The sequence below is a fragment of the Bacillus sp. ME78 genome (assembly GCF_903970865.1).
GTDB classification, from domain to species: Bacteria; Bacillota; Bacilli; order Bacillales; family Bacillaceae_G; genus Bacillus_A; species Bacillus_A cereus.
Genome location: NZ_CAJCKK010000007.1, coordinates 1 through 115,343 on the forward strand (window position 1 = coordinate 1; position 115,343 = coordinate 115,343).

Below are 115,343 nucleotides of genomic sequence, written 5' to 3' on the forward strand. Positions count from 1 at the left end.
TTAGGCACGCCGCCAGCGTTCATCCTGAGCCAGGATCAAACTCTCCAATAAAGTTAGTTTGTCTAGCATCTAAAAATAAAAATTGACGTTTCACGTTGTTTGTTTCGTTCAGTTTTCAAAGAACTTGTCCGCCGCTTCAGAAGCGACTTCATCATATTAACATCTTCATTTTTTGATGTCAACTAAGTTTTTAAATTTCTTTTTTGTCGTTTTCTGCGTTTCCGCATCAGCGACGTTTATTAATATACCATCATGATTTTTAAATAACAAGTGTTTTTTATAAAAAACAAAAAAAAAATTATCTATCCTACTTTCTTCTATAGAAAGAATTATTATCCTTCCTACTAAAAATAGTTATTCTGATTGTATACTACTACACTTCATTCAACCAAATTGCATTTCACAATACCTTCCCAGGTTTTCATTCTCTTCTATATTAAAGTTTATAATAATTATCCTTCTATAGAATAACGATATAACTTAGCCGTAAGAAAAAATCCCATCCACATTAAACAATTCCAATGCAAATATAAACTTAAGAATATTGTTAGAATTTTTTTACATTTAATTAATGAAAAATATCCATTTTTTGTTATATAGTAAGAAAGGATGTACTCAACTATAAATAAACCAATGGAGGAATTATTTTATGGATAGGTTAACAAAGTTTTCATTAAAAAACCGAGCTGCCATTATCATCATGATTTTTCTCATTTCCATACTCGGTGTTTATTCCGGCTCTAAATTACCTATGGAATTTTTACCAAGTATCGACAATCCAGCAATTACCGTCACAACCTTATCTCAAGGACTCGACGCTGAAACGATGACAAAGGATATAACTGATCCTCTCGAAAAACAATTTCGCAATTTAGAACACGTCGACACCATTACTTCTTCTACATACGAGGGATTATCACGTATCGACATTGCGTATACATCAAAAGCAAACATGAAAGATGCAGCACGCGAAGTCGAAAAAGCCGTCAATACAATTAAATTACCTAAAGATGTAACCAAGCCCGTAGTTAGTCAACTAAACACTTCTATGATTCCACTCGCCCAAATTACTATCCAGAAACAAAACGGGTTTTCAAAAGCAGATGAAAAACAAATTGAAAAAGAAATCGTACCACAACTCGAAAACATTGATGGTGTTGCTAATGTTATGTTTTTCGGAAAATCCACCTCTGAATTATCTATCGTACTTGATCCGAACCAATTAAAAAACAAAAACGTAACATCACAGCAGGTACTCACTGTTTTACAAGGAAAAGAAACTTCTACTCCAGCTGGGGCAATTACTGTTAATCAGGAAGAATACAACCTTCGCGTCATTGGGGACATAAAAAATGTAAATGACATTAAAAACATCACTGTGGTACCCCAAGTGAAATTGCAAGACATTGCTCAAATCGAAATCAAACAACACTACGATACAATCTCACATATAAACGGCGAAGAAGGCACTGGATTAATCATCATGAAAGAACCGAGCAAAAATGCAGTTGCAATCGGAAAAGAGATTGATAAAAAAGTTAAAGAGATAAATAAGGAATATAAAGATCAGTTTTCCATTAAACTTTTGGCCTCAACCCATGAACAAGTTGAAAATGCTGTTACTAGCATGGGAAAAGAAGTAATACTTGGAGCAATCGCTGCAACTCTAATTATCTTAATCTTTTTACGTAACTTCCGAACAACACTCATCGCTGTTGTCAGTATTCCATTATCTATTTTATTAACACTCTTTTTACTACATCAATCTAACATCACACTTAACATTTTAACCCTTGGTGGTTTAGCTGTTGCGGTTGGACGTCTCGTCGATGATAGTATCGTTGTCATCGAGAATATTTTCCGCCGTTTACAAAAAGATTCTTTCTCTAAAAATATTATTCTTGATGCAACGAAAGAAGTTGCCGTCGCAATTACTTCTTCTACTTTAACAACGGTCGCTGTTTTTTTACCTATCGGCCTCGTATCGGGAGCAATCGGAAAATTAATGTTACCTATGGTATTAGCAGTTGTATATTCTATTCTATCATCCTTAATCGTTGCACTCACAGTCGTTCCACTTATGGCTTTTTTACTACTCAAAAAAACAAAGCATCGAAAGCCAAGTTCTTCATCACGATATGTCGCTACGTTAAAGTGGTCTCTTTCTCATAAATTCATTATTCTACTTACTGCATTTTTATTATTTGCAGGATCAATTGCAGCCTATATATTACTACCGAAAGCAAACATAAAATCTGAGGACGACACAATGTTATCTATTAACATGACATTTCCAGCCGATTATAATACTGAAGCTCAAAAACAAAAAGCATTTGATTTCGAAAAGAAATTACTTTCTAATTCAGATGTAACAGACGTTATTTTACGAATGGGATCTAGCGCAGAAGATGCACAATGGGGGCAAACAACTAAAAATAACCTTGCTAGTATATTTGTAGTCTTTAAAAAAGGTTCTGATATTGATCAATATATTAAAGAGTTAAAAAAGGAAAATAAAACTTTTGAGCCTGCTGAACTTGATTATATAAAAACAAGTTATTCAAGCTCTGGCGGCGGCAACAACTTACAATTTAACGTAACAGCTACTAACGAAGCGGATTTAAAAGAGGCGGCTACTATCGTCGAAACAAAACTAAAAAGCATGGATGATCTTTCTAAAGTAAAAACGAATTTAGAAGACTCTAAGAAAGAATGGCAAATTCATATTGATCAAACAAAGGCTGAACAACTAGGTTTAACACCAGAAATAGCTGCGCAACAAGTAGCATTCCTTATGAAGAAGTCACCTATTGGCGAAATTACAATTAATAATGAAAAAACTACTATTATGATAGAACATAAAAAGGAAAACATTAGTAAACAAGAAGATATTTTAAATATAAACATACTATCACCTACTAATGGACCAATTCCTTTAAAAGACATCGCAACTATTTCAGAAAAACAAACGCAAACAGAAATTTTCCATAAAGACGGAAAAGAAACAATTCAAATTACCGCCGAAGCTTCAAATGAAGATTTGAGTAAAGTAAACACAGCAGTAAATAAAGCGATAACCGACTTAGATTTACCTAGCGGTTCAAAAGTAAATATCGCAGGAGCTACTGAATCTATGCAAGAGAATTTTACAGATTTATTCAAAATTATGGGGATTGCAATCGGGATTGTATATTTAATTATGGTTATCACCTTCGGCCAAGCACGCGCTCCTTTTGCAATCCTATTCTCCTTACCGTTAGCTGCTGTCGGTGGTATTTTAGGATTAATCATCTCAAGAACACCTGTTGATGTAAATTCCTTGATTGGCGCATTAATGTTAATCGGGATTGTTGTTACAAACGCTATTGTATTAATAGAAAGAGTCCAACAAAATCGGGAACACGGAATGGAAACTAGAGAAGCCTTACTTGAAGCAGGTTCTACTAGACTACGCCCAATTATTATGACAGCTATTACAACAATCGTTGCTATGCTCCCACTCCTATTTGGCCAATCCCAAGCAGGAAGTATGGTATCAAAAAGTTTAGCCGTCGTTGTCATCGGCGGTTTGGCAGTCTCAACTGTTCTTACATTAGTAGTCGTTCCAGTTATGTATGAACTATTAGATAAAATCGGGAGAAAAAGACGCTCCCGTAGGAAAATAAGCACTTCTACAGAAACACCTGATATTTAAAAATAAAAGACGTTATCTTCACAAATGAAGATAACGTCTTTTCTCTACTTAGTCATATAATCCATCATTTTTTCCACATATTGCTCTATAGGTTTACTAGAATCCACAATAAGGTATTCATTATTTAAAGGTCTTTGACTACCATTTAACCACTTTTCAAAACCTACTTCCGACTCCACCTTTTCAATTTGACTGATCATACGCTTACGTGTTTGCAGTCTCCTATTAATCTCTTCCATATCATTAAGATAACACTCAATATATTTATATTTCACACCATGTTTAGTTGATAATTTAATTCCTTATTCAACCATTCCCTCATATAAACACGGACTATCCAATATAACACTATGCCCTTGTTCTAAATAAGAATCAATCAATACCCATTCGGCATCATACGCAAGCCCACCAACAATCGTTGATTCAATTCCTTTTACTTTTAATGATTTTAACAACGCGGATTTCAAAACATCATGATCTATAATTACAGCACCTGTTAATTTCGCTATATACTTAGAAACTGTCGATTTTCCTGACCCAGGAAAACCTGACATTTGCAGAAAAAACAAATTAAAACTCCTCTCTAAATTACATCTGTTCGTCTATATAATTAATTACAAATTCAACAATCATTACATCCATTCCTTCTATATTAAAATACAAAAGAACCCCCTACCTATAAATAGAGAGTTCTTCTTTATAATTTATGCCGCTTTTACCTTTTTCGTTGTTTTACTTTTTCTTTTCGTTCCTGTAAAGCGCTTGTGTAATATAGACGCTATCAAGCGTGAAATAACATTGAATAGTAATACCATAATGATTAATACAGCTGCAGATTTTGTCGCAATCAACTTCGCATCTGGAATAACTCCTTCAGAATTTAATTTCCAAATGTGAACCGCTAATGTTTCAGCTGGTCTAAACGGATTTAAAGGATGCGCAGGGCTCGAGAAATCCGCTGCTGAATTTAAAATCGGGGATGTTAAACCCGCTGTGTAAATTAATGCTGCCGCTTCCCCAAATATACGACCCGCCGCTAAAATAATCCCTGTAATAATTTGTGGTAATGACGATGGGATAATAATACGAGCGATTGTTTGCCACTTCGTTGCACCTAATCCAAGACTTGCCTCTTTTACATTATGAGGAACTTCTGAAATCGCATTTTCACAAACACGCGTTAAACCTGGTAAATTTAAAATAGTTAAAGCAAGAGCACCACCCATTACTGTGTATCCCCAACCTGTCATTGTAACGAACACTAACAAACCAAATAAACCAACAACAATAGAAGGTAAAGACGCCATCGTCTCTATACATAGACGAACAAAATTTAAAAAACGTCCTTGTTTTGCGTACTCTGCTAAATATATTCCAGCACCTAATCCAAGAGGAATAGATATAATAAGCGTTATAACAAGCATGTAGAAGGAATTGAATAACTGCGGACCAATCCCACCACCAGCTCTTGTATTGCTTGGTTCTCCAAACAAGAAATTAGGATCCCAAAATCCCCATCCCTTTTGTAAAATCTCAAATACTAAGAACACTAGCAAAGCTACAACTAAAGCCGCAACCGCATAAAAGATACCTGTCCAAACTTTATTTACCGTTCTTGCATTCATTATTATCGCTCACCTCTTTGCCCAATCGCTCGAATTACTAAAATAAACAGGAATGAAATAACAAGTAAAATCATCGCTAAAGTCCATAGCGCATTGTTCCAAGCAGTTCCGTTCAATGTATTCGTCATGTCCATTGTTAAAATACCAGTTAACGTCGCTGTCGGACTATATATTCCTTCTGGTAATTTAATCGTATTCCCGATTACCATTTGAACCGCTAACGCTTCACCGAAAGCACGCGCTAAGCCTAAAACAACACCTGTTAAAATCCCTTTTTTCGCAGCAGGAACAATCACTCGGCTAATCGCTTGCCATTTCGTTGATCCTAGACCATAAGAAGCTTCTAAATAATCAAATGGAACAGAACGTATTGCATCAGAAGCGATACTAGCAATAGTAGGTAAAATCATAATACTTAATACAACAATACCTGCAATTAAACTAAAGCCTACTCCCCCAAACGAATCACGTAATAGTGGTACTAAAATCGTAACACCTAATAATCCGTATACAACCGAAGGAATACCAACTAACAATTCTAGAACAGGCTTCAACACTTTATTTCCAAACTTTGGCGAAATTAAATTCATGAATATAGCAAGAGCTATAGCAATTGGTGCACTAATAATAACCGCACCTAACGAAACCACCGTTGAACCTACAATGAAAATTAAAGCCCCGAAGGATCCTTGATCAGCATTTGGATTCCATTTTGTCGATGTTAACATCTCAGTAAACGAGATACCACTTTGTGTAAAAGATTGAATACCTTTACCACAAATAAACGCAATAATAGCTAATGTAATTAAAACAATAAAAATACCACAAAACGTAACAAGTGATCTTCCTATATATTCACTTTTTACGTAATTAATTTGTTTTTTCCCCTTCATCACAGGACAGACCCCACTTCACAGATTGAAATGAACAGGACTGGCCTTGCAGCCAGCCCCATAAAACTTTATTACTTATTTAATTTAGACATTGGAATGTAGCCCATATCTTCTACTTGCTTTTCAAAGTCTTTACCTTTTACATAATCGATGTAAGCTTTTGTTGCTTCTTTCGCTTCACCTTTTGTTACCATATACTCGTAAGACCAGAATGGATATTTACCAGACGCAATGTTTTCAACTTTCGGTTCAGCACCATCAATTTTCACTGTTTGTAGTGCACCTTTTTTATCTCCAACCATGTAAGACATCGCTAAATAGCTTACTGAACCTGGAGTAGAATTGATAGCTTGCTCTACTGCACCGTTAGAATCTTGTGTTGTACCAGTTCCATCATTAATTTTCGCGTCTTTCATAATCGTTTTTTCAAATGTAGCACGTGTACCAGATGAAGCCGGACGATTAATTACGTTGATTTTTTCATCTTTTCCGCCTACTTCTTTCCAGTTTGTTACTTTTCCAGTGAAGATATCTTGTACTTGTTGCACTGTTAAGTTATCAACTTTTACATCTTTATTTACGACAAGAGCGAATGCAATACCCGCTACCTTGTTATCTACTAATTCTTTCGCCTTTTCAGCATCTTTTATTTTATCTCCAGACGGAACATCTGAATTACCAATTTGTACTGCACCAGATGCTACTTGGTTAATCCCAGTTCCACTACCGCCACCTTGAACTTGAATAGAAACTTTTGAATTTTTCTCCATGAATTTCTTTCCAGCTTCCTCCGCAAGAGGTAGAAGAGCTGTAGAACCAGCTGCTGCAATCGTACCTGATAATTCTTGTTTTGTATTATCGCTTCCTTTAGCAGTTTCTTTACTAGTTGTATCTTCTGCTTTCCCACACCCAACTAATGCTCCTGCTACCACTAAAGCTGCTAAAGAAAATTTAATACCTTTTTTCATAACCATGTCTTGTACCCCCATTTGGATTATCACTTTTCGAATTCATTTTCTTTCGAACACAAATTCATTGTAGGACAACAATATTATGTGAGTGTTAAGCAATTTTTAATTTTAAGTAAATGACGATAATCATCCTCAAAAGCTAGGAATCCCAACATTTGTAGTTAAAGAAGCAAACAAAAACCACACTAACTATGCTGTAATGTAAATTTATTCTTAACAATGTAAATTCAATGTAAATGTTTTTCTCTCTTTTTCCCTTTTAGTTAAAGTTACATTTACAATTCCGCTGTATTTTGTAACTTTTTCACGCCTAATTTATGCACATTAAAAAGAATTTCAGTAATATTTTTTAGTACAACTAAATAAATTGGAACAATTCTAAAATTAAATGAATATTTTTAAAGTACTAATTGACAGCATCATCCAATGTAGTCTACTATATTACTAACAAAAAGTTTACCTAAGGAAACTTTTTAAACTAACACTAAAAATATAGAGAAGAGGTAACTTTTATGGTATCGGCTAATACTAAACCCCTTTCCGAGTTTAAAACAGGGGAGTTTGTACAAATTGAGAAGATACAATTAGAAGGAACTATGAAACGACGTTTATTAGATTTGGGATTTATCCCAGGGGCAACGATTAAAGTATTGCAACGCAGTCCACTTGGAGATCCGGTCGCTTATCAAGTGAGCAACACAACTATTGCACTGCGCAAAGAAGAAAGCTCCCTTATTTTCGGGGTATTAATAGGAGATGATTTCAGATGAGCAAACATCGTATTGCTTTAGCTGGTAACCCGAATACCGGGAAAAGTACATTATTTAATACTTTAACAGGTTTAAAACAACATACTGGAAACTGGACGGGAAAAACTGTTTTAAAAGCTGAAGGAGAATATGAACATAACGGAAGTAATTATACATTAATAGATTTACCTGGAACTTACTCACTATACTCAAATTCCGCAGACGAAGAAGTAGCGAGGGATTATATTATATTCGAAAAACCAGAAGTAACTGTAGTTGTCATAGACGCAACTGCTATGGAAAGAAATTTAAATTTAGCACTCCAGGTGATGGAGATGACAAATAATGTAGTCATTTGCATTAACTTAATTGATGAAGCCGAGAAAAAAGGGATTGTTATCGATGAAAAGAAATTAGCAAAATCACTTGGTGTACCTGTCGTTAAAATTTCAGCACGTAACCGAGTAGGTATTGGTCATTTGCTAAATGTTATTGCAAAAGTAGCAAATAAAAAACTAATTCCAACACCAATTAAAATTACTTACAGCGAAAAAATCGAAAATATGATTCAGGAATTAGAACCACAAATTTATAAAGTGTTCGGTGATACGTATCCAGCACGTTGGATTGCGTTACGTATATTAGATGGAGATAAAAATTTCTTAACTACACTTCAAAAACACCATAATGAACCACTTGTAAGGGAGGTCGTAATTAATGGAATCTCACTCAGCCAGTAAAGCTCTTCCATTAGACTATATTATTCAACATGCACAAACACTTTCAAAAGAAGATATACGAGATGATATAGTCGGAGATATTTACCGAACATCTGCAAGCATATGTAAAGAATCTGTCCAATATACAAATACTGATAAATTATATCGTTCCGAAAAACTAGATAAAATTTTCACATCTCCAATCTGGGGATTCCCAATTATGCTCGGTATTTTATCTATTATTTTTTATCTTACAATTGCAGGCGCTAACGTACCATCTGATATGATTGCCGAATTCTTCGGATGGGCCGAAGGATATTTAACATCTTGGTTCCAAGCAGCGCATGCACCTGAATGGTTACATGGCATTTTAATACTTGGTTTGTTCCGTGGTATCGGTGCTGTTATTAGCGTTATGTTACCACCTATGGCAATCTTTTTCCCTATGTTCGCGCTATTAGAAAACTACGGATACTTACCACGTGTCGCGTTTAATATGGACCGCTTATTCAAACGATCCGGCGCACACGGGAAACAATCTTTAACAATGGCAATGGGATTTGGTTGTAATGCAGCAGCCATTATGTCAACACGTATCATTGAATCACCACGTGAACGTATGCTAGCAATTTTAACGAACAACTTCGTTCCTTGTAACGGTCGCTGGCCTATGTTAATTTTAATGGCTTCACTATTTATGGCTGCTGGTTATACAGGCAGTATGCAAACATTGGTTACTGCTGGCGTTGTAGTTGGAATGGTTGTAATTGGTGTTATTATGACATTAACTGTTTCTTGGGTACTATCAAAAACAGCCTTAAAAGGGGTTCCAACTCACTACACACTGGAGTTACCTCCGTACCGCAAGCCAAAAGTTTGGAATACAATTGTTCGCGCAACACTCGATAAATCAATCTACGTTTTAAAACGAGCTATAGTTGTTGCTGCCCCTGCAGCTGCATTAACTTGGTTACTTGCTAATATTTTTATCGGTGACACAAGCTTACTTATGTATTTTGTAAATTTCCTAGATCCATTTGCTAAAATGTTAGGACTTGACGGGTTTATTCTAGCTGCATTCATTCTTGGACTACCCGCTAATGAAATTGTAATCCCAATTTTATTAATGTCTTACTTATCAACTGGGGCTTTAACTGAAATAGATGATTTTAATCAAATTAAAAATCTATTCCTAGAAAATGGTTGGACTTGGTTAACAGCGTTAAACACAATGTTGTTCTCACTTCTTCATTTCCCGTGTGGAACAACACTGGTTAACATATACAAAGAAACAAAAAGTGCAAAATGGACATTCTTATCGTTTGCAATCCCTACCGTTATCGCCATTGTTGTTACATTCCTCTCTACACAATTGGTACATTGGTTAGGGCTTGTATAAAACAAAGCATACATAGAAGGCATCCCCCTTCACATATGCTTTGCCCGAAAGAAACCTGAAAATCATTCAGGTTTCTTTTTTTGTACATCAGTATTCCACGGCTGCGCTCCATACGTTGTGAGTTTTTTATGAATGAAATAAATAGCCCCCGGCAGCACCGCCATTAATATCGTGCAACTAATTCCTAATCCAGTAAACAACTTTCATCACCTTATTTCACTCTTTTCGGTAAAGCTGAACCTGAATGTTCAATTGTTGGATGAACGTGAACAGTAATTTCAGCATTACTAAAGTAATTTTCGCCTTGATCCCAATTCTTACTTATTTTTGTCCATTCTTTATAATTATGTCTCTTATACACTTCCCCTAACTCTAATACATCTACCTTATATTTTTTTTGAACAAGCTTAATCGATTTTTGAATACGCTCCTCCATTTCTTCCGATATATCCTTCTCTAAACGCTTTTCATTCAAAACCTTTTTATGATCACTAAAGTGCAACTCAGCTATTGTACCTTCCAGAAATAAATGAATATTAAATTTCGGTTTTGTAGCATTCGTTGTGGATACTTTAATTTTTCGACGTAACTTATGAATTTCATATGTAATAAGTTGATTCTTTTTACGGATGGTAAAAAAACCTCCAATTTTTTTACCTATTATATAATTCATCCCTAATGTTTCTTCCCCACTCAAATTGCCTACACACTTATTATCCTTTCCACGAAACAATGCTGCACCGTTCATTTGTACTCCTTGCTTTGTTAGTTCCAGAATAGGCAATACAAAACTTCGGTTAGAGATCATCTTTTCCTGCACCTCACCAATTCTTGCAGCCTCAATCATTTGGGCATTTTTCGGAGGGTGTTCAGCTAACATATCAATATACTGCGCCGGTAAATTTTCAGGCTTGGCACTTTGTTTTAAAATAGCTTCGGCATTTTTATTAGAAACGAACAAACGAATATTTCTTCTCATCTCATGATCGCGAATATATACATCTAACGTATTTTGTAAAATGTATGGATGTGAAAGTAATTCTTCAGAGAAAATAATCACCTGTATATGAGGGAAAAATAATGTACGACTAATTTTTTTTGCGATTATTCTTATTTGTTCAAATACACTATCTGCTTTTGCACTAACATTAATATAATTTTCGCTATCCCCACCCCCTTGTCCGCCCTGTTGAGACAATTTACTAGGGAGTACCATCTGATAGGTCCCTTTCATAATTGGATTCGCTTTCTTCTCCTTCACGATATCGTAAGCCGCTCCTACTACAAATCCTCTTTCTTCTATCTCTTCTAACTCGGAACACCCACTCATAAATCCAGTTAAAGCCATAACCATTATAATTTTAAGAAGGTGTTTCATTGCCACCATTCCTTCTTTTTATTTTATATATAATTAAAACGAGCAAAGGAGCTAACACAACAAACCCCATATCTATCCAAGCTAAATAAGTCCCATAACTTGATAAAGTATTCAAACTACTAGGTATCATATTCACCATAAAAATAATAGGGGCACTTACGAAAATAAAAATATGTTTCTTCACTTTCGGAAACATAGCACAAAACAATAAAGATGCGACGTCATAATACATTGCTGTAGTGTTATAAATTGTAATAATCCAAGTCGTAAAAAAAATCGCATCAAACCTTTCTAAAAATCCTCCCCCAATTTCAATTTCTTTCCCTAATTCAATTGTTGGATATGTCAATCCACGTGTTGTCATATAAGTAAAAACGCTAATACAAGTTACATAAATTAAAATGTATGACAGTACGTTTACCATCACCGCTTTCGCGACTGCCATTGGCGCTTTTTTCGCTGTCTTATCATTTAGCAACACCGCATAAAATAAAGCTACTTCAAATCCAATAAACGTAAAAATAGAATTTTTAACTCCAACAGCATATTGACTTACTTTCGTTTGAAAAGCTGGTAGTAAATTATTTATTTCCATTAAATTTATATTCAATAAAGAAAGAAGTACTATTGCAATTAAAACAATAGGTAAGAATAAAACATTTAACCTTAATAAGGCTGCTCGTGATCCTGCTATTCCATAAATAACAACTAATAAGAAGAAGAAAGACAGTAGTTGTATCGGTGTATCACTAAATAAATACGTTTGAGAAATAACTGAAATCATTCGCGATTCATATGCTGTCAAAGCAGCAAACGTTAATACTAAAATACTACTAATTGTGTATGCAACAGGCTTCGTCAAATGCGCACTCGTATATTGAACAAAATTTTGTTTCGGAAATAAGATAGCTACTCTCGTCACAAACCAACCTAAAACTGCGCAAATCAATCCACCCAAAAGTAAGATAATCCAACCGTCCGAAAATAAAGTTTGGTTAGCGATATCTCTTGGCATAGACAATGCCCCTATACCAATAATGGTCGATGATACCGCAAACCCAATTTCCCGAGATCCAATCTCTTCATCGCCATACTCAAATGGTTTCACTTATTTTCGCTCCTTTGGACGTATTGTAGAATCTTTTGTTTGTAAGTACTCTGGTCTATCTTTCAACATCGATTTTGGCATGCGAATAAATTCTTCTTTCCAATCTTTATAAAATGCAGGAGCAATTGGGGTTGTATACGGTATACCAACACTTGTTAAATTTGTAATATGAATAGCAAGTGCAATCAGAGCTAGAATGATCCCATACAATCCAAAAGCCGTTGCAGCTAATACAAAGACGAAAAGTAAAATTCGGAACGTAATCGTAATACTATATACAGGAAGCGAAAACGTAGCAATCGCAGTAACCGCAATAATAATAACTAAAAACGGATTTACAATCCCTGCATTTACCGCAGCTTCTCCAATTACAAGACCTCCTACAATCCCTATCGTTTGTCCCATCGGTTTCGGCAATCGGATTCCAGCTTCTCGTATTAATTCCATAGTCAAGGCCATCATTAACGTTTCAATATATGCTGGAAACGGAACACCTTCCCTCGCACCCGCAATTGAATAAGCCAGTTTAGAAGGAATAAGTCCTTGATGGTAAGATACAAGCGCTACATACATAGCTGGTAACAAAACCGCAATTATACCTGAACCCATACGTAAAAATCTTAATAACGTTCCAATCACCCAGCGCTCGTAATGATCTTCTACAGATTGAAAAATATCAACAAATACGAGTGGCGCGATAAGAGCAAACGGGGATCCATCTACTAAAATGGCCGCCTTCCCTTTCGCTAATGAGGCTATAATATTATCAGGCCTCTCCGTATTCAAAAATTGTGGAAATGGGGATAAATTATTATCCTGAATTAATTGTTCAATCGTACCTGTTTCCAAAACGACATCTGTCACTATTGATTGAAGACGGCGATCTAACTCTTTTACAATGTGAGGATTAATAATATCCTCTATATATACTAGGGTTACTTCTTTCTGCGATCGCTTCCCCATAATATAAGATTGGAACCTCAACTTTGGATCACGTAAACCGCGTCGGATTAACATTTTATTCACATTAATATCTTCATTTAATCCAACTCTCGGTCCGCGTATTAAATCTTCTGTCACTGGTGGTTCTAAACTTCTCTTCTCCCAAGCTCTACTATTAATAACGATAGCGGTTTGAATATTATCAATTAATATAACTGTATCTCCCGCTAATATCGCATTCATAATATCTGGAAACTTCTTCTTTACACCCACTTCTGCGATAGAAATAAAACGATCCAATAACGTTTGAACAACAGCTTCCTCATTTATAATTTCTTCGTATTGCAGTGTGCGAATGACATATTTATAAACATTATCCTTATCTGTCAATCCACATAAAAACACAACCGCACAACGTGTAAAACTCCCAGCAAGAGCAACTTCTCTAATTGTTAAATCATTAGGTGAACCTAACTCATCCCTAATTTCTTTCATAACTTCAAATAAGTTACCTTCAAGCTCTAACAATTTCCCCACCTAACTTCCTTTTCAACAAGTTTTTAGTTAGATTCCGCTAATAGAAGAAAATATATACAAAAAAGAGCTATCTCTTTGCAAAGATAGCTCCAATAAACGAATTACTTTTCTACTATTGTAGTGTTTTTCTTTATAAATACACCTTTTGTAAATCCACTAACTACAAACATCACAATCATATTAATTAACAATGCGACTATGCCCACATTCAAATCTTTTATATACTGCGGAAAACTCGGAAACATCGTAGCTATAGTTGAGCCAGATAAGGTAATATATGCGACCACTAACAGCCCAACTCCCATTCCTGCAATCGCTCCTTGCTTCGTAACAATTTGGCGTGGAAACAAGCTACATACAAGTGCAGGGAAAAGTTGCGTAACGATACTGTACCCCATTAAGAGAAGCGCTCCTATTGTTTCCCCTCCTTTAAATGTAAATAAAACTGCCACGAGCGTTACTACAGGCACAAATAATTTTGCCATCTTAGCAACTTGTCTATCTGAAGCAGACGGAACAATCGTTCGATAAATATTTTTTGCTAACAGTGTAGAAGCCGCCATAACAAGCATAGAGCCTGGAACCAATGCCGTTAATACTCCCGCACTACCAATAATCCCAATAAACCAAGGATCAAAAGTTTGTAAAGCAAGACGGACTAACGAAAGATCTACATCCGCTCCCTTTAACCCAGGAACTTGCAATATAGCAGCAAACCCTGCGAAAAATACGAAGAGTAACACTAAAGAATACAATGGCATAATTGCTGCATTTTTACGAAATACTTTTTCATTTTTTGCAGAAAAAGCAGAAGCAAATGTATGAGGCCACATATAGAAACCGAGGGCCGTTAATATAATAGTAGAAACAAACCAAGAAATACTCATTCCTTCTTCAGGTAAAGATAAAAATCCTGGTTTCGCTGCTTCTACAGCTTCAAACATCGGCTGAAATCCTCCATAATAATGATACGGTAAATATATACCTAAAAACATAACGATAAACAGTATCATAATATCCTTCAAAGCAGCCGTCCAAGCTGAACCGTGTATACCTGAAACCATTACATATATAGTTATAACAATGGCACCAATCCAAACCGCAACAACAGGTGATACCCTTCCGTAAGACGCTTCTGAAACGATAATTCCCAGTCCCTTTAACTGTAAAACAAGATATGGGATGATGGAAACAACACCAACAATTGAAACAATAAGTCCAAGCGCCTTACTTCTGTATTTCTTCGCAAAAAAATCCGACTGCGAAACAAGGTTATGCTCTTTTGCATACTTCCAAATCGGTGGTAATAAAAAATACGATAAAAGATAAGCTAAAGCGCCATAGCCTAAAATATAAAAGGTAGGTGCGCCTTTACTATATGCCCAGCCGCTTCCTCCTAAAAATGTAAACGTCGTATAAATTTCACCTGCCATAAGGAGAAAAACAAAAATAGTGCCAAACCCTCTTCCTCCAACTGACCATTGCTCTAAATTCATATCTTTTCCATGTTGTGCCCGAATCCCTAAAAATAGTGCGAGAAACAAAAATAAAATAATAATAAGTAATGCAGTCATTTTACATCCTCCTTATTAGCAGGATCAAACACGTACACAAGCCCCATACAAAGAGATGTAATAAACACTGATAATAATACCCAAAATAATAAAAAGGGCATCCCTAATACGTAAGGAGTAACCGAATTCGCAAATATTGGCCCAACTACTAAACAAAGAACTGGAATAAGCGCTAGGATGTGTATTTTCTTCATCTCATTCTCCTTTACTTATAAAATTCATAATGGCTGATACAAAGACTTCCACTCCAATCGGTAATGCATCTTCGTCAATCGTAAAACGAGGGTGATGGTGAGGATATATAATACCTTTCTCTTTATTTCCCGCTCCGATAAAAAAGAATGTCCCCGGTGCCTTTTGTAAAAACGCTGAAAAATCTTCTCCAGCCATCGTCGGCTGTAAACGAACAACTCTATCCCTTCCATAAAGTTGTAATGCCGTTTGTTCAATAAGATCTGTAGCTTCGTAGTCATTTACAACTGGTCGATATCCATATTCATATGAAAATGTATATTTCGCTCCGTAAGATTCCGTAATATACTTCACAATCCGCTCAATCTTCTTCTCTGTTTCACCTCGTAATTCATGTCTTAAACTTCTCACTGTCCCTTCAATCTCCGCTTGCTCTGGTATTACATTATGAGTTGTCCCCGCATGAAATTGTGTAACAGATATTACGAGAGAATCTAATGGATTCGTGAGGCGAGATACAATTTGCTGAAGTTGCGAAACGACTTGTGTTCCGATCGCAATACTATCCACCGTTTCATGAGGGATTCCAGCATGTCCACCTTTTCCCTCTATCTTAATTTTAAAAACATCTGGTGCAGCCATTGCAGGACCATAAATAACGCCTATTTTCCCAACCTCTAACGACGCCCAAAGGTGAGCACCAATAATATAATCCACACCTTCCATTACACCTGCAGCAACCATCTCCTCTGCACCACCAGGGAAATTTTCTTCAGCATGTTGGAATAGAAAACGAATCTCCCCTTTAATCTTCTCTCTTTCTTCTACTAACTTATGTACAACCCCAAGTAATATCGCTATATGTCCATCATGACCACATGCATGCATTACACCTTTATATGTAGAAATAAAATTAAACTCATTTTCTTCATGAATAGGAAGAGCATCCATATCGGCTCGAACCGCAACTGTTTTGCCCGGATGTTTACCTACTAACTTTGCCATCACACTATATTTAGTCGGCCGTGACACTTCTAAATATGGGAATTTCCGAAGTATATCGAACACAAACTGCGATGTTTTTTCTTCTTGAAAAGATAACTCTGGATACTTATGAAAATGCCTTCTCCACTCAACTAACTGATTTTTTGACAAAACAAATTCCTTTGCAACATCCATACCCCTTCACTCCTTCTTCACCAAGTTAAATGTTATTATAACGTGAATTGTTAACTTTTAAAAGAATCTTCTGAATTTTCCGCAATAATAATCCAAAAAGAAAAAGCCACCCAAAAGATGACTTTTTCATTATTATAAAATAGTAATTGCTTGTTTTCCCATTTGCTCCCAAGCTTTCTCAAATTCTGCTCGCGGAACAGCCAAACGCGGATTATTTTTAAGAGGATCATTTACATATACAAAGTTTTGATCATATCCAATTACTACTGCACTATGCTCATAATATGTAATTTTCACTTCACCTGAACTCGTATTCCATGTTTCAAAACTACTTTCAGCTAGCGGCTTAAACGTCGTATTAATAATGACCCATACCGGAGAACCAGAACTAATTACTTTATATATATCTTGCATGTCTCTACCTGTTAAATTAATTACTTTTTCAGGAACATATTTTTCTGCCAAATTAAAAATCGGTTGATTATATACACCATATCCAGGCTCTGCCTTTGTATAAATATTTCCAACAAACCCTTCGTAAGGATTTCCCCGTACGCCATTTTGTTCAAATGGAACGCGATGAATTTCGCTAGCAAGTTGCATCTTATCTACTTGTACACCTTTATATTGCAACAACATAGCTAAACTTGTCACTTCACATCCTCGAGGTAATTCTGGTAATTGTTTAATAAACGGAACATCCTCAATCATAGCTGCTTCTTTCATTTCAGATAGAAACTCTAAGCGTAGAACTTGCGCCTTTTGCATAATTTTATCTTTTCCTATAAAAAATGCAGCAGCAAGTATAATCCCAAAAACAAAAAGATATTTTAACTTTTTCATTATAAACAAAACTCCATTAATTATTATTTTACAGACACAACTCTTATCATTGTACCCTTCTTCTTACTAGTTTGCTAGAAAGATCATGTGAATTATCGTTCATAGAATTAATTGTAAAAATTCTAATTATTTTTAATAAAAAGAAAAATAAATATACATTTCCAGAATATTTCGCTAAAATAAAAATTGTTAACATGGTGAAGATATCACCATGTTAACAAACATTCTTAGAGTATTTAGTCATAGTTCGTTTTTTTACATACTCCATTCATTTCATAGTAAATAAACCGAGTGTGTGTTGCATCCCCCACTAATGATTAAAAACTCAGAATAAAACGAAGTTCACACATTCAAGAAAATACGGGGTGAGGGGCATATGAATCAACAAATTGAACAAACAGATTTAAAACGAACAATGAAAAGTAGACACCTATTTATGATTGCACTCGGTGGTGTTATCGGAACCGGGCTATTTATGGGATCTGGTCAAATTGTCCATAATGCCGGACCTGGTGGTGCTATTCTTGCATTTTTAGTCGGTGGATTTGTTATGTATTTAACGATGTTATGTCTTGGTGAATTATCCGTTGCTATGCCAGAAGCAGGTTCATTCCAAAGCTATGCAAGCAAATTCATTTCACCTGGTTTTGGATTTGTTGTCGGTTGGATGTATTGGCTAAATTGGGCTGTTACAGTTGGCGTAGAGTTAACAACTGTAAGTATTTTAATGAAACGCTGGTTTCCAGACGTTTCTTCATGGATTTGGTGCGTTACATTTGCAGCAGCGCTATTTCTCGTAAACGCTTTATCAGCAAAAGCATATGCAGAAGCAGAGTTTTGGTTCGCAAGTGTGAAAGTTGCAACAATTGTTATTTTCATCGTACTTGGTGGCGCTGTTATGTTCGGTCTACTAGACTTTAATGGAAAGCCAGCTCCGATGCTTCATAATTTCACTGAAAATGGCGGGCTATTTCCAAACGGTGCATTAGCTGTTCTTCTTACGATGATTACAGTAAATTACTCCTTCCAAGGAACAGAATTAATTGGAATCGCTTCAGGAGAAAGTGAAAATCCTGAAAAAACAATTCCAAAAGCAATCAAAAATACAATTTGGCGAACTCTCTTCTTCTTCGTCTTAGCGATATCAGTTGTTGTAGGTTTACTCCCGTGGCAAGAGGCTAATCTAGTCGAAAGTCCCTTTGTACTTGTATTTGATGTAGCCGGTGTCCCATATGCAGCAGACATTATGAACTTCGTTATTATTACAGCTGTATTATCCGTTGCTAACTCTGGTCTATACGCAAATTCTCGTATGCTGTGGGCGATGGCAAAACAAGGAATGGCAAGTCCAGCATTTACGAAATTAACTAAAAAAGGTGTACCGCTAAATGCATTAATTTTCAGCCTAATTTTCGCTAGCCTTTCCTTATTAACAAGTGTATTTGCGGCAGATACTGTCTTTCTAGTTTTAACATCTATTGCAGCGATGGCTGCTGTTGTCGTGTGGATGTCAATCGCCGCTTCACAGTTTTTCTTCCGTAGAAATTTCGTGAAAAATGGTGGCGACATAAATGATTTAAAATATCGTACACCGCTCTATCCGCTAGTTCCAATCGTAGCGTTCTCACTTAATTTCATTACATTTGTTAGTTTGGCTTTCATTCCAGATCAAAGAATTGCTCTTTATTGTGGCATTCCATTTATGATTATTTGTTACATTTTATACCAAGTTAAATATAAAAAAGTTGTCACACTTGAACAGCCACGAACTGTCACACAAGAAATAAACTAAATATACTAAATATTCAGCTATCTTTCTTATGATAAGATAGCTTTTTTCTATTTCTTGGATATCCTGGTATAACTTTATTTATCTTAAAATTTTCACAATCACGTTTTTCTCTGGAAAATAGTTTACAATGTAATCAAGTTACAAATGATATTCACCTTAAAAAGTGTGCATTTGTGTCTATTTTTTAACAATATATCAAAAACTATTGCCTTCTATAAATTAATAGGTTTATATTGTTTTATTGGCATAGTTTCAATCCAAGGAGAAAGGAGATTTTCAATCGTGCAACTAAAGAAAGCGTTTTGGAAGTTGGCTTCGCTTCTTCCGTTATCATTACTTCTGTTCCTCGGTGGCTGTGATAAAAAACTCGCAGTATTAAATCCGCAAGGACCTGTTGCAAAAGCACAGTATGATTTAATTGTTTGGTCATTCTTGCTTATGTCATTAATTATCGCAATTGTATTCATTCTGTTTACAGTCATCTTGATTCGTTATCGTGAAAAACCAGAGAATATGGACTATGAGCCACCTGAACAACACGGTAACACATTACTAGAAATTATTTGGACGCTTGTTCCTGTTATTATCGTTATCGCATTATCGATTCCAACAGTAAAAGCAACTTATGCTTCGGAAGAGGTTCCGAAAGAGTCCAAACATATTAAACCAGTTGAAATTTATGTTACATCTGCAAACTGGAAATGGTTATTCAGTTACCCAGAGGAAAAAATTGAAACCGTTAACTATTTAAACATCCCAGCTGGTGTACCAATTCAATTCAAACTGACTTCTGTCGGCCCAATGAATGCTTTCTGGGTACCAGAACTTGGTGGTATGAAGTACACAATGGATGGCATGATTATGGATCTTTATTTACAAGCTGACAAGCCAGGTTCTTACCTAGGCCGTAGTGCGAACTTCTCTGGTGAAGGATTCACACACATGGAGTTCGAAGTTGAAGCGAAAACTAAAGAGAAATATGACAAGTGGGTTAAAGAAGTACAAGAAACTGCTCCTAAACTAACAGAAGCTAAGTACAACGAAATTGTTAAACCTGGTGTAGTTGGTCGTATGACATTCTCTAGTCACCACTTAAGTTATGTAGATCCAAAATCACTTGAATATTGTGATTACAACTACTACAAAAACAAAAAATAATAGCTATTATTCCAACAGATTGGAGTGAACACAGTGAAGCTTGATGAATTCTTTGTCACAGGTGACCCGATTATTTACGGTGCAGACGCTTCTATCGTTCTTGTGACATTAGCAATCATTTTCGTACTAACAAAGTATAAAAAATGGAAATGGCTTTGGGACGAATGGTTGACAACTGTTGACCATAAAAAAATCGGAGCCATGTATATTATTTCTGCGGTTATCATGTTATTCCGTGGTGGTATGGATGGTTTAATGATCCGTGCACAGTTAACATTCCCAGAAACAACTTATTTAAACGCTGAACACTATAACGGAATCTTTACAACGCATGGTACAGTAATGATTCTTTTCATGGCAATGCCATTCGTTATGGGATTAATGAACCTTGTAGTACCATTACAAATTGGTGCTCGTGACGTTGCATATCCGTTCTTAAATGCTTTAAGTTTCTGGTTATTCTTTGTCGGAGCAATGTTATTCAACATCGCTTTCGTAATCGGTGGTTCTCCAGACGCTGGGTGGACTTCTTACTTCCCAATGGCAGGTACAGAGTTTACTTCAGGCGTAGGAAATAACTACTACGCAATTGCATTACAGATTTCAGGTCTCGGTACGCTAATGACCGGTATTAACTTCCTTGTTACTATCTTAAAAATGCGTACACCTGGTATGACTTTAATGAGAATGCCAATGTTTACTTGGTCAATCTTAATTACAACAATTATCATTATTTTCGCTTTCCCAGTATTAACAGTTGCTCTTGCATTAATGACATTTGACCGTCTATTCGATGCTCACTTCTTTACGATGGCGAGCGGCGGTATGCCGATGTTATGGGCCAACCTGTTCTGGGTATGGGGTCACCCTGAAGTATATATCGTTATTTTACCGGCATTCGGTATTTTCTCTGAAATCATTAGTACATTCTCACGTAAGCGTCTATTCGGTTACAGTGCGATGGTATACTCAATGGTTGCAATTTCTTTACTAAGTTTCGTCGTATGGCTTCACCACTTCTTCACGATGGGTGCAGGTCCAGCGGTTAACTCATTCTTCTCGATTTCGACAATGGCGATTTCGATTCCAACCGGGGTTAAGATCTTTAACTGGTTGTTTACACTGTATAAAGGACGTATCCGTTTTACAGTTCCAATGCTTTGGTCATTGGCATTTATTCCAAACTTCGTAGTCGGTGGGGTTACAGGGGTTATGCTTGGAATGGCAGCAGCTGATTATCAATACCATAACAGCTACTTCCTAATCGCTCACTTCCACTACGTATTAATCGCAGGTACAGTATTCGCTATGCTTGCTGGATTCACATTCTGGTATCCAAAAATGACTGGTCATATGTTAAATGAACGCCTAGGTAAATGGACATTCTGGATCTTTATGAGCGGATTCAACATCTGTTTCTTCCCAATGTACTTCTTAGGTTTAGACGGTATGACTCGTCGTATGTACACTTACTCTGAAAGTCTTGGATGGGGATGGCTAAACCAAATCGCATCTGTTGGTGCGGTAATGATGGGTATTGGCTTCCTACTTCTTTGCTACAACGTAATTTGGAGTGCACGTCACGGTGAACGTGACACAACTGGAGATCCATGGGATGGCCGTACACTTGAATGGGCAACTCAATCTCCTGTACAACATTACAACTTCGCGAAACTTCCTGAAATCAAAGAAGCTGATGCTTTCTGGTACATGAAAAAACGCGGAGAAACAGTTACACCAGCAGCAGAAGATATCAAACCAATTCACATGCCAAGTAACTCTGGTGTGCCTATTATTGCGTCTTTATTCTTCGGTCTTGCAGGTTTCGCATTAGTATTTAGCTGGTTCTGGCTTGCAGCAATCGGCGGCGTTGGTATTTTAGCTTGCTTAATCTATCGTTCATTCGATTATGATGATGGCTACTACGTAAGTGTTGATGAAATTAAAGAAACAGAACATATAGCATGAGAGGTGAAATGACATGGCGGCTTTAGATAAAAGCTTACCTTTGGAATATCAATCCGAACAAAGCAGATTGAATATCCTAGGATTCTGGATTTTTCTTGGGGCTGAAATTATGCTGTTCGCAACACTTTTCGCCTCTTATCTAGTCCTTGCTGGTCGTACGGCAGATGGCCCAACTCCAGCGCAACTGTTTGAACTTAAAACGCTTTTAATTCAAACATTACTACTTTTAACAAGTAGTTTCACATGTGGTATCGTAATTCACGAAATGCGTAAGCACAACCAAAAAGCAATGCTTGGATGGTTCATCCTTACATTACTTTTAGGTGCAGGTTTCCTATTCTTTGAAATCGAAGAGTTCATTATGTACATCGGTGAAGGCGCAACAATTCAAACAAGTGCTTTCCTATCTGCATTCTTCGTTCTTCTTGGAACGCACGGAGCCCACGTAACAGGCGGTATCATTTGGGCAACTTGTGTTATTATCCAAATTTTAAAACGAGGTTTAACACCAGTTACAGCTCGTAAAGTATTCATTATCAGCTTATACTGGCATTTCCTTGATCTAGTTTGGGTCTTTATTTACACACTAGTTTACTTGAACGGGATGGTGGCGTAAATGGCTCAAAACAACAATCAAGCAAACGGGCATGCGCATAGCGGATTCCCTTGGTCACACGTTTTCGGATTTATTTTATCGCTTGCATTAACGTTTCTAGCGTTATACGTGGCACTTTACACAACATTGCCACTTTCAACAGTCTTAACAACTATTATCATAATGGCTGTTGCGCAAGCATTGTTACAATTAATTATGTTCATGCATTTAAAAGAAGGAGAAGGAAGAGTTCAAATTCTTACAATGATATACAGTTTCTTCGTTGCAACTGCAACAGTTGGTTTAACTGTATGGATCTTCTTCTCAATGTAATGTACATGAAAAAGACTGCTGAGATTCCTCAGCAGTCTTTTTTTATCCCCTCCCCTATTACATCCACATTACGGAATTAACAACAGAATCATGAAAAATATACTTATTATGACAAATGTTAAGAAAAATCTTTCTTTATGAAATCGAATCCATATGCGTTGCTTTTCTACCTATTATATGGCTAAATAGGTACTATATTTATTTGAAGGGAGAGAACGCAATGGAACATCATACTTCTGTTCTATCACTTATGGTTGTCGTTGCAATCGCGTTTTTCGTTCCCCTTTTGTTACAACGCTTTAAATTAAAAGCACTTCCTGTTGTCGTTGCAGAAATTATTGCAGGAATCTTTGTAGGTAAAAGTGGGTTTAATATTATTGAGCCAGATATATGGCTTCAAGTTTTATCAACATTAGGATTTATCTTCCTCATGTTCTTAAGCGGTTTAGAAATTGATTTTTCTATCTTTAAACAAAAAGGGAAAAAAAATACGACAAACGAGCCAAATACATTTCAAGTAGCAAGCATTATCTTCTTATTTATTTTCATCTTATCTTATGCCCTATCATTACTATTCGTATGGCTAGGATTTGTAGATAATGCAATGTTCATGACTTTAATTATTTCAACTATTTCTTTAGGTGTTGTTGTACCAACATTAAAAGAAAACAACCTAGGAAAAACTGCAATCGGACAAATCATTTTATTAGTTGCTGTTATTGCAGACTTAGTTACAATGATTTTACTCGCTGTTTTCGTCGGATTAAATTCCGAAAGCGGCCAAAGTATGTGGCTCCTACTTCTTCTATTCGGTGCTGGTATTGTCATTTACTTTATTGCAAAACGCTTTAAAAACATTCCATACTTAGATAGTTTAAAAGCTGGTAGTGTACAAATTGATACACGAGCTGTTTTTGCACTCATTTTAATATTAGTAGGGTTATCGGAATCTGTTGGAGCAGAAAATATTTTAGGTGCCTTCTTAGCAGGTGTACTTGTATCGTTATTATCACCAAATGAAGATATGGTTGAAAAACTTGATTCCATCGGCTATGGTTTCTTCATCCCTATTTTCTTCGTAATGGTTGGTGTAAATCTAGAGGTATGGTCTATTTTCAAAGAACCTTCTAGCATGCTAATGATCCCAATCTTAATTGTAGGACTCTTTATTTCAAAACTCTTACCATCACTCGTCTTACGAAAATGGTATCCACGTAATATAGTACTTGGAAGTGCAATTTTATTAACATCGACACTTTCTTTAGTTATTGCGGCTGCACAAATTGGTGAAAAACTGGGGATTATCAGTCCAAGTTTATCTGCCTCTCTTATTTTAAGCGCAGTTATTACTTGTATTTTTGCACCTATATTGTTTAAAAAAATGTTCCCAAAAGTAGAAACACCAAAACCAAAAGTAGCTATTATTGGCGCGAGCAGAATTACCCTTCCGTTATCACTAGATTTAAAACGAGAAGATTATGACGTAACGCTATATATGATGCGTCAAAACAAAATAAATGATGAAGAAGCGAAATCGCATGACTTCCCTATCGTAAAATTAGATGACATCACAATCGCATCATTAACTGAACAAACAGCATTTGATGCAGATCGCGTCGTTGTTGCAACCAGTGATGATGAACAAAACTTATTATTGGCAGAACATGCAAAAGAGCTAGGTGTTGAACATGTTATTGCAAGTGTAGAAGATCCACTTCTACAAGAAAAAGCAACGCAAGAACATATCGCTGTATTCTCAACAATTAACTCTACACGTATTTTATTACGTGCGCTTATTGATAAACCTAGTCTCGTTCGCTTAATTACAACAGCAAACGAAACAGTACGCGAAGTTGAACTGCGCAGCAATAAATATAACGGCGTTGCGCTTCGCCGCCTCCCATTTTTAGGTGATGTACTTGTCATTCAAATCTACCGCGGTAACAAAGCATTAATACCACATGGTGATACAAGACTACAACACGGTGACACATTACTTGTAACAGGTTCAAAAGAACATATCGATACACTAAAAAACATATTAGAGTAAAAAATGCCCCTCACATAATTGAGGGGCATTTTTTTAACTTCATATGGTAAAATGTTACTATCACATATTATGAGGATGGATTACATTATGTCTATTGTAACTTTAGCTCTCTTATTATTAGCGGAAGTACTCATCGCCATTATTCTCATCGGTGTTAGCATTGAAATTTGCAGCTATGGTTGGAAAAAATCAACTGGAGTTAAATACTCATGCCTTTTACTTTCACTCTTCCTCGGAACCGCTAGTATACTCGGCCTTCTAGCTGCACCTGCATACTTCTTTATACAACTTATAGAAAAAGGTTTATAAGAAAGGATGATAACATGATTACTGTGCAATATATTGATGCATCCGAGACACACTTATTACGCCAAGCGGTGTTGCGTCCAAATCAGTCCCTAGCAGACTGTAAATACTCTTCTGACTACGAAAAAGACACATTCCACTTAGGCGCCTTTATAAACGCTGAGTTGATTAGCATCACTTCCTTCTCAAAAGAAATATATCCTGATTTACAAAATGGTATCCATTATAGACTACGAGGAATGGCAACATTACCTAACTTTCGGAACAAAAGAGCTGGAAGCTCCTTAATTCATAAGGCAGAACAAGTTTTAAAAGAACGAAAAGCAAACATCCTATGGTGTAATGGCCGAATTACTGTAACTGACTATTACAAGCGATTAGGCTTTCAGGAGCATGGTGAAATTTTTGAAATTGAACCAATTGGCCTTCATAAAGTTTTGTATAAAAAGATATAAGAAAGGCTTTCCTCAATATAGGAAAGCCTTTCTTATATTTCAATCTTCTCTTTTTATTTTTTTCATATATATGTATATAAACAAACTTGGAACTAAAAAACAAGCAAACATAATAAGTCCTGTCATACTAATTTCCTTTATCGAAATATCTGGTGTTACAACGATACAAATAGCTAAAATCCCAATAATAATACCCACCGGAATGAATAATAGCTTCATAAAATAACGACGCGACACTCCGCCCGTATGCTCATACACTTCCACTGAATTTTTCAGATTTAAAAAGTTAATAATTATTATCCCGCCCATAAATACCATTAATAAATCCGAAACATTTTCATATCCTGCCCCTTGCAAGACATAGCGGTAAAAGACGATAGCTAGTATGACGATATTTTGTAAGATGAAAGCTAATCTAATATGTTTTAACCCTTCAATCATTAAACGTTCATCTTTCACGATTTTCATCCTACCACTCCTTTTCCTCCCAAAACAAATCATTCAACGTTTTATCTACTGCATAACAAATTTTTAAACATAAATCTAAAGATGGATTGTATTTCCCCTTCTCAATTAAACTAATCGTTTGCCTTGTAACGCCTACTTTTTCTGCTAATTGTTGCTGTGTTAAATCTAACTGAACACGCGCGACTTTTATTTTACTTACAGCCATTCATGTTCCTCCTCTACCTCTATTGTAACATATATATTCCATTAAGTAATTTATATTTTACGAAATCAATTAAGTTTTCACCTTATCCCAATTGGTGCGGGCTAATACACAGTGAGGATATCCCCCTACTGCCTATAGTTTCACTTTATTATACACAAAAAGGGAGCCTCCCATAAGAAGGCCCTCTCCTATATTTATATTATAAGAATAAATGACATCCAAATAAGAATGCAAATAAGTATAGTAATGGATGTACTTCCATCCCTTTACCCTTCACAATTTTCAAGACTGGATATACTAAAAATCCAATTGCGATTCCATTTGCAATACTAGATGTTAACGGAATACCTATAAAAATTAAAAATGCTGGTAACGCATCTTCAAATTCATTCCAATTAATATCTCGAATGCTTTGTGCCATTAAACTACCTACTATAATTAACGAAGGAGCTGTAATAGCGGCTACACTTGATAAAGAAGCAATAACAGGACTAAAAAATGCCGTTATAATTGTTAGACCAACAACTACAATCCCTGTTAATCCAGTTTTACCACCTGCAGCAATACCTGCTGACGATTCAATCGTCGCTGCTGTTGGGCTTGTTCCAAAGATAGAACCTGTAGTCCCGCCAATTGCATCTGCAATAAACGCTTTACCAAAACGCTTCTCTGTATTGTCTGTAATTAAACCTGCTTGTTTAATTAAACCAAGTAATGCACCTGTTGTATCGAATAAAAGTACAAGTAAAAATGAAAATACAACACCATATAATCCGTATTCAATTACATCTGAAAATGCATTGATTGGGTTTGAAACGATAATACCCTCTGGCAAATGAGGCATCGCCACAATTTTATCAGCAAACTTCAATTGCCCTGTAAAGAAGGCGATAACTCCTGTCACAATCATACTAATAAATAATGCACCACTCACACGTAATGTCATTAATACCGCCGCTAATATTAAACCAATTAAAGTTAAAATAACAGCTGAAGAATGAAAATCACCAATCGTAACTAAATTAGATGGATGATCCACGATAATTCCAGAAAGGCGCAATCCAATAAAAGCAATAAATAGTCCAATTCCACCTGCAATTGCATGCTTTAAACTATCAGGAATTGCTAAAATTAACTTTTGCCTAAACGAAGTAAAAGATAATAAAAGAAAAATAATCCCCGTCACAAATACAGCTGAAAAGGCAACTACATATGTAATCCCTTCTGCCTTCTGTACAACAGAATAAGCAAAATATGCATTCATTCCCATAGCTGGAGCAATAACAATCGGGTAATTCGCGAAAATCGCCATACCTACTGTTCCAACAACGGTTGCAATAATTGTTGCTGTAAACGCTTGGTCAAATGGTACACCTGCATCAGATAATATTTTTGGATTGATGACAAGAATATACGCAAATGTAAAAAAAGTTGTGATGCCAGCTAAAAACTCTTGCTTCACAGAAGTGTTATATTTTTGTAATTGAAACATGCTTATGTACCCTTCCTACACCTGAATTATTATCACACATTCTTTTTCTTACTAGTATGTGAGAAAATATAATACTTAATCTTAACAATCAATAAAAAGAAGAGTCAACATATTCCCTAATAGTTCGAATTTTAAGTTTAAGTCTGACAAGTACAGATGTAGTACAGTTCATTATGATTATTTTTGTAGCATAACAGATAGAAATGTTTTATAATTTGAAATAGTTAAATATTTAGTAAACGCATTCAAATATCGTTCACTCTACAAGGGGGAGTCTTCTTATGCAGCACACAAACAAATCTGGAACTTTAAATCGTGGTTTAAAAGAACGACATATTACTTTAATGTCACTGGGCTCAGCTATTGGCGTTGGGCTATTTTTAGGATCCGCTTCCGCGATTAAACTAGCCGGTCCTTCTATTTTACTAGGCTATATGATTGCCGGACTCGTTATTTTTTTCATTATGCGAGCTCTCGGGGAAATGGCAATTGAACAACCTGTTGCCGGTTCTTTTAGTAAATATGCATATGATTATATCAGCCCACTCGCTGGTTATATTACTGGTTGGAATTACTGGTTCTTATGGGTGGTTACTTGTATGGCTGAAATTACAGCAGCTGGCATTTACATGCAGTACTGGTTCCCAGATATCCCGCGCTGGACTTGGGCGTTACTTGCTCTATTGTTAATGAGCGCTTTTAACTTCTTATCGGTAAAAGTATTTGGAGAACTTGAGTTTTGGTTTGCTCTAATTAAAATTGTCACAATTATCTGTATGATAGTAGTCGGAGCTGGTATTATTTTATTCGGATTCGGAAACGGTGGTATCGCTACTGGTATTTCAAACCTTTGGTCACATGGTGGCTGGTTCCCAAATGGTTTTTCTGGGTTACTACTCTCCATGCAGATGGTACTATTCGCTTATTTAGGCGTTGAATTAATCGGTGTTACAGCTGGTGAAGCTCAAAATCCGAAGAAAACACTCGCAAAAGCAATTGATAACGTGTTTTGGAGAATATTACTGTTCTACGTAGGAGCTCTATTCGTTATGATGGCAATTTATCCATGGAACGAACTTGGTGAGAAAGGAAGCCCATTCGTATTAACATTCCAGCAAATTGGTATCGCAAAAGCAGCAGGTATTATTAATTTTGTCGTATTAACAGCAGCTCTTTCTTCTTGTAATGGCGGTTTATTTAGTACAGGCCGTATGCTATTTACATTAGCTCAGCAGAAAAAAGCTCCTGAAAGATTTGGTCGTTTAAATAAAAATGGCATTCCAAGCCAAGGAATTGTAGCAACTGCTATCGTTTTACTCATTGGCGTTATATTAAACTATCTCGTACCTGCAAAGGTATTTACATGGCTTACTAGCATTTCAACTTTCGGCGCAATTTGGACTTGGGGCATTATATTAGTCGCTCAAATTAAATTCCGTAAAAGCTTACCTACTCAAAATAAACAAAAGTTATCGTATAAAATGCCTTTATACCCATTAAGCTCATATTTCTCACTCGTTTTCCTTGTATTAGTACTAGGTATAATGGCGTATTCAGAAGATACACGAATTGCATTGATTGTCGGCCCAATTTGGCTTATCGGCTTAGCAATCGTATATTACATGAAAGGGTTTCATAAGATTGATGAAACACCTAACTCAAAAATTAGTTAAGCAAAGCACCCCTTCCTTATTACTTGGAAGGGGTGTTTTTATATCTATATAAATATTTCTCAACAAAATTCACGGTATTTTTACAATCTTTTAATATTTTTTATGTTTTCCGTCTTTATTTTTACAGAAAAATAAATTACATTATTAAAGCACATATATTTATTATTAGGGGGATTCTTCTATGAAGAATAAAAAATGGATTACATTTTCTTTAGCAACAGCAATTACACTAAGTATAGGGACCTCGTTCATACCGTCTACTTATGCCGAAAGCTCTGTAGACCCAGCTCCTGAAATTGCTGCAAAAGTTGTAAATCAAAACAATGGGAAGAAAGTATTATTCGATAATACACACGGTCAAACTGCTGGGACAGCTGACTGGGTTATTGACGGCGGCTTTTCTGACTTCGGAAACGGCATTGCAAAAAACGGTTATCACGTAAAAGAACTTCGTAAATCAACACCTATTACGTACGAAGACTTAAAAGGTTACAATGTATTTATCGTTCCAGAAGCTAATATTCCTTACAAAAAATCTGAGCAGGACGCTATGTTACAATATGTAAAAAATGGCGGTAGTATCTTCTTTATTGCCGATCATTACAATGCGGATCGTAATAAAAATCGCTGGGACTCTTCTGAAGTATTTAATGGATATAGACGCGGTGCTTGGGATAATCCAGCAAAAGGAATGTCTAATGAAGAAGCAAATTCACAAACTATGCAAGGAGTAGAAAGCTCTGATTGGCTATCTGACAACTTCGGTATTCGCTTCCGCTACAATGCACTTGGTGATGTTTCAGCGAAAACAATTGTATCGCCTGAACAATCTTTCGGAATTACAAAAGGTGTTTCTTCTGTAGCAATGCATGCTGGTTCTACTCTAGCAATTACAAATCCAAAACTAGCAAAAGGACTTGTTTACCTTCCAGAAAATCCATCAAAATGGAATAACGCTGTTGATAGTGGCGTTTATAATGGCGGTGGTATTGCAGAAGGCCCATATGCTGCAATTGCAAAAGTAGGACTTGGAAAAGCTGCCTTTATTGGTGACTCTTCTCCTGTTGAAGATGCTACGCCAAAGTACGTTCGTGAAGATTCTGGCCAAACAAAGAAAACTTACGATGGTTATAAAGAAGAAAACGATGCGATTTTATTAGAAAACATCGTAAATTGGTTATCGAATAAAGAGACATTTACAAGTTTAGATCAAGTAAATGGTTTACAACTTGATTCACCTACAGCTCTACAAACATTTGAACAGCCAAGCTTATCAACAGAACCACAACCTGAACCTTGGAGTGCACCAAATGCAGGTTATCAATGGTTTAATACAAATACTTTTAAACCAGGTTCATACGGTTATAACGGTGCGGTAACAACAAGCGACTACGTCGTTACACACCCTAGCATTCTACCAAACAATGAAATTTTCCAAATGAAGATTCAAGTAAACAACTTACTACCTAATACAACTTATAACAACTATTCTTTAGGTATATTCACTACTGGTGGAACACAAGTAGCAAAAATTCAAAATACAAACGGCACTTGGCCATCTGCTTTTGGATATAGTAGTGCCTTCTCTTTCACAACAAACAGCTTAGGCTCTGCTGAGAAAGTTGTAAATGTACAGATTGATTCAAATACAACTGGACAAGCAACGCTTCGTCTACGTCAAAATACAACAGCGAAATATAATGAAACTGTAACGATTAATAAAAAATAATGAAAAAGGCAATCCATACATGGATTGCCTTCTTTTCACTTCTCTTCCTTCGAGAAAAACATTCTTGAAATAACGATACCTATACTACCGACGATTAGGAATAACACTGCCCTAATCATCATCGAAACCTCTGGTAAGTCAAGTAGGAATAACTTCCCTACCGTTACTACTAATACGATTAATCCAGCATATAATATTTCATTCATCTGTCTATAACGGCCAAACCAAACTGCAAATAACGCATATATCATCCATAATAACGATACAGATACGCTAATTATACTTCCATCTGTAGAAAGAACTTCACCAATTCTAGTGATTGTAATAAATACAATGACCATTAACCAGTAGAGTGCTATAGAGTACACATACTTACCAAAACTCGCTAACACTTCTTTCGCCTGTCTCATGCAATAATAGAACGTTCCTATTAAAATAAGATGAGCAACAAAACCTGCCGAAATAAATTGATCAAACGGGCTAAAAATCGTCTGTATCATTCCAATTGCGTAAATCGTTGCACTAACATACAACTTTATCTGTTGTTTTCCTTTAATAGAAGTAACCATACCGAGGAAACCTTGTAACAATAGTACGATCGCTGCATTCACTAAACTATACTCGTATAAAATCGCTAAACTAAATGCTCCCATTGCGAAACCAAATAAGAGATTTGTAAATGTAGAATGTCTATTTTTCCTATATTCAAATACGAACATAGCGGCATGCACGAGTGCACTAATAATTAATCCCCATGTTGTAAAATCAGGTATTTTTGAAATAGCTAGTATAAAGAACACTGCATTCGCACTAAATATCGCCAAACGCGGTTCTGGTATAAAACTTCTCTCCGTAAACATATGCCAAAATAATAGTAAATGAATCAAACCATATACAATCGTTAACTGTATTTGCAAGTTCTCTAATAATATTGACATAACAGCAAAGAAGACAAAAAGAACAATGGCCGCAACAGCGTAAGAAATCATATATAAATATTTATAACGATTTTTCAATCCATACCATAATAAACTAAGTGTTAACACTGTCTCATATCCAAAGAAAATATAAGGATTAGGAGTCGTACTATTTAACAAGAATGGCACGAAGAACGCTCCTACCGCTACGAAGATAGTAAGGTATTCCGAGTTATATCTTTTCGCTAAATAAATCCCTAAAATAACCCATGCAATATTAAAGAGAAACGCGATACTTGCCGGAATAAATGCATACAAATAATGTGCCGCAAACGTCGTTAAAACAATCCCCGAAATACTTCCTCCAACCAATACTAATCCTAACGCCTGCCGCTCTCTTTTAATTTGAATATCTCCTATATAATACAAACCGATAGATAATGCGATACCAAACACAATTCGTATTGCTGGTGTTAATAAACCAGCATCTACCCCTGCTTTAAATAACCAGATCACTCCAAGCAACATAATACCGACAAATATACGCGGTAACCACGTTTGACAAAACTTAATAATATTAAATGGCTCTGGTTTAAAAGCAGATATATCTACTTGTTTTACCTCACGTTCTTGCAAAGGCTCTTTTATCTTAACTATTTCTTCTTTTGGCTTTTCCTCCATTACCGTTTCAATATATTCTTTCTTATCCTTACTAACATGTTGCTGAGCGTTTTCTACTTCTATTTCCCTTTGCTTCACCTTTAATTCAGCAAGTGCTTCTTGAATCGTTTCAATTGCCGTTTCGAGTGCTTCTATTTTCTTATCCAAATCCTTCTTCATATGCTACCCCCTTATTCGTAACTCTCATTAAACCTATATATTACCAATTATCTTTATCATACTCTTAGTCTATTCATTTTCAATAGTATTTTTCCAAAAAAAGAAAGGTGTCTTCCCAAAATAGGAAAACACCTTTTTACTCATTTATTCTTATTTAAAGCAATGCTAACGATGAAACCAAGACACATGCCTACAATAGCTGGAACAATCCACCCAACACCTTCCGTATAAAACGGAAGGTACTTTAATACTGACGTCCACTGATTCATCATTACATTTTTATTTAAAATATCAATTGCACTAAATATCGCTACAACCCAAACAGTTACTGCATATACGTATGCATACTTCCCAATATACTTATGGAATAACCCTAGAATAATAAGCGTTAATGCAATTGGATAAATAAATCCAAGAATTGGTACTGATACTTTTAAAATTTGTGTTAATCCTAAATTAGCTAAGATCATACTAACAACGCTTACTATAAATGCCCACACTTTATAAGATACTTTCGGAAATGCACTCGCAAAAAATTGACTACAAGACGTAACAAGTCCAATTGAAACACATAAACAAGCGATAGTAAAAATAAGACCTAATAAAACGACTCCGCCCTGTCCAAATAATGTAATCATAACTTGTGCTAACACTTTCGCACCGTTATCAAATGTTCCTAATGAGCCACTAATTGCCCCCACATATCCAAGGATGACATAAATAATCGATAATAATAGTCCTGCCCCGATTCCAGCAATACTCATATATTTCGCTAAACCTTTATCATCTTCAATACCCTTTGCACGTAATGCATTTGCAATCACAATTCCAAAAATTAAAGCAGCTAACGCGTCCATTGTTAAATATCCATCTAAAAATCCTTGAAACATAGGAGCTTGTCCATAATTCCCCGCAGCCTCTTTCACGCCACCTACTGATGTAAACATACTTTTTATAAAAATAATGGCAATCATACATAATAATAATGGTGTTAAAACTTTCCCAAACAAACCCATTAACTTAGATGGTGATAAACTTAACCAATAAACAATACTAAAGAAAATAACTGTATAAAACAATAATACTCCGCTTCCTGCTTCAGGGAATAACTGACCTGGCCCCATTTCAAAGGCTAAACTTCCCGCACGTGGTATACCAAGCCCAGGTCCAATAAATACATACACGATACATGGAAAAATAATTGCAAATGAAGAATGAACTCTACCCGCTAACGTTTGAAAACTTCCTGCTTTTGCAATAGAGATAACACCTAATATAGGAAGACCTGTTGCTGATATAATAAATCCTACTAATGAAATCCACACATGTTCTCCTGCTTCATATCCAAGAAAAGGTGGGAATATAAGATTCCCTGCTCCAAAGAACATCGAAAATAACATAAGACTAATAAGTAAAATTTCTTTTTTCTGTAACAATTTCATTTCTTTCTCCTTCTTTAATTTCATCTCTTATGAAATCAATTCCACATATAAAAAAAGTACAATAACCTGCTTCCTTACAAAGAAAACATAGTCCATAGTCTATCACAAAAGAAACACCCCTTCTATAGCTATCCCCCTTTTCCAATTTCTTCTGAAAAATCAACCTTTATTGACTTATAATAGTTAATAAGGTAAAATATTAAATATACAAAATTATTAACTTTGTTTTTGTTTGTGTCAGGAGGAAAATAAAATGGAATCAACGATACAACTAGAAAAAGAACAACAAAGAAAAAAGAAACATCCTCCAGGTTTATACTTACTCTTCTTTACAGAAATGTGGGAAAGATTTAGTTACTATGGATTACGAGGATTATTAACATTATATTTAACGACAGCTTTAGTAAGCGGTGGTCTTGGATTTAGTCCCGCATGGGCACTCTCTATTTACGGATTTTATACTGGAGCCTGTTATTTCACACCAATGATTGGTGGTTACTTAACAGACCGTTTTCTAGGTAGACGAAAAGCAATCACAATTGGTGGTATAACAATGGCAATCGGTAACCTTACACTATTTGCCTTGCAAAACCAATTAGGCCTATACCTCGGATTAGCGCTTATTATTATCGGTAACGGATTCTTCAAACCGAACATCTCTACACTGGTTGGAGAATTATACGAAGAGAACGATCCAAAACGTGATAGTGCATTTACCATTTTCTATATGGGTATTAACGTCGGGTCATTTTTAGCTCCACTCGTTTGCGGATTTTTATCAGAAAATTTATTCAAAACAACAGTTGATGGCGTTGTACATTACGGATTCCGTTACGGTTTCTTAGCCGCTTCAATCGGAATGATCATTGGACAAATTTTATTTACAACACTCTCAAATCGCTTCCTTGGTAATATCGGTAAAAAACCAACTCGCGATTTACAAACAGCTGCTGGACAACCATCAGTAGGAGATACACCGTTAACAAAAAAAGAAAAACAACGTACCGCAGTTATCGTCATTTTAACATGCTTCGTTGTCTTCTTCTGGGCTGGCTTTGAACAAGCTGGTAGCTCATTAACATTATATACAAACAAATTTGTAGACCGCTCTGTGTTCGGATGGGAAGTTCCAACATCTTGGTTCCAATCGGTCAATCCATTATTTATTATTTTACTTGCTCCAGTCATTTCTGCATTATGGGCAAAACTTGCAACTCGCAAGCAGGGTGATTTAAAAATCCCAACTAAAATGGGACTTGGGATGATCTTGCTCGGTATCGGTTATATCATTCTCGTTATCGCTACATTAAAAACAGGTAGTGATGAACATAACATTACAGAAAAAGCAAACTTACTATTTATCGTCTTTACGTATCTTTTCCATACGTTAGGTGAGCTATTCTTATCACCTGTCGGACTATCAATGGTTAGTGCGCTTGCTCCGGTAAAATTAGCATCTTTACTAATGGGCGTATGGCTAGCAAGTTCAGGTATCGCCAACATTTTAGGCGGACAACTTGCAAGCTTCACAACTTCACTTGGATACGCTGAAGTATTCACAGTTATTGGCGCTGTGGCAATTGTATTAGGTTGTGTTTTATTATTAATTTCTAAGAAATTAGTGAAATGGATGGATTAAAAAAGATGAGGAATTTCTCCTCATCTTTTTTTATGCTGTTTTACCTTTTTCGATTGCTTGTTCGTACAGCTCTTTATGTTCTTTATATTCACTTGGTACGAAACTCTTATAGAAGAATGAGAACCAGCTGTCTCCCTTTTTATACCCTTCTTCTCGAGTTTCCGCTGCTTTTTTATTCGATTTAAATCCTTCAGTAAACCATTTCTTTAACAATTCATTTCTTTCATACTTAGCAGGAACTTTTAAATCATAGTTTTCAAATGCATACTTATAGCCAGCTTTTTCTACTGCCTTTTTTGTAGATTTATAGCCTTTTTCATACGCTGTTTCATATGCCTTCACGTATACTTCTTTCTCTCTATTTCCAGGATTCTTTTCAGCTAATTCTTTCCCTGTCTTTTCCCCTAATTCAGCTTGCTCTTTTTCAATTTTTTCTGTTCTTTCTTTATTCCCTACTTTGAATCCTTCTGCAAAGTTTACCTTAAACTCTGGAGCAACTTGACTATCGTCCATTGTCTCTTGTGCTAAACCCTGTTCTTTTCCTTTTTCAAAATGCGTTTTCTTCTGCTCTTCTAAAGACCATGCGGCTGCATAAGTCGCTTTAAACGCTTGTTTATATGCATCAGATTTTCCAGCTACATGCACTTCTGCATCATTTTTTCCTGCTTTAAAATCAGTTTCTCCATTCTTTTGACCTTCAAGTTGACCTTTTTCCATATCAGCTTGGCGCTGCGCTTCCTCTTGCTTACGTGCCTCTTCAGCTTTTCTTTGTTCCTCGGCTACACGTTGTCTCTCTTCTTCAGCTTTACGCTGTGCTTCTGCAGCACGTTGTTTTTCAGCCTCAGTATTGCGCTGTGTTTCTGCTTGTCTCTCAGCTTCTACAGCACTATTATTATTCTGACTAGGAGCTGGGCTCGTTGCGCCACTACTAGAAGCTGGTTTATTGTGATAATGATATTCCCCGTACTGTAATCCCCACTTCTCACAATTTGTACGACACGTATGTCCGCCATTAGCATCTGTACGCCCTGGATGCGCATAAGCTGAAATTGGAGCTACCAATAACGCTATACTCGTTGTTAAAAGAAGTTTCTTCACCTGTTGTCTCACTCTTGTTCCTCCCAAAATATAGAATTCTAAATTTATTATACATAAATAGAAGAATAATTAAATACAAACCGAAATATTCTATTATTTCTCAACATTAGTAAAAAAGAAGGGGAACTCTTTAAAGAGTTCCCCTTCTTTTTTACTTCTTCGCCTTCGTTCCTACTAAATCACCAGCAACAACATAACGCTTAGAATTGTCCTTTACAGATACACATGTAATAAGCGTTATCTCATCTTTCCCATGATCCTCTACAACTTCCCACTTATCAGGAGTCACTTCAGATACACCAGTAACCGCATACTCATATTCATTTTCATTGTCATACAAATAAATTTTATCGCCTTTTTTCAAAGAAGCTATATCACTAAATAAAACACCTTTTTTAGACATATTATGTCCTGCTAATGCGTAATTTCCTTTTCCCATAACTTGATTCTCTTTTACTGTCGCTGCACCTGATAATAAGTTTTTTTCAGTAGAAGCTTTTAAAACAGGCAGTTCTACTGAAACACTTGGAATCGAAATACGACCAATTACTTGTTTCTTATCTAATGATGCATTCGCTACTTCCGCCAAGTCTGGTTGATTAATTTTGGAAGCATCTACAAATTCCGTCTCATGCTTTTCATAATCCATCTTTTGAACAGCCTGCACATTTTCAGTCTGTTTCTTTTCAGCCTGATATCCATCATAAAATGGCTTTCCAATTAACACGCCACCTACAACAAATAGCAGAATTGCTACTATACTATAAATTCTTTGCTTATTCATACACAGTTCCTTTCCCTTACAAAATCTTACTCTATATAAAATGATAAAATAATATCGCTATATGTACAAGTATTAGCTTAAAAAGAAACCTTCTTGCCGGTGCAAGAAGGTTTCTTTTTAAGCTAATTTATTTCTGTATAGTGATACGTGAAATACTGTCATTTGAATAAAGAAAATAGAAAATAGAATATATAATGGGTATCCAGGAAGATATTCATTAATAATAGGCGAAAAAGTTAAAAATCCAACTGCACAAGGTAACACAAACCATAACGATACAAATGTTGTTCGACAAGCTTTATCCGTAATCGCTTTTTCACGTTCATCTTCTAGTGGAAATAATAATGGATACATCCAAAAAGATAAATTCTTATATTTTTTCTTTTGAATTCTATAAAAAATTGTAACTATAATAGCTCCAATAAATAATAAAATAAATGGTACTCCATTAACCGCTACTTCAAACGTGAATTTCTCGTTTTTAAATATATCTGCTAACTCTGTAATAACACTATAAAATTCAACAAATGTCCAGCATGCTAGTGCAGTATAGAGTACATTTATAATATAAGAAAAACCAATTCTATTCATCCTCTTCCCCCTCCTTATTTAAAACAAACACGTCTTCCATCTTTAACTGGAATACATCACAAATCGTCAATGCTAGTAACAATGAAGGAACGTAATCCCCTTTTTCAATTGCTGCAATTGTTTGTCTCGTTACTCCAACCTTTTCTGCTAATACGCTTTGTGTAAAGTTAAAACGAGCTCTTAATTCTTTTACTCTGTTTAAAATGGTCAAATTTACCACCTCTCACCATTATTGTATGCTATTCTTAACAAAATGTAAACTCAACTTAACATTATTATTATAAAAAAATCCAACTCTACGTATTGTAAAGTTGGATTACTTGTTAGTTTAAAATTGTAACTTTAACTGTTCTTCTGCCCCAGCTACTTGATGAACCTTTATCTGGCATTAAAACATCAATTCTATGCCCTTTAATAGCCCCACCAGTATCGGCTGCAATTGCTACTCCATAACCTTCAACATTTACAGTCTTACCTAATGGAATAACATTTGGATCTACAGCAATTAATTTCATTCCTGGGTTTGCAGTTAGATTATAACCTTTACCACCTGGTCCCCATGCAGAAAATACTTGTTGACCTGGTGCATAACCATTTTCCCCTGGATCAGCTGTATAAGCTGTAGCTTCTACATAAATTTCTTTCCCACCAGCAGTTGGCTTAGAAGATGGTTCAGGTTGTGCAGGTTTTGCAGGTTCTACCTTCGAATTATTATTAGCAACTGGTTCAGCTGGTTTACTAGCTTTTTCTTGCTTTTGCTTTTCAGCAATTTCTGCTTGCGCTTTCGCTAAAGCTTCTTGCTCTGCTTTTGCAGCCGCTTCTGCTTTTGCACGCTCTTCTGCCGCAATTCTTGCTGCTTCTTGCTCACGAGCAATCGTTTCTTGTACTGTCTTCATATTTGATTCAATTTTAGCTTTTTCTTCTGCTGCTAAATTAAGTTGACTTGCAACCTCATTATATTTAGCTTGAACTGTTTGTAAGTTATCTTGACGTTTTTTCAAGTTATCTTGCAGTTCAGCTTGCGATTTTGCTAATTTTTGTTTGTCTACTACTAAAGATGCTTCTTTTTCGTCAATTGTTTTCTTATCTTCTTCAATTTGACGAAGATCTTGTTCTTGTAGACGTAAAATTTCTTTATCAGCTTCTAGAATAGTAGAAACTGCGTTCATACGTTGTAAGAAGTCTGCAAAGTTTTTTGACTCTACTACAACTTCTACTACTAAACTTGTATTTGAACTGTTTTGAACAGAAACCATACGTTTTCTCATAATATCTTTACGAGCAAGGACTTTATCCTCCAAAACGATAATTTCTTCCTTTTTTTGTTCAATCTGCTTATGTGTTTCATCAATTTTACGTTGAATAGCAGCTTGATCCTCTTTATTTTTTGCAATTGTATTATTTAAATTATGTAGTTCGTTTTCGATACCTTTAATTTCTTTACTAACAGCTTGCTTCTCTTGCTCTTTCTTTTGCATTTCTGCATCGTTTTGTTGCAATTGCTGTTGCATGTTGTTAAGTTTCTCGTCGTTTGACTCTGCTTTAACAGCGACTGTACTAGAAAGACCGATAATTCCTGCTAATACTAGACAGCTGATTCGCTTAAAATAGTTCATAATCCGACTCCCTTCTTATACAGTTATACATGATTTATTTTACAGTTTGTTTACAAAACGATTAAATACAGTTTATTTTTCGTGACAAAAAAAAGAGAATTATGAATAAAATGTAATAGATTCTTAAATATTTAACAATTCCTATATTTAAAAAATACAAAAGATGCTAAAATCCAAATATAGAGAAAATATAACTTTCGAAGGCGGTTGAAATAAATACATGTTTACTCAAAAGAAATCACTCCAACATACAATTGCTCAATTAGAAGAGCGTATACAAGAATTAGAAGCAGAATTAAAACAAAAAGATATTGAAAAACAAGAGACTATTTCTACTATCCACGATCGTGTACAAAGCGTTGTCCAAGAGCACCAACTTGTAAATAACCAACACAATACACTCCAAAATTTAGTTCAACAATTAAGTTCATGTTTCGAAAATGTTTCAACACGTACGACACATTCCAATGAGTTAAATAATGAAATGTTACAAAAGGAACAAAGCTTAATTCAGTCTATTGCAGAAATTATTGACTGCTCTAATGAAGGTAAAGAATCCGTTCACCGCTTACTTATTGTAATTAATAAATTAGGTGAACAATCCCAACGCACGTCTAATAGTATGAATCATCTAAGCGAACGCTCAAAGGAAATCGAGCAAATTGTAGAAGTCATTCAAAACATTGCAGCACAAACAAATTTACTTGCTTTAAATGCGAGTATTGAAGCCGCACGTGCTGGAGAACACGGTAAAGGATTCGCTGTCGTTGCCAATGAAGTAAGAAAACTAGCAGAAAGTACAGCAGAAAGTACAAAAAACATAGGCAACTTAACGAAAAAAATTCAAGAAGAAATTGAAAAAGCATACGATAACACAAAAGATAATTTACATTTAGTCGATGAAGGTGTAGAAATGAGCGCCGATACAAATGCTAGAATTGAAAATATTTTAGTTATGATTCAAACGTTACAAAATGGTGCTACAAATGTTATTAAGGCTATTGAAAACCAAAAATCTTGTAATGATGACATATTACGAGAATTCGCTAACACACAACAAATGTTCCAAAAATTAAATACTACTATTATGAATCATATTCATGATGCTGAAAAAGTCGATGTTCAATTGTCTAAAAGTCTTCAAGGAACAGTAAATTCTTAATTAAAAATAAAAATCCCTTATACTGCTATGAGGGATTTTTATTTTATTTCGAATATTTATTTCTTTTCAATATTCATCCATATCTTTGTTATAATGGAAAAGTTGTTTCTTTCAACTAATAAACAAGGAGGTTATTATGGAACAATTTTACTACGTTTTAAAATATTTAATTCTCGGTCTGTTCCAAGGACTAACAGAACCAATTCCGATTTCTTCAAGTGGTCATCTCGTTTTAGCACAACATTTGCTAGGACTAAAAATAGAAGGGTTTAGCTTCGAACTACTTGTTAATTCAGCTTCATTATTAGCTGTATTACTTATTTATAGAAATGATTTAATTCGTCTAACGAAGAATGGTCTCTCTTATATATTTACAAGAGCAGAAGACGCAAAATCAGATTTCTTCTTTATTATTTATCTTGTTATTGCAACCATTCCAGCAGGTGTTATTGGTGTTTTATTTAAAGATTACATCGATCAGTACTTAAAAGGTGTGAAGATGGTTGGGATTTCCCTTCTTATTACTGCTGTCGGCCTTTGGATTATTAGAAATTTACGCGGTCGTAAAAATGATGGCGACCTTTCTATGAAAGATGCAATCATCGTCGGATTAGCACAAGCTTGCGCACTGATTCCCGGAATAAGCCGATCTGGTGCCACAATCGTAGCAGCAATGTTACTTGGTATGAAGCAAGAAACAGCTCTTCGCTTTTCATTCTTACTATACATTCCTGTTAGCTTAGGTGGCTTATTGTTAAGCATTACTGACATTGCAAATGATCCAAATCTAGACACATTATTCGTGCCATATGTTGTTGCATTCATCGCAACATTTATCATGACGTATATTTCACTAAAATGGTTTATGAACATTATGGCAAAAGGAAATTTAAAATATTTCTCTTTCTATTGTATTATCGTAGGTATACTTACTCTTATTTTCTTATAAAATGAAACTTACAAATTGAAAGCGAGTCATTCTATTACACTAGATGACTCGCTTTTTTATACCTTTATTAAGTGAAAATCTATCATTTACTTTGAATTTTCTGAATAGTATAATATTATTTAAGTTCACTATTATAGTAAAGCTATCTTTCCTACTATTATCGTAAAAGAGGTGTTTATATGTTTATTGTTACTAAACTCATTCATATTAAGTACGGATATGAATGTGAGCTTCTTTATGGGCTTAAACAATATTATCCTTCTCCCGGAACGAACGGTTGTATTAACATAGAGTTTTCACATGTTCATCGTACAAATGATAAGACAGAATATATGATTCGTATGTTATGGAAAACACAACAAGATTACCATACATGGCTTTCTCAAAGAGAAAGAAATGTAACTTTGAAGCGCAAAATACAAGGCTATATCCTTTCTTCCAAATCAAATGCTAGCTATGTACATTAACCCTTCTCTTTTTATTCCTTACGAGGGGCAAAATGATAAAGTGAAACTTTAATCAGCTCTCATCAATCGGGCTGTTCACAAATAACGAGATAAGGCCCCTCTTACTTTTCATACTGTAAGAGGGCTTCTCTTATGCATACACTTTCTTCTCTTGACAATACAAACGAATAACATGTTTATTTTGTTGAAATACATCATGCGTCAGACGAATAATAATAAAGTTTCTTTTTGTTTGATCATCATGAACAAAAATCTGTTCTCCCTCCTGAAAACGCCATGCACTTTCAAAAGTCGTAATATGATCCCCACTTACAGAAAAAAGTTCATATCGCATCTCTTGTACCCTCTCTCAACTTATATAATCATAATATCCTTATATTAAATTTATTATAACTTAATTCCTATAAAATTAGTAATTATTTCTATTTCGAAAGATTTTAACTTTGTATTTAAATATTTTTAGCGCTATAATGATAAACGAATTTTTATTGAAAGGAGTTTTACTTTGACTGCATATTTATTTCCAGTGAAAACAGCGTTTATTTTATTTCCCTTTTTAGCAATGTTTCTTTTAATCCCTTTTTTAATATTTAATTATCGAAAATACGGTTATTTAAATAAATGGCGCTCATTTATTTTATACTCATTATTACTTTACTTATTAAATGCCTATTTTCTTGTTATTTTGCCGTTACCACAAACGTTTGATACTTGTAGCCTACAACCGGCTAATACACAACACATGCAACTCTCACCATTTTATTTCATACAAGAGATTAGTAGTCATACATCGGCAGTTTTAACGAAACCAGCTACTTATTTCTACTTATTAAAAGAGTCTGCGTTTTTACAAGTTGCATTTAATGTTCTATTAACTGTTCCATTCGGTATTTACTTACGTTATTATTTCCGACGTAGTTTCTTACAAACAATTTGCATTTCCTTTTTCCTTTCACTATTTTTCGAGCTAACACAAGTGACTGGATTATACGGTATATACAATTGTGCATACCGATTATTTGATATCGATGATTTGTTTTTAAATACATTAGGTGGCGTAATTGGTTTTATCATTGCACCAATATTTACGTACTTCCTTCCGAAGACAAATGAGTTAGATAGTCATATTGATTTGGAAACGAAACCAGTCGGATTCATTCGTCGCCTTATCGCGATGCAAATTGATTGGATTTTCTTATCTATCGTTGTACCTGTCGTTAAAAACAAAGGAAATTCTTTCTTCGTTTCTAATATGCAATCTTACACCAATATGTATGAACTCATTTTCATTACGTGTTCAATCCTTATTTACTTTATTATTATTCCATACTTTACGAATGGAAAAACAATTGGGAAAGCATTGCTTCGCATTCACCTGAAAGGAAAATCAGATCGTATTACATTAAAAGAACTATTTATTCGCTACGGTATATTTTATTTTGCGTTAGGCGGAATCAATTACATTCTTTCTAGTAGCTCTATGTTAAATCATACAGAGCCTTTAGTATTACTCGTTACATTGTTATTCCTATTTATCATTAACGGCCTATTTATTATTCATGTTTTACTGCATGTATTTAGCCGTGATAAACTACTTTTTTATGAACATATTAGTCATACAAGAAATGCAATTACACTAAAAAAAGCTGACAAATAATTATTTGTCAGCTTTTTTATATACATAATGTGAAACTTTAATCAGTGGGGGTCTTACTCCCCGGCAAATAGCGGGATAAATAACTTTTCTGCATAAGGATTAAAAAACATTCCAAGTTCATCTAGAGACTTCCTCGCCTGTAAAAACGAATGAAACTCTGGATATATATCTTGTAATTGCTCATACGATAATGTATGCATTTTCCCCCAATGCGGACGCCCTTCATACTTCAGAAAAATTTTTTCCACTTCGCCAAAGTAAGCAGCATATTTCATACCTTTATACATATGAACAGCGATATACGCTGAATCTCTTCCATAGGCTGGACTAAGCCATATATCATCACCTTTCACATAGCGGCATTCGATCGGGAAGTGCACCTTATACTTTTTCTTTTCAATAATATTTGAGATTTCTTCTACCACAGTCCTCATATACTTTGAAGGAATGCTATACTCCATTTCATAAAATGGTACCGTACGTGATGTAGCAAATACTTCATAGCTCGGGCCAATTATTTTTGTGTTTGGTACAGCCTTAGCTGATAATCGACTCACTCCTTTACTTATAGAAGGAAACCATTTACACCCTTTAGATAGTAAAGAGAACATCCTATTTTCAAGTAACTCCACCTTTAGTTTATGCCATTTCAAATCACTGCCTTGATTCGTTGTTTCGTTCGTAAGTTTTACTTGTACTTCATCAGAATAAGGAAAAACGAAAAATTCAAAGTGACGATGCTTCTTATACTCTTCTAGTTTGTTCATTACAGTAGATAATGACTGTTTTTCACTTTCATAAACGAGTGAATACGCTGGAATAACCTTCAATTTTATCTTTACAATGATACCTAACATTCCAAGTGACAACTGAAACGCTCTCCAATATTCTACGTTCTCAGCTTCCGAACAAACTATACTCTCACCATTAGATAAAACGGCCGTAATCTCTATAACTTGTGTTGATAAACTCCCAAAGGTAATACCCGTTCCATGAGTCCCCGTACTAATCGCTCCTGCAATAGATTGTGAATCAATATCCCCTAAATTTTCTTGCGCATAACCTTTTTCCTCAAGTAACTTCCCTAAATCATATAACTTTGTTCCTGCCCACACTTCAGCGACCATCTTCTCTTCATCAATATTCACAATGCCCTTCAATTCATCTAAAGAAACTAAAACTTCTTCGGTTTGCGCAAGGGGTGTAAACGAGTGTCCTGAACCAACAACACGAATTTTCCGCCCCTTTTTTCGTGCAAGCCCCACTACTTCTACTACATCTTGTATACTTTCTGGATACATCGTATAATGCGGCGTTCCTTCTACATTCCCTGTCCAATTCCTCCACTTTTGTCCCTTTATAGAAAGCATTGGCCATCCCCCCGATATGTTGAATACTCCCCAACAATCTCTCCTTTTTTAACACGATACAAAAAAGGAAAGCGCTCACATAATTCACCAGCCTTACTATGACGAAACAAAATGGACTCTCCTATATCCACTCGTTCCTCGCCGTTATAAAAAATTGGCGTTTGTACCTCGCCAGCACCTTCTAAAGCTAATAGTTTTGCACCCTTCGGTCTCCAAACTTCAGGCTCTTTATCTTTTCCAACTGCTCCTGAAGCAATATATCCACCACCTAGGCAAGTGTAAATAAACGGGACTGGTTTACGCACAACTGGTAAGGCAAATCCGACCGCTGGATGAAATTTCACCTCTTTATAATAATCAAACAGCTTCGGAGAATAAAAAGCAGAACCTATTGTAATCTCTGAAACTGAATTATCTTTCTCAGTTGTTTTTATGCTTCCTGTTCCGCCTCCATTTACAAACCTTAGCTCAATACCAAGTTTTTGTATTGCTTTTACAATATATTCTCTTCTTTCTTTCACTTCTAGCACTGATTTCTGCTTTAAATACGAAATCACTTTACTTTTCAGCCATTGATTCGGTATATGGTCTCCCACCCCAGCAATTTGAGCTTCATAACCCATCACACCATCTAACATTAAATATGATGACCTTCTCACCTTTTCTACTACTTTCAACGCATCCTGCACATTTTTTACTGGGGATCTTTGTACACCAAAATGAAATTGAAAGAAACGACTACTCATATCAATATCCAAACAAACACGAAAACATCCTTTAGATTTCTCAGTAATTTTTTCTAAATACACAATATGCTCTTCACAATCCACCATACAAGTTATAATGAAACCTTTCTTTGTTAGCAAACTAATTTCACACAAAGCTCTTTCATCATAAGCAGGATATCCGAGCAATAAATCATTAAATCCTTGTTCTATTAAAAATAAAACCTCTCTAGGTGAAAAGCACATAATACCTTGAAATCGATCATTTGCAGCTAAAATCTTTTGCATAATCGGAACAGAACGTAACGATTTACTCGCTATACGAATCTTCTTATTTCCACTTAACTCTATAATCGATTGAATATTTCTATCTAAAGCCACTTCATCCAAAAATGCACACGGTAATGGAACTTCTTTAAAAATTCCTCGATCCACATTTTTCTCTCCTCTTTTCAATATGTCTTATACATATTGGAAAGAAAGTATGATTTTCCTGTTTGCAAATAAAAAAAGTTTCTTCTTTACGAAGAAACTTTTTGAAACTACTTCATAGAAATAGTCGCCTCTACTGGATAATGATCAGAGTAATCATTATACGTATATTTTTGGAACCACGATGTAACAGTCCATTGTGGAGATTTCGGCTGTAACACCTTATTCTCTATATACGATGGGTTCGCATGGTCTTTGCTTGCAATAATATAATCTAAATATTCGGCAGGACTATCAGGGAAATTATATTTTGCAATACTGTTTGTCGTTGCATCCCAAGTCGCTGTATGTCCAGTATAAGATGGTACAGAAGCGTTCAATGTTTTAAACATAGATGCATACTCTGAATCATTATTGTTCTCTGCATTTATCTTATTTACGTTCATATCACCACCAATTAACACATACTCATTATTTGGTATATTTTTATTTTTAATAAAATCTTGAATTTCTTTTAATTGGTTCGTACGTACAGATGCTGGTGAAGTTTTTCCGCACATACTATCTTCAGCCTGCAAATGCGTCCCAATCACGTGAACGAAACGATCATTTTTCTTAATTTTCGTGTATACAAATCCTTTATTCGATAAATTATCTGGCCCGCATCCTTTTGCAAATACATATTGAATCTTTTCAGCGATTGGCCATTTGCTCACAATCGCAACGCCACCATCTTCAGGAGTTGAAGATGAATAGTTCCCTAACGTTTTATCCCATTCGCTTCCACTACTACGACCTAATACTGCTGTTTGATTTGGATATTCTTTCTTCAAATTGCCTAATAAACGATCTGAGGCACTATTATCAAACACTTCATTTAATATAACAACATCTTGATTCTTTATATAATCTGCCGCCCCGATTAAATCAGCACGCTCAGTTTGTCCCCAGTTTGGATATAAGTTTGTTGATAGCATATATACATTATGCGTCATCACTTTTAATGTATCATTTTGATTTGTAGATGCTTCTGCTTGAGCTGAAGTTCCGCTATATAAAGCTCCTAAACCAACCCCTAAGCTAAGTACACCTTTTAGCAATTTACCTTTCACGTTTCATACCTCCATGTATTGTATAGTCATAAAAAGGCCAAATACTCTATTCTGAGATTTGACCTTTTTCAAATACTTAACGATTTCCGTACGTATCAAACCAAAGCTGAATGTATCCAGCAGTAACACGTTGTGCATCCATTAAACGCTTACCTGTCATTGGTGTAACTTCAGCGCGCCATTTATCTGCATATTCTTGTGATACAGCTGCTCTTACGAACCAATCTTTCGTATTATCATTTACAATGCCAGCGTAATCTTGTTTCGCAACTACTGCCGCTCCATGAATCCAATCTTCTGGATTCGTACCTTTCCAGTTCCAATACCCATTTCCATCCGTTACTTTATAATTATCTTTTATCGTATCTACAAAGTTTTCATATTTAGAATGGAATCCTTGTGGATACGAAAGGTTCGTAAAGTTTGCCGCATGCATCGGTTGGTTTACATCCCCTAAATAATGAAGAGATAATCCTAAATAGAAGAATGCTTGTTTCATATCTTTATTTTTGTAAGACTCACCAGCTAATTTAAAATATTTAGCTCCAGTTTCCTTTGCCTGCTTTGCATACGGAATATAAGTTTTCCCATTGTCAGGGTCATAGAAATGTGAAGCAAATGTGCTATTATCATAATAAGGATTTTCATAGTCAGCAGCATAAATACCGTTCTCTAACTCAGTACGCCATTCATTTAATAGTGCAACTCGATCTTGTTTTACAAGTGTTGTATTACGAGACATAATATCAATTGCACGGTTTACAATCCATAAATGAGAATTCACGCCTTCTTTATGTTTATCTTCAGCAGACCAGCGCGGAATAACTCCAAATCTCTGTCCCCCATCATTTTCATGAGCAAATGCAACACTTTGTAATGGAGCAACTAATGTAATAGCTGCCGCTAAAGCAAGTACTTTCTTTTTCATATAAAATCCTCCATTTTATAATTGAATTATTGTAAACATTTTGTTAGGATCCTATGATGTCGTCCGGTTAACCTATGACTAGAATATCCCACCTTTCACGAAATTTCTATCACTAAATTAAAATATGCAAATGTTCATATCATTATAACTTTATACACAGTGAATATAATGAATGAATACACTTTCATTTTAATAAACTATTATTAAGGCTTGTCTAAACTAATGTAAAAAAAGAGTAAAGCATACACATGCTTTACTCTTTTTTTCTATTCGATAATATACTTGGCAATTGTACATTAACTGCCAACTTATGTATAAATCCAAACACTAATCCGATCCCTATAAATATGTATAATATCGTAAATATCTTTCCGAAGTCAGTTTTGGGACTAAATTGTCCATCACCGACAGTAGTCAGCGTCATAACGCTAAAATATAAAGCATCCAGAGGACGTAACCCCTCCACTGTACTATAAAAGATTGTACCAGATATTAATGTCAAAATTGTTAATACGAATAACACTTGAAATTCTTTATCTTTCCATGCTCGCAAACAAGCTTTTAGCATCCGTTTCAATGTCAACATAAATGAAAGCATTAGACTTCCCCTTCCAAACAAAATACCTTTAGTTACAGGAAAGTCTATCACCTTTCTGTACAGAAAAAAAGTAGCCCTCTTCTATTTCTAGAAAAGGGCTACTCTTTTCGATTCTATCTTATTTAGGTGAAACAAGAATTTTCACTTGTGTTTTATCTTTTACAAGTGCTCCAAATCCTTCTTCAACAACTTGATCCACTGTAATTTTTTTCGTAATTAATTTCTCTGCTTGAATTTGACCAGAGCTAATCAATTTAATAACAGCTGGGAAGATGTGACGGTATCCTAAAATACCAATAACTTCTTTTTCTTTTAATACTAAGTTATTTGGAGTAATTGTTGCGTCTTTTTCCCATACACTAACAATTACAGTTTGTCCTTCGAAGCTTGTACTTTCAATCGCTTGGCGTAGTACAACTTCAACACCTGTTACTTCAAAGCTAACATTTACACCTAAACCATTTGTTAAGTTACGAATTTCAGCTAACACATCTTGAGTTGCTGGATTTAATACATAATCCGCACCTGCTAATTTCGCTAACTCTTGACGTTCTTTAGAAAGTTCAACTGCAATAACAGGAGTTGCTCCTGCTGCTTTAGCTGCTTGGATAACAAGAAGTCCAATTGGACCGCAACCAAATACCGCTACAGCTTCCCCTTCTTTTAATTTACTTTGACGTACTGCATGAACTGCTACTGCTGCTGGTTCTACAAGCGCACCTTGTTCATACGTCATTTCATCTGGAATGTGATGAACCATATCTTCTGGTACTACTGTATATTCAGAGAAACCGCCGCCTTCTCCGCCAAGACCGTGGAAAACAAGTTGTTCACAAACATTGTAATGTCCATGTTTACAAGCTTCACATTTACCACAAGAATAAATTGGCTCTACAACAACGCGGTCTCCCACTTTATGAGATGTAACTCCTTCACCAATCTCTATTACCTCACCACTAAACTCATGACCTAAAATAACAGGTGCTTTCACATGTGTTAATGGATGTTCTTCTGTTGGAATAAAAATAGGCCCTGCTAAATATTCATGCAAGTCTGTCCCACAAATACCACACCATTTAACTTTGATTTTCACTGTTCCTGGTTTTACTGTTGGTTCTGGTACTTCTTCTACTCGTACATCACGTTGATTATGCCAAAGTAGTGCTTTCATTTTATACATCCCTCTCTATGTATATACTTAACCTGGTGAAGTTTACAATTCTATTATAATACTTCTATCCATATATTTCAAAAAAACAATCACGTTCCCACTAATTTTTTACAAATAACGTTCAATATTTTGTCACTTTGTACTTTTTTCCACATCTGTTAATTCAATTTCATTGCAGGTGAAATTAGCATTGTGCCATAATAGCATAGGAGAGGTGAATATCGCTTGAAATATTTTATTTACTTTATCGTTATCGTGGCATTTTTAGATACATTTTCACAATTACCTATTATGAGTACTTTCGCTCAAAGCCTTGGAGGAACTCCTCTTATTATCGGGCTAGTTGTCGGTATGTACTCATTCGCTAATATGATCGGTAATATTATTGCTGGAGCCGCTGTCGATAAATTTGGTGCAAAAAAAATCCTTTATATAAGCATGGGAATTACGAGTTTCATAGTCTTGTTATACACCGTTGTTCAAAGTGGTGAACAACTATTAGTTGTGCGCTTTATGCATGGATTTAGTGATGGCTTTTTAATTCCTGCTGCCTTTACATTTTTATCAAAACAAACAAATGCAAAAAGACAAGGAAAAGCAATGGCTCTATCTGGTGCTGCTGTTGGAACAGCCGCAATCGTAGGACCTGCTTTCAGCGGTATTATGAAAGCAACAGCTGGCGTAGAGTGGGTCTTCATTACTATTTCTATTTTAATGGCTCTTGGTACGATCGTATCTCTATTCTTCTTACCAAATAACGTATCAAGAAAAGATACATCAAGAACGCAAATGATGAACAAAGAAGATATGGTTGAACTTTTAAAATCAGAACCGTTATTACAAGCATATATTGGTGCTTTCACATTAATGTTTTCACAAGGGATTGTCACTTATATGTTACCAGTAAAAGTTGAGGCATTAGCGGTTAAAGCATCTACAACAGGCATGATGTTAAGTGTATTCGGTATTACTGCTATCCTCTTCTTCTTGCTTCCAACAAATCGTATTTACGATCGATTTAATCGTTCGAAACTAATGCTAATCGGAATTGCAGTTATGGCATTCGCATTATCTTTACTCGGATTATTTGCTACAAAAGGTATGCTCTTTATCGTAATGATGATTTATGGAATTGGATTCGCAATCCTCTTTCCGTCTATTAACGCTTTACTCGTTGAAAATACTACAGACGATAATCGCGGAAAGGCATTCGGATTATTTTATGCCTTCTTCTCATTAGGAGTTGTTGCTGGCTCCTTTACAGTCGGCGCAATCGGAGCATCACCTAGCATCAGCTTCATTATCGGGACAGCATTTTTATTAACATTTGCTGGGATGATTTATGTAAGAAGCAAAGTAAAAAAGACAATGATGGGATAATCCATCGTTGTCTTTTTTAAAATGCATATTGATATAATCCGTAATATAATGGAAGCGTTGGAATAATGCCAATTAATTTAAATATAAAAGGTAATGGCTCATCTCGCTCTTCATATAAACGAAAAACAAAAACTGCAGTTAAAGTCCAAATGACGCTAAACAAGAAGATACATTTCCAAACAATTGAGGTTAATATTTGTATATCAAATACAAAACCAAAGAGCCCTATCCACGTAATAATAGATACTACAAAGTCAAACTTTTGAATTGGTGTTTGAAACATACCCCTTACTAACGAAATAATAGCTAACATTGCTACAATAACTAAATATATTTTCCAAAGCATAATGATAATCTCCTATTCAATTCAACTTTTAACTTTCAGCAAACCATATTTAATAAACAATATAGCATTATATTTTTCATAGAAATAATACAATGGATAACAAAATAAAAAGAAAATAAGTACAGTTGGTACATTGTCTACAATAGAAAAATATTTTACTAGTAATTCCTTAATACTCTCTCCAATAATAATAAACAATGGAATTATACAAATCATCGCTAATATTAAACATGGCGTTACCCTTATTTCTTTCAACTTCACCTTACAATGTGGACACCTTAATGAAAAAGGATGCGGGAGATCAATAATATGCTGTACAGTAATATCCCCTTCACACTGTGGACATCCAATTACTTCTTTCATTTATCGCTTACTCCTTTCTATCTATAAAAAGAGCCCTATCGAATAGAACTCTTTTTGCCCAATATATTACTTTTGTGTATAACCAAATAACAATGTAAATAAATTGAGCCGTAAAGGCAATAATACATCTCTTCTTTTAAACAGAAAGTTTATAAATACTGACGATACTTCGACAATTTCCTCGGAAATATTTCCTTTCCTCACATAATTTGATACACTACACATGAATAAACACTTGTATTACATAAACTAAAATAATAACTTACTGTACAAATTAAAAAGCACACTCTTCATATGAAGAATGTGCTTTTATGTTATTAACGTTTAATCCAAACAGCGCCTGCCGATTTATCTTCTGCCTGTCCAACAACTTGGAATTTAAGTCCAAGGTTTGGAACTTTTCTTCCTGCATCTGCAATTTGCTTGTTACTATATACTTTTGAATCATCAAAAGTTGTAACACCTTGTAATCCAGAATAGTTAAACTGACCACGTGTTAATGAATTTACACTCCATGCTGGTGTTTTATCAAATGAAAATGCAGCATCTGCAATTTGCATGCCCGTATTACCGTATGCTGGTTTTCCGTTTAAATTACCAACTAGCGCTTCTGGATGAGAATCTACAACACCAAGGAATCCTTCACCTGGATGCACCCCAACCCAGTTATCTTTGAAACTATCATCTGCATACCAAACGACAAGACCTGTATTATACACTGGACCTTTTCCTGCTTTTAAACCATTATCTGATCCCGCATAGTTTCTCCACTCTAAGTAGTAATAATGAGCTTTCTTCTCTGTCCCATCAGAAACAACAAAACCATTTAAATTCATTTTAGACTGTCCTTCTGCATCATCAGAAAATACAACTTGTCCATCAACAGTTACATTTACATTGTCCATCGCAAAACCTTTATATGTTACAGCTGGATCTGTAATATAGTCTAATTGTAGTTTCACTTTTTTGCCTTTAAATTGACTTAAATCATATGATTTATCAATCCATTTCCCATCTGTTGTATCTTTATCTCCTTGGACTACTTTTTCTCCAAGTCTATCAATTAATGTTTTCGTTCCATCTTCTGTTACTGCATGTACTTCGACGAAATCGCACTCTGCTTCTAACTCATAATTTGCTTTATAATCGAATTTTGCATTTGTTCCTTTTGTTAAATCAAAGAATGGTGTCTCTAACGTTGTATGCATATCATCGCCTCTTGTACTATAATATGCATGCTTTCCAAACTCCGGTTTAATCGTTTCAACACTTTTACCTGGTAAGTTAACACGTACAACGCCTGGACGATTTGATTTCGTAACACTTTGATCAATATAGGTAGGAACTCCCACACCACTCTTAATTTTATCGTAATCTACTTCTAATATTTTTGCCCAGTTGCCACCCATATTCTTTTGTAAGAAGTCTTTATTTTGTGGTGAAAAACTTGTCGGCTCCGTTCCTGCGATTTTTCCTGTCCAACTACCTCCACTCATTAATGACCAAGCTTCGACAGGTGAACCATTTCCAGTATATTTCGTGTCATATTCATCTGGTAATCCAAGATCATGTCCAAATTCATGCGCAAACACACCTACAGCTCCATCTTCTGGTTCAATTGTGTAATCATGTGCTGCTACTTTTCCACCAAAGTAATCTACTTTTGATTTTGTACCTTCAATCGCTACTGGATCTACTGCTAATTTTGAACGATGTGACCAGATTGCATCATCACCTAATTTACCACCACCTGCTTCTTGACCAACACCAGCATGGATTACCATTAAATGATCAATTACACCGTCAGGTTCATTTTGATTCCCATCCCCGTTTGTATCATATCTATCAAACTGATCAAACTGAGATAAATCTAGTCCTTTCTCAGCAGCTGCATGCAAAGCTTCTTTCACTAAATCACGTGCACCTTTCGGACCTTTATTATCGTGACCACTGCTACCATCAGCTCCATAATCAGATGCTTTTCCTGGAACTGTTAGCCACTCCGTTACATATCCGTCTGTCGTATAACTACCACCAGACTGCTCTTCATAGTATTGTTTAAACGTTTTTACTTTTGAACCATCAAATAATGTATAAGGCTCCTTACCGAACAACATCTTTTGATAATGTTCTCTACTAAAGTCTTTCGAATACATATAACCTGGTGTTTGATCAATATTATTATGTTTATAATCACTAAATTCAACGAGTAGCACTAATACTTTATCCGATCGAACAGATCCTTTATATGGAGCTTGCTTTGCTTTTGAAGTTGGAACTTGCCCATTTAATTGCTTTTTATTTGGTTCTGGCTTTTGCTCAAGATTAATATTTTTTTCAGTCTTTTTTACATTTTCCTTTTCTTCCATCTTTTTCTCTTTTACTTTTTTTGTGAAATCAGACGTTTCTTGTGAGTGAGCATCTGGAAGAATTTCTTTGTTCGCCTGATCTCCTTGTTTCTTTTCAATATATTGCTCGACAGCCTTTTTCGTCTCTTCTTTAGAAGATGCTGGATTAATTGTTCCTCTTTCTTTCAAAGCTTCCGCTAAACGATCTTCTTGAATTAAATTGTAATCAATTGGCGTTGTAGACACATTCTCTTTCTCTTTTGCTGGCATTTCTGCATATGCTAACGGCGCACTCATTACAGATGTGCATCCGATAATTGCTGCAATTGCTAATGATGACAACACTTTAAATGGGGCTTTTCTTCTCATTCCATTTCTCTCCTTTTATAAAACTTAAAATTCAGATAAATCGGTGCGTTTTTGTCGAAATCTCTGTTTACTACCCTCCCTATATAAAAAGACATAATTCTATAAACATTAAACTTTCTGTTATAGAATCATGCCCTCCAGTTTTCTGGTCAGACCCTCTATCTGTTTATCCCTTGGTTCAACTAATAATCAGCGTGCTGATGAACAAAGCCCCCACTGATTAAAGTTTCACTTTATATCGAAATATGAAAAATAAAGAGTTATGTGATATATATTAAATATCTTATATAAAAAATTTAAAAGACAATATGCAAAATTGCATGAAAATTCTTTTAAATAAAAAAGAATCCTAGTCAATTAAACTAGGATTCTTGATTTTCTATTATTTCTCTTGTGTTTTTTCCCAATCAGCTAAGAATTTCTCAATTCCTTGATCTGTTAATGGGTGCTTCACTAATGAAGCAATTACGTTTGCTGGGATTGTTGCAATATGTGCACCGTTTAATGCTGCATCAGTTACGTGAACGCTGTGACGTACAGATGCTGCAATAATTTCTGTTTCGATGCCATGAATTGCAAAGATTTCTGCGATTTGACGAATTAAATCCATACCGTTATGACCGATATCATCTAAACGACCTAAGAATGGTGAAACATATGTTGCACCAGCGCGAGCTGCAAGTAATGCTTGAACTGCTGAGAATACTAATGTAACGTTTGTACGAATTCCTAAATCTGAGAATGCTTTTACTGCTTTTAAACCTTCTGTTGTCATTGGAACTTTTACAACAACGTTTGGAGCAATCTTCGCTAATTCTTTTCCTTCTTCAATCATTTTATCAGCTTCTAAGCTAATTACTTCTGCACTTACAGGTCCTTCTATAAAGCTGCAAATTTCACGAATACGCTCATGGAAATCTACGCCTTCTTTTGCTACAAGTGATGGGTTTGTCGTTACTCCAGCTACTACGCCTAATGCATTTGCCTCTTTAATTTCGTTAATGTTTGCTGTATCAATAAAAAATTTCATTTGTTATTCTTCCTTCCTAATTTTCATTTTATATTTATTTATTTTTCTTAATAAGCTCTAATTCAATCGGAATAGATTTGTCCACTTTTTTACCTTGTGTTATCTCTTTTGCTGTTTGCATCGCCTTCTCTCCGATTAATTCCGGTTTTTGAGCGACTGTTGCAGCCATACGCCCATCGTTAACCGCTTTCACAGCATCTTCTGTTGCATCAAATCCAACAACTACTACATCTGTTTTTCCAGCAGACTTCAATGCTTCAAGTGCACCTAATGCCATCTCGTCGTTATGCGCAAACACGGCTTTAATATCACCATTTGCTTGCAAAATGTTTTCCATAACAGATAATCCTTTCGCTCTATCAAAATCAGCCGCTTGTTTGGCAACTACTTTTAAAGACTTATCAGCTACGTTATGGAATCCTTTCCCACGTTCACGAGCAGCAGACGATCCAGGAATTCCTTCTAACTCAGCAACGTTTGCTCCTTCGCCAACTAATTCACGAATGTAATCACTAGCCATTTGACCACCTTCGATATTATTAGATGCAATGTGAGAAACAACCTTACCTGAATTCGCAACGCGGTCTACTGTAATAACAGGAACATTTGCTGCATTTGCCGCACTTACCGCTGAAGCAACAGCATCTGAATCGGTCGGATTAATAACAACTACATCGACACCCTTTTGAATTAAATCTTCAACATCGTTCGTTTGCTTCGCTGCATCATTTTGCGCATCAACAGCAATCAATTCGATGCCGCTATCTTTCGCTTTCTTTTCTGCACCCTTTTTCAAAGTTACAAAGAAGGGATTATTTAAAGTTGAAACAGAGAATCCAACTTTAATAGTTTTATTTCGACCTTTATCGCTAGAATCCTTTGCCCATTCTGGTGGTTCCATTGAACAACCAGCAGTAATGACCATAATACATGCAACGAGTATAAGTAACCATTTCTTCATGAACTGTCCCTCCATTACGCTTCTTTTCGACGATCAATTAATACAGCTAGTAAGATTACAAGTCCTTTTACAACTTGTTGGAAGAAAGAAGATACACCTAATAAATTTAAACCGTTATTTAGTACACCGATAATTAGTACACCGATGAATGTACCAACAATCCATCCTCTTCCCCCAGAAAGACTTGTTCCACCTAATACAACTGCTGCAATTGCATCTAATTCGTAAGAAGTACCTGCAGTCGGCTGTGCAGAATCTAGTCGTGATGTTAAGACAATACCTGCAAGCGCTGCCAAAATTCCGGAAAGACCGTAAATCATTACTTTAATTCTCGTAACATTAATACCTGATAGTGCTGCTGCTTCTTCATTTCCACCAATTGCAAATGTACGACGGCCAAATGTCGTTTTCTTCAAAATGAAGTACAGTACTGCGAAAGCGATCATCATTGTAACAGCTGGTACCGGAATACCAAGAAAATAACCGCGGCCAAACATTTGGAACATTAAATGATCACCAAGACCAGTGATCGGACGTCCGTCCATATAAACAAGCGTCAACCCACGAAAAATAGTCATTGTTGCTAAAGTTGCAATAAATGGAGCTACTTTTCCTTTCGCAATGATGATACCGTTTACAATTCCCATTACAAGACCTGCTAATAGTCCAACTGCCATTGCAAGGAACGGATCCATGCCACTTGCCATCATTCCAGCAACAAGTGCACTTGATAATGCTAAAATAGAACCTACCGATAAGTCAATACCCCCTGTTAAAATTACGAAGGTCATTCCGAATGCAATAAGCGCATTAATCGATACTTGACGCAGTATATTAAATAAATTTGGAATTTCAATGAACGCTGGATTTAAAACTGTAATTACGACGATAATTAATACTAAACCGATTAAAGAACCGAGTTGTTGTAATACATTCCCCTTCTTAGCCATCCTTACTCTCCCCCTGTAGCTAGTGCCATAATAGACTCTTGTGATGCCTCATCTTTCCCTAAAATGCCGCCGACTTTTCCTTCATGAATAACAAGAACTCGATCACTCATCCCTAAAACTTCCGGAAGCTCAGATGATACCATAATAACGGCATCGCCTTGCTCTGTAAGCTTATTCATGATAGAGTAAATTTCTTTTTTCGCTCCAACATCTACACCTCTTGTTGGCTCATCTAAAATGAGTAATTGCGGATGAATGCCTAGCCATTTTGCGATTACAATCTTTTGCTGATTTCCACCAGAAAGAGATTTCACTGCCTGCTCCCCGCTAGATGCTTTCACATTAAGAAGCTTCATCATATCTTCTGTAAACTGCTGTTCTAGCTCGTTGCTTAGAACACTTCCCTTTGAAAGACTTTCTAAATTCGGTAAAGCTAAATTTTCTCGAATTGAAAAATCTAACACTAATCCTTCAGACTTTCTATCTTCTGTAATGAAAGCAATTCTTTGTCTAATTGCATCTATCGGACTATCAATCTTTACTTCTTGTCCATTTATAAAAATTTGTCCAGAATCTAAAGGTTCATAACCAAATATCGCTTTCATAATATCAGTGCGACCAGCCCCCATCAAACCAGCTACACCAAGGATTTCACCTTTCCTCACTTGAAACGAAACATTTTCAAATTTCCCTTTCTTCGTTCCGTTACGCATTTCAAAAATGACATCACCAATTTGACTATTTCGCTCTGGGTAACGTTCACCAATGCTGCGCCCCACCATCATACTCACTACTTCATCAAATGATGTTTCTGGAATTAATCTCTTTCCGACGTATTCTCCATCACGCAAAATCGTAATGGCATCACATATTGAGAAAATCTCTTCCATACGATGCGAAATGTACACGAATGAAACACCTTCTTTACGTAACTTATTGATTACTGTAAAGAGCGTTTCGATTTCACGATCCGTCAGTGCCGCAGTAGGTTCATCCATAATAATAACGCTCGCGTTTGTCATTAACGCTTTCGCAATTTCGATAATTTGCTGTTGTCCAACCGATAGTTCCTCTGCTAACATAGCACCTCTTACATGCAATCCTAGCTCTGCTAGTTGCTGCTGCGCAATCGCGTTCATTTGTCGAGTGCGTAAAATACCTGTTTTCCCATACATTAACTCTTTACCGAGAAACATATTTTCAGCTACTGTTAAATTCGGCAATATGTTTAGTTCTTGATGTATAAATGCGATGCCGTACTCTTCAGCTTCTTTCGCATTTTTAAAGGTGCGCTCTTGCCCATCAATCGTGATTGTCCCACCATCTTTTTTGTATACACCTGTTAAAATCTTCATGAGCGTTGATTTACCCGCTCCATTTTCCCCCATCAATGCATGGACTTCTCCTGTTTCAATCATAAACTGTGCATTCTTCAAAACAGGATTGCCATTGAACGCCTTTGAAATATTTTTCATTTCAATATGCATTCCCATCACTTCCCTTTATTAAAAAATCACGCCTGCATGTAAAATTACATTTGCATAAGGCGTAGCCTCGCCTGTACGAATAATCGCCTTCGCTTTCTTTGTATGCTCTTTAAATTGTTCATGAGATACATACTCAAATGCTGGCTCTATTAATTTTTGCTCGATCTCTTTATTTACTTCCGCATTATTTATAATGACTTCTTCTGCTAACGTCACTTTTTCGATTGCCATATCATCAGCTACAACTTGTAACACCTCTAAAAAACTCGGTTTTCCAATCTCAACAGCTAAATCAATTCGTTTTACTCCATCCGGAATCGGTAACCCGCAATCAGCAATTACAACCGTATCTGTATGCCCAAGTGAAGCAAGGACTGCCGCGATTTCACTGTTTAATACACCATGCTTTTTCATCCAACAATCACCTGCACTTCACGTACTCGATCTCTCGTTGGCATACCGCCCTGTGCTCCAAGTTTCGTTACAGAAAGACCACCGGCAATATTCGCGAAACGAATTGCTTTTTGAAGTGTCTCTCCTTCAGAAAGTGCAACTGCTAACGCACCATTAAATGTATCACCAGCTCCAGTTGTATCCACTACATCAACAGCAATGCTAGGAACATGTACAATCTCCGTGCCATTATGGAAACGAACACCGTTAGAACCTTCTGTCATCAATAATTTATTTGGATACTTCGCCAATAAATCTTCAATTGGTGATGTAAAATCATCTAATACAATGCGGCACTCATGTTCATTTGGCGTAATATAAGTTGCTTTTTCTAAAATTTCTTCTGATAAAACTTGTGCTGGCGCTGGATTCAACATAACAGGAATATTATGTTCCTCACAAATAGCCAATACATATTTTACTGTTTCAAGTGGAATTTCTAGTTGAAGAACAACCATATCCGCTTTTACAAGAAGGTCTTTGGAGCGATCTACAACTGACTTATTTACAAGAGCATTTGCCCCTTGTACGACAACAATACTGTTATCTTCTTCTGCTAAAACGATATGAGCAATTCCTGTCGTTCTATCTGTAACCGGTACCACATAATCGATAAAAATGCGTTCGTTCTCTAAATTTTTTCTAACTACTGTTCCATAATCATCATTTCCTACCGCTCCAACCATTGCTACATTTGCTCCTAACCTAGCTGCAGCAACTGCTTGGTTTGCCCCTTTCCCTCCTGGGATTGTATGAAACGCTTCACCAATTACTGTTTCTCCTGCTTTCGGCCGTTTTTTTGAAACAGCCACTAAGTCCATTGAAATGCTTCCTACTACTGCAATATTTGGCATCTGTTTCATCTCCTTACTTCGTTGTATTTCGTTCTATAATTTCAATCGGCAAACGATAGTGTTTCTCTTCTAATGTATTTCCTTCCATTTGCTCTAACAACAACTCTGTTGCAATTTTCCCCATTTCATATATCGGTTGTGCAACTGTTGTAATAGATGGATACATCATTTCTGTTAAAGAAATTCCATCAAATCCGATAATTTGTAAATCATCTGGAATGGCAATCCCCTTTTGAAGTGCAGCCTTTACAATACCAATCGCAATTAAATCATTCCCAGCAACAATACCATCAATATGCGGGTATTCTTCTAATAATTCCATCGCTACACGCTCACTATTTGCTGGATCAAACGTACTCTCCGCAATCATATACGAAAGGTTATTTTTCGTAATAACGTCTACAAAACCTTCAAAACGTTCATTTGCAGTACTCACATCACGTGGACCGCGAATATGTGCAATATGTTTACATCCTTTATCTAGTAACAACTTTGTCGCAGCCTGACTTCCTGCATAGTTATCTGCATATACAGTAGGAATACGCTCATTAAATATACGGTCAATCGCAACAACCGGGACAGATAAATTCATGTAATTAACACTATTTTGTGGATTTGTTGCTACAATAAATCCATCTACATTATTTTGTCTAAGTACATCAATGTATTGTTTCTCTTTTTCTAAACTTTCATCAGAGTTACAAAGGACAACTGTGTAACCTTGTTTATGTGCTACATCTTCTACGGCACGTGCAACTTCTGGAAAGAACGGATTCACGATATTTGGAACAACTAAGCCAATTAAACGAGACTTTTTATTATACAGTGAACGCGCTACTGTACTAGGCTTATAATCTAACATCTCAATTGCACGCTCTACCTTTTTTAATGTATCTTCGTGAACATATCCATTTTTATTTAAAACTCTGGAAACGGTCGCAACAGATACTCCCGCTAATTTCGCAACGTCTTTAATCGTACTCATTCTCTTTTCTCCTCATTTCATGTAACCGTTTACAGAAAATAATATAACGTATTTCTAAAAATACGTCAATCATTTCTCACTAAAAAGCTTTTAAGGTTATACTCAAAAAAGCACCGCCATAAGGCGATGCTTCTTCATTACGAGTATGATACAGTTTTTTCTTTTTCTTCTACAGCAGGCTCTTCAGCATCTTTTTTACGATCTGATAGTTTAATTTTTTGTAAGAAAATCGTAAAGATGGCACCTACTACGATAAATACTAATCCTGTTAAGAATACAGTATGAAGCGAGTCTACTAAAGAGTTTTTCAAAATAGGTACAATGCTGTTAGCAAACGCTTCTGGCATTTGTTTTAATGCCTCTGGGCTAAATAGCATCGAATATAAACCTTGTGGATCTGTGTGAATCATATCTTTAAATTTCGTTACCATTTGTCCCGCTTCTTTCGGGAATGTATCTAATACAGGTACTAATTTATTTGTTAACGTTGTACCTGAAGTGTTATTCATAATTGATCCTAAAATTGTAATACCAAATGTTCCACCAATTTGACGGAAGAACTGACTTGATGACGTTACGACACCAAGGTCTTTTTTCGGGAAGCTTTCTTGTAACGCTAATGTTAATGTCGGCATTACAAGACCCATTCCTAAACCGATAACCATCATATAAGAAGTAGCTGTAAGCTTCGTTGTGTGCATATCCATCGTTGTTAATAACCAGAAACCACCGGCCATAATAAGCATACCTGCGATAATTTGTGGTTTTACACCAACTTTTAATACAAGTTGCCCACCGATAATACTCATTACAATCATTGTAATCATCATTGGAGTCATAATTGTTCCTGATTCAGCAGCACTTACTCCTACAATACCTTGCATGAAGAATGGTACGAACATAATCGCGCCGAACATTCCAATACTCATAAAGAATCCAATCGCATTTAGTATTGTAAATGTGCGATTTTTAAAGAAATGCATTGGTAAAATCGGCTCTTCAGCTTTCGTTTCAACAATAACAAAGCTAACGATACCAATTACAGCTAGTGCGAATAAACCGATAATTTGCCAAGAATCCCATGCATAATCTTTTCCGCCAAACGTTAGCGCAAGTAATAAACTTACAACACCTAGAATCATCGTAAAGATTCCAGCGATATCAATTTTAATTGGTCCTGTTTGTTTATGTGATTTTAATCCCATTGCAATAAAGATTGTTGCTAAAATACCAACCGGTAAGTTAATGTAGAATACCCATCTCCAGTTCACTGCATCTACAATCCAACCACCAACTTGCGGTCCAATTACAGAAGCAAGACCGTATAACGCACCAAAAATACCTTGCCATTTCGCACGTTCTTTTCCCGTGAACATATCTCCAATAATAATCATAGCCATTGGCATCATAATACCGCCACCAAGACCTTGAATACCACGGAAAATAATTAATTCTGTCATACCATTCGCCATACCACATAACGCCGAACCAATCATAAAAATAACTAGCCCTGTTATATATACGTTACGACGACCAAGTAAATCCGCTAATTTACCTGCAATTGGTACAACTGTCGTTGATGTTAACATATAAGCTGTCGTTAACCATGTCATTAAACTTAATCCGCCTAGGTCACCGACGATACGTGGCATTGCTGTACCAACAATTGTTCCATCTAATGCAGCAAATAGCATCGCGATTACTAAACCGATTAACAACAACTTTCTATTTTGATTTTCTTGTTGCTCCATGTAATCTCCTCAATTCCTCTTAGTTATTCTCTTTTTTCTCTTGTGTCCCGCAAATAATGGTTTCTAACTTCTCAAAGAGACGTAATAAATCTTCTCTTTCTTGCAACTCTAAATGTGAAAAGTATTTTGCAATATGCTCGTTGCGAGCTGTCATTGCCTCTTCTACTCTAGCTTTCCCCTTTTTCGTTAACTCGATGATGACAACACGACGGTCATCTTTGTCGTGATAGCGTTCTACAAGTTCTTGATCGATTAGACGATCAATCATCACTGTAATCGCGCTAGGCTTCACATACATCTTTTTTGCTAATGTTGTCGCTCTTGAAGCCCCATAATGATCTAAAATCTTTAAAATATAAAACTGCGGTGGTGTAAGTCCTGTTGCTTGCATTTGTTCTAATAACTCCGTCTGCATTTTCTTTCCAATCGAAAAGGCAAGAGCTTGAATTTTATCGATATGCGTCATATCATTTGGCATGTTATCCACCTCTTATTTAAGCAATAAAATATTTAACGTATTTAAATATTAATCCCACGAACAAAATCCGTCAATACTTTTATTCATAAAAACGTTTACATTTTTGTCACAAAGTTGTATAATTTTCGACGAAGTTAATATTGACAGTCACGGAGAAACGGAGTACACGGCTATGAATCATAAAAAAGGAAACTTTTTTATATTTCATGGCCTTTTTATATTCTCTGTCTTAAAACGCTTCGAATTAATTAGGGGAGGATTTTCATTTTATGTTTTTCACACAATTATTTAAACCTGCGCCCCACGCGGAACGCTTACCAGCTGATCGCGTTGATAGCGAATACCGTAAATTACGTTTACAAGTATTCTTAGGTATCTTCATCGGTTATGCAGGTTACTACTTTGTTCGAAAAAACTTTTCACTAGCAATGCCATACTTAATCGAACAAGGCTTTAGTAAAGGGGAACTTGGGGTTATCCTTTCAGCAGTATCTATCGCTTACGGATTAAGTAAATTCTTGATGGGTATCGTATCCGATCGTTGTAATCCTCGCTACTTTTTAGCAGCTGGGCTATTTTTATCAGGTATCATTAATATTATTTTCGGCTCATTTTCTTTCATTACAACGAGCATTATACTTATGTTTGTACTTCAGTTTTTAAATGGATGGGTACAAGGTATGGGATGGCCTCCTTGTGGTCGTACGATGGTTCACTGGTTCTCTATTAGCGAACGTGGTACAAAAATGTCTATTTGGAACGTCGCTCATAATGTCGGCGGCGCGCTCATGCCTTCTCTTGTAACATTAGGCTTATACTTCTTTGCAAATGACTGGAAAAGTATTTTTTACTTCCCAGGTATTCTTTCAATTTTAGTTGGTATTTATGTATTAATTACGATGAAAGATACGCCTCAATCTTGTGGACTACCTTCTATTGAAGAGCATACTGGAGAATATCCACCAGATGAGAAAATAAAAGATCGCGAACGCGAACTTTCGGCAAAAGAAATTTTATTTAAATACGTACTAAACAATAAGTTTTTATGGTACATCGCTATTGCGAACGTTTTCGTATATTTCGTACGTTACGGCGTTGTAGACTGGGCTCCTACTTATTTAGTAGAAGAAAAAAGCTTTACTCATAGTAGCTCACGTACTGCTTACGCTCTATATGAATGGGCTGGTATTCCAGGTACACTTCTTTGCGGATGGATGAGTGATAAACTATTTAAAGGACGTCGTGCACCTGCTGGTATTTTATTTATGGTTGGTGTATTTATCGCAGTTCTTGTTTACTGGTTAAACCCTCCTGGTAATCCAATGGTTGATAGTATCGCACTTGTCGCAATTGGATTTTTAATTTACGGACCGGTTATGCTAATTGGGCTACACGCTCTAGATTTAGCACCAAAGAAAGCTGCTGGAACTGCAGCAGGCTTAACTGGATTCTTCGGTTACTTAGGCGGAGCTGCTTTCGCTAGTGCCGCTATGGGCTTTATCGTAGATGCATTCGGATGGGATGGCGGATTCATCTTATTACTTGCATCTTGCATACTTGCAATGTTCTTCCTTGCCCTTACTTTAAATACAGGTTCAACAAAACAAAAGCAAGCTTAAGTACAAATATTATACTTATCAAAAAAAGAGAGAGCATTCTTTCCAGAATACCTCTCTTTTTTCTACATATAAATCTTTTTTCTTACAAAAGATTTATTTCCCTCTTATATACGTGTTAACGCTTCCAAAACACTTCAACACCTAATACAACTGCATTCAACTTTTATATAAAAAGATTTTTGAATATTTTTTCAACTTATCCTTGTCAAACATTGTCAATTTATATTAAAATAACAACATACAAAATATTTAGTCTTTTCAGAAAAGATGGAGGGATAGCCATGAAGAATCCACTTCTTCGTATTGAAAACTTGCAAACTTCCTTTCGTATACAAGATCAGTATCATGCAGCAGTTGATAATGTATCCTTAACTGTGCATGAAAATGAAATTGTTGCTATCGTTGGTGAGTCAGGATGCGGAAAAAGTGCACTTGCCCTTTCCATTATGCGACTGCATAATGAAGCAAATACAAAATTACAAGGGCAGCTTTACTATAGAGATAAGGACTTACTAAGCATGTCAACCGCCGAAATAAATAAAGTACGCGGTTCAAATATCGGAATGATTTTCCAAGAACCTCTTACAGCACTCGATCCTCTTATGACAGTTGGAAAACAAATCGAAGAAAACTTAGACTACCATACAAGCCTTTCAAAAGTTGAAAAGAAAGAACGCACCTTAGAACTACTTCATCAAGTTGGTATTCCAAAACCAGAACTTACATATAAACAATACCCACACGAATTATCTGGCGGAATGAGACAAAGAATTGTTATCGCAATTGCAATTGCTTGTAAGCCAGGGCTCATTATTGCAGATGAGCCAACAACTGCACTTGACGTAACCATTCAAGCGCAAATTTTAGATTTATTACGTTCCATTCAAGAACAAACGAAAATGGGCATCATCTTAATTACACACGATTTAAGCGTCGTGGCCGAAACCGCTGATCGTATCGTCGTTATGTATGCAGGACAAGTTGTAGAAACAGGAACAGTCGAAGAGATTTTTAATAACCCTCTTCATCCATATACTCGTTCCTTATTAAATTCAATCCCGTCTGCATCTGCTGAAAAAGAAAAATTACATGTTATTCAAGGCGTTGTACCGACATTAGCTAAGTTACCTCGCACAGGTTGTCGATTCCAAGCACGGATTCCATGGATTAGACCTGATCAACATGAAGAAAATCCCGTTTTACATGAAGTAAAACAAGACCATTGGGTACGTTGCACTTGCTACAAACATTTCAATTTCCAACATAAGAAAGGAGATGACGTAACTCATGGCACTGCTTAAAGTAGAAGATTTAAAAGTACACTTTCCAATTAAAGGTGGTGTTTTCGGCCGTACATTAGATTACGTTCGTGCTGTTGATGGCGTAAGCTTCGAACTACAACCTGGCGAAACATACGGAATCGTTGGGGAATCTGGGAGCGGCAAATCAACAACTGGAAAAGCAATTATGCACTTAACAAAAGCGACAGGTGGTAGCATTCATTTTAATAATAGAGATTTAACAAAATTAAGTCGCTCAGAACTAAGAGAACAACGAAAAGATATTCAGATGATTTTTCAAGATCCTTATTCATCCTTAAACCCGAAGAAACGTGTTATGGATATTATCGCTGAACCACTTCGAAATTTTGAGAAACTCTCACCTGATGAAGAGCGTAGAGCTGTTCAAGATTATCTTGATAAAGTTGGATTAAATCCTGAGTCTATGTATAAATACCCACATGAATTTTCCGGTGGACAAAGACAGCGGATTGGTATTGCACGCGCACTTACACTAAAACCGAAGCTTATTATCGCAGATGAACCTGTATCCGCGCTTGACGTGTCGGTACAAGCTCAAGTTTTAAACTTCTTGCAAGATTTACAATCTGAACTCGGACTAACATACCTATTTATTAGTCATGATTTAGGTGTAGTTCGCCATATGTGTGACCGTATCGGTGTTATGTATCGCGGACGCATTGTGGAAGAAGCAACTAGTGCTGAAATTTATAATAATCCACAGCACATCTATACGAAGCGCCTAATATCAGCTATTCCTGATATTCGTCCAGAAAACCGCGAGCAACAACGTAAATTGCGTCGTGAGGTAAGCGTTGAGTATGAGAAATCATACGAAAGTTATTTCAATGAAAATGGTCGTGCTTACGATTTAAAACCAATCTCGCCAACACACCGGGTGGCATTACCTTAAGGGAGTGATAAAACATGTGGAAATTTATATTACGCCGGGTTTTAGTTATGATACCGCAATTATTCATATTAAGCGTACTCGTCTTTACACTGGCTAAGGCAATGCCAGGTGATGCATTAAGTGGCGCTGAACTAGCAAACCCAAAAGCCGATCCAAAAGTGCTCGAAGAACAACGTGAAAAACTAGGTTTAAACGATCCTATTCCCACTCAATATGTAAGGTGGATTTCAAATGCTGTACAAGGGGATTTCGGTATTTCTTACGCACATAAAATAAAAGTAACAGATATTATCGGGGAACGTCTTGGCAATACCATACTGTTAGCTCTTCTTATTCTTATTCTTACTTACTTAATTGCTATTCCACTTGGAGTTATAAGTGGACGTTGGAATGATACGTGGGCTGATCGACTCATTACGCTCTATAACTTTTTAGGATTCGGTACACCACTATTTATTTTCGGGTTAGTAATGTTATTCTTATTCGGCTTTTTATATCCAATTTTCCCTACGAGTGGTAGCGTTGATCCACAAGTTGCAACAGGATCATTTGATTACTATTTAAGTAAATTCAATCATATGATTTTACCAGCTTTATCTGGGGCATTAATTGGGACTGTAGGAACTGTACAATATTTACGAAGTGAAATTATCGATACGAAACATAAAGATTTTGTACGCACAGTAAAAGCAAAAGGTGTACCAGAATCTAAAGTATATTCCAGACATATTTTAAGAAATTCATTTTTACCAATTGCAGCATTTTTAGGATATGAAATTACAGGTTTAGTTGGAGGCTCTATTATTCTAGAAAATATTTTCGGCTATCCAGGAATTGGACAACTATTTTTCCAATCTATCACTCAACGTGATTTCAGTGTCGTAACTGCTCTTGTATTATTTACTGGATTCGCAACGCTACTCGGGACTCTTCTTTCCGATATTATTCTAAGCATCGTTGATCCACGTATTCGTATTGATTAATGGAGGTGAAGAAACGTTATGTTAGCAAATCCTGAAAAACAAACTGAAGTCATTCATTACGAAAAGAGCCCCTCTGGTTTCTCCATTATGTGGCGAGAATTTCGTAAAGATAAACTAGCAATGTTTTCTCTATTCTTTTTAGCTTTAATATTAATAGCCGTTTATGCAACTTCATTTATTATGAAGCAAGAAGATATCGTCCGAGTCGATTTGTTCGCTATTTATGACCCTCCTTCTGCTGAACATTGGTTAGGAACTGATTATGGAGGCCGTGATATTTTCGGACAATTAATTATTGGTACACGTAACTCCTTTACAGTTGGTTTAGCCATCACTCTTTTAGCAACCCTTATCGGTCTTACGACGGGACTAATTGCTGGCTATTTTGGCGGAGTTGTCGATAACATCATTATGCGTTTTATCGACTTCATGATGATTTTACCATTCTTAATGATTGTTATCGTGTTTATCTCACTCGTTCCAACTTTCAATATTACGACATTTATTCTCATAATGACCGCTTTCTTATGGGTCGGAAAAGCAAGGCTTATACGCTCTAAAGTATTGACTGAGAAAGAACTTGATTACGTATCTGCATCAAAAACATTAGGAACACCAAATTGGAAAATAATCTTCCAGCAAATATTACCTAATTTAAGTTCTATTATTATCGTAAATATCACATTAAATCTTGCTGGTAACATCGGAATTGAATCTAGTTTAACTTACTTAGGCTTCGGTCTACCAGAGAGCACACCAAGTCTTGGTACACTTGTAAGTTACGCAACTAACCCAGATGTATTACAAGAAAAGTGGTGGATTTGGTTACCCGCATCAATCATGATTTTAGTGTTGATGCTGTGTATAAATTTTATTGGTCAAGCGTTAAAGCGTGCGGCTGATGCGAGACAAAGAAAAGGATAAGGGGTGGAGAAGTTATGAACAAACCAAAACTGTACAAAGTATTAAGTACACTTGCTGCTTCAACATTATTACTATCTGCATGTGGGGGTGCTGATAGCGGTAGTAAAAAGGCAAACACAAAAAAAGTAGAAACAAATAAATTTAGTGCTGCTGTAAAAAATGACGGTAAAGAAATTAAAGACGGATCATTAACTTATGGACTCGTTTCAAATTCACCTTTCGCTGGTGTTTTAAGTAGGGTATTGTATGAAGTTGCTCCAGATTCAGAGATTATGGATTTCTTTGATGAACAATTATTAGCTACAGATAAAAACTGGGAAATTACAAATGACGGTGCTGCAACTTATACAATTTCTGAAGATAAAAAAACAATTACAATTAAAATTAAAGATAATGTAAAATGGCACGATGGTAATCCTGTAACAGCTGAGGATTTAGAATATTCTTACTTAATAATCGGTAATAGCAAATATACAGGTATCCGTTACGATACACAAATGCAAATGATTGAAGGTATGGAAGAATATCACAATGGAAAAGCTGACAAAATTTCTGGTATTAAAGTAGTCGATCCAAAAACAATTTCCATTACTTATAAAGAAGTAAACCCTTCACTAAAAACTGGTATTTGGACATATCCTACACCTAAAAAATATTTAGGTGATGTACCAATTGAAAAACTAGCTGAATCAGATAAAATCCGTCAAAATCCAATTGGATTCGGTCCATTTAAAGTGAAGAAAATCGTTCCTGGTGAATCAGTTGAGTATGAGCGTTTTGATGATTACTGGGGCGGCAAACCTAAGCTAAAAAATGTAACATTAAAAGTTGTAAATCCATCTATTGTTAGTGCATCTCTGAAAAAAGGTGATATTGATATTGCAGCAATTACTGCTGATCAATATCCGAACGTAAGTAAATTAAAAAACACACAACTAATTGGTAAAACTGACCTTGCTTACACTTATATCGGATTTAAGTTCGGACATATGGACAAAGCAAAGAATGAAGCTGTAATGGATAACGATAAGTTCAAAGACGTTCGTTTACGTCAAGCGATGGCACATGCAATTGATAGAGAAAAATTAGGAGAGAAAGTATATCACGGACTTCGCGTTCCAGCTAACTCTCCAATTCCACCATCTATGCCAAAGTACCATAATAATGATGTTGGTGCGTATAATTTCGATGTAAATAAAGCGAAAAAACTATTAGATGAAGCTGGGTATAAAGATAAAAATGGTGATGGATTCCGTGAAGATCCAAAAGGTAATGAATTGAAGATTAACTTCTTAACTAGTAGTGGTAGTGAAACAAGTGAACCGCTGGCTAAATTCTACATTCAATCTTGGAAAGATATCGGCTTAAAAGTAGAACTTGTTGATGGACGCTTACACGAATTTAATGCTATGCGTGATATGATTAAAAAAGATGATCCGAAGGTTGATATTTTTGCCGGTGCTTGGAACACTGGCTCTGACCCTGACCTTTCTGGCCTATGGGGCAAAAATGCCGGATTCAACTATCAACGCTGGGTAAATGATGAAAATACGAAGTTATTAGAAGCAGGATTATCAGAAAAAGCTACTGATGAAAAATATCGTAAAGAAGTATACGATAAATGGCAAAAATTAATTCATGACGAAGCACCGATGATTCCAATTCATTACACATTTGATTTAACAGGTGTTAATAAGCGCGTAAAAAATTATGATGTCAACACTGAAGTGAATCAAATAACTTCACATTGGAAAGACGTTACTGTAACAAGTGAGAAGCCAGAAGTAGAAAAATAAACATAAAAATAGCTCTTAGCATTTACATACATGCTAAGAGCTATTTTTTATTTTCATTGCTTTTCCTACTAATGATAACAACCAATTCCTTCCCTACTCTAATATTAAAAGATTTGATGAAATACCTTTATTAAAACAGCTAACGTAACAGATCCAGCAAATCCCCCTAAACAAATTAAGCTTACCCCTTGACTATATGACAAATTTTGAAATGATTTCATTGCTTCCATCCTCCCTATCTCCCCTTTGATACTTTTATTTTACCAATGGGAAAAATTTCATAACATCGATTTCTCTAACAACTAACTTACAAATTTGTAAGTTAACATCTTTTCAACTTATATATCTAGTATTTCCACAAATGAGAGTTATTTATACATAAAAAAGACCTCAGCTATACTAAGGTCTTTAGTTACATTTTATTTTATAATCATCACCGGACATTTCACTCGTTTTGCTATTTTATGACTTACACTACCAAGTACCATTTCTTGCAGTGTATTTAATCCTCTACTTCCCGCTATAACAAGATCTATATCTCCTGTATTTACATATTGAACAATTGTATCTCCAGGATCACCATGTAATATCGTAATTGTATAAGATATGTTCTCTTTCTTTAATAAAACTTCAATCTCTTTTAATTTATCTTTTCGACTAGCCGATATTGTTTCTAAATCTGTTTGACCTTGTATAATATCTGATTTTGCCGTTCTATTATCTACTACGTACACAACTTCAACATTTGTTTCTTCGCTACATTTCGCAATATATGTTGCATGTTCCGCTGCTCGAAGTGCATGTTCAGAACCGTCACATGCTAATATAATTTGTTTGTACATATGCTGAATCCCCTTTTCGTTATCCTACTCGTATTATATAATAAAGCCCCCTAAAAAGGAGGCTTTTAACTAGCAATTCTTTTATTATAAGTAGCTAAATTTGCAACAAGTTTTGAGCTACGTTCATTTAATCCTGTTATACTTACTTTCACACCACTTTGCTCATACTTTATGATAACTTTATCAATTGATGCCACCGCTGAATCATCCCATACGTGCGCATGAGTAAAATTCATTTCAATTTCTTTTACATCTTCATTAAATGAAAAATTATTTATGAAATCGGCTGTGGATGCAAAGAAAAGTTGACCGTGAATTTCGTATATTTTCTTATTTTCAATATATAAATGTTTCACGTGAATCTTTGCCATATTGAATGCAAATAACACCGCACTAATTACTGTTCCGATAATTACACCTACTGCTAAGTTATGTGTAATTAGGACAATCACAACTGTTACGATCATAACAAATGCGTTTCCTTTTGGTACTTTATGAATCGTTGTTACAGAGTTCCAATCAAACGTTCCGATTGAAACCATAATCATAACCGCAACTAAAGCTGCCATCGGAATATGAACGACATAATCTCCTAAAACGAATAGTAATACGATTAAAAATCCGCCCGCTACAAATGTTGATAGGCGACCTCGTCCACCTGATTTAATATTAATAACAGATTGACCGATCATTGCACATCCTGCCATTCCTCCGAAGAAACCAGCGACGATGTTTGCGATCCCTTGTCCGCGTGCCTCTTTATGCTTATTACTTTCTGTATGCGTCATATCATCTAAAACTGAAGCTGTTAATAAAGACTCTAGTAAACCAATAATTGCAAGCATAACTGCATAAGGTAAAATAATCCCTAATGTTTCTAATGTAAGTGGCACATCAGGAATACTAAAGAACGGTAATTCTTTCGGTAGGCTTCCCATATCCCCTACTGTTTTCAACTGTAATCCGCTCATAAGTGCAATACTCGTCACAATAATAATTGAAATAAGCGTAGAAGGTACAACCGTTGTAATACGTGGAAATAAATATATAATTGCAAGTCCTAATACAACGAGTGCATACATTTGCCAAGTTGCATTTTTAAAATGCGGTAATTGCGCTGTAAAAACTAAAATTCCAAGTGAATTTAAAAAACCACTCATAACAGATTTCGGAACAAACTTCATAAATGAGCTCAGTTTGAACACGCCAAAAATAATTTGGACAATACCTGTTAATATTGTTGTAGCAAATAAATATTGCAAACCATGATCTTTAACGAGCGTTACCATTAATAATGCCATTGCACCTGTTGCAGCTGAAATCATCCCAGTTCTTCCGCCAACAAATGAAATGGTAACTGCAATACAAAAGGCTGCATATAGTCCAACTGTCGGATCCACGCCTGCAATAACAGAGAAAGCTATCGCTTCAGGGATTAACGCTAAAGCAACGACAATTCCTGATAACACGTCCCCTCTCACATTAGAAAACCAATCATTTTTTATCGTTTGAAACAAAATACCACTCCTCTACTCCTTTATAATTTGATTTTCTCCATAAGAAAATCTAGCCGACTGTACGAAAGCTATTATATAACGAGTAGAAGATTTTTTACTATGTAAAAGTTTCCTAAAGAAAAAGACGCTACCTTAGTAGCGTCTTTTCTCATTTCATTAATGTCCACCGTGTCCTTGACCACTTTCCTGAACAATTTCTAACCTCTCATCTAGTATTCCTTGTGTTTCAAATGAAATATCACTCGTACTTCCTAATAAGAAGCCATGATTATATGGTCCAAGTGTTGGATCATCTTTAAACTTCGGCTGAATAGTAGCAAGGAAGTCATACACTGGTTGTGAAGCTTTCCCTTCTTCTAACAAGACAACAGGTGCGTGTTTACCCATATGTGAAAAAGGTGCCCCAGCAACTGCTAAATCTGGTGTTTTGCTTGAAACAAATGATAAACCGTGACCAGGTTTTGTGAATCCCCAGCCAAATTTTGTTTTTTCATCTTTAAATTTAGCGAACGCAATCGAGTTTTCTGTAGGAGTCTCTCCACTAATACGCGTTACTTTCCCGTATTTGCTTAACTCCTTTTCTACTTCTTTTGAAACAATTTTTTCTGGCCCTAATATATATATATTAGCTTTATCTTTTCTCATTTTTAATGCCTCTATTGTCGTTTCTGGCACTTTATTCTTTTCTGTATAGAGTAGTGGTTCCGGCATATGAGAAATCCAGTTTACAGCGGGTGTTGTATATAAACGTCCTTCTTCTGCAGATGAACCGATAATAACACTATTTGGGTAGCTTCCTGTTATATCCGCATACTCCTTATCAACATCTTTCGCAAATATAGCTGGGTCCGTTTCTTTTATTTGTTTTACTTTATAACCTTTTAATTGTTCAAGCGCGCTAGTACCTACATCCCCCATCACCATAATTTGTGTTCCATCTTTCGTTCCGATTGGATTTAATCGTTTTATTTCTTTTAACGTCATTTCTGGTATTTTTTCTTTTTCTATAAATAAAATCGGTCCGTTATTCGGATGATGAATAAGGTCTGCACTCGCAATACCTAATTGCCACTCGCTCACTGGTACTAAAATAACAGCACCTGGCTGGTTCTCTTTATGGGTTGCTGGCCATATCGTTTGCGAAGTTAACACTGCCATTTGCAGGGGATCATTTGTATTTAACCTCGTCACATTTTTTAAACTTGTCGTTAATAAATCATTCGATGCCCCTTCGTTCATTTCTTTTGGCGCCGTTACCTCCTGATTCATTTTCATTTCCTTTTGCTCTGTTTTTTTCTCTTTTGTAGATTCATGGTTTTTATGGTCTGTATTCGTTTGTCCGCATGCAGCAAGACCAACTGCTGTAATTATTGTTATCCCAAAAATTCGGGTCATTTTTTTCACTATACCGCCTCCGTATTAATCATTTTTGAGCCAATATGATTACCTAAAATGTAATTTCAACTCCACAATAACAAGCAATTCTGAAGAAATTATGCAGACACATCATAATCTGCACCATTTCTTCATGATTTTGCATTACACTTTAAGTAACGATTATAAATATGGAGGGCTCTCTATGATTGATATACTGCTCGTAGACGATGAACCGAGAATGCTTGAATTATTAACTCTTTATCTTACTCCAATTGGATATAACTGCGTATGTGCGAATTCAGGAGAAGAAGCTATTTTACATATAGAAAATCAAAACTTTAAATTTGTTTTACTCGATATTATGATGCCAAAGATGGACGGATGGGAAACGTGCAAAAAAATCCGATCTTTTAGTAACATTCCTATCATTATGGTTACAGCTCGTGATCAAACAGTAGATGTCGTTCAAGGATTAAAACTCGGAGCCGATGATTACGTAACGAAACCTTTCCATGAAGAAGAACTTTTCGCAAGAATTGAAGCCGTTTTAAGACGTACAAATGAACATAAACAAATCCAATATCACGGTATTGTATGGGATGAAACAAAACACTTCGTTTCTGTCCATAATGAAGAGCTCCTTCTCACACCAATTGAATTTTCTTTACTCGGATTATTTTTACGCCATGTGAACTACGTATTAAACCGTGATCAGCTCATCGAACGAATTTGGGGGTTAAACACAAATACAGAAGATCGCACAGTCGATTCACATATTCGCAATTTACGTGATAAATTGCGAAAAGCACATTTCCCTATTGATCATCATTTAAAAACTGTTTACGGAGTCGGATATCGATGGGTTGATACTCTAGATTAAGGAGCAAAGCAATGAAGCGAATTTCTATTCAGCTCGGATTTTATTTTTTGATTGTTACACTTTTAATCGAAAGTGTTCTATTTGTCTCGCTTTATTATAGCCTTGTCAACAATAGAGTAAATGAAGAAATGACAGCTTTATTAAAGCGCGGAAATAGTCACAGAGATGTCCTTGAAAAGTATTTTGATAAGCAAACAATCTCCCATGTTGCACTAATGGAATCCGAAGCCGAAACTACTGTTGTTATTACAAATGCAAATAAGGAGGTACTAGCTAAATCCAATGAAATAAATACTACTATAAAAAAGCATATTGAAAAGATGCAAACACGGACAGATCATGACGGAGCAATTATAGAGAATCATTGGAAAACATCTAATTATATATGTACAGTTAGCCCCATTGTAGTAGATGGAAAACATAAAGGCTATGTGTACATGTTTCTTGGAACAGAATCAATTGAAAAGTTGGTTAATGGATTAACGAAACAATTCATTATTGCTGGTGCTATCACGTTTCTACTCACAGTCATCACAATTTTCCTATTATCACGTTTATTAACAAAACCATTGTTACACATGAAACATGCCACTGAAAAAATGAGTAAAGGCGATTTGTCCGTTTCGTTAACGACTACTCGAAATGATGAAATTGGCGAACTAGCATCATCTATTCAAACGCTCGCAAATGATTTACATTATATGAAAACAGAGCGAAGTGAATTTCTAGCAAGTGTTGCTCACGAATTACGAACACCGTTAACATACGTAAGAGGTTATGCTGACATTGCTTTAAAAGAAAGCACCTCTCCTGAACAACGTTTGCGATATTTATCAATTATAAAAGATGAGTCTGATTACATTACAAACTTAGTTCAAGATTTATTTTCACTTGCACAAATGGAACAACATAACTTTTCTATTCAAGTAAAGGAAGTGCATTTACACACCTTCCTTACTCGCATAGCTGAAAAAGTAAACGCCATGTATAAAGAAAGATACATTAAAGTTTCTTTCTCTTGTTCTCCTACATTGCTAGTAAACTTAGATGAACAGCGATTTGAACAAGTTATAGTAAACATTTTAAATAACGCTTATAGACATTCAAAAGAACATTCTCATATAAACATTTCTATTACAGAAGAACATAAACGTATCTCCATTACAATTGAAGATGAAGGCGAAGGTATTCCTCCTGAAGACCTCCCTCACATTTTCGACCGCTTTTATCGTGTTGATAAAGCTAGATCACGAGCTACAGGTGGAACTGGTTTAGGACTATCTATCGTGAAGGAAATTGTAGAGCTACACGGCGGGAATATTACAGTAACGAGTGAAGTCAATCACGGGTCTTGCTTTATAATTTCATTACCATCTATAAAGAAACACGACTATCATTAGTAGTCGTGTTTCTTTATCATCTTACTTTATAATATAAATTTACAAATTGCCCAAAACGTTTCGTATCCGTTAAAGTTAAATTAATTTCTGGATTCTTTTCTTTAAATAATGGGACACCTGAGCCTAATATATGCGGTGTAATCGTAACAATATATTCATCAATTAGATTATTTTTAAAGAATTCTCTCAGTAGCTCTCCTCCACCAACCATCCATATTTTAGACCCTTCTTGTGCTTTTAACCTTTTTGTAAACTCCACTACATCTTCATTTACAAATTCCACGTTTCCGTCTGAACCTTTTTCTGAACGAGAAAAAACATAACATGCTTTATCTAAGTACGGGAATGTTTCCGTATGCTCTACTACATAATCGTACGTTTTCTTTCCCATAATTATTGTATCAATTGTTTCGTACATTTCTGTATAACCGTTATCTCCCTCTCCTTCCGTTTCCATTAACCACTCTAAATCATCATTTTCTTTCGCAATATATCCATCTAAACTCGCCGCTATAAATAAAACTATTTCACGTGACATATCTTTTCCTCCTTGTATCTCATCTTGATAACATATGATGTAAACAATATACTAACAATAAAACATGACAATTTATGTCACGTTAAAAAGAAAAGGTGATACATTTGTCAAAAGCTAAACGCTTATTAGATATTCTTATATTTGCTTCTGCGAAAAAAACATTTACAGCTCAAGAAATAGCTGATGAATTTAATATTTCCGTTCGTACGGTTCATAGATACATTTTAGATTTAAGTGATATGGGATTACCCATTTATGCTGAACAAGGTCGTAATGGAGGATATAAAGTATTAACAACTAGGGTCATTCCACCTATCTTATTTACGGAAGAAGAAGCAGTCTCCATCTTTTTTGCCTTTCAATCTTTAAGCTACTACAGAGACTTGCCTTTTAATACAGAAATCAATTCTGTCACTCATAAACTATATAGCTCTATACAACATGAGGCGAAAGTGAAAGTTGATAAAATACGTTCTTATATCGCCTTTTGGAATCCGAAGAGAACAATTGAGACCCCACTTTTAAACGAAGTGTTAACAGCGGCTATTGAAAATAAAAATTTACACTTTCAATACGAATCTAAATCAGGGATAAAAACAAAACATGTTCATCCGATTGGTGTATATGCTCACGACGGGTTATGGTACTTACCGTCCTATGACTTCGGTAGAAAAAAAGTATTACTGTATCGCGTTGATCGTATTCTCTCAATATTATCGATGGAAGAAAATACAGATACATTCATGAATTTAGAAGAGTGGTTTGCCTCTAACTCTAACGTAGTACACAATCCTACTCAGTTACATGTTTTACTGACAACAGAAGGCGTACGCCAATGTAAAAGCGTTCCTTATCTTGAGGAATTCGTTATAGTAAACGAGGATGGGACAGGATATATACATTCAACAATTGATAAAGGTGAGATTAACTTTATTACTCCTTTATTTTATAGACTTGGAAAAGATGCAAAAGTTTTAGAACCGAAAGAATTGATAGATGGTTTACGTATACGTGCGAAAGAAATTTTAAGTATGTATGAAGACGAAAAAAGCTGCTAAATATAAGCAGCTTTTTGTGTATTTGTTCCTATTGTTTTGACTGTTGACGAATATCAAACCACCAACGATGTTTCGCATTCATATTTTCAGTGTCGCCAGTCCCTCTGTAATTGAAAGCATCCAAAAAGATTGAATCTAGTTTATCCTCATCTACAAAATAACCTAGATTAACCTTTACAGTTTGTCCTGGTGTGATACTGCCAATATTGTAAAAGCTTTTTCCATCTCCGTGAGGTTCTAAATAATCCACTTCACCCGTCATAATATTTCTTTCTGCAATTCCATCTTTCCCAGCATAATTCCATACATTTCCTTTACCTTTAAGCACTTGTATGGATGGATGCATATAAATTTCTTCTGTCTCCTGTTTACCTATATTTTTCACTGTTGTTGTCAGGTAGACAAATTTAGGATGAATTAATTTTGACTCTACTAGTTTATCAATTGAATCTTTACCATTTCCAACTTTATATTCATCCCGTCTATATGGTATCAATTGTCCCCCTTGATCCAAAGCTTGATTCTCGCTTAGTCTTCCTAATCCCATTTCATTAAAGTTTTCTTGCTTAAAATCTTTGATCGAATCAAAAACTTCAACTTTTTCTATCACATATTCAATTTGGCTCTGATCCATAGATATCGTTACTGGAACCTTTTGTCCTATATGAAATAGTCGTTTGCTATCTTTTTTCAAAGGAATCACCTTAGTTGTTTTACCTTCTTGGCTAAAATACTTTTTATCATAATCACTTATATGTGATGACTTTTCTTTTGACGTGGGCTCAAGTGAAATGCTCCCTAACACATCTATCATTTGTTCTTCGTTTATATCGTTTCCAATATAACTTTGTAACATAATTCCCTCTTCCTTAAAATAGAGAAAAATCACTCTATTAAACATTAAATCTTTATTACCAGTTTCTCTATGGACAATTACTGCCTTCTTACCATTTATCTCTTGTTCTTCATAACTTTTCGAGTACAGAGTTGGAAAATCTGAATTCCCCCCTACTCTCCAAAGAGCAAATGAAAATCCACCTAGTGCGTAGTTATCTTTAAATGAATATTTCATAGCACTGTCATCAATTGCTTCCATATTTTCTGGTAATTTATCGATTTTCAGCTTATACCACTTATCAGCCTTTTTCGTGTCCTTATTTGTTACCGACACATTTACTTCATAATTTTGTTTTTGGACAATCATATTATAGACTTTCACTGCACCAAAAACGGTTGTCGGCATACCAATCAATAAGCAAGCAGCAGCGATTAACATACGATGTCTTTTACTCTTTTTCTGTGGTCGCTCGCCCTTCAGCTTCATTTCCTCCATAAACAGTTTCTTTTTGCGCGTATATGTATGTGAAAATTCATGTTGTTCTTCGGATTTATCAAAATCATCTAAAGCAATTTTTTCAGCAAGTTCATATATTTCTTTGGAGTTCTTTGAATTCGTCATGTTGTATACCTCCTATCATATTTTGGACTCGTTTTCGAGCGCGTTCAAACTGCTTGCGGACATTAGCCTCCGTAATCCCCATTACACTTGAAATTTCTTGATACGTTAAGTTATAGAAGACTTTGTACTTAAACACCTGTCTGTTAGATTCATTTAACTCTTTTAGCAATGTATCAATTTGAACCTCAGACATTTTACGTTTTTCCCACTCTTCAATATTTTCATCTACTGCTTCTATTGATTCTCTTTCATATTCTTCTAAAAATGTTTCATGTCGTTTATTTTTCCGGTAACTATCAATCGCCTTGTTTTTCGCGACCCTCAAAATATAGCGTTTAAGCTCTTGAGTAGCCAAGCTATGGAGCTTTTCCAAGTTCTTATAAAGAGTAATAAACGTCTCTTGAACCGCATCTTCAGCCTGTTGAATATTATTTAAAATAGAATAAGCTACATAATAAATTTTTTGTTCATACAACTCATATAGCTCTTCCATCTTTTCATAATCGTTGTTTGTAACTTTCATATAATTCCTCCTCTCACTCTATATAACGAATGAGCACTGTAACTTTGTGACACTACAAAATCTTTTTATAGATAAAATTTAATAATAGAATAAGCAAAAGCCCAATTTCTCTATTGTAACTAAGAAATTGGGCTTTTTAATATTAGAATTTTCCTGACTGTATCTCTAAGAAAAATTCTTTTACACCTTTTCAATATGCAGTATTTGCTCTATCGCTTCTTTTAACAAATTCTTTGTCTCTTCAAAGTTATGATTCTTCTTTTCCTCCGGTTGCACCGTATAAAACTCAGCAAACGAACGCTCTTTATATCTTGGTACGACATGCATATGGTAATGTGTTAACTCGTTAAATACTCCACCATTTTGACAAACTGTAATTCCATCTGGTTTATATAATGCCTTAATCGCTTTTGCAATCAGCTTAGAAGCATCCATAATTGATCTTGCTACAACGTCATCTAATTCGTCTACTTCTACAACATGCTGCTTTGGCACAATTAAAGTATGTCTTGGGTAGAAAGGCGCATGATCTAAAAAGCAAGTTACATAATCATCTTCATATACTTTATATATTTTTTCCTCTTCGTTTGCTAATTTACAACCTAAACATTTCATAATACTTCCTCCTCTGTTAAAAACATAAAAGCGTGAGAGCTATACTCTCACGCTTTTATGTTTCACTTTATTAGTTCAATTGTTTCCGTAACTTTTATACTGTCTTTTACAGATTGAACAATCGTGCAATTTTTCACTGCAAGCTGCAATGCTTTGTCCAACTGCTCTTCTGTAATGTTTTCCGCTTTAATTTTATAGTGCAAATGAACACTTTCAACTGGTTTGGATAAAGCTTCACTTCTACCAATTTCAGTTTCGATCGTAAACGTATCGTATGTAATACGTTTCTTTTCTAAAATTGTTCGAAAGACAATTGCACTACATCCTGCGATAGAAGAAACGAGTAATTGTAACGGTGAATACCCGTTTTCTTTTCCAATCGCTAATTGAGCGTACGATAAATCTGCCTTTATATCATCGTGTTTGATTGTTAGTTTCATTTGTTTTGTCCATCTCCACTTTCATCGGTTTCTGCTGTTTCTTACTCATATAATAATAATATATATAGCAGAAAATGATAAATGGAATACCGCAGTATAACGCCATTCTTTGTTCAGGAATAAACGCTAAACTAATAACAACGATGCTATTTGTAATTAAAGCTAAAATTGGAACAATCGGATATAGTGGTGTTCTATACTTTAAGTCCTCTAACTTTCCTCCGCCTTTTATATACTGACTTCTAAAGCGAAGTTGCGATAGAGCAATAATGATCCAACTTGAAACAGCCGATAAACCAGCTATCGATAATAAGTACATGTATACTGTATCTTCTGCAAGGAAACTTGTGAATAAGGATAATCCAGCTACCGCAATCGTTACGACTAGCGCTGTAATTGGAATACCACGTTTATTTACTTTCTTGAAAGAAGTTGGTGCCATTCCTTCATTTGCAAGTGACCATAATATACGTGTCGCTGCATATAATCCAGAGTTCGCTACAGATAATAACGCAGTAATAATAACGAAGTTCATAATATCAGCTGCATATGGAATACCGATTTTATCAAATACAACTACGAATGGACTTTCAATTACGCCTGCTTCCTTCCAAGAAATTAATCCTACTAAAATTGTCATTGTTAAAATGAAGAATAACATAATACGCCATACTGTATTACGGATCGCACGTGGAATTGTTTTTTCTGGATTTTCACTTTCTCCCGCTGCAATTCCGATTAACTCTGTTCCTTGGAACGAGAAGTTAACTGTAATCATTGTAAGTAATACGGCAGCTAGTCCATTTGGGAAAAGTCCACCATCGCTTACAAAGTTAGAGAAAAGAGGTGCTGCTTCTTTTCCGTCATACGATATAAATCCTAATAATGCACTACCACCAAGAACAACAAATGCAAGGATTGTAATTACTTTAATACTAGAAAACCAAAATTCTAATTCGGCATAACTTTTTGCCGAAATTGCGTTTGAAGCATATAAAATAACGCCGAATACAAGGCACCATACCCAAACATCAACATTTGGAAACCATCTTTTCATCATTAAACCGATTGACGTTAATTCTAGTCCTACTGTTACTGCCCAGCCAAGCCAGTATAACCAGCCAATCATAAAGCCCGTTCCTGGTCCAATAAACTTCGTTGCATACTTTTGGAAAGATCCCGAAACCGGCATTGCTACCGTTAACTCTCCAAGACAAAGCATTGTTAAATACATAATAAATCCGCCTACTAAATATGAAAGGATGGCTCCCCCTGGTCCAGCCTGATTAATAGTGTAACCTGAACCTAAGAAAAAACCAGTTCCGATTACACCACCTAGTGCGATCATAAATAAATGTCTACTCTTCATCGTACGATGTAATTTCTCATTCGTTGGTTGCTGCATCTAAATCCTCCCCCTACCATACCCCTATGTCTTGTTAAAATTTTCTGATAATAAAAATATACACGAAAGCGATTACATTTTCTATATAAAATTAAAACTTTTCTGATAAAATAATATAAAAAATCTAATTATTGCAAGATTTAGATTCTATTTAGAGGAAAATAAGGATAAACAAGGAAAAAACTCTTACATATATTGTAAGAGTCAACGAAGTTCTAACCTTCTCGATAAAATTGATAAACTATAATTTACGATAAAATACATACAAGCAACTACTATAAACGTCGGAATCATATAATTTACATTTTGCCCGCTAATAATTTGAGCATTATGAATAAGCTCTGGTAGTGATATAACGACTGCTAGCGCTGTATCTTTCAGCAATGAAATAAACTGACTGACAAGTGGCGGGACCATTCTTCTTAATGCTTGTGGCAAAATAATATGCCACAGCGCTTGAACATACGTTAATCCGGAAGACCTCGCTGCTTCGATTTGCCCTTTTTCGATAGATAATAGACCACTTCGAACAATTTCAGATATCATTGCAGCTTCAAATATTGTTAAAGCAACAATTGTAGCTGTTATAATTTCTAATTTCAAGCCTGCTTCTGGAAGTGCAAAATACGTGAAAAATATAATTAACAGTAGTGGTAAGTTTCGAATCACTTCAACGATAATTCCTAATATTTGTGAGACGACAGGTATTTTCGTGTAGCGCAATATTCCTATTACACTACCGATAATAAAGCTAAGTACAATTGCTACGAGCGCTACCTCTAACGTTATAAGTAATCCTTTTAATAAAAATAGAATATGATCCCCTGTAATTGCTCCCTTAAAATCCATTTACACCGCCTCCTTTGCCAAGCGTTTTTCTAAATAACGCACTAGCATACTGAGCGGAATTGTTAATATTAAATAAAACATCCCGACAAATATATAAACATCAAACGTAACAAACGTCTTCGTTGAAATTAAATCTCCTTGATACATTAAATCAGTACCAGCGATAATTCCGAGTATGGAAGAGTTTTTTACTAAATTGAGAAATTGATTTCCTAGAGGAGGAATTACGATTTTCATCGCTTGAGGTAAGACAACATAATACATCGCCTGTACATACGTTAACCCTGAAGACCTTGCTGCTTCCATCTGACCTTTCGCGACTGATAGAATACCAGCGCGAATGACTTCCGCAATAAAAGCTGCCGTATATACCGTAAGCGTAACTGTTCCTGCTACAAAACCATTTAAAGTAATTCCTATTACAGGTAAAGCGAAATAAAATATAAATGCAATTAATACGAGTGGAATATTTCTTACAAACTCTACAAAAGCTGATCCTACCCAATTTAAAATACGAATCGGTGCAATACGCATTACCGCCAAAATTACTCCTAAAATAAAGCTTCCTATTAATGCAATTACACTAGACATAACTGTATACTTAAAGCCTTCTAAATACATATCAATGTTATTCGTTAGTATAGAAAAATCAGGCACATATTCTCCCCTCTTTCTTTACAAGAAGAGGATGAGCATCCCTCATCCTCTCACTCTTATTATTTATTCCAATTAAGTGTCACTTTATTTTTCTTGTTTTTGACCAATCCATTTCTCATACAATTTATCGTATTCTCCATTCGCTTTCATATCTTTTAGCAAGCTATTAATCTCTTTCGTTAAATCATCTGCACCTTTTTGCACTGCAATTCCGTACGGTTCATCTGTGAAAATTTTCCCTACAACTTCATAATTTGAATCTTGTTTTGCCATGCCGTAAAGAATTGCATTATCTGTCGTTAAAACATCACCTTTTCCTGCTTTTAACGCCGTAAACGCCTCACTGTAATTTTCAAATTCTAATACAGTCGCTTCTGGTGACTTTTGACGAATGTTATTTGTAGATGTTGAGCCTTTTACAGCTAATACTTTCACACCTTGTTTTATATCATCAATACTCTTAATATTGCTTCCTTTTTTCACAAGTAACGATTGCCCTGCTTTAAAATATACATCTGAAAAATCCACTTCTTTTTTGCGTTCTTCCGTAATTGTCATTGTTGCAATAATTGCATCAATATCACCATTTTTCAGCATTGGAATACGTGTTTTAGACGTTACTTCTTTCAGCTCTAGCTTCTTTTCATCTCCAAGAATCTTTTTCGCCAGTGCCTTCGCGACATCAACATCGAAACCCTCTACCTGCCCTGTTGAAGGATTTTTTAATCCAAATAAATTCGTATCATTCTTCACCCCAACTACTAATTTCCCTCGTTTCTTAATTTGCTCAACAGCCCCGCCTTGCTTCGTATTTGTTTCCTTTGCCTCATCTTTCTTACTTCCGCATCCAGCAACAACAAGCACGAATAAACATGAAAATACGATTAAAGTAAATAACTTTTTCATTTTAAGCATGAAATTCCTCCTCTAATGATTTAGCACCCGACTTAAAAATAAACGGGCTCTTTCTTGTTCAGGGTTTGCAAAAAAGTTCGCCGGTGTTGTATCTTCAATAATTTGGCCATCATCCATAAATAAGATCCTATCTGCTACCTCTCTAGCAAATCCCATTTCATGCGTGACAACGACCATTGTCATCCCTTCTTTAGCCAGTGCTTTCATAACATCAAGTACCTCTCCAATCATCTCTGGATCAAGAGCAGACGTAGGCTCATCGAATAGCATAATTTCCGGCTGCATCGCAAGTCCTCTAGCAATTGCTACCCTTTGCTGTTGTCCTCCGGATAGTTGATGCGGATATACATTAGCCTTCTCCGGGATTCCTACTTTCTCTAAATAAAACATTGCTGTTTTTTCTGCTTCTTCTTTGGAAACTTTATTTACTTTAATAGGTGCTAGTGTAATATTTTGAAGAACCGTTTTATGCGGGTATAAATAAAAATGCTGAAAAACCATCCCGATATTTCGGCGTAATTCATTCATATCTGTTTTTGCATTGTGTACCTCCGTATTTTGTACGATTAATTCTCCGTCGGTAATTGTCTCTAGCTGATTTATACACCGAAGCAACGTGCTTTTTCCTGATCCTGAAGGACCAACTACTACTACCACTTCGCCTTTTTTCACTTGCACATTAATATTTTTCAAAACTTGAAAGTTGCCATAATATTTATTTACGTTACGAAACTCTATCAACATACTCACCCCTTCCCCTAACAAAGCATGTACATTCTTTTTATATTCAAAAACAGTCCCAAAAATAACTTTTAGCTTCAATTTGTCCATAAAAAAAAAGCAAAGAGTTTCCCCTTTGCTTCTTCATTTCTATTCTGTTAAGATACTTCTTCTTTCTTATCTTTCCCGTATTCATGCTCCCAGAAATCAGCATTTTTAATTCCTAATTCCTGCGGATCAAATACTGGATCTTTACCTTCTTTTTTCTGCTTTTCATAGTCTTTTAATGCGATCAATGCTGGTTTTTGTAGTAGTAAAATCGCGATAATGTTAACCCATGCCATAATCCCTACACCAATGTCACCTAAAGCCCATGCTGTTGCAGCTGTTTTTACACAACCATAGAATACGACTCCTAAGAATACAAATTTTAGTACGATGGACATCCAAGGACGGTCTTTATCACGATTTAAGTATGCAATATTCGTTTCTGCAATGTAGTAATACGCCATAATTGTTGTAAACGCGAAGAATAGTAAAGAGATTGCAACGAAACCATTTCCAAATCCAGGGAAAACAGATTCTACCGCTGCCTGTGTATAACCAGGACCCGGCTGTGCACCATTTAATTTATTGACGATAAAGTTTTTTCCGCTTGCATCAAATACGTTATACATGCCTGTAATAATCATCATAAATGCTGTTGCTGAACAGACGAATAATGTATCAATGTAAACGGAAAATGCTTGTACTAACCCTTGTTTAGCTGGATGTGATACTTCAGCAGCTGCCGCCGCATGGGCCCCAGTTCCTTGCCCTGCTTCATTGGAATAAATACCACGTTTTACTCCCCAAGAGATTGCTAAACCAATAATTCCACCAAAAGCTGCTTCTAATGCAAATGCACTTTTTAAAATTAACATGAAAGCATCTGGTAATTTTTCAATATTCATAGCAACAATGACGCAAGCTACTAAAATATAACCAAGCGCCATAAATGGCACTACAACTTGCGCTACGTTAACAATTCGCTTAACTCCACCAAAAATAATAAGCGCTAATGCCGCTACTAATACCGCTCCAGATACAGAAGTATTAATACCGAAAGCTGTTTCCAAACTTACAGCAATACTATTTGCCTGAACACCCGGTAACAGCATCCCCGTTGCAAGAATTGTTGCTGCAACGAATACTAATGCATACCATTTAACCCCTAACCCTTTTTCAATGTAATAAGCTGGACCACCACGGAATTGGCCTTGATGCTTCGTCTTATATATTTGTGCAAGTGTCGATTCTACATAAGCAGAACCTGCTCCTAGAAAAGCTACCACCCACATCCAAAAGACAGCTCCTGGACCACCAAATGCAACAGCCGTTGCAACACCCGCAATATTTCCTGTTCCAACGCGCCCTGATAAAGAAAGTGCTAACGCCTGGAACGAAGAAACACCAGCATCCGATTTTTCTCCTTGAAATGTAAGCTTCACCATTTCTCCTACATGCCTTACTTGTAAAAACCTCGTTCGAATGGAAAAATATAAACCTGCTCCTAAACATAAATAAACAAGTGCTGGACTCCAAACAATATTATTGATCCAACTTACGATAGCTTCCAACATTCCCCCTCCTCTTTTTATAAAGAATATTCAGAATATATATATAAAATTATAAGTGTATACCGAATCTAGGACAATATTATTTTAATAAAGTAAACATATTTTTGTATAAAAAAACAAAGTACATATTTGTTTTATATACTTTGTTTTGAACTAAATGTATTATATATTCACAATTGCTTCTTTTTTGATAATTCTTCCGTATAGCTCTTCCGATAATTTCAAGAAATTATCAGGCATATCTTTCCCTTTAAACTTCTTTTGAAGCGTTCCATATAAACCTATATCACGTAAGCGTAAAAATAGTGGTAACGATTCATACCAACTATCCGCCAGCCTGTGCTCATATTCGTATCCTTTTCTTAACACTTGTAACTGTTTACGAGCGAATGTCGTCTTCTCCTCCACTGTCCACGGTGTAAAAAGGACCGAGTAATAAAGAACCATTGCCAAATCATGAATGAAGTAATTATAGGCCGCATCATCAAAATCAAAGATTGTAAGCTCTTTCCCATCATAATGGAAATTACCTGGATGAATATCGCCATGCATAAGGCCGAATGTTTCTCTTCCAATTGGAAGAGTCTTTATTTCCCCCATTAATACAGCAGCAACCTCTTTCACTTTCTCATCTTCTAATTCATTAACAATTCCACTTTCGTCTTCTTCCCACGTATCACGGTAGTCTGTTTTAGGATAATCCATTGTAAGGCGATGCAGTTGTCCAATCGCTTTTCCCCACGCTTCAAAATAAGCATTTCCCCAATAAGGCGATTCTTCTCCTTTTACTTGCTCACCTTTTGCATATGTAAATAAGGAAGCGAAAAAGAAAGTCCCATCCTCTGCTGCGATTTCTTCTACAAGATTTTGAGACGTTGAATAAAGAGGTCCTGCTACCTTTGCCCCATTCTCCGCAACATATCGTAAAAAATCTAGTTCAGCCTCTACCTCTTGTTTAGAGCGATGAGAAGAATGTGTTAAACGTAATACGTAATCTTCATCATTATCACCCTTCGCCTTAAAAATATAATTCTCAAAATCTCCAAGTGGCTTTTCTTCCACTGTTACATGAAACAAATTCGCTGCTGTTTTTAAAATCTCTTTTGTAAAAACACGTTCTACAGCTATTTCCATATGTATCCCTCCTATATATCTTCTTAATTCGACACAAATGTGAGAAGTACTGCTATGAATAATCTAAAAACAAAAAAGGTTGATTCACTAAATCAACCTTTACATTATTAAAAGTTTTATTTATCAATTCTTCATCAATTGATTCTCGTATATAACATTTATTTTTATTTCTCTTCACCTTTTGTCTGCATTGAATTGAAAGTCCAATTTAATTTTAATGAATCTCCTTGAAATACATTTTGCTCTGCATTATTATCTACAAATGTGAACATTACATAGAAAGTATCATCATCACCAGGAGCAAGTCCATTTCCTTCTCGGTCTACAACACCTTTTTGTACAAGATCAGGAATACTTCCATTTTGCGTAGATACCTTTAATTCAGATAATGTAGTAGACCAAATTGGAACCTCATTTTTATCCAAATTCCACAAGAAATCAACACGGATATGATCACCAAAATCAGCATTTCCATTATCTCCTTTAGCATCGATTACACTGTAATCTGTCAGGAGTTTCACATCTCCTATTGCTAAAGTTCCTTTGTTTACTAATTGAAAACCACGCTCCATTTCATCACCTGGTTTAATATTATCGACATTAATAACAACTTCAGGATTCACACTCAAATCTAAAGTACCCGCTGCAAAAGTGTTTTGTGACACTTCCTTATCACTAAAATACGCATATGTTCCCCCGCTAATTAAAGATAAGCCAAGTGCTGCAGTTACAACACCCATACCAAGTTTTTTCTTAATACTCATTTCACAAGTCCCCCTATTTTTAAAGTTCAAACTACAAACCTTATTTCCATCCCACAAAATAATTTAAGCAACTACCTTGTCCCACAGCGAAAGTGAACCAAATTTAAACTAGTTACTTCATATATCAAAACGACTATTACTTTTAAAATAACCGGTAATGTTACCGTAAATCATTACCGGTTATTTGTTAGCCAATCTCATTTCATTTACTATTCATTGTCTGATTGCATTATTTACTCTAGAAGTTTGCCCACTTATTTTTTTGGTTCTAAGCCAATAGAGCGTAAGATTTTATCTAATGTCACTGGACCTACATTTTCTTTCGGTTTCTGATTTTCTTTAGCATCTGGACTCTTTTTCAAGAAGTTTTTCTCAATAAAACGAATATCTGTTTCATCTACAACACCATCTTGATTTATATCTCCATCTTTTACAGATACTTTTCCTTTTCCATACGATAAAGCTGCTATTCTAGCATCTTGAATGTCTACCATTTTATCTCCATTTACATCACCTGCAAGGTTATCATCCATGTCAACTCTAAAGTTTTGTCCCACTAATTCACCGTCTTGCACCTTCCCTATTTTTGTTGTTAATTTACTATTTAAATGACCTGGCATTTCTACGAAAATATCATATTCTTTATCGCTTACTGGGACACTATGAATTTCAAATTGCCCGTTATCACCAATCGTTCCTGTATATTTCTTTCCATCCTTGCCAACTGCGTACACTTTTGCTCCTAGTTTTGTATAGTCTTTCTTACCTAAATACCCCTCTTCATTCAAGAAAGCTTCCGGGCCAATATACCCTGTAATCGTTGAATGTTTCGAAACAATAGCAAAAGATTTATCTTTAAACGCAGGAATCTCAATGCCTTCTGATGCAACAGCTTTTGTATAAGAGAACTTCTCTACTCCAAATGCAGTTAAATCATTAAAGTATTCATCGTTCGTCATCTCGAATGTAACATCTAAAAATGGTGTATCTCCATCTAATCCTTTAAATTCTTTTCCTTCTAATGATGCCCCAACTTTCACCTTGTTTTCCCAAGCTCCTTCTTCACTTATCTTCGGATCTTCTAATTTAAGGTTCAGTCCATGTTGTTTTACATATTCCGTAAGTGCTGGATTTGGTTTCACATCTGTAAATTTAAAGAGCTGCTTGTAATAAGGAATTTCAAATGTACCTGACATAAGCTGTTTTACATTATTAAGATTCAAAGTTAATGTAATTTTCTCTCCTAATTTGATTTTATCTTTGTCATAACTTGGAACAGCGTATTCTGTCCCTTCCTTTACAAAGACGTAATCTTTATATCCAGTTGCCATATTCCCTGCAGTTGCAAGATCATATCCAAATAATTTTAAATTTAACGGCTCGTTTATTTCCTCTGGAAGTACTCCAAATTTAAAATCACCATTTGCTTGAATTGTATTCAGCCAACCTGATGGAAAGGCTGAGTTTTGATAATATACAATTTGGTTCGCTTTTTGATCATACTGCAAGCCTTTTGCCTTCAATGCATCTACTGTAGAATCATAAATATTACCATGCACCCATAATGCACGTTGGCCGTCTTCTTCTTTAAACATAGAATCATTGACTTCATGTATACCAGGTTGTACATCCTTAAATTTCATTTCCGGTATAACATTATCAATGATAATGCTATCGCCTTTTGTATACGATTTTCCTTCTTTATCATATCCAACGAAGTTCAATTCGTAATCTCCATCAGGCAACATAACAGGTTTATCCCCAATTGGATGAGCTGGATCTCCTGTGAATGGAAGTACATACCCTCCCATACCAGAAAACATCATATATTCAATATTCGGTGTTAGACTACTTGCATTAAGTGTACCAACGACTCCTAATGCCTTTCCTGTCTTTCGGTCCTTCACAACTGCATCAATAGTTTCAAGAGGACTATTTAGTTTAAATGTCAAAGGCGAACTTGGTCTCTCCATAAACGGATGGAATTTAGATGCATCTGTTGCCATTGCATCTCTCAGTAAATCTACAGACGCAATCCCTTTTTCTGTGAATTTAACTGCAAATGGTACTTGATATACTTCTTTTTCATTGTTTTTATTTGAAATATGAATATAGCCCTCATATCTACCAAATTCAGCGTTTTCTGGAATGATAATTTCAGGGCTAATTTCCTCTGATGTACTAGGAGCTACTTTAATAGAATCTGGTACATTTAGCTTCACACCATTCTTCGCTGCATCTCGCACACCTACACTTGTAGATGAAAACTCTACTTCTAATTTAAACTCTTTTCCATCAGTTTTACTGCTGTTCTTAATTAAGACTTTTCGACTATCTTTAATAGGCCCATTTTCAATTTGATTTTTATACCCAAACGCAATAGAACCTGTTTTTTCTTCAATTTCTACTTCTTCATCATCTACAACGTTTGATGTTTTATCGATAACCTCGATAGATGTATCTGCATGAACTGCACGATATGCATCAATTCGTCCAGAGCCCACCTCAAATACAGAACGCTCTTCTTTTAGGTCAACTGCGGTATTCATAAGTGCTTCTTTTACTTCAAATGGACTATAGTTTGGATGTTCTTGTAAAATAAGTGCCGCTACCCCTGCAGTATGAGGAGTTGCCATAGATGTACCTGACATACGTCCATACGCTACCGGATAATTTTCTCCATCTTTTGGATCATTAATATATTCAGGAACAGTTGAGAAAATAGACACACCTGGTGCTACAATATCTGGCTTAATATCATCTGTTTTAGTTGCAGGACCACGGGAGCTGAAATCAGCCAAGTGATCTCCCTCTGTTTTTATATTACTAAGTTCTCCAAATGCTAACGACACATCTCCTTGTACAGCTTTTGCTTGCAATTTCTCACCATCTACTTTTGTTAAGCGGAACGATGGAATAGATGAAGTACTTTCCCCAAGATAACTTGTAATTTCCCCATCTACATTGTTGTATACAATTACCGCCTTTGCGCCTGCTTCCTTAGCATTTTTAATTTTTTCATCAAATGTAATCTCACCACGTTGGATAAGAGCTAACTTCCCTTTTACATCTTTCCCTGTAAAATCACCTGATTTCCCAAGCCCTGCATATACAACCGATAAGGATTGTCCTTTCAAATCTTCAATCTTATCAGTAAAGCTTTTTCCAAGTAGCATCATCTTATCTACATGTACATCACCTGCATCGGCGGAAAACGTTGGAATATTCACTGCAGCGTCACTGGCTCCAACTGTAATTGGAAGTGCTGCTGCACTAGGTGATCCTATAGTACCTTCTTCCGGACCACTATTACCAGCTGCTACTACTGTAACAACACCTGCTAACATCGCATTGTTCACTGCAACAGAAGTAGGATATAAAGGATCATTAATAGACGCTCCTAGTGATAAATTGATAACATCCATATCGTCTTTCACTGCTTTATCAATCGCAGCAAGAATACCGCTTGTTTGTCCACTTCCATATGGACCTAATACGCGATATGAATATAAGTCTACATCTGGAGCAACGCCCTTCACTGCATAATCCACACTATTCTGTTTGTCTGCAGCAATTGTCCCAGCTACATGCGTACCGTGGGATGTATAATATGCACTTCCCTCATAAATCTCAGGATATCCTCCAGAATTTTGCCAATCCTTATACGTTGTCTCCATTGGATCAGCATCATTATTAACAAAGTCCCATCCTTTTATTGAGTTCGGATCTATTTTAGTTGGATCTTCACCTTGTTTTGCACGATACCCTTTATATGCATCTTTCAAATCCGGGTGGTTGTAATCAATACCTGTGTCTAGTACACCTACCTTAATTCCTTTTCCTGTTATTTTTTCATCATGTAGCTTGTCTACACCAATTTGTGGTACACTATCTGCCATTTTTGGTTCAACAGCAGTCTTAGCTGTTTCTTTCGGCAAATCAATTTTAACCTCATGATCTTCCCATACGCGCTTAACGATACCGGTACGAACTAAGTCTTCGATTATATTTGCTGGTAAAGAAATCGCTACACCATTAAAAGCATTCTTATATTCTCTTGTTATCTTTGCAGATTTTACATTTGTCCCTTTCTCTTTATTCTTTTGAAGCTGTTCAAGCTCTGCTTTAAACCCTTTATGTGATGCCTCTACCTTTTGTTCCGCATTTGAAAGAGCTATCTTTTTCCCTTTAGCCGCTTGTTTTAATACCTCAATTTTGCTAGGCGCTTGCTTAAATTCTATAATCACATTTACATTATTAGGACTTGCTGTATTGATACCTGGCGAAATAACAAAACCTGGTTTTGTATCTAACGTTTTTAAGGCATTACGTTGTTCCTTTGTAAGGCCTTTTAAGATAGCATCTGCATCATCAATTCCAGTTAAAGTAGATGTATTTACCTCTTCCGCTAATACGTTATATGGAATCCCTTGAGACAATAACATTCCAACTGTTAACGTTCCAATAAGAACCTTTCCAAATTTCCCTCGTTTCATATTGCATCTCCCCATTATTAATATTATTTTTTGAAACAAATTGATTCTTAAATTCCCATGTAGCATCGGAAACTCTATCAATCTCAATCTTTTGTATCATGAAAGATTTCCAACGCCACTACCATCCCCATACCTCATATAGCTAACCACTCACTTTACTCTTTTTATAAGAGCCCCCCATCATTTATTTCCAACAAAAGATTTTCATAAAATGAATTATTAACAATATTAAAATGTAATTCTATTTTTATTATTTCACATTTTGATTATTCTGAAAATTAAACAAAAGGAGTATCTTTTCTCTAAGGATTCTATGCCTACATAGTACAAAAGAACTATCTTGTCCTTTATTCTTTGTGATACAGAATAAATCGACACGATAGTTCTTTGATAGATTTCTTATTTAATCTAGCGGAACCAATTGATTTCGAACTGCATAAATCACTGCTTGCGATCGACTTTTCACATTTAGTTTTTTAAAAATTTTATTGATGTGTATTTTAACTGTTTTATCACTAATATATAAAACTTCAGCAATTTCTTTATTACTAAGTCCTTTTACTAGTTCAAAGAGAATTTCCTTTTCACGTTCCGTCAGTTCATTTTCATTTGATTCTACTTTCATTTTTTGCTGATGATATGTAATTAATTTTTTAGTCATACGCGGATGAATAACTGAATCACCTCGATATAACATTCGAATTGCTGCTACTACCTGCTCTGATGAGGAATCCTTCAATAAATAACCATCAGCACCGGCCTGAAGTGCATCCATTAAATACTCATCATGTTCATACATTGTAAACACAAGTACTCGGCAACTCGGATAAATTTTTTTCACTAACTCTGTAGCTTCAATCCCATTTTTCCCTGGCAGGTTAATATCCATCAAAATACAATCTGGTCCGCATTCTTCTACTTTTCCCAATACTTCATCCCCAGAGCTAGCTTCTCCAACCACTTTCATATCAGATTCATCTTCTAGTATGCTCCGAATTGCATCCCGTAAAAAAGCATGATCATCTACTACTAATATTTTAATCATTTTACGCACCCCTTGTTTGTGAATCTGGAATTAACAGTGTAATTTCTGTCCCCTTTCCTATAGAACTATCAATCTGTAAAGTAGCCCCTAATTGGTCAGCTTGTTCATTCATATGTAATATACCATAATGTGGCTCATTCTTTGTTTTAACCATAGACTCAAATAGTGAAAATCCAACTCCATTATCCTTAACCCTTAAAAGAACGTGTTCACTTTGATAACTGAGTAAAACATCAGCCTTTTTTGCTTGTGCATGTTTTACAATGTTTTGCAAACTCTCTTGTAATGTATCAAATATAACTCTTTCTTTTGAAAAACTAAGCGCACGTGCATGACCTCTTTCATGATAGGTAATGTCTAGTTCATATTCTCGTTTTAAAGATTTTATTTTACTTGCTATTGCCTGCTTAAGGCCTAATTGTTGTGTCGGATATGGTTTTAAAGCATAAATAGAATAGCGAACTTCTCCTAGACTTCCTCTTAAATCTTTTATGCTTTTCTCAACTACTTGCTGCATATCTTTTGGTTTATCATGGTATTTTTTCCGTGCGGATTCTAGTTGGAATATTACCCCCGCTAATGTTTGCGCAATACCATCGTGAATTTCACGGGCAATTCTATTTCTTTCTTCTAAAATCATTCTTTTTTTCTGTTCAGAAATCAATATCCTTGTTTTAACAACGTTAGCTAATTGGTTAGAAAATGTAGCTAACGACTGTACATCTTCTGGAAAGAAACCCGCATTTCTACTTTTCCCTGCAACAAACATTCCGACTAATTCATCATTTACTATAAGAGGAAAATATACAAGTGAGCGTATAACACTATCAAATATTTCATCTCCAGGAGCCGTACCAATTTTCCAATCATTAAATACAAGATTTTTAGAAAGTTTCTCAAACGCCCTTAATATTTCTGAATCATCAGAAATATGAGAGCGCACTTTCCCATCTTTTAATAGAATACTCCAGTTCCCATCATCTTTTGTCCATATTACATATGCTTGTATGCCAAAAAAACCTTTAAGTGCTTGTTTAATATGTTTCAAATTTCCTCCAGTTAATCCTCGACTAATTTCGGTCGTAATAAGAAATAACTCATATAATCGTTCCTTCTCCATCCTTATCCGTACAGAAAAAGAACTAATAACTGAAGCTGCTACAAGTGGAAAAAAGAAAAACAGTACTGTAATCTCGTTTATTTCCACACTATATATACTAATTAATACATGCATCAGGGCCGCATAAGAGAAACCAAAAGTTTCGCAAAGAAATACCGTTACAGTTTTTTTATACCACTGATATATTGAATATGGCTGTGGAAGAAGTATCATCAACAAATCGTAAAAACGATTGTTGAAAAAACAAAAAAACACGCAAAATAATAACAAAGATATTAAATTTTCATATAGAACTGACATAACTATCTTATTAAGTAATAAGGACATACATTTGTTTGAAAACCATTCGGCCAAAATCAAACTAAGTGCATGCTGAGTACTATTAAATAACATTCTTTGTATCGGTGAACGACGATGCAGGTGAATAATTAGCGTTACGAGTACAATAGCAGTAATAGTTATATGGATTCCAAACTGCCAACTCATAGCATAGATTATCGGAAAAGTAAGCGAGCTAGTTCCTCTCCAAAATCTTACAGGAAAATACTCTGCAATCCCCATAAATAGTAACAACATTATTAGTATTGTTGAATGAGAAGGGATTTTAATTTCAAGTAAAGATATAGTTATAGTAACCAAACCAAGAAAAGAAATAAAATAAAGATAAGAACTAGCAATCTTTTCTCTCATAAAGATAGAATTTACATCCTTCAAAACAACCCCTTCTTTCTTTATAAAAACTTCATTTTCCCTATTATCCAATAAAAAACCGGCACTGGCAAAATGGAAGAACATCCACTAGCCAATCACCGGCTGTGTACTGTACCTAAAAAGGCAAGACACAATACTAGTATTATAAATCGCTTTTCTTAAATTTCCTATTCATCAAATGATGTAATTATGCATCCCGCTAGATTTACTCTCCTATAGTACAAAAGATATATAGTAATATCGCAAATATATACGTTCTTTCCATTTCCCTACTTTTCTAAAAAATCCAAGCATAATTTTCTCACAAAAAACAAAAATTAACAGAAATAATTTCAATGTAAAGGAGATGGAAAGTATGACCGAACAGAAGCACTCACAACAAGATAATAACAAAAAGCATATGTTTCCATCACTTCCGGAAAATATTAATTACATTGAAAATAAGCTATGTCACTCAGATGATATAAAAAAATTAGATGTCCCTTTTCAAAACGGAAAAGGAACAATCTTATATATCGAATCTTTAGCAGACCCAAATTTGATTCACCAATTAGCTCTTGAGCCTTTATTAACTCGGTCGGATTTGGCTTTAGATAAAGCTTTTGCCACATTAAATATGAAAAAAGAAACAAATTTAAATTACGGTGTGCAGCTTTTATTACAAGGAAAATCATTATATTTTCATGAACACGTCGACAGTTTTTTTATTTTCGAAACAGCTTTATCTTTAAAGCGAGATATAGCAGAGCCTGATAATGAAGGGATTGTGCGCGGTCCACATACTGGTTTTGTAGAGGATCTAGCAACTAATTTAGCTTCGATTCGTAAGCTCATAAAAAGTCCAAATATCGTCGTTAAATATTTCACACTTGGTGAAGAAATGCATACGAAAGTGGCAATTGCTTATATGCAAAACATAGCGAATGACGATTTAGTTACAGAAGTAAAAAGAAGGTTAGAAACGATTAAGACAGATGCACTTATGTCTCCGGGATATATACAAGAATTTATAGAGGATACGTCTTTCTCACCATTTCCACAACAATTAAATACAGAGCGACCAGATAGAACTGTCGCTAATTTAATGGAAGGCCGAGTTGCTATTTTATCTGACGGAGATCCAACAGCACTTATCGTTCCTGTTACGTTATTCGCTTTCTATCAATCACCAGATGATTATAATAACCGCTGGATTGTTGGATCTTTCGTCCGAATGATTCGCTTAGTGAGTTTCTTAATTGCTTTTCTCTTACCAGCTATATATATCGCAACCGTAGCCTTTCATCCTGATGTATTGCCGCTTGAACTTGTGTATACAATTAAAGCTTCATTAGAGAAAGTACCACTTCCTCCTATTTTTGAAGCTCTCTTAATGGAATTAATCTTTGAATTATTACGGGAAGCTGGTATTCGCTTGCCAAGCCGAGTTGGACAAACAATCGGTATTGTAGGTGGTTTAGTAATTGGTGATGCAATTGTAAAAGCTGGACTTGTTTCTTATACGATGATCATTGTTGTAGCTTTAACTGCCATCTCATCTTTTCTCGTTCCATCAAACGATATGAGTTCAGCAGTTCGAATTCTTCGTTTTCCATTAATGATTCTTGCTGCTATATTCGGATACGTCGGAATATCATTCGGTCTAATTATAACTTTCGTTCATTTATGTCAATTACATTCATTTCATACGCCATATCTTTCTCCTGTTGCCCCGATGCGGATAAAAGATATGAAAGATTCTTTTGTAAGACTTCCAATTTGGTCGTTTTGGGAACGACCACATGATCCAAAACCGAAAAAAATGCAACGACAACATGTAACGAGAGAGGATGAGGACGGTGACAAACACGCAAAGTAAAATTTCGCTCGTTCAATTTACCTTTTTCGTTATTCAATGCCAAATCGGAGTTGGTATCCTTTCTCTACCTAACCGTCTTCACCCAATAGCAAAAGGTGGTGGATGGATTTCCGCGCTCATCGCCGGGCTTGCGATTCAGCTTATTATTTTACTAATGTGGCTTTTCTTAAAACGATTCCCTGATGCAGATATGTATGAAAGTGTTTGTATGCTATTTGGTAATAAGTTTGGAAAACTATTAGGCTTTGCTTATGTTTTTTATTTTACGCTTATCGGTATGACAGTTATGTTGAATGCTTGTAATGTCATTAAAGTATGGATATTACAAGCTACTCCTTGGTCTGCCATTCTCATGCTATTTACGATAGCTTGCTGCTATATAGCCTATAATACATTTAAAGTCATCGTACGATTTTATGTCATGGCCTCTATCCTCATTATTCCAATGGCCCTTTTAATTGCCCTAGGGCTTTCCCGAGCTGATTTCTCTTATATTTTTCCAATTACAGAAGCCGGCTGGTGGAATATAATTCAAGCATCCAAGGAAACAATTACAGCCATGTATGGTTTTGAAATCATTCTTATCGCTTTTCCAAAAGTAAATGGCAGTTCTGTCGCAAAACTGAAGGCCATTTCTATCGCTAATGGATTTGTAACACTTTTTTATACTTTTACTGTTTGGATTTGCTTTATCGTATTTAGTCCAAAACAAATTGAGCTTATTCCAGAACCAGTTGCTTACTTATTACGTTCCTTACATATTGGGATTATAGACCGGACGGATTTACTATTCATTCCCATATGGATGATAACAGTTGCAGCTTCTATCGCTAGTTATTATTGCGCTGCTTCAATCGGAGTGGGACATATATTCAATCTTGCTAATCATAAAAAAGCTGTTCCAATCATTGGTATTATTGCTTTTAGTGTAGCCTTATTTATAGATACACCTGAAGAATTAAAAGTAATCTCAACTTTCACTGATAAGTTCACGTATATTTTTATTGTTGTCCTCCCTCTTTTATTTCTACTTTATTCTGTGATACGAAATAAGAAAGGAGAACAGTATGTTCACAAGAAAAGTTAAATTACTTTCTATATTATGTGCTAGTTCCCTCCTTTCTGGCTGTTGGGATCAAGAACCATTAAGGGAAGCAAGGTTAGCTTATAGTATTGGATCTGATATTACGGAAGAGAATAAACTCCAGCAAACAATCGAGCTCGTAAAAAGTTCAAGCGGAGAGCAATCTTCATTCGAAAATGAAATACATTCAGCAACGGGGCATAACATAAGGGATACAAGCGATGCCCTAAAAAAAAATGTGACTGGGAATATTCGTTATTTTAAATATGGTGTTCAATTACTAGGAACCAAAATTCTAAAAAAAGGTATATTACCTTATTTAGATGTCAGCTTTCGGGACCCAACAAACCCAACTGCTTTAGTAAAACTTATTGCAGTAGATGGTGAAACATCCGAGATACTAGAAAAAAAGAAAGTAGGAAATTTACTAATTGGAGATTTTCTAAAGAAAAAAGTGAAAAGCTTAGAAGATATGAGTGTATTTCCAAAAGAAACTTTAGAGACAGCTGCTACAAAAATGTTAGATCCCGGTAAAGACTTTACCCTCCCTTCTATAAAAATAAAAGGAAAAGAAGTGATTACAAACGGTCTAGCTTTATTTAATAATGATAAATTAACTGGGCATTTACCTTTGAAACAATCTGTTTTATTCGTATTATTAACTGGAAAAATGGGAACAAGTGCCCGTATAACCCAAAAGCTTACTAGCGATGAATCAGAGAAAACATCTGATTATTTAACAATGGAAATTAGCAATCGAAAGTTAAAACGCGACTTAAAAATAACAACAGATAAAAAAGGAAATGTTTATGCTCACATTAAGCTCCAACTAAAAGTTATAGCGCTTGAAGCTCCGAGAGATAATCTTTACAAAATGGATGAAAGAAAAAAACTAAATAAAGAATTGTCTAAACAACTTACGAAAGAAGCTAAAAAGATAACGAAAAAGTTACAAAAAGCAAACTGTGATGCTTTCGGTATCGGCAGACACCTTATCGCCTACCACCCTGACTTATGGAAGAAGAAAAATTGGAATAAAGATTATGCAAAAGTAAAATTCAAACCTGAGGTAGAGGTAAACATTTTGTACAGTGGTGTCCTAAAATAAAAGGTTGTATGCCCATGCGGCATACAACCTTTTTATTTCGTATATCGATACACAATTGATTCATATGGTCTTAAGCTAAGTTTTGTAATATTCTTGCTAGCATCTTTATAATTCGACAGTAGTATTTCTTGTTTCATTCCATCTAATTGAACTTGCGCTGGTACAGAGTACGTTATTTCTTCTCCGTAGAAATTATTTATAGCAAGTAGTACTTCACTTCCTGTAGTACGAGTATATGCCCAAATTTTAGGATCATTTTTATCCAAAATAGCATATTCTCCTTCTGTAATTACATCATATGTTTTTCTAAGTTCTATTAACTTTTTATAATGATAAAATACGGACTCTTTATCTTCTAAGGCCTTCTCTACGTTTATTTCTTTAAAGTTTTCAGCCGCTGAAATCCAAGGTGTACTTGTTGTAAAACCACTGTTCATCTCTTCATTCCACTGCATTGGAGTGCGCGAGTTGTCACGAGATTTTTGCTTTAAAATCCCTATAATCTCTTCTTTTGATAGCCCTTCTTTTAGCTTTATATCGTATATATTTAACGATTCCACATCACGATATTGCTCGATGGACTCAAATTTAGGATTCGTCATACCGATTTCTTCCCCTTGATAAATGTAAGGCGTTCCTTGCAGCATGTGCATGGCTGTCGCTAACATTTTTGCAGATTCGTTTCGGTACTTCCCGTCATCACCAAAGCGTGACACGATGCGAGGCTGGTCATGATTACACCAAAATAACGCATTCCATCCTCCGCCTTTTTGCATTTCAATTTGCCAGTTAGACATAATCTCTTTTAATTTAATAAAATCAAACTCTGCTTTCGTCCACTTATCACCATTCGGATAATCTACTTTTAAATGATGGAAACTAAACGTCATGCTTAATTCATTACGCTCAGGATTAGAATATTTAATACAATTATCAATTGTCGTAGATGACATTTCTCCAACTGTAATTACATCTTTTCCTTCAAAAACATTTCGGTTCATCTCTTGTAAATATTCATGAACACGCGGACCATCTGTATAATACTTGCGTCCATCACTTGTCGCAGTACTACCTTCATCGTTTAAGAAGCATTGGTCTTTTGAAATTAAGTTAATGACATCTAATCGGAATCCTGTTACTCCTTTATCCAGCCAAAAACGCATCATATCATATACTTCTTCACGAATTTTTTCATTTTCCCAATTTAAATCAGCTTGTGTTTCATCAAATAAATGTAAATAATATTGCTCCGTCTTCTCATCATATTTCCAAGCAGATCCACCAAACTTAGACTGCCAATTATTTTTTTCATCACGCCAAATATAGTAATTACGATATGGACTATTTTTATCTTCCTTCGCTTCTTTAAACCACTTATGTTCAGTCGAACTATGATTTACAACAATATCAAGCATAATCTCAATGTTACGTACTTTCGCTTCCTCTAAAAGTTCTTCAAACTCTTCCATCGTTCCGTAAGATGGATCAATGCTGTAGTAATCACTTACATCATATCCATTATCATTTTGTGGTGATTGGTATATCGGTGTTAACCATATATAATCCACTCCGAGTTCTTTTAAATAATCTAGTTTCTCTGTAACCCCTTTTATATCACCGGTTTCTCTATTGTAATAACTATTAAAGCTCTTCGGATAAATTTGATAGACTACACTTTTATGCCAATCCTTCATGTTTAACTTCCTCCTACTTCTGTTTGACTCTTTTTGCAAATAACCATGTTAAAGTAAATGGGATTACAACTGCAATAATCATTCCGACAATAAACATTGGAATCGATTTCGGAATGATAGAAATAAATGCTGGTAATCCGCCAATTCCGATAGCAGGTGCTAATACACCATTTAATGTAATGAATATCGCTGCCACAGCAGACCCTATAATCGCTGCATAGAACGGGAACTTATTTCGTAAATTCACACCAAACATCGCTGGTTCTGTAATACCGAAGTATGCTGAAATGGCTGATGTTGATGCCATACTTTTATCATTTTGATTTTTAGAAATCCAGAACATCGCAAGTGCCGCACTACCTTGCGCAATGTTAGAAAGAGCGATCATCGGCCAAATAAATGTACCGCCATGTTGTGCAATCAATTGTAAATCAATTGCAATAAACATATGATGCATACCTGTAATTACAAGCGGTGCATATAACGCTCCAAATAATACTGCTCCAACTACTGGTACTGTTTCATATACACCTACTAATCCTACTGTTAATAAATCTCCAATATGACGTGTAACCGGACCGATAATTCCTAATGCTAACACACCTGTCACAACGATTGTTGTAATTGGTACAACTAATAATTGAATTGCATTTGGTACATGTTTCTTTAAGAAAATTTCCACTTTACTTAATACAAATGCTGCTACTAAAACAGGTAAAATTTGTCCTTGATATCCTACCTTCTCAATTTGGAACAGTCCTAAAATATTGAAGTACTCAATCTTTTGACCCTCTAAACCAGTCGCTGCTTTTCCATAGTCCCAAGCGTTTAATAAGGCCGGGTGCACAAGCATTAATCCCATAACAATCCCTAGTATTGGACTACCACCAAAACGCTTCGTTGCTGACCACCCGACAAGTGCTGGTAAGAATACGAATGCTGTATTGGCCATCATATTAATTAAATCCCAAAGCCCGCCTAAGTTCGGATAAACATCTAATAAATTTTTCCCATCAAAAAATAAGTCCTTTGCCCCTAATAGATTGTTAATACCCATTAGTAAACCAGCTGTTACTATCGCTGGTAATATCGGCATAAATACATCCGAAAATATTTTCACAAACTTTTGAGCTGGATTTAACTTCTGATTTCCAGAGTCTTTTACGTCAGCTACAGTCGATTCTTTCATACCTGCAAGCGTTATCAATTCAGCGTAAACACGATCTACATCCCCTGGACCAATTACAACTTGAAATATACCAGCGTTATGAAATGCTCCTTTCACTAATGAAACAGACTGTAATTTATCATTATCTATTTTACTTTCATCTTTTAAAGCGATACGGAGCCTCGTCACACAATGTGCAGCTTGTTCAATATTGTCTTTCCCACCAATATACTGCAACACTTCCTCTGCTGTTTTACGATAGTCTTTCCCCATATTCCCGTCCCTCTTTTCTTTATTTGATACCGTTTACAATTACATATTAACTCGTATATATAAGTTAGTCAACACTCGTATATACGAGTTTGTGTTTTTTTTATAAAAAAAAGAGATGAAACAATATTTTGTTCCACCTCTTTACTTCCTGCGTGCCACATCCGAAAAGTGAAAAATATCTAAACGGTGGCGTGATTCTGTATATTCAAACTGACTTCCATCATACAAATGTGTAAAGTTTTTCACAACGACAACATAGTCTGTTCCATTTAAATCTAAATACTTTCTGTCATCCTCTGTACATGGCTGTACTTCAATTACCCTCTGCGAATAACTAATGTGTAGCCCAAGCTCTTTCTCGATGTATTTATAAATCGATGCTGTTGCAATTTCTTTCGTTAATCCTGGAATAAACTCAGATACAAAATGATTTATATCTAAAATTACTTTTTCTCCATCAATATTTCGTACACGTTTAATATGGTCAATCTCTGTTTTTTCTTTTACATTTAATAATTTCGCAATTTCTTTTGTGGCTTTTTCTTTGCCCATTTCCACAACTTCTGTAATACAATGACGTCCTAAACGTTCATTTTCTTCTTGGAAACTTACAATACCGCCAAAATTAAATTCAATATTCTTTCGCTTTAAAACAAAAACACCTTTTCCATGAATTTTTTGCACATATCCACGCTCTTGCAGTAAATCTACCGCTTTTCTTACCGTTCCTCGGCTTGCCCCATACTGCTTCATTAATTCTGTTTCTGATGGGATTTTGCATCCCTCTTTTAATTGTTTATTATCAATAGATTTACTGATTTCTGTATAAATTTGTTCATACTTACTCATCATCTACAATAGCCCCTTGTCACCTTCTAATTCTATATGTATTATAACATGCTTCACTCTTCTGCCAATCTCTCACTTATTTTCCAGTACAAGAAAAATATAGGTAAATATTTAATCTTTAAAACGTATTTTTATAAAAATTTTTATATTTTTCTTTTCATTCAAAAAAACATGTAGTATACTAACTTCAAAATCAGAGGAGAAAGGGAGCAAAGAACTATGCTTACTTATACAACAACTGTAGTTACATTTGCACAAAAACATCATCATCATACGTAACCCTTGAAACCTAGCGGAAAAATTACGCGTAGGTACAAGGGTTATTCCCGTTGTACCTACGTTAGGCAAAGAGCCATGTAGGTATTTTTTATCTACATGGCTCTTTTTTTATTGTCAAAAAGCTAGTAAAAAATGATGTTTAAGCAAAACTTACTACAAAGGAGTTAACAAAAATGGAAACGAAAAAATGGGGATTATGGGTTTTAACAGCATTTGTTATCGGGAATATGGTTGGCGGTGGCGTATTTATGCTTCCAGCAAATTTAGCACAAGTATCAGGTCCGATGGGTTCTACACTCGCATGGAGTATTACAGGACTTGGCGTATTTATGATTGCACTTGTATTTGGAAATTTAGCGATTCGGAAACCAGAATTAAAAGCTGGACCACAAAGCTATGCTCAAGCTATGTTTCCTTCAAAAAAAGCTGGTAAAGTTGCAGGATATAGCATGGCATGGGGATATTGGGCTGCTAACTGGGCTGCAACAGCATCTGTTATTATTTCCTTTGCTGGATATTTATCAACATTCTTTCCAGTTTTACAAAGTAAGCAAATTCTTTTTTCAATAAATGGATTTTCACTGGAACTCGGAAAAGGATTAACTTTCCTCGTATGTAGCCTTATGCTTTGGGGAATTCAATATATTCTTTCTCAAAATATTGATCGAGCTGGAAACATGAATCTACTTGCTACCATTGCAAAAATTATCGGATTTACAATGTTTATTGTAATTACATTATTCATTTTCAACGCCTCTAATTTCGGAGACGGTCAAACCTTTATGAATGAAGCAGGACAATCAATCTCATTAGGTGGACAAATCAATTCAGCTGCTATTGCAACACTCTGGGCATTTATCGGTATTGAATCAGCAGTTATGCTTTCTAATCGTGCAAAATCACAGCGCGATGTAAAAAAAGCTACGATTTTCGGATTAATTATCGCTCTTCTTATTTACATGTCAATTACTTTACTTACAATGGGAGCTCTTCCGCAAGATGCTTTAAAAGAGTCTCAAAAACCTTTAGTAGACGCATTAAATTTAGCAATTGGAAATAAAGGTGCATATATAATGGCTTTACTCGCTCTTATATCTTTATTTGGATCTACAGTTGGCTGGATTGTTGTTAGTTCAGAAGTACCTTACCAGGCAGCAAAGAATGGACTTTTCCCTAAGTTTTTCGGGAAAACAAATAAAAAAGGTAGTCCTTCAAAATCATTATTGATTACAAATGTAATGACGCAAATCTTCTTATTTTCAACGATTTCTGGTACTGTTTCAGAAGCGTATAGTTTCGCTATCGTCGTAGCAACATTAGCCTATTTAATTCCATACCTTGTTTCTACTCTGTACCAATTCAAACTGGTTATTACAGGAGAAACGTATGATATAATGCCTGGTTCTCGAATAAAGGACGGGATCATCACTACATTAGCATTTGTATACTCAATTTGGGTTATCAAAACAGGAACTGCTGACTTAAAAACGTTCTTCTTAGGAATTGGATTGTTCGTATTAGGTCTTATTCTTTATCCTGTACTAATGAAAGACTCACAAAAAACGGATTAAATAAAGAGAAGCTGCTGGCTTCTCTTTTTTATTAAAAATCTGTAATTAACTTTTCTTTTAGCTCTCCTACAGATAAAGGTTTCGCATAATAAAATCCCTGTACATAATCACAGCTCATTGATTGTAACAAACTCTCTTGCTCTACTGTTTCTACCCCTTCAGCAACTACTGCTAAATTTAAACTATGAGCAATTTCAATAACGGATTTTACAATCGTTCGTTCTGGTTGTGCGTGATCATAATGAAATTCACGAATAAAATTACGATCAATTTTTACAATATCCAGTGGTAGTTGTTTTAAATAATATAAGGAAGAATAGCCAGTTCCGAAATCATCCAAAGCAATTAAAACACCCATATTTCTTAATTCTTGTAATGTAGCAATAATATAATCAAAATGGCGAACTGCAATACTTTCCGTTATTTCCAATATTAAACGGTTCGGAGGAAAACCAGTCCTCTTTAAAATGCTACGTACAGACAAAATAAAACGTTTCTGCATTAATTGTTGTATAGATAAATTCACAGATAACTTTAGTCCTTCTTGGTAATTTGGCAATGTTTTAAACAATCGGCATGACTTTTCTAATACCCAGTCTCCTAGCTTTATAATAAGTCCAGACTCTTCAGCAACAGGGATAAATTCGCTTGGTGAAATAGGTCCGTCTTCTGTCATACAACGTACTAGAGCTTCTATACCAGAATATCTCTTCGTTTTCAAATCAATAATAGGCTGCAATGCTACATCTAACTCTTCATCACGAATTGCCTTTTGCAAAGCAAACTCAACTTTCATTCTACGATTTATTTTCGCGCGTAGCTCATCTGTAAAGAAACATGCAGCATTTCTCCCCTGTTCTTTTGCACTATACATAGCTAAGTCGGAGTTTTTCAATAACGTTTCCACGTCTTTTCCATCTTGTGGATAAGAACAAAGTCCTAGACTAGCTGAAATGTATACTTCATGGCCTTCCAGCATAAATGGTGCCTGAAAACATGACAACACAGATGTCGCTAACTGACTCATATCATCTTGTCTATGATTTTTTGTTAACAGCACAAATTCGTCGCCACCTAGCCTAGCCAGAACATCTTTCTCTCCTAGTACATAATGCAACCTTGAAGCGACTTCGCTTAAAAGTAAGTCCCCTATCATATGACCTAACGTATCATTTACTAATTTAAAACGGTCCAAATCAAAGTAAATCATACCAAATTCTTTTTTATCTGCAATCAATTTATTAACGGTCGTTATTAATTGCAAACGGTTCGGCAAACTCGTTAAAGCATCATGATAGGCAAGTTCCCTATAACGACTTTCACTTAGCCGCAACCTCTGTTCCGCTTCTTTTCTACTACTAATATCATTTCGGATTGCGATAAACTGGTATGGCTCTCCTTTTTCATTTAAAAATGGAACAATTGTTGTTTTGACCCAATAATATGTACCATCTTTCGCTCGATTCCGAATCTCACCTGTCCATACTTTCCCATTCAAAATACGTTTCCATAAGTTTTGAAAAAAGGTTTTCGGATGATGACCTGAATTTAAGATACGGTGATCTTTTCCAATTAATTCTTCTCTTTTGTATTTAGAGATTTCACAAAATTTATCATTTACATATGTAATAAGACCTTTTCGATCTGTAATTGCAACAATTGAAGACTCATCTAATGCTAACTTTAAATCTCGCAATGAAGAGTCATATAATGCATGACCTCTCTGTTCTAGCATGCGCATCTCTCCTTGCTTCTATCTGACTAAAACACAACCTGTTTCTCTTCATAGAAATAGAGATATTTCATTTTCTAATACTAGCCCATTACATAAATTATCTTTTTAAATAGACCGATTAAAATAACATAATATTATTTGTAATAAAAAGCAATATTATACCGTTCCAATTATAACTAGTAGCTTCTCATCTCCCTAATTATTTCGCGCCTTATTATACTGCAATCCCTTTAAGTGGCTCTATGCAAGCCTTGTTTCCAACTAATACCACTCACATCTGATCTCTTTGTTTTTAATAACGAAATAGAAATTAGAACATACTACATAACTATTCACGAATAATAATATAAAACTCTACATCAATGTATATGTTTTTGAATTACAATAACAAAATATTAACATATTTTCACCTTAATTTTGGAAGTATTTTATAAATAAATACCGTATTAAACTAAAAAAGAGGATAGCCTCTTTTTTAGTTTAATACGAATATGGTATTTGCTGATAACCTGGGTATGGCATTGGATACGTTACAGGGTATGGTGATGGATAAGCTACTGGATATGGAGCCGGATAATATCCTCCACTTGTTGCACCTGTTAATGCACCCGCTGTCAGTCCGCCTAACACTCCTCCTGCAAAGCTTCCAGGGAAAAATCCGCCTCCCCATGAACTACCACCACCCCAGCCCCAGCCGCCTCCGTGATGATGATGGTGATCATAGTGATTGTGTCCTCCATGGTGATGATGTCCGCCGTTATGATTGTGTCCTCCATGATGATTCCGATAGTACAATCCATTATTTTCTATATAATTCATGTTTCTCCGCTCCTTTTTGATTTTTTCATTTTCATATGCGTTAAGAGTGAGATAAAAAATGGGATAGTACACTGTATGTAGGACAAATGCGGAAAGTATAGGTGAAATGTCTATATTTTGTAAAAAAAGAAAAACACCTTATAATAAAGATGTCATATTACATCTTCTATTTAAGAAGTCTATATTGAAAAAAGATTAGGGGAATTATATAGAAATGAAGAAGCCTATCGTTCAATTACTATTAATATTTACAATTGTATCTATCGTTCTGTTCCTATTAAATACATCGTATATCTCGTTATATACATTTGTCGGTGCTCTATGGTCCATCACAATCGTAGGAATTTCATTCGTTATTTTTATAGAAAATAGATCTCCACAAAGTACATTAGCATGGTTTTTAGTATTAGCACTTCTTCCTATTATAGGTGTGCTTTTATACGCTATTTTCGGACGCAGCCGCTGGAGAAGAAAAAAACATCTCCATCGTTCAGAAGAACAAAGAAAATTATTCCGTGAAATATTAGAAGGAAGAAGACTAGAGTTATTACTCACAGTCCCACTAAATGAACGTTCCTTACATTTAACAGAAGTCATACAAAAATTTGGGGGCGGTCCTGCCGCAGATAAAACAACTACAAAACTTTTAACAAACGGAGATCAAACATTTTCAGAAATTTTGCGAGCTATAGAGCAGGCAAAACATCATATACATATTCAATACTACATTTATAAATCTGATGAAATTGGTACAAAAGTTCGAGATGCTTTAATACAAAAAGCAAAAGATGGTGTTATTGTACGCTTCCTTTATGATGGCCTTGGAAGTAATACGTTAAGAAGACGATTTTTACAACCTATGAAAGAAGCTGGGATTGAAATTGTAGAATTTGACCCTATTTTTTCAGCTTGGTTACTTGAAACTGTCAATTATCGTAACCATCGAAAAATTGTTATTGTAGATGGAGAAATTGGTTTTACCGGAGGACTCAATGTCGGCGATGAATATCTTGGCCGTTCAAAGAAATTTCCTGTTTGGCGTGATAGTCATTTAAAAATAGAAGGAAAAGCATTATATAAATTACAAGCAATCTTTCTAGAAGACTGGCTCTATGCCTCTAGTGGTTTAAATACTTATTCCTGGGATCAATTCATGAATAGACAATACTTCCCAGGTAAAGAGATTTCAAATGCAGAAGGTGCTGTTCAAATCGTAGCAAGCGGACCAAGCTCCGATGATAAAAGTATTCGTAATACATTATTAGCTGTTATGGGCTCTGCAAAAAAATCCATTTGGATTGCTACACCCTACTTTATTCCAGATCAAGAAACTTTAACATTATTACGCTTAAGTGCAATTGCCGGAATAGATGTACGGATTTTATATCCAGGTAAAAGTGATAGCATCATTAGTGATCAAGCATCTCAATCCTATTTCACTCCGCTTTTAAAAGCTGGTGCTTCTATTTACAGTTATAAAGATGGTTTTATGCATGCAAAAATTGTACTCGTTGATGATATAATTGCAACTATTGGAACAGCAAACATGGATGTACGTAGCTTTGAATTGAATTACGAAATTATTAGCGTACTTTATGAATCAAAAACAGTTCACGATATTAAACGTGATTTTGAAGAAGACTTTAAACATTCAACTGAAATTAAATGGAACTCTTTCCAAAAAAGAAGTATAAAAAAACGCATATTGGAGTCTTTCATGAGGCTCATTTCTCCTTTACTGTAAGCAATCAACTTCATCTTGATTGCTTTTTCTTTCCCCTTTATCCTCCTTCCTTTTCTTTGCATACCATATTAAAACAAGTTATCATAAGATGTATTACTTTATGAAAATAATGTTAGGTGGGAAATACATGTTAGAACAATTTCATATACATTCTGATTTAAAACAACAGCTTTCTACGATTCATGAAAAGAATAAACAAGAAGCTGGTGAAAATGCACATTTAATCGGAACGAAAATATATAAAGCGTCTGATAATAGCATTATTGAAGATGCGATTACAGCACTTCTTCTTGGCAAGAACATTCTATTAAAAGGACCGACTGGTAGTGGTAAAACAGTACTAGCGGAAACTCTTTCTTCTTTATTCCAAAAACCAATGCATAGCATTAACTGCTCTGTCGACTTAGATGTAGAAGGTATTTTAGGATACAACACACTACAAACGAAAGATGGTGCATCTGAAGTTTCATTCGTTAACGGTCCTCTTATGAAAGCAATGAAGAACGGTCACTTCCTATATATTGACGAAATCAATATGGCAAAACCTGAAACTTTACCGCTACTTCACGGCGCATTAGATTACCGTAAAATGATCACAAACCCATTTACACAAGAGGTTGTATACGGTGATGACGAATACCGTGTAATTGCTGCGATTAACGAAGGTTACGTTGGAACAAGTGAACTAAATGAAGCATTAAAAAACCGTTTCGTTATTATTGAAGTTCCTTACATTCAAGGTGACACATTAAAAGAACTATTATTAGCAGAATCAAAATTAAATGATGTTGCAACAATTGAAAAGTTTGTTGCATTTGCAAGCGACCTTATGCCTTTAGCTCGCGATGGACGTGTAAGTGAAGAAGCAGCAAGTATTCGTGGTATTATCGACGCATGTGATTTAGGTGTATATATTCCTGTTATGCGCGCTATTGAACGAAGCATAATTGCAAAACTTAATGATGAAACAGAACAAATGACTGTCCGTGAATTAGCAGAAAGTTATTTCTTTGAGGGATAATTTATGAGACAAATTTTTAGTGACAAAAAAATTGATGCGTCGCTGTTTCTACAAATGGAAAACTTAATGTATGCCCTTCTAAAAGAAGACGATGCCTATCTTGAATACGGCTATAAAGCATACTACGACGAAATTGAAAAGAAAGTTGTCATTAGTCACTTTTGGGATGATCGAAAAGAAGAAGATACAGTAATCGGATTAAAAAGCGAAGTGTTCTTAAAAGCACTTGGTAATAAACATTACTCGGACATGACTTTAATTCGTTCGTATGCGATTGAATTGCAAGAATCGCCCCTAAAAAAGTTTTTAACACAATTATTTGTTCTATTAGAAGATTTACGCGTTGAGGAAATCGTAAAGAACTTACGTCCTGGCACGAAACATATTTTTAAACGCCGAAAAGAAATGTACCGCAATTATTTCGGCTCTCAAAATGAAATAAACCGCGTTCGTAATTATCACGGTGATCGTCTATTTTGCCTATGCTATCTTTCATTAACGAGCGATAAATATGAAATGTTTAATAATGAATATTTTGAGCAAATTGAAGCGATTTTACATGAAACATTCCAAGCACGTAATACAGAAGATATTATGTATATCATTGAGAAAATTCGCTATCGCTTAGAGGCGCTTCTTGAAAGTGATATGCTTAACAACTATTTCGGACATGCCCCACTTTACTTATCTGTTCTTGCAGACGAAAAGAACTGTCGCGTCGAAGATTTAGCAAATGATGATACGCAGCTTATAGATGACGATGAAAATAAAAACAAAATGGATGAAAGTTTCTCCACATGGCATCGTGAAAATAAAAATAACGAAAACGAGAACTTTTTACGCTTTGAATTAGAAAGCGGAACAAAAACAAACATGATGGGCGATACTGCTCGTGAATCAGAAGATGGCGACCAAGCACTTGGTTCTGTACAAGGTACTTCTCAAAAAAGTACACAATCCAACTTTGATGGCGCTGATACAGAAGAAGCAAGGGCTTCACACGCTTCTAGCCAGCACGACGGTGCATATGGGAAGTATAATGTAGGTGCTTCTCATACATTTAAAGAAGCTCGCAAAGTAAATATTGATGAGAAAAAAGATTACCAAGCTATCAAATCAGTCGTCAATAAAGATGTAAAAGAATTAAAGAAAATTATCGAAAAAACGATTGAAAATAAAACGAATGCGAATAGTGATAAATATTACGGAAGACTTCGTAAGAAATTCCTTCGTATTTATA

The 115,343-nt window shown here is 35.4% G+C and carries 101 protein-coding genes and 1 pseudogene (1 of these 102 running past the window's edge); 36 read left to right on the top strand and 66 right to left on the bottom strand.

The window, feature by feature from the left end:
• Positions 1–649: 649 nt before the first annotated feature.
• Entirely contained in the window at positions 650–3,694 is a 3,045-nt protein-coding gene (locus H6481_RS10570; protein WP_071732204.1) for an efflux RND transporter permease subunit, read from the top strand.
• A 44-nt stretch (positions 3,695–3,738) separates the two neighbouring features.
• Here H6481_RS10570 and H6481_RS10575 read toward each other — a convergent pair.
• The 4 genes and pseudogenes from H6481_RS10575 to H6481_RS10590 form a co-directional block, all read right to left on the bottom strand.
• Positions 3,739–4,263 (bottom strand): annotated as a pseudogene (locus tag H6481_RS10575) (AAA family ATPase).
• A 135-nt stretch (positions 4,264–4,398) separates the two neighbouring features.
• On the bottom strand, positions 4,399–5,319 hold the full coding sequence (gene pstA, locus H6481_RS10580) for a phosphate ABC transporter permease PstA (RefSeq protein WP_098919687.1): 921 nt from the start codon (positions 5,317–5,319) through the stop codon (positions 4,399–4,401).
• 2 nt (positions 5,320–5,321) lie between these two features.
• Complete coding sequence (pstC, locus tag H6481_RS10585; RefSeq protein WP_000676676.1) at positions 5,322–6,212, bottom strand: phosphate ABC transporter permease subunit PstC; 891 nt, start codon at positions 6,210–6,212, stop codon at positions 5,322–5,324.
• Between the two features lie 71 nt (positions 6,213–6,283).
• Positions 6,284–7,186 (bottom strand): phosphate ABC transporter substrate-binding protein PstS family protein, encoded by a 903-nt coding sequence (locus H6481_RS10590; RefSeq protein WP_000245112.1) that lies wholly within the window; start codon positions 7,184–7,186, stop codon positions 6,284–6,286.
• Positions 7,187–7,695: 509 nt separating this feature from the next.
• On the opposite strand from H6481_RS10590, the gene H6481_RS10595 reads away from it, so the two are divergent.
• From H6481_RS10595 to H6481_RS10605, 3 genes are read left to right on the top strand one after another with little or no spacing between them, the layout of a single operon-like run.
• Entirely contained in the window at positions 7,696–7,953 is a 258-nt protein-coding gene (locus H6481_RS10595; protein ID WP_000252989.1) for a FeoA family protein, read from the top strand.
• Complete coding sequence (locus tag H6481_RS10600) at positions 7,950–8,672, top strand: FeoB small GTPase domain-containing protein (protein ID WP_000033865.1); 723 nt, start codon at positions 7,950–7,952, stop codon at positions 8,670–8,672. Before H6481_RS10595 ends, H6481_RS10600 begins: the two co-directional genes overlap by 4 nt.
• Positions 8,650–10,050, top strand: a complete 1,401-nt coding sequence (locus H6481_RS10605; protein ID WP_000443602.1) for a nucleoside recognition domain-containing protein — start codon at positions 8,650–8,652, stop codon at positions 10,048–10,050. The genes H6481_RS10600 and H6481_RS10605 overlap by 23 nt, the downstream gene beginning before the upstream one ends.
• A gap of 62 nt (positions 10,051–10,112) precedes the next feature.
• Here the strand turns inward: H6481_RS10605 and H6481_RS10610 are convergent, their stop codons facing one another.
• The 8 genes from H6481_RS10610 to H6481_RS10645 form a co-directional block, all read right to left on the bottom strand.
• The gene (locus tag H6481_RS10610; protein ID WP_000493991.1) at positions 10,113–10,250 is read right to left on the bottom strand and encodes a hypothetical protein; all 138 of its coding nucleotides are present in this window, start codon (positions 10,248–10,250) and stop codon (positions 10,113–10,115) included.
• 11 nt (positions 10,251–10,261) lie between these two features.
• Entirely contained in the window at positions 10,262–11,428 is a 1,167-nt protein-coding gene (gene gerLC / locus H6481_RS10615) for a spore germination protein GerLC (RefSeq protein WP_023521200.1), read from the bottom strand.
• Positions 11,412–12,536, bottom strand: a complete 1,125-nt coding sequence (gene gerLB / locus H6481_RS10620) for a spore germination protein GerLB (protein WP_000802006.1) — start codon at positions 12,534–12,536, stop codon at positions 11,412–11,414. The genes gerLC and gerLB overlap by 17 nt, the downstream gene beginning before the upstream one ends.
• Positions 12,537–14,015: a spore germination protein GerLA gene (gene gerLA / locus H6481_RS10625; protein WP_003269520.1), complete on the bottom strand. Its 1,479-nt coding sequence runs from the start codon at positions 14,013–14,015 to the stop codon at positions 12,537–12,539.
• Between the two features lie 101 nt (positions 14,016–14,116).
• Complete coding sequence (locus H6481_RS10630) at positions 14,117–15,589, bottom strand: sodium:solute symporter (protein WP_063546480.1); 1,473 nt, start codon at positions 15,587–15,589, stop codon at positions 14,117–14,119.
• Positions 15,586–15,783: a DUF3311 domain-containing protein gene (locus H6481_RS10635; protein ID WP_000719836.1), complete on the bottom strand. Its 198-nt coding sequence runs from the start codon at positions 15,781–15,783 to the stop codon at positions 15,586–15,588. The genes H6481_RS10630 and H6481_RS10635 overlap by 4 nt, the downstream gene beginning before the upstream one ends.
• Before the next feature lies 1 nt (position 15,784).
• Positions 15,785–16,960: an amidohydrolase gene (locus tag H6481_RS10640; protein ID WP_000382087.1), complete on the bottom strand. Its 1,176-nt coding sequence runs from the start codon at positions 16,958–16,960 to the stop codon at positions 15,785–15,787.
• A 132-nt stretch (positions 16,961–17,092) separates the two neighbouring features.
• Positions 17,093–17,803, bottom strand: coding sequence for a C39 family peptidase (locus tag H6481_RS10645; protein ID WP_000734491.1), 711 nt, complete (start codon positions 17,801–17,803; stop codon positions 17,093–17,095).
• 376 nt (positions 17,804–18,179) lie between these two features.
• On the opposite strand from H6481_RS10645, the gene H6481_RS10650 reads away from it, so the two are divergent.
• The 8 genes from H6481_RS10650 (at position 18,180) to H6481_RS10685 (ending at position 26,460) form a co-directional block, all read left to right on the top strand.
• On the top strand, positions 18,180–19,595 hold the full coding sequence (locus H6481_RS10650) for an amino acid permease (protein WP_023521196.1): 1,416 nt from the start codon (positions 18,180–18,182) through the stop codon (positions 19,593–19,595).
• 282 nt (positions 19,596–19,877) lie between these two features.
• On the top strand, positions 19,878–20,753 hold the full coding sequence (locus H6481_RS10655) for a cytochrome aa3 quinol oxidase subunit II (RefSeq protein ID WP_001176165.1): 876 nt from the start codon (positions 19,878–19,880) through the stop codon (positions 20,751–20,753).
• 33 nt (positions 20,754–20,786) lie between these two features.
• The gene (qoxB, locus tag H6481_RS10660) at positions 20,787–22,721 is read left to right on the top strand and encodes a cytochrome aa3 quinol oxidase subunit I (protein WP_000762374.1); all 1,935 of its coding nucleotides are present in this window, start codon (positions 20,787–20,789) and stop codon (positions 22,719–22,721) included.
• 13 nt (positions 22,722–22,734) lie between these two features.
• Positions 22,735–23,337, top strand: a complete 603-nt coding sequence (qoxC, locus tag H6481_RS10665) for a cytochrome aa3 quinol oxidase subunit III (protein ID WP_000729314.1) — start codon at positions 22,735–22,737, stop codon at positions 23,335–23,337.
• Positions 23,338–23,649, top strand: coding sequence for a cytochrome aa3 quinol oxidase subunit IV (gene qoxD, locus H6481_RS10670; RefSeq protein WP_000068425.1), 312 nt, complete (start codon positions 23,338–23,340; stop codon positions 23,647–23,649).
• 220 nt (positions 23,650–23,869) lie between these two features.
• A complete protein-coding gene (locus tag H6481_RS10675) occupies positions 23,870–25,699 on the top strand; it encodes a monovalent cation:proton antiporter family protein (RefSeq protein WP_063546478.1) in 1,830 nt (609 codons plus the stop codon).
• Between the two features lie 51 nt (positions 25,700–25,750).
• Positions 25,751–26,008, top strand: a complete 258-nt coding sequence (locus H6481_RS10680; RefSeq protein ID WP_071732208.1) for a DUF4022 family protein — start codon at positions 25,751–25,753, stop codon at positions 26,006–26,008.
• Positions 26,009–26,022: 14 nt separating this feature from the next.
• On the top strand, positions 26,023–26,460 hold the full coding sequence (locus tag H6481_RS10685; RefSeq protein ID WP_182811645.1) for a GNAT family N-acetyltransferase: 438 nt from the start codon (positions 26,023–26,025) through the stop codon (positions 26,458–26,460).
• A gap of 39 nt (positions 26,461–26,499) precedes the next feature.
• Here H6481_RS10685 and H6481_RS10690 read toward each other — a convergent pair whose 3' ends face one another.
• From H6481_RS10690 to H6481_RS10700, 3 genes are all read right to left on the bottom strand, one after another.
• Positions 26,500–26,928: a hypothetical protein gene (locus tag H6481_RS10690; RefSeq protein WP_063546476.1), complete on the bottom strand. Its 429-nt coding sequence runs from the start codon at positions 26,926–26,928 to the stop codon at positions 26,500–26,502.
• Position 26,929: 1 nt separating this feature from the next.
• Positions 26,930–27,133 (bottom strand): helix-turn-helix transcriptional regulator, encoded by a 204-nt coding sequence (locus tag H6481_RS10695; protein WP_000301183.1) that lies wholly within the window; start codon positions 27,131–27,133, stop codon positions 26,930–26,932.
• Positions 27,134–27,332: 199 nt separating this feature from the next.
• Entirely contained in the window at positions 27,333–28,625 is a 1,293-nt protein-coding gene (locus H6481_RS10700) for an NCS2 family permease (protein WP_071732209.1), read from the bottom strand.
• A gap of 281 nt (positions 28,626–28,906) precedes the next feature.
• Between H6481_RS10700 and H6481_RS10705 the strand changes: the two genes are divergently transcribed.
• Positions 28,907–30,298, top strand: coding sequence for an amino acid permease (locus H6481_RS10705; protein WP_001164901.1), 1,392 nt, complete (start codon positions 28,907–28,909; stop codon positions 30,296–30,298).
• 181 nt (positions 30,299–30,479) lie between these two features.
• Positions 30,480–32,027, top strand: a complete 1,548-nt coding sequence (locus tag H6481_RS10710) for a DNA-binding protein (RefSeq protein WP_000791514.1) — start codon at positions 30,480–30,482, stop codon at positions 32,025–32,027.
• 35 nt (positions 32,028–32,062) lie between these two features.
• On the opposite strand, the gene H6481_RS10715 is transcribed toward H6481_RS10710, so the two are convergent.
• Complete coding sequence (locus tag H6481_RS10715) at positions 32,063–33,784, bottom strand: DUF2339 domain-containing protein (protein ID WP_182811647.1); 1,722 nt, start codon at positions 33,782–33,784, stop codon at positions 32,063–32,065.
• A gap of 140 nt (positions 33,785–33,924) precedes the next feature.
• Complete coding sequence (brnQ, locus tag H6481_RS10720) at positions 33,925–35,226, bottom strand: branched-chain amino acid transport system II carrier protein (RefSeq protein WP_098855262.1); 1,302 nt, start codon at positions 35,224–35,226, stop codon at positions 33,925–33,927.
• A 253-nt stretch (positions 35,227–35,479) separates the two neighbouring features.
• Here brnQ and H6481_RS10725 point away from each other — a divergent pair, with 253 nt between their 5' ends.
• The gene (locus H6481_RS10725; protein WP_064532071.1) at positions 35,480–36,865 is read left to right on the top strand and encodes a peptide MFS transporter; all 1,386 of its coding nucleotides are present in this window, start codon (positions 35,480–35,482) and stop codon (positions 36,863–36,865) included.
• Between the two features lie 30 nt (positions 36,866–36,895).
• Here the strand turns inward: H6481_RS10725 and H6481_RS10730 are convergent, their stop codons facing one another.
• The 5 genes from H6481_RS10730 to H6481_RS10750 all read right to left on the bottom strand — a co-directional run bounded on the left by H6481_RS10730 (position 36,896) and on the right by H6481_RS10750 (position 40,954).
• Positions 36,896–37,975, bottom strand: coding sequence for a YHYH domain-containing protein (locus H6481_RS10730; protein ID WP_182811650.1), 1,080 nt, complete (start codon positions 37,973–37,975; stop codon positions 36,896–36,898).
• A gap of 139 nt (positions 37,976–38,114) precedes the next feature.
• Positions 38,115–38,747, bottom strand: a complete 633-nt coding sequence (locus H6481_RS10735) for a class A sortase (protein ID WP_001041724.1) — start codon at positions 38,745–38,747, stop codon at positions 38,115–38,117.
• A gap of 117 nt (positions 38,748–38,864) precedes the next feature.
• A complete protein-coding gene (locus H6481_RS10740; RefSeq protein ID WP_078994575.1) occupies positions 38,865–39,338 on the bottom strand; it encodes a DUF2178 domain-containing protein in 474 nt (157 codons plus the stop codon).
• Positions 39,331–39,549 carry a helix-turn-helix transcriptional regulator gene (locus H6481_RS10745; protein WP_000154019.1) on the bottom strand — a complete coding sequence of 73 codons (219 nt, stop codon included), beginning with the start codon at positions 39,547–39,549 and terminating at the stop codon, positions 39,331–39,333. Before H6481_RS10745 ends, H6481_RS10740 begins: the two co-directional genes overlap by 8 nt.
• A 112-nt stretch (positions 39,550–39,661) precedes the next feature.
• Positions 39,662–40,954, bottom strand: coding sequence for a 3D domain-containing protein (locus H6481_RS10750; RefSeq protein ID WP_071732213.1), 1,293 nt, complete (start codon positions 40,952–40,954; stop codon positions 39,662–39,664).
• 220 nt (positions 40,955–41,174) lie between these two features.
• Here H6481_RS10750 and H6481_RS10755 point away from each other — a divergent pair, with 220 nt between their 5' ends.
• The 3 genes from H6481_RS10755 to H6481_RS10765 all read left to right on the top strand — a co-directional run bounded on the left by H6481_RS10755 (position 41,175) and on the right by H6481_RS10765 (position 43,532).
• Entirely contained in the window at positions 41,175–42,116 is a 942-nt protein-coding gene (locus H6481_RS10755; protein WP_000495032.1) for a methyl-accepting chemotaxis protein, read from the top strand.
• A 136-nt stretch (positions 42,117–42,252) separates the two neighbouring features.
• Positions 42,253–43,065 (top strand): undecaprenyl-diphosphate phosphatase, encoded by an 813-nt coding sequence (locus tag H6481_RS10760; protein WP_064532065.1) that lies wholly within the window; start codon positions 42,253–42,255, stop codon positions 43,063–43,065.
• A gap of 179 nt (positions 43,066–43,244) precedes the next feature.
• Entirely contained in the window at positions 43,245–43,532 is a 288-nt protein-coding gene (locus tag H6481_RS10765) for a hypothetical protein (protein ID WP_000471243.1), read from the top strand.
• Between the two features lie 130 nt (positions 43,533–43,662).
• Here the strand turns inward: H6481_RS10765 and H6481_RS10770 are convergent, their stop codons facing one another.
• Positions 43,663–43,866 (bottom strand): hypothetical protein, encoded by a 204-nt coding sequence (locus tag H6481_RS10770; RefSeq protein WP_001268332.1) that lies wholly within the window; start codon positions 43,864–43,866, stop codon positions 43,663–43,665.
• 171 nt (positions 43,867–44,037) lie between these two features.
• Here H6481_RS10770 and H6481_RS10775 point away from each other — a divergent pair, with 171 nt between their 5' ends.
• Positions 44,038–45,189: a VanZ family protein gene (locus tag H6481_RS10775; RefSeq protein ID WP_000128017.1), complete on the top strand. Its 1,152-nt coding sequence runs from the start codon at positions 44,038–44,040 to the stop codon at positions 45,187–45,189.
• A gap of 53 nt (positions 45,190–45,242) precedes the next feature.
• Here H6481_RS10775 and H6481_RS10780 read toward each other — a convergent pair whose 3' ends face one another.
• The 6 genes from H6481_RS10780 to bdhA form a co-directional block, all read right to left on the bottom strand.
• Positions 45,243–46,559, bottom strand: a complete 1,317-nt coding sequence (locus H6481_RS10780; RefSeq protein ID WP_071732214.1) for a D-arabinono-1,4-lactone oxidase — start codon at positions 46,557–46,559, stop codon at positions 45,243–45,245.
• Positions 46,547–47,719, bottom strand: coding sequence for an amino acid deaminase/aldolase (locus tag H6481_RS10785; protein ID WP_071732215.1), 1,173 nt, complete (start codon positions 47,717–47,719; stop codon positions 46,547–46,549). Before H6481_RS10785 ends, H6481_RS10780 begins: the two co-directional genes overlap by 13 nt.
• Before the next feature lie 107 nt (positions 47,720–47,826).
• Positions 47,827–48,828, bottom strand: coding sequence for a sphingomyelinase C (sph, locus tag H6481_RS10790; RefSeq protein WP_000676799.1), 1,002 nt, complete (start codon positions 48,826–48,828; stop codon positions 47,827–47,829).
• A 76-nt stretch (positions 48,829–48,904) separates the two neighbouring features.
• The gene (cerA, locus tag H6481_RS10795) at positions 48,905–49,756 is read right to left on the bottom strand and encodes a phospholipase CerA (RefSeq protein ID WP_000730997.1); all 852 of its coding nucleotides are present in this window, start codon (positions 49,754–49,756) and stop codon (positions 48,905–48,907) included.
• Between the two features lie 253 nt (positions 49,757–50,009).
• On the bottom strand, positions 50,010–50,354 hold the full coding sequence (locus H6481_RS10800; RefSeq protein WP_000948241.1) for a potassium channel family protein: 345 nt from the start codon (positions 50,352–50,354) through the stop codon (positions 50,010–50,012).
• 118 nt (positions 50,355–50,472) lie between these two features.
• Entirely contained in the window at positions 50,473–51,525 is a 1,053-nt protein-coding gene (bdhA, locus tag H6481_RS10805) for a (R,R)-butanediol dehydrogenase (protein WP_071732216.1), read from the bottom strand.
• A gap of 225 nt (positions 51,526–51,750) precedes the next feature.
• On the opposite strand from bdhA, the gene H6481_RS10810 reads away from it, so the two are divergent.
• Positions 51,751–52,905, top strand: coding sequence for an MFS transporter (locus tag H6481_RS10810; RefSeq protein ID WP_182811653.1), 1,155 nt, complete (start codon positions 51,751–51,753; stop codon positions 52,903–52,905).
• Between the two features lie 16 nt (positions 52,906–52,921).
• Here the strand turns inward: H6481_RS10810 and H6481_RS10815 are convergent, their stop codons facing one another.
• From H6481_RS10815 to H6481_RS10870, 12 genes are all read right to left on the bottom strand, one after another.
• On the bottom strand, positions 52,922–53,251 hold the full coding sequence (locus H6481_RS10815; protein WP_000964465.1) for a hypothetical protein: 330 nt from the start codon (positions 53,249–53,251) through the stop codon (positions 52,922–52,924).
• A gap of 21 nt (positions 53,252–53,272) precedes the next feature.
• Entirely contained in the window at positions 53,273–53,614 is a 342-nt protein-coding gene (locus H6481_RS10820; protein ID WP_000665760.1) for a hypothetical protein, read from the bottom strand.
• Positions 53,615–53,931: 317 nt separating this feature from the next.
• Positions 53,932–56,331 carry a M6 family metalloprotease immune inhibitor InhA2 gene (inhA2, locus tag H6481_RS10825; RefSeq protein ID WP_071732217.1) on the bottom strand — a complete coding sequence of 800 codons (2,400 nt, stop codon included), beginning with the start codon at positions 56,329–56,331 and terminating at the stop codon, positions 53,932–53,934.
• A 382-nt stretch (positions 56,332–56,713) separates the two neighbouring features.
• Positions 56,714–57,361 carry a fructose-6-phosphate aldolase gene (gene fsa / locus H6481_RS10830; protein WP_000667666.1) on the bottom strand — a complete coding sequence of 216 codons (648 nt, stop codon included), beginning with the start codon at positions 57,359–57,361 and terminating at the stop codon, positions 56,714–56,716.
• 34 nt (positions 57,362–57,395) lie between these two features.
• Positions 57,396–58,322 carry a ribose ABC transporter substrate-binding protein RbsB gene (gene rbsB / locus H6481_RS10835; RefSeq protein ID WP_000758975.1) on the bottom strand — a complete coding sequence of 309 codons (927 nt, stop codon included), beginning with the start codon at positions 58,320–58,322 and terminating at the stop codon, positions 57,396–57,398.
• A gap of 14 nt (positions 58,323–58,336) precedes the next feature.
• Complete coding sequence (gene rbsC, locus H6481_RS10840) at positions 58,337–59,272, bottom strand: ribose ABC transporter permease (RefSeq protein WP_001074649.1); 936 nt, start codon at positions 59,270–59,272, stop codon at positions 58,337–58,339.
• Between the two features lie 2 nt (positions 59,273–59,274).
• The gene (gene rbsA / locus H6481_RS10845; RefSeq protein ID WP_002163845.1) at positions 59,275–60,759 is read right to left on the bottom strand and encodes a ribose ABC transporter ATP-binding protein RbsA; all 1,485 of its coding nucleotides are present in this window, start codon (positions 60,757–60,759) and stop codon (positions 59,275–59,277) included.
• 18 nt (positions 60,760–60,777) lie between these two features.
• On the bottom strand, positions 60,778–61,173 hold the full coding sequence (gene rbsD, locus H6481_RS10850; RefSeq protein WP_000716151.1) for a D-ribose pyranase: 396 nt from the start codon (positions 61,171–61,173) through the stop codon (positions 60,778–60,780).
• A complete protein-coding gene (gene rbsK, locus H6481_RS10855) occupies positions 61,170–62,066 on the bottom strand; it encodes a ribokinase (protein WP_001132865.1) in 897 nt (298 codons plus the stop codon). The genes rbsD and rbsK overlap by 4 nt, the downstream gene beginning before the upstream one ends.
• A 13-nt stretch (positions 62,067–62,079) precedes the next feature.
• On the bottom strand, positions 62,080–63,051 hold the full coding sequence (gene rbsR / locus H6481_RS10860; RefSeq protein ID WP_182811656.1) for a ribose operon transcriptional repressor RbsR: 972 nt from the start codon (positions 63,049–63,051) through the stop codon (positions 62,080–62,082).
• Positions 63,052–63,188: 137 nt separating this feature from the next.
• Positions 63,189–64,802, bottom strand: coding sequence for an MDR family MFS transporter (locus H6481_RS10865; RefSeq protein WP_000437647.1), 1,614 nt, complete (start codon positions 64,800–64,802; stop codon positions 63,189–63,191).
• Between the two features lie 19 nt (positions 64,803–64,821).
• Positions 64,822–65,280: a MarR family transcriptional regulator gene (locus tag H6481_RS10870; protein ID WP_001132365.1), complete on the bottom strand. Its 459-nt coding sequence runs from the start codon at positions 65,278–65,280 to the stop codon at positions 64,822–64,824.
• A gap of 269 nt (positions 65,281–65,549) precedes the next feature.
• Between H6481_RS10870 and glpT the strand changes: the two genes are divergently transcribed.
• The 6 genes from glpT to opp4A all read left to right on the top strand — a co-directional run bounded on the left by glpT (position 65,550) and on the right by opp4A (position 72,816).
• Positions 65,550–66,899 carry a glycerol-3-phosphate transporter gene (gene glpT / locus H6481_RS10875; RefSeq protein WP_000466388.1) on the top strand — a complete coding sequence of 450 codons (1,350 nt, stop codon included), beginning with the start codon at positions 65,550–65,552 and terminating at the stop codon, positions 66,897–66,899.
• 281 nt (positions 66,900–67,180) lie between these two features.
• The gene (locus tag H6481_RS10880; RefSeq protein ID WP_071732219.1) at positions 67,181–68,200 is read left to right on the top strand and encodes an ABC transporter ATP-binding protein; all 1,020 of its coding nucleotides are present in this window, start codon (positions 67,181–67,183) and stop codon (positions 68,198–68,200) included.
• The gene (locus tag H6481_RS10885) at positions 68,187–69,113 is read left to right on the top strand and encodes an ATP-binding cassette domain-containing protein (RefSeq protein ID WP_001196381.1); all 927 of its coding nucleotides are present in this window, start codon (positions 68,187–68,189) and stop codon (positions 69,111–69,113) included. Before H6481_RS10880 ends, H6481_RS10885 begins: the two co-directional genes overlap by 14 nt.
• Before the next feature lie 14 nt (positions 69,114–69,127).
• Positions 69,128–70,096, top strand: coding sequence for an oligopeptide ABC transporter permease (gene opp4B / locus H6481_RS10890; protein ID WP_000265452.1), 969 nt, complete (start codon positions 69,128–69,130; stop codon positions 70,094–70,096).
• A gap of 18 nt (positions 70,097–70,114) precedes the next feature.
• Positions 70,115–71,020, top strand: coding sequence for an ABC transporter permease (locus H6481_RS10895; RefSeq protein ID WP_000880730.1), 906 nt, complete (start codon positions 70,115–70,117; stop codon positions 71,018–71,020).
• 14 nt (positions 71,021–71,034) lie between these two features.
• Positions 71,035–72,816 (top strand): oligopeptide ABC transporter substrate-binding protein, encoded by a 1,782-nt coding sequence (opp4A, locus tag H6481_RS10900; RefSeq protein ID WP_001039729.1) that lies wholly within the window; start codon positions 71,035–71,037, stop codon positions 72,814–72,816.
• A 104-nt stretch (positions 72,817–72,920) separates the two neighbouring features.
• Here the strand turns inward: opp4A and H6481_RS10905 are convergent, their stop codons facing one another.
• From H6481_RS10905 to H6481_RS10920, 4 genes are all read right to left on the bottom strand, one after another.
• Complete coding sequence (locus tag H6481_RS10905; RefSeq protein ID WP_002094283.1) at positions 72,921–73,037, bottom strand: DUF4027 family protein; 117 nt, start codon at positions 73,035–73,037, stop codon at positions 72,921–72,923.
• Between the two features lie 198 nt (positions 73,038–73,235).
• Positions 73,236–73,658 carry a universal stress protein gene (locus H6481_RS10910; protein ID WP_000278001.1) on the bottom strand — a complete coding sequence of 141 codons (423 nt, stop codon included), beginning with the start codon at positions 73,656–73,658 and terminating at the stop codon, positions 73,236–73,238.
• A 65-nt stretch (positions 73,659–73,723) separates the two neighbouring features.
• A complete protein-coding gene (locus tag H6481_RS10915; protein ID WP_071732220.1) occupies positions 73,724–75,175 on the bottom strand; it encodes a SulP family inorganic anion transporter in 1,452 nt (483 codons plus the stop codon).
• Positions 75,176–75,331: 156 nt separating this feature from the next.
• A complete protein-coding gene (locus H6481_RS10920; RefSeq protein ID WP_071732221.1) occupies positions 75,332–76,579 on the bottom strand; it encodes an ArsR family transcriptional regulator in 1,248 nt (415 codons plus the stop codon).
• 175 nt (positions 76,580–76,754) lie between these two features.
• Between H6481_RS10920 and H6481_RS10925 the strand changes: the two genes are divergently transcribed.
• Positions 76,755–77,432, top strand: coding sequence for a response regulator transcription factor (locus H6481_RS10925; protein WP_000565468.1), 678 nt, complete (start codon positions 76,755–76,757; stop codon positions 77,430–77,432).
• 11 nt (positions 77,433–77,443) lie between these two features.
• A complete protein-coding gene (locus H6481_RS10930) occupies positions 77,444–78,832 on the top strand; it encodes a HAMP domain-containing sensor histidine kinase (RefSeq protein WP_071732222.1) in 1,389 nt (462 codons plus the stop codon).
• A 16-nt stretch (positions 78,833–78,848) separates the two neighbouring features.
• Here H6481_RS10930 and H6481_RS10935 read toward each other — a convergent pair whose 3' ends face one another.
• The gene (locus tag H6481_RS10935; protein ID WP_071732223.1) at positions 78,849–79,370 is read right to left on the bottom strand and encodes a dihydrofolate reductase family protein; all 522 of its coding nucleotides are present in this window, start codon (positions 79,368–79,370) and stop codon (positions 78,849–78,851) included.
• Between the two features lie 95 nt (positions 79,371–79,465).
• Between H6481_RS10935 and H6481_RS10940 the strand changes: the two genes are divergently transcribed.
• The gene (locus H6481_RS10940; protein ID WP_346655880.1) at positions 79,466–80,428 is read left to right on the top strand and encodes a YafY family protein; all 963 of its coding nucleotides are present in this window, start codon (positions 79,466–79,468) and stop codon (positions 80,426–80,428) included.
• A 28-nt stretch (positions 80,429–80,456) separates the two neighbouring features.
• Here the strand turns inward: H6481_RS10940 and H6481_RS10945 are convergent, their stop codons facing one another.
• The 15 genes from H6481_RS10945 to H6481_RS11015 form a co-directional block, all read right to left on the bottom strand.
• Complete coding sequence (locus H6481_RS10945) at positions 80,457–81,887, bottom strand: DUF4367 domain-containing protein (RefSeq protein ID WP_071732225.1); 1,431 nt, start codon at positions 81,885–81,887, stop codon at positions 80,457–80,459.
• Positions 81,853–82,410 (bottom strand): RNA polymerase sigma factor, encoded by a 558-nt coding sequence (locus tag H6481_RS10950; RefSeq protein ID WP_098678228.1) that lies wholly within the window; start codon positions 82,408–82,410, stop codon positions 81,853–81,855. Before H6481_RS10950 ends, H6481_RS10945 begins: the two co-directional genes overlap by 35 nt.
• 180 nt (positions 82,411–82,590) lie before the next feature.
• Positions 82,591–83,025: an HIT family protein gene (locus tag H6481_RS10955; protein WP_048564163.1), complete on the bottom strand. Its 435-nt coding sequence runs from the start codon at positions 83,023–83,025 to the stop codon at positions 82,591–82,593.
• Between the two features lie 62 nt (positions 83,026–83,087).
• Complete coding sequence (locus H6481_RS10960) at positions 83,088–83,465, bottom strand: OsmC family protein (protein WP_000778853.1); 378 nt, start codon at positions 83,463–83,465, stop codon at positions 83,088–83,090.
• A complete protein-coding gene (locus tag H6481_RS10965; protein WP_001187093.1) occupies positions 83,440–84,870 on the bottom strand; it encodes an amino acid permease in 1,431 nt (476 codons plus the stop codon). The genes H6481_RS10960 and H6481_RS10965 overlap by 26 nt, the downstream gene beginning before the upstream one ends.
• A gap of 204 nt (positions 84,871–85,074) precedes the next feature.
• The gene (locus tag H6481_RS10970; protein ID WP_000345978.1) at positions 85,075–85,719 is read right to left on the bottom strand and encodes an amino acid ABC transporter permease; all 645 of its coding nucleotides are present in this window, start codon (positions 85,717–85,719) and stop codon (positions 85,075–85,077) included.
• Positions 85,720–86,376: an amino acid ABC transporter permease gene (locus tag H6481_RS10975; protein WP_001112682.1), complete on the bottom strand. Its 657-nt coding sequence runs from the start codon at positions 86,374–86,376 to the stop codon at positions 85,720–85,722. It lies immediately after the preceding gene.
• Between the two features lie 84 nt (positions 86,377–86,460).
• Positions 86,461–87,291, bottom strand: coding sequence for a glutamine ABC transporter substrate-binding protein GlnH (gene glnH / locus H6481_RS10980; protein WP_071732228.1), 831 nt, complete (start codon positions 87,289–87,291; stop codon positions 86,461–86,463).
• 12 nt (positions 87,292–87,303) lie between these two features.
• Positions 87,304–88,122, bottom strand: coding sequence for an amino acid ABC transporter ATP-binding protein (locus H6481_RS10985; protein ID WP_146632323.1), 819 nt, complete (start codon positions 88,120–88,122; stop codon positions 87,304–87,306).
• Between the two features lie 47 nt (positions 88,123–88,169).
• Entirely contained in the window at positions 88,170–89,630 is a 1,461-nt protein-coding gene (locus H6481_RS10990) for an alanine/glycine:cation symporter family protein (RefSeq protein ID WP_023521044.1), read from the bottom strand.
• Between the two features lie 162 nt (positions 89,631–89,792).
• Complete coding sequence (locus H6481_RS10995; RefSeq protein ID WP_053565255.1) at positions 89,793–90,764, bottom strand: phosphotransferase; 972 nt, start codon at positions 90,762–90,764, stop codon at positions 89,793–89,795.
• 164 nt (positions 90,765–90,928) lie between these two features.
• Positions 90,929–91,528 (bottom strand): TasA family protein, encoded by a 600-nt coding sequence (locus tag H6481_RS11000; protein WP_000023370.1) that lies wholly within the window; start codon positions 91,526–91,528, stop codon positions 90,929–90,931.
• A gap of 254 nt (positions 91,529–91,782) precedes the next feature.
• Positions 91,783–96,024 carry a S8 family serine peptidase gene (locus H6481_RS11005; protein ID WP_071732230.1) on the bottom strand — a complete coding sequence of 1,414 codons (4,242 nt, stop codon included), beginning with the start codon at positions 96,022–96,024 and terminating at the stop codon, positions 91,783–91,785.
• Positions 96,025–96,427: 403 nt separating this feature from the next.
• A complete protein-coding gene (locus tag H6481_RS11010; RefSeq protein WP_000590668.1) occupies positions 96,428–97,069 on the bottom strand; it encodes a response regulator transcription factor in 642 nt (213 codons plus the stop codon).
• Position 97,070: 1 nt separating this feature from the next.
• The gene (locus tag H6481_RS11015) at positions 97,071–98,903 is read right to left on the bottom strand and encodes a GAF domain-containing sensor histidine kinase (RefSeq protein ID WP_002182443.1); all 1,833 of its coding nucleotides are present in this window, start codon (positions 98,901–98,903) and stop codon (positions 97,071–97,073) included.
• A 352-nt stretch (positions 98,904–99,255) separates the two neighbouring features.
• Between H6481_RS11015 and gerKA the strand changes: the two genes are divergently transcribed.
• The 3 genes from gerKA to gerKC are packed head-to-tail and all read left to right on the top strand — an operon-like array spanning position 99,256 to position 102,950.
• Positions 99,256–100,758, top strand: coding sequence for a spore germination protein GerKA (gene gerKA, locus H6481_RS11020; protein WP_071732231.1), 1,503 nt, complete (start codon positions 99,256–99,258; stop codon positions 100,756–100,758).
• The gene (locus H6481_RS11025) at positions 100,739–101,845 is read left to right on the top strand and encodes a GerAB/ArcD/ProY family transporter (protein ID WP_061456776.1); all 1,107 of its coding nucleotides are present in this window, start codon (positions 100,739–100,741) and stop codon (positions 101,843–101,845) included. Before gerKA ends, H6481_RS11025 begins: the two co-directional genes overlap by 20 nt.
• Positions 101,826–102,950: a spore germination protein GerKC gene (gene gerKC, locus H6481_RS11030; RefSeq protein WP_071732232.1), complete on the top strand. Its 1,125-nt coding sequence runs from the start codon at positions 101,826–101,828 to the stop codon at positions 102,948–102,950. Before H6481_RS11025 ends, gerKC begins: the two co-directional genes overlap by 20 nt.
• Before the next feature lie 32 nt (positions 102,951–102,982).
• Here the strand turns inward: gerKC and treC are convergent, their stop codons facing one another.
• The 3 genes from treC to treR all read right to left on the bottom strand — a co-directional run bounded on the left by treC (position 102,983) and on the right by treR (position 106,937).
• Positions 102,983–104,644 (bottom strand): alpha,alpha-phosphotrehalase, encoded by a 1,662-nt coding sequence (gene treC / locus H6481_RS11035; protein ID WP_071732233.1) that lies wholly within the window; start codon positions 104,642–104,644, stop codon positions 102,983–102,985.
• A gap of 13 nt (positions 104,645–104,657) precedes the next feature.
• The gene (gene treP, locus H6481_RS11040) at positions 104,658–106,085 is read right to left on the bottom strand and encodes a PTS system trehalose-specific EIIBC component (RefSeq protein WP_000513942.1); all 1,428 of its coding nucleotides are present in this window, start codon (positions 106,083–106,085) and stop codon (positions 104,658–104,660) included.
• Between the two features lie 141 nt (positions 106,086–106,226).
• A complete protein-coding gene (gene treR, locus H6481_RS11045) occupies positions 106,227–106,937 on the bottom strand; it encodes a trehalose operon repressor (protein WP_071732234.1) in 711 nt (236 codons plus the stop codon).
• 449 nt (positions 106,938–107,386) lie between these two features.
• Between treR and H6481_RS11050 the strand changes: the two genes are divergently transcribed.
• Positions 107,387–108,784, top strand: coding sequence for an amino acid permease (locus H6481_RS11050; RefSeq protein WP_000448446.1), 1,398 nt, complete (start codon positions 107,387–107,389; stop codon positions 108,782–108,784).
• A 31-nt stretch (positions 108,785–108,815) separates the two neighbouring features.
• On the opposite strand, the gene H6481_RS11055 is transcribed toward H6481_RS11050, so the two are convergent.
• Together H6481_RS11055 and H6481_RS11060 are read right to left on the bottom strand one after the other, a co-directional pair.
• Positions 108,816–110,519, bottom strand: coding sequence for an EAL domain-containing protein (locus H6481_RS11055; RefSeq protein WP_071732235.1), 1,704 nt, complete (start codon positions 110,517–110,519; stop codon positions 108,816–108,818).
• 480 nt (positions 110,520–110,999) lie between these two features.
• The gene (locus tag H6481_RS11060) at positions 111,000–111,338 is read right to left on the bottom strand and encodes a hypothetical protein (protein WP_001106382.1); all 339 of its coding nucleotides are present in this window, start codon (positions 111,336–111,338) and stop codon (positions 111,000–111,002) included.
• 214 nt (positions 111,339–111,552) lie between these two features.
• Here H6481_RS11060 and H6481_RS11065 point away from each other — a divergent pair, with 214 nt between their 5' ends.
• The 3 genes from H6481_RS11065 to H6481_RS11075 form a co-directional block, all read left to right on the top strand.
• Positions 111,553–113,082 (top strand): cardiolipin synthase, encoded by a 1,530-nt coding sequence (locus tag H6481_RS11065; protein ID WP_182811659.1) that lies wholly within the window; start codon positions 111,553–111,555, stop codon positions 113,080–113,082.
• Between the two features lie 127 nt (positions 113,083–113,209).
• Complete coding sequence (locus H6481_RS11070; RefSeq protein ID WP_000892988.1) at positions 113,210–114,103, top strand: MoxR family ATPase; 894 nt, start codon at positions 113,210–113,212, stop codon at positions 114,101–114,103.
• Between the two features lie 3 nt (positions 114,104–114,106).
• Positions 114,107–115,343 carry the 5' portion of a VWA domain-containing protein gene (locus tag H6481_RS11075; protein ID WP_071732236.1) on the top strand. 647 nt of this gene lie beyond the right edge of the window, so 1,237 of the gene's 1,884 nt are visible here — the first part of the coding sequence; the start codon lies at positions 114,107–114,109; its stop codon lies off the right edge, out of view.

Bases quoted from the DNA above. Each gene is read 5' to 3' on its own strand.
- H6481_RS10755 (WP_000495032.1), top strand. From the start codon at position 41,175: ATGTTTACTCAAAAGAAATCACTCCAACATACAATTGCTCAATTAGAA.
- H6481_RS10905 (WP_002094283.1), bottom strand. From the start codon at position 73,037: ATGAAATCATTTCAAAATTTGTCATATAGTCAAGGGGTAAGCTTAATT.
- H6481_RS10880 (WP_071732219.1), top strand. From the start codon at position 67,181: ATGAAGAATCCACTTCTTCGTATTGAAAACTTGCAAACTTCCTTTCGT.
- H6481_RS10765 (WP_000471243.1), top strand. From the start codon at position 43,245: ATGTTTATTGTTACTAAACTCATTCATATTAAGTACGGATATGAATGT.
- H6481_RS10885 (WP_001196381.1), top strand. From the start codon at position 68,187: ATGGCACTGCTTAAAGTAGAAGATTTAAAAGTACACTTTCCAATTAAA.
- H6481_RS10605 (WP_000443602.1), top strand. From the start codon at position 8,650: ATGGAATCTCACTCAGCCAGTAAAGCTCTTCCATTAGACTATATTATT.
- bdhA (WP_071732216.1), bottom strand. From the start codon at position 51,525: ATGAAAGCACTACTTTGGCATAATCAACGTGATGTACGAGTAGAAGAA.
- H6481_RS10970 (WP_000345978.1), bottom strand. From the start codon at position 85,719: ATGGATTTTAAGGGAGCAATTACAGGGGATCATATTCTATTTTTATTA.
- gerLC (WP_023521200.1), bottom strand. From the start codon at position 11,428: ATGAAACACCTTCTTAAAATTATAATGGTTATGGCTTTAACTGGATTT.
- H6481_RS11010 (WP_000590668.1), bottom strand. From the start codon at position 97,069: ATGATTAAAATATTAGTAGTAGATGATCATGCTTTTTTACGGGATGCA.
- qoxC (WP_000729314.1), top strand. From the start codon at position 22,735: ATGGCGGCTTTAGATAAAAGCTTACCTTTGGAATATCAATCCGAACAA.
- H6481_RS10995 (WP_053565255.1), bottom strand. From the start codon at position 90,764: ATGGAAATAGCTGTAGAACGTGTTTTTACAAAAGAGATTTTAAAAACA.
- H6481_RS10685 (WP_182811645.1), top strand. From the start codon at position 26,023: ATGATTACTGTGCAATATATTGATGCATCCGAGACACACTTATTACGC.
- H6481_RS10945 (WP_071732225.1), bottom strand. From the start codon at position 81,887: ATGACGAATTCAAAGAACTCCAAAGAAATATATGAACTTGCTGAAAAA.
- H6481_RS10815 (WP_000964465.1), bottom strand. From the start codon at position 53,251: ATGCTTTGGAAAATATATTTAGTTATTGTAGCAATGTTAGCTATTATT.
- rbsR (WP_182811656.1), bottom strand. From the start codon at position 63,051: ATGAGTACGATTAAAGACGTTGCGAAATTAGCGGGAGTATCTGTTGCG.
- H6481_RS10820 (WP_000665760.1), bottom strand. From the start codon at position 53,614: ATGAAAGAAGTAATTGGATGTCCACAGTGTGAAGGGGATATTACTGTA.
- H6481_RS10705 (WP_001164901.1), top strand. From the start codon at position 28,907: ATGCAGCACACAAACAAATCTGGAACTTTAAATCGTGGTTTAAAAGAA.
- H6481_RS10925 (WP_000565468.1), top strand. From the start codon at position 76,755: ATGATTGATATACTGCTCGTAGACGATGAACCGAGAATGCTTGAATTA.
- H6481_RS10725 (WP_064532071.1), top strand. From the start codon at position 35,480: ATGGAATCAACGATACAACTAGAAAAAGAACAACAAAGAAAAAAGAAA.
- H6481_RS10595 (WP_000252989.1), top strand. From the start codon at position 7,696: ATGGTATCGGCTAATACTAAACCCCTTTCCGAGTTTAAAACAGGGGAG.
- H6481_RS10635 (WP_000719836.1), bottom strand. From the start codon at position 15,783: ATGAAGAAAATACACATCCTAGCGCTTATTCCAGTTCTTTGTTTAGTA.
- rbsA (WP_002163845.1), bottom strand. From the start codon at position 60,759: ATGCATATTGAAATGAAAAATATTTCAAAGGCGTTCAATGGCAATCCT.
- H6481_RS11070 (WP_000892988.1), top strand. From the start codon at position 113,210: ATGTTAGAACAATTTCATATACATTCTGATTTAAAACAACAGCTTTCT.
- H6481_RS10640 (WP_000382087.1), bottom strand. From the start codon at position 16,960: ATGGATGTTGCAAAGGAATTTGTTTTGTCAAAAAATCAGTTAGTTGAG.
- gerKC (WP_071732232.1), top strand. From the start codon at position 101,826: ATGTTCACAAGAAAAGTTAAATTACTTTCTATATTATGTGCTAGTTCC.
- brnQ (WP_098855262.1), bottom strand. From the start codon at position 35,226: ATGAAATTGTTACAGAAAAAAGAAATTTTACTTATTAGTCTTATGTTA.
- H6481_RS10680 (WP_071732208.1), top strand. From the start codon at position 25,751: ATGTTACTATCACATATTATGAGGATGGATTACATTATGTCTATTGTA.
- inhA2 (WP_071732217.1), bottom strand. From the start codon at position 56,331: ATGAGAAGAAAAGCCCCATTTAAAGTGTTGTCATCATTAGCAATTGCA.
- H6481_RS10750 (WP_071732213.1), bottom strand. From the start codon at position 40,954: ATGAACTATTTTAAGCGAATCAGCTGTCTAGTATTAGCAGGAATTATC.
- glpT (WP_000466388.1), top strand. From the start codon at position 65,550: ATGTTTTTCACACAATTATTTAAACCTGCGCCCCACGCGGAACGCTTA.
- H6481_RS10645 (WP_000734491.1), bottom strand. From the start codon at position 17,803: ATGAAAAAGTTAAAATATCTTTTTGTTTTTGGGATTATACTTGCTGCT.
- H6481_RS10780 (WP_071732214.1), bottom strand. From the start codon at position 46,559: ATGCTTTCTATAAAGGGACAAAAGTGGAGGAATTGGACAGGGAATGTA.
- treC (WP_071732233.1), bottom strand. From the start codon at position 104,644: ATGAAGGATTGGCATAAAAGTGTAGTCTATCAAATTTATCCGAAGAGC.
- rbsD (WP_000716151.1), bottom strand. From the start codon at position 61,173: ATGAAAAAGCATGGTGTATTAAACAGTGAAATCGCGGCAGTCCTTGCT.
- H6481_RS10570 (WP_071732204.1), top strand. From the start codon at position 650: ATGGATAGGTTAACAAAGTTTTCATTAAAAAACCGAGCTGCCATTATC.
- treP (WP_000513942.1), bottom strand. From the start codon at position 106,085: ATGGGGAAAGACTATCGTAAAACAGCAGAGGAAGTGTTGCAGTATATT.
- pstA (WP_098919687.1), bottom strand. From the start codon at position 5,319: ATGAATGCAAGAACGGTAAATAAAGTTTGGACAGGTATCTTTTATGCG.
- H6481_RS11000 (WP_000023370.1), bottom strand. From the start codon at position 91,528: ATGAGTATTAAGAAAAAACTTGGTATGGGTGTTGTAACTGCAGCACTT.
- H6481_RS10935 (WP_071732223.1), bottom strand. From the start codon at position 79,370: ATGTCACGTGAAATAGTTTTATTTATAGCGGCGAGTTTAGATGGATAT.
- opp4B (WP_000265452.1), top strand. From the start codon at position 69,128: ATGTGGAAATTTATATTACGCCGGGTTTTAGTTATGATACCGCAATTA.
- H6481_RS10695 (WP_000301183.1), bottom strand. From the start codon at position 27,133: ATGGCTGTAAGTAAAATAAAAGTCGCGCGTGTTCAGTTAGATTTAACA.
- H6481_RS10800 (WP_000948241.1), bottom strand. From the start codon at position 50,354: ATGCTTTCATTTATGTTGACATTGAAACGGATGCTAAAAGCTTGTTTG.
- H6481_RS11055 (WP_071732235.1), bottom strand. From the start codon at position 110,519: ATGCTAGAACAGAGAGGTCATGCATTATATGACTCTTCATTGCGAGAT.
- treR (WP_071732234.1), bottom strand. From the start codon at position 106,937: ATGATGAGTAAGTATGAACAAATTTATACAGAAATCAGTAAATCTATT.
- H6481_RS10630 (WP_063546480.1), bottom strand. From the start codon at position 15,589: ATGACTGCATTACTTATTATTATTTTATTTTTGTTTCTCGCACTATTT.
- H6481_RS10865 (WP_000437647.1), bottom strand. From the start codon at position 64,802: ATGGAGCAACAAGAAAATCAAAATAGAAAGTTGTTGTTAATCGGTTTA.
- H6481_RS10870 (WP_001132365.1), bottom strand. From the start codon at position 65,280: ATGCCAAATGATATGACGCATATCGATAAAATTCAAGCTCTTGCCTTT.
- H6481_RS10910 (WP_000278001.1), bottom strand. From the start codon at position 73,658: ATGTACAAACAAATTATATTAGCATGTGACGGTTCTGAACATGCACTT.
- H6481_RS10770 (WP_001268332.1), bottom strand. From the start codon at position 43,866: ATGCGATATGAACTTTTTTCTGTAAGTGGGGATCATATTACGACTTTT.
- H6481_RS10895 (WP_000880730.1), top strand. From the start codon at position 70,115: ATGTTAGCAAATCCTGAAAAACAAACTGAAGTCATTCATTACGAAAAG.
- H6481_RS11050 (WP_000448446.1), top strand. From the start codon at position 107,387: ATGGAAACGAAAAAATGGGGATTATGGGTTTTAACAGCATTTGTTATC.
- H6481_RS10650 (WP_023521196.1), top strand. From the start codon at position 18,180: ATGAATCAACAAATTGAACAAACAGATTTAAAACGAACAATGAAAAGT.
- opp4A (WP_001039729.1), top strand. From the start codon at position 71,035: ATGAACAAACCAAAACTGTACAAAGTATTAAGTACACTTGCTGCTTCA.
- fsa (WP_000667666.1), bottom strand. From the start codon at position 57,361: ATGAAATTTTTTATTGATACAGCAAACATTAACGAAATTAAAGAGGCA.
- rbsB (WP_000758975.1), bottom strand. From the start codon at position 58,322: ATGAAGAAATGGTTACTTATACTCGTTGCATGTATTATGGTCATTACT.
- H6481_RS11005 (WP_071732230.1), bottom strand. From the start codon at position 96,024: ATGAAACGAGGGAAATTTGGAAAGGTTCTTATTGGAACGTTAACAGTT.
- H6481_RS10930 (WP_071732222.1), top strand. From the start codon at position 77,444: ATGAAGCGAATTTCTATTCAGCTCGGATTTTATTTTTTGATTGTTACA.
- H6481_RS11060 (WP_001106382.1), bottom strand. From the start codon at position 111,338: ATGAATTATATAGAAAATAATGGATTGTACTATCGGAATCATCATGGA.
- cerA (WP_000730997.1), bottom strand. From the start codon at position 49,756: ATGAAAAAGAAAGTACTTGCTTTAGCGGCAGCTATTACATTAGTTGCT.
- H6481_RS10715 (WP_182811647.1), bottom strand. From the start codon at position 33,784: ATGAAGAAGGATTTGGATAAGAAAATAGAAGCACTCGAAACGGCAATT.
- gerKA (WP_071732231.1), top strand. From the start codon at position 99,256: ATGACCGAACAGAAGCACTCACAACAAGATAATAACAAAAAGCATATG.
- H6481_RS10690 (WP_063546476.1), bottom strand. From the start codon at position 26,928: ATGAAAATCGTGAAAGATGAACGTTTAATGATTGAAGGGTTAAAACAT.
- H6481_RS10600 (WP_000033865.1), top strand. From the start codon at position 7,950: ATGAGCAAACATCGTATTGCTTTAGCTGGTAACCCGAATACCGGGAAA.
- pstC (WP_000676676.1), bottom strand. From the start codon at position 6,212: ATGAAGGGGAAAAAACAAATTAATTACGTAAAAAGTGAATATATAGGA.
- qoxD (WP_000068425.1), top strand. From the start codon at position 23,338: ATGGCTCAAAACAACAATCAAGCAAACGGGCATGCGCATAGCGGATTC.
- H6481_RS10985 (WP_146632323.1), bottom strand. From the start codon at position 88,122: ATGGACAAATTGAAGCTAAAAGTTATTTTTGGGACTGTTTTTGAATAT.
- rbsC (WP_001074649.1), bottom strand. From the start codon at position 59,272: ATGGCTAAGAAGGGGAATGTATTACAACAACTCGGTTCTTTAATCGGT.
- H6481_RS10700 (WP_071732209.1), bottom strand. From the start codon at position 28,625: ATGTTTCAATTACAAAAATATAACACTTCTGTGAAGCAAGAGTTTTTA.
- H6481_RS10955 (WP_048564163.1), bottom strand. From the start codon at position 83,025: ATGAAATGTTTAGGTTGTAAATTAGCAAACGAAGAGGAAAAAATATAT.
- H6481_RS10740 (WP_078994575.1), bottom strand. From the start codon at position 39,338: ATGAATAGAATTGGTTTTTCTTATATTATAAATGTACTCTATACTGCA.
- H6481_RS10735 (WP_001041724.1), bottom strand. From the start codon at position 38,747: ATGAATAAGCAAAGAATTTATAGTATAGTAGCAATTCTGCTATTTGTT.
- H6481_RS10675 (WP_063546478.1), top strand. From the start codon at position 23,870: ATGGAACATCATACTTCTGTTCTATCACTTATGGTTGTCGTTGCAATC.
- glnH (WP_071732228.1), bottom strand. From the start codon at position 87,291: ATGCTTAAAATGAAAAAGTTATTTACTTTAATCGTATTTTCATGTTTA.
- H6481_RS10710 (WP_000791514.1), top strand. From the start codon at position 30,480: ATGAAGAATAAAAAATGGATTACATTTTCTTTAGCAACAGCAATTACA.
- H6481_RS11065 (WP_182811659.1), top strand. From the start codon at position 111,553: ATGAAGAAGCCTATCGTTCAATTACTATTAATATTTACAATTGTATCT.
- H6481_RS10760 (WP_064532065.1), top strand. From the start codon at position 42,253: ATGGAACAATTTTACTACGTTTTAAAATATTTAATTCTCGGTCTGTTC.
- H6481_RS10950 (WP_098678228.1), bottom strand. From the start codon at position 82,410: ATGAAAGTTACAAACAACGATTATGAAAAGATGGAAGAGCTATATGAG.
- H6481_RS10965 (WP_001187093.1), bottom strand. From the start codon at position 84,870: ATGCAGCAACCAACGAATGAGAAATTACATCGTACGATGAAGAGTAGA.
- rbsK (WP_001132865.1), bottom strand. From the start codon at position 62,066: ATGCCAAATATTGCAGTAGTAGGAAGCATTTCAATGGACTTAGTGGCT.
- H6481_RS10590 (WP_000245112.1), bottom strand. From the start codon at position 7,186: ATGGTTATGAAAAAAGGTATTAAATTTTCTTTAGCAGCTTTAGTGGTA.
- H6481_RS10960 (WP_000778853.1), bottom strand. From the start codon at position 83,465: ATGAAACTAACAATCAAACACGATGATATAAAGGCAGATTTATCGTAC.